Consider the following 115,343-nt stretch of genomic DNA (forward strand, 5'->3'; position numbering starts at 1 on the left):
GGTCCTGCCCAAGATCCTGCGCCTGCCCACCAGCGCCTGGATCAACAAGCCCGCCGAACCCGAACCCGAACCCCGCCTGACACCAGTCGGTTAACACCCGCTGGCCTCAATCCCTTGACACTTACCGGATGACGGTGCTCCGAACGAGGTGCGCGGATTGAAGTGGCGTGCTCGAAAAGAGGTGCGGGCCGTCCCGATACCTCCCGTGCTCGTGGAGCTAGTCAGAGCGCATATCGACCGCTACGGGGTCGGCCAGGGGGGAAGGCTGTTCCGAACGGCAACGGGCGGTCGTTACAGCCAGACGGCTTACAACACCGTGTGGGCCGAGGCTCGGAGGTACGCCCTTACCCCGAAGCTGTTTGCCGGTCCGCTTGGTCAACGGCCGTACGATCTTCGGCACGGGGGCGTCACGCTATGGCTCAACTCGGGCGTCCCTATCCCCGAAGTGGCGCGGCGCGCCGGTCATAGTGCCGATGTCCTGTTGAAGATCTATGCCGGATGCATCGACAACCAATCGGATTCGGCTAACGCGAGGATTGCCCGGGCGCTTGCGGGAGAGACAGATGGCGAAGAAGGGCTTCAGCTGATTGGTGCTGATGGCAACCCCGCCGCTTAGTCGCAGCCGGTGAGCGGCGCTACCTGACACGGCGTGGGGGAGGGGAGTCCTCCCCCACGCCCTGCGAGTTAGGGGCAAGCATGGGGTAAGCCGAGTGGCATTCGGTCGCCCAAAGCAGCAATAGGTGGCACACGACTCGTGTACCACCGATTGGCGTTCCTGCTGGTCATCCGCCCTTTCGGGCCTCTGACCTCTGAGCCACCTATCGGACTCGAACCGATGACCTGCTCATTACGAATGAGCTGCTCTACCAACTGAGCTAAGGTGGCGCCTCGCCAAACCGGTAGCGAACCACCGGAGCGACGATGCAAGAGTATACGGGCTTTGCGGAGTGCGCGTGACCGGCCCGCCGCCGGGTCCTACTTACAGGTCGTTCCGTCGGCCGGCAGAGCCCCGGTGAGCATGTAGTCCTCGACCTTCTCGTCCACGCAGGCGCTGCCCTGGCGGTAGGCCGTGTGCACGGTTCCCTTCCAGGTCAGCAGGTGGCCCGAGTCGAGCTGGGAGGAGAGGGCCTTGGCCCACTCGTACGGGGTGGCCGGGTCGTCGACCGTGCCCAGCACCAGGATCGGGGCCGCGCCCTTGGCGTGTAGTTCCTTACGCTCCATCACGGCCTTGTACGGCCACTGCGAACAGCCCAGGCCGCCCCAGCCGATCGAGCCGCCCAGGGGCGGGAACTGCTGGTTCAGCTTCTCCGCGGCCTCGGCGATCTGGTCGGGGGTGCGGGTCTCGGGCACGTCGAGGCAGAAGATGGCCGGGTTCGCGGCCAGGGTCTGGCCGTAGGTGCCGTTGTCGTTGCGCTCCAGGTACGCGTCGGCCAGGGTGAGCAGGCCGCTGCCGTCGCCCGAGACGGCCTGGGTCAGGCCGGTCGTCAGCATCGGCCACAGCTGCTGCGCGTACAGCGCCTGGGCGATGCCGGTGAGCATGAGGGCCTGGGTCAGAGGACGCGCGGGGTCACCGGTGTCGAGCGCGCTGGAGTCGGCGCGGTCCACCAGGGTGGCGAGCTGGTTGAGCCCGTCGTCGACCGATCCCCGCAGCGGGCAGTCACCACCGTCCTGGCAGTCCGTGACGTAGGCCCGCAGCGCCCGGGAGAAGCCCTCGGCCTGGCCGGCCACGTACTCCTCGGCCGTGGTGGAGGGATCGATGGCGCCGTCGAGTGTCATCCGGCCCACGCGCCACGGGAAGGTCTCCGCATACCAGGCGCCGAGGTAGGTGCCGTACGAGGCACCGTGGTACGAGAGCACCTGGTCGCCGAGGAGGGCACGCAGCACGTCCATGTCCTTGATCGTGCTCAGCGTGTCGACGTGCTCGAGCAGGTCGTGGTTCGTGTTCGCCTGGCAGGCCGCGGCGAAGTCTTTCGACCCGGCGACCGCGGCATCGATCTCGGCCTGGTCGTCGGGGGTGCTCTCGGACGACGTGTACTGGTCGTACTGCTGGTTGTCGTAGCACTTGATCGGGTCGGACTCGCCGATCCCGCGCGGGTCGAAGCCGACCACCGCGTAGCTGCGCAGGATGCTCTCGCCGAACGCCTGGCGGGCCACCTTCGCGTAGTCCAGGCCGGAAACGCCCGGCCCGCCCGGGTTGACCAGCATCGACCCGATCGGTTCGTCACCGGAGGCGGGGAGCTTGTTCACCGAGATATGGATTTTCTCGCCGGTGGGATCGTCCCAGTCGGTGGGCACCTCGTACTTCATGCACTGGAAGCCGTCGCCGCAGTCCGACCAGTTGACCTTCTGGTCGTAGAACTTCGAGTACTGCGGGTCCGTCGCGGGATCGGTCACCCCCGAGGGCACCTCACCGGGGCTCGGCAGGGCCGTCGGAGTCGCCGTCGAACCACCGTCCGACCCGGAACTGGGGAACGAACACGATGCTGTGCCCAGAAGGGCCACCGTGAGGAGGATCAGGGACCGGACGGCGGGTCGGTGCTCCCGCCGGTCGCTGCGGAACATCGCACTCCTCGGCATAACTGGTGATCGACCGGACCAGAACGCTATCGGACCCCGCTGGGCCACGGGGGCGGTACGTCAGGCGGCGGGGCGCAACTGCACCATCAGCGACTCCAGAGCCATCAGTGGCGACACATTGGCTTCGATCCGTTCCCGGGCCACCCCGATCGCCTCCATCCGTCGCAGCGTCGCCGTGGCGGAACTGTGCCGTGCCTCCGCCTCGATGAGCTCGGCCATCTCGGCGTTCACCAGCTCGATGCTGTCTTCCCGCCCATTGGCACCGAGCTGCAGCACGAGGACATCGCGGTACAGCGAGAGCAGGTCGATCAGCGAGCGGTCGAGCACGTCGCGCTGAGCCCGGGTGGCCCGGCGCTTCTGGTTCTCTTCCAGCTGCTTCACCTGCGTGCGCACGGCCGGGGGCAGGGTGGACAGACCTTCGGCGCCGAGAGACCTCAGCAGGCTGGACTTCTCCTCGGCGTCACGTTCGGTGGTGCGCGCCTTCGACTCCTCGGCACAGACCTCGACCAGCTGCCCGGCAGCCAGTACGGCGGCTCCCACACTGCGCAGGGTCGAGGGCAGCTTCAGTACCTCACGGCGGCGGATCCGCGCGGCCTCGTCGAGCGCCAGCCGGCGGGCCAGCCCGATGTGGCTCTGTGCAGAGCGGGCCGCGAACGCGGCGATGGCCGGGTCGGCACCGTCGCGCCGCACCAGCAGGTCGGCGACCGCGGCGACCGGTGGGATGCGCAGGCCGATACGGCGGCACCGGGAACGAATAGTGGTGAGGACGTCGTCGGCACCCGGGGCGCACAGCAGCCACACGGTGCGGGGCGGGGGTTCCTCGATGGCCTTGAGCAGCACGTTTCCCGAGGAGTCGTTGAGCCGATCGGCGTCTTCGATCACGATCACCCGCCAGCGGCCCGCGGACGGGCTGCGCTGCGCGAGCTGGATCAACGGACGCACGTCGTCCACCCGTAGCTGCACATGTTCCGTGGCGACCAGGCTGACGTCGGCGTGGGCCCCGGAGAGCGACGTGGTGCAGGCGTGGCAGATGCCGCAGCCACCCTCGGGGCACTGCAGCGCCGCCGCGAAGGCCCGGGCCGCGGTGGAACGGCCGGAACCGGGTGGGCCGGTGATCAGCCAGGCGTGGGTCATGCCGCCGGAGACAGCGGCGGCCTCACCGGCGTCCTCGGCCGAGTCGACACCGAGCCCGCGCCCGGCCCGGACCAGCTCGGCGGCGGCCCCGACCGCCCGCCGCAGAATGCCGATCGCGGCTTCCTGCCCGACCACGTCGTCCCAGACGCTCATGCCTGCCGCCGTCCGCGCCGGCGCAACGGGCCGGTCTCAGGGTTGTTCTCGCTGTCGGGAAGGACGATGGTGCGGTCGTCCGCCGGATCCTCGTCGGGCAGGTGGATCGTACGCGGCGGCGCCTGTAAGTCCTGTTCAGGCTGGTACCGCGGCTCGAGTGGCTCGACCGGCTCGACCGGCTCAGGCGGCGGACCCTGCGGCACCGGGTTGGTCTGGCCCTCGTACGACTCGAACGTCTCGTACGGCTGGGGCCGAGGGGTCTGGACGGGCTGGGTCAGGTCGGCCGGGGGAGCCCAGAGATCCTGCTCCTGCGGCTCGAACGACTCCTGGATCGGTTCCTGCTCCGGTTCCTGGACGGGCAGGTGCCCGGTCAGCGGGTCGGTCGGCGGCTCGACCGGACGGCGCCCCGGGTACCGGCCCGGCATCTGCACCGGCTCGGTGACCGGCCCCAGAGCTGCGGCCGCCGCAGCCTCGCTGGCCCGCCGGTCGACCTCCTCGCGGTTACGCCGGGACTCCTGGGCGCGCAGTTCACGCTCGGCCTCTTCCTGGAGCTGACGTTCGGCCTCGTCCCGGGCCCGGCGCCGCGACTCCTCGCGCTCACGGGCCTCTTCGACACGACGACGGCGCAGGTCGGCGTCCATCCGCAGGACCTCGGCCTCGGCTGCCGCCCGACGCTCACGGGACTGGTCTTCATCGGCGAGCCGCTCATTCAGCTCGGCCCGGCGGCGGGCCGACACCGGCAGCACCTGGCGCACCCGCTCACGGATCAGCTGCTGCACCTGATCGGCACCCAGCCCGGCGTCGACGACCAGATAGCGGTGCGGCGCGCGGCGGGCCAGGGCGAGGAATTCGGCCCGCACCCGGTCGTGGAAGTCGTCGGCGAGCGATTCCAGCCGGTCTTCGCCACCACGGGAGGCGTCGCGGGTCCGGCGGACCTTGCTGATCACCGGGTCGACGTCGAGCAGCACGGTCAGGGCGGGCACCAGGTCGTCGGTGGCCCACTGGGACAGCCGGAGCACCTCTTCACCGTCCAGCTCCCGTCCGGCGCCCTGGTAGGCCACGGAAGAATCGATGTACCGGTCGGTGACGACGACCGCACCGCGTTGCAGCGCCGGCCGCACCACGGCCTCGACGTGATGGGCCCGATCGGCCGCGAACAACAGTGCCTCAGCCCGGTTGCCCAGGTCGGAAGCGTTGCTGAGCAGCACCTCCCGCAGGCGCACCCCGGCCGGGGTGGCCCCGGGCTCGCGGGTGAGCACCACGTCGTGGCCCTGGTCGGAGCGCAGCCAGTCGCCGAGCAGACGGGCCTGGGTGGACTTACCGCTGCCGTCACCACCCTCCAGCGCCACGAACACGCCGGGGTAGGCGGGCTGAGGCGCCACCGGACGGGGGCTGCGTGAGGACCGGAGAGAACGCAGATCCTGCAGCAGGCCGGTGCCCGGGCGGTCGTCCAGCCGTCGGTAGGCGGCCACGCCCAGCGCCACCACCAGGACGGCGGCGATCAGGAAGACGAACGCGGCGCCGTTGTAGCTGAGGACGCGGGAGTCGGTGAAGTGGATCGTGTGCCGGCCGATCACCGCGGCCAGGACCGGGCCGAGCGCCAGCACGAGCAGCAGCACCACCCGGGACGCCGCGGCCAGGAAGTTGAAGGTGCGGGTGCGCACGCTGTCGTCGACGGCGAGTCCGAGCAACGTGTGACCGGTGTTCCAGGCGATACCGCCGCAGGCGCCCAGGCCCACGGCGAGCAGAGCGGCCATCACCATGTTGGGGATCAGCGCGATCGTGGCGAGGAAGAGCCCGGCGCCGATCAGGGACAGGCCGAACAGCCGGAAGGGGGAGAGCCCGTCGGGTCGTCGTGAGCCCGCTGCCAGTCCGAGAGCCAGGCCGAGGAAGACCGCGGCGAACAGCACGCCGTATCCGGGCCGGCCGGCGCCCAGGTCGTGCACGTAGGTCGGGGAGAGACCGAGGACGAAACCGGCGGCCGCGAAGGCCCCGAGCAGGCCGGAGACCAGGCCGCGGGCGACCGGGACGGAGCCGATCAGCTGCCGGCCGGTGGTGATGGAGCGGATCACCGACTCCTGCTCGGCGGTCTCGCCCGGGCGGCGGCCGGGGATCGGTGCCCGCGAGGCCAGTCCACCGGCGACGACGAAGGCCAGTGCGCAGGCGTACAGCGCGAGATCGACCGGGTGGGTGCCCAGCCGGTCGACCGCGTTGTCGAGCACGCCGCTGAGCAGGCTCAGCCCGGAGAACACCAGGGCCGCGACCGGGGCCGTGCCGTAGGTGATGACCAGGTACGGGCGCCGGTCGGCCGGGGTCAGGGCGGCGACCGCCGCCCCGGCGGCCGAGGTCCAGAGCAGCGCCAGCCCACCGAGCAGGACGGTGGCGACGTAGAGCCAGGCGAGCGAGCCGATCAGGGGGATGCTGACGATCACCGCGGCCCGCAGCACATCGGCCGCGATCATGACGACCTTGCGGCTCGTCCGGTCGGTCAGCGCACCCGCCACCGGTCCGAGCAGCACGGCCGGGGTGAGCCGGAGTGCCAGCACGCCGGCCACGGCCAGGTTGGTCTTCGCGTACGAACCGTCGGTCAGTGTGCCGGCCGCCGCGATGACGGCGAGCAGCGCCAGCCAGTCCGCGAAGGACGACCCCCCGAGCGCCGGCCGCAACCGCCGGAACGGTTCGGCCGCGACGTCGTGGTGCTGGTCAGGCACGCCGGTGTGGGACGGCCCGGCTTCCCGGCGCCCGTTCTCGTGCTGTCCGCTGGCTGTCACTCGGTCAGGGTAACGGCCACCCCGGACACTCCTGGGAAACGTTCACCCGTGCCGCCCGGACCGGCGCGGGGCGTTTTGGGCCGGATACGTTACGCACGCCCCTGAACGGCGTCCCCCAAAGAGTTTTCATCCCTGGCGGACGCCGAACACCTCGGCCTTCACGGCCGGGAACCGGCGATTGCGTGCCGGGCCGGGACAGGTCCACCCGAACCGGACGGCACCCGAACGACACTCGGGCACCGACCGGGCGGGCCGGCGTCCACTGTTACCGAATGTCTTACTCGGACGTGGCTTTCGCTGTTTTCTTGGCCGCCGAAGTGGTCTTCTTCGCCGTCGTCTTCTTGGCCGTGGTGGTCTTCTTGGCGGCCGTCTTCTTGGTTGCCGTGGTCTTCTTCGCGGGAGCCTTGGTGGTCTTCTTCGCCGTCTTCTTGGCGCGCGGCGCGGCGGCCCGCTTCTCGGCGAGCAGTTCGGCGGCCCGCTCCAGGGTCACCGACTCGACCTCGTCCCCCTTGCGCAGGGTGGCGTTGGTGGTGCCGTCGGTGACGTAGGCGCCGAACCGGCCTTCCTTGATCACGATCGGCGACTTGGACTCCGGGTCCTCGCCGAGCTCGCGCAGCGGCGGCGCCGCGGCCCGGCGGCCACGCTGCTTCGGCTGGGCGTAGATGACCTTGGCCTCGTCCATCGTGATCGTGAAGATCTGGTCCTCGGTCTCCAGCGACCGGGAGTCGGTGCCCCGCTTCAGGTACGGGCCGTAGCGGCCGTTCTGCGCGGTGACCTCCTCGTTGGTCTCCGGGTCGACCCCGACCAGACGCGGCAGGGACAGCAGCCGGAGGGCGTCCTCCAGGCCCACGGACTGCACCTCCATGCTCTTGAACAGGCTGCCGGTGCGGGGTTTGGCCGACTTCGGGGCGTCGTCGGGCAGGATCTCGGTGACGTACGGGCCGAACCGGCCGTTGCGGGCCACGATCTCCCGCCCGGTGTCCGGGTCCTTGCCCAGCTCACGGTCGCCGTCGGCCTGCGTCTCCAGCAGCTCGCGGGCCTTCTCCACGGTGAGTTCGTCCGGGGCCACGTCGTCCGGCACGCTGGCCCGCCGGGCCTCGCCGTCCTCACCCGGAACCTCCAGGTAGGGCCCGTAGCGCCCGACCCGCAGCACGATCCCCTCACCGAGCGGCACCGAGTTGATGTCGCGGGCATCGATGTCACCCAGGTCGTCCACCAGCGGCTTCAGACCGTGCATCACGTCCGGCCCGGTCGAGGGGGCGGCGTCGGAGCCCGTCGCCTGACCGTCACCGAAGTAGAACCGGGCCAGCCATTCCTTGCGGTCCTGCTCACCGGAGGCGATCTGGTCGAGATCGGCCTCCATCGAGGCGGTGAAGTCGTAGTCCACCAGCCCGCCGAAGTGTTCCTCCAGCAGTCGCGTCACGGCGAACGCCAGCCAGGTCGGCACCAGGGCATTGCCCTTATGACCCACATATCCACGGTCGACGATCACGCTGATCGTGGCGGCGTAGGTGGAGGGACGGCCGATGCCCCGCTCCTCCAGCGCCTTCACCAGGCTCGCCTCGGTGTAGCGCGGGGGCGGTGAGGTGGTGTGACCGTCGGCCGTCAGGTCGCGGGCGTCCAGCTGGTCACCGACCGCGAGTTCCGGCAGTCGTCGCTCGTCGTCGTCCCCGCCGTGGCGCTCCTCGTCCCGGCCCTCCTCGTAGGCGGCCAGGAAGCCCCGGAAGGTGATCACGGTGCCGGAGGCACCGAAGACCGCGTCCCGTCCGTCACCGGTGCGTGCTCCCAGGCGGATCGTCGCGGTCGAGCCCCGCGCGTCTTCCATCTGCGAGGCCACGGTGCGCTTCCAGATCAGCTCGTAGAGCCGGAACTCGTCGCCGCGCAGCTCGTTCGAGACCTGCGCCGGGGTGCGGAAGTGATCACCGGCCGGGCGGATCGCCTCGTGCGCCTCCTGGGCGTTCTTCGACTTGCTGGTGTACACCCGCGGTTTCGCCGGGATGTACTCCGCGCCGTACAGGTCGGTGGCCTGCTGCCGGGCGGCGTTGACGGCCTCGTCCGACAGCGTCACGGAGTCGGTACGCATGTAGGTGATGTAGCCGTTCTCGTACAACGACTGCGCCACGCGCATCGCCTGCCGCGCCGAGAACCGGAGCTTGCGCCCGGCCTCCTGCTGCAGGGTCGAGGTGGTGAAGGGGGCCGCCGGCCGGCGGCGGTAGGGCTTCTCCTCCACACTGCGGACGTCGGTGGGGGCGCCGTCGAGCGCCCGCACCAGGACGTTCGCGGCCTCTTCGTCCAGGTGCACGACATCGGTCGAGGTCAGCTGGCCGATGTCGCTGAAGTCCCGGCCGGTGGCGACCCGGCGGTCGTCCAGGCTGACCAGGCGGGCGCCGAACCAGCGCCCGGCCTGGGCGTGGCCCTCGGAGGCCGCGAAGTCACCGGTGATGTCCCAGTACGAGGCGGTGCGGAAGGCCATCCGCTCACGCTCGCGCTCCACGACCAGACGGGTGGCGACGGACTGCACCCGTCCGGCGGACAGTCCCGCCCGCACCTTGCGCCACAGGACGGGGGAGACCTCGTAGCCGTACAGCCGGTCCAGGATCCTCCGTGTCTCCTGGGCGTCGACGAGGCGTTCGTCGAGGTCTCGGGTCTGCTCCAGGGCGCGGCGGATCGCTTCCCGGGTGATCTCGTGGAAGACCATCCGGTGCACCGGGATCTTCGGCTGCAGAACCTGGAGGAGGTGCCAGGCGATGGCCTCACCCTCGCGGTCCTCATCGGTGGCGAGATAGAGCTCGTCCGCGTCTTTCAGAGCCCGTTTGAGCTCGTTGACCTTCTTCTTCTTGTCCGCGTCGACCACGTAGTAGGCCTCGAAGCCGTTGTCCACGTCGACGGCGAACTTGCCGAAGGGGCCCTTTTTCATCTCCGGTGGCAGTTCGCTGGGCTGGGGCAGGTCGCGGATGTGGCCGACACTCGCCTCGACGTCGAACTCCGGGCCGAGGTACTCGGCGATCTTCCGGGCCTTCGTGGGCGACTCAACGATCACGAGCCGCCTGACGGTCGCGGTCTTGCTGGCGGCCACAAGCTCACCTTTCCTGACGCATTTTCCTGACGCTCACGACGACGCCCGCTCCCGGCGTCCGTCATTCCGGCAGCCGGGCCGGGGCAGATCCTTCAGATGCGGCTGCGGCGGGACGCTACACAACCCGCATCGGTGAAGCACCGTAACCCGACAGCGACCCTCGTGGGTGTTCACGGTCCCCGGCGGTGATCACATCGCCGTTGCGAGAGTGGCACGCAAAGTGACGAGAGGCCACCCCCGGCTCAAACGGGCCAAGTCCATCTGGGTGTGATCAGCATCACAACCGAAGCAACTTATTGGAGCTTGCCCAGGCCGGGGCCCATGGGCATGAGCCGCTATTCCTGCCGGGTTGCCGGGAGGCGCTAGGGTGATTTGAGCACGAGTGCGAAGAATAAGGCCCTCATGTTGGCAGTGCGGGTCGAGGCCGGGTTCGTCGAAGGTCGGTATCGGGACGTAGCCTCTGGGCGAGACCTTCTGCCACGATCAGCACACGCTGGACAACGAGGTGGGTCGAAATGCCTGGGATTAGCCGTGTCGACGAAGACGCGGAAAGATCACTGAGCGGACGGCCAGATTACCGGATGCCACTTGAAAGTGGCCGCAGGGAGGATCGCGTGCCGCGACACGGTTCGGTCGAACCGGGGGCCGACGTCGAAAGCGTCCCGGACGCGCCCCGTCGCTCGTCTATTGCCGGATGGTCCATCCGCCGCAAGCTGACGCTTCTGGTCACCATTCCGCTCGTCGTGCTGCTCATCGGTGGTGGCGTGCTGGTCGCATCACTGGTCAGCACCTACCGGGATGCGCACACGGCGCGGCTCGACGCCGAGCTGATGGAGCCTTCGCTGCGCCTGAGCCGAGTGCTGTTCAACGAGCTCGGTATGCCCGGTGCGAAGACCGACAAGGCGACGCTGACCAAGGCTCGTACCGAGACGGACCGGGAGGTTGTAGCGATCCGGCCCAAGCTGGAAGAGCTCGCCGACCGCGACACCGCCGGTTCCTCTCTCCCCGCCAGCGCCAAGAACCTGCTGGCGCAGCTCGACAACCTCCCGGCTTACCGGGAGACGGTCGACCTTCTGATCAAGGAAGGGACGCTGAACAGCAACTCCGGCGTCAACCAGGTCTCCACCCGCACGGAAACCATGTTCAGCCTGGTCCGGCAGCTCCCCCAGGGGCTGTCCACCGACATCGCGGTCACGGCCAGCAGTCGTTCCACCATCGCCTCGGGAACGCTGTTCGCCAACGTCTCCCAGACCGGCTTCGCGTCGGCCGAGGAGATCGTCGTCTTCTCGAACGTGTTCACCGGCCAGGCCGTGGTCAACACCGACCGCATCCGTGAGCTGGAAGGCCTGATCGCGCAGCAGCAGCTAGGCCTGACCCAGGCCCAGCGAGTGGCTGACGCCGACCAGAACAAGCAGCTCCTAGCGCTGGGCAACCGCACCGCGGCGATGACCAGCTGGCGGGTTGCCCTCGAGGGCAACATCGGTAAGCGCGACGCCAGCTTCGGTGACTCCTCCAAGTTCGCCGATCTCGCCTCGAACCGTCTGGCCGAGATCGAGTCGGTCGCCACGGAGAGCGCCCGCACCACGCTGAAGTCCGCACAGGACTCCGAGACCGGCGCCCTCTTCCGGGTCGCCCTGGTCGCCGGCGCCGTGCTCCTCACCATCGTCGTCGTCAGCACGCTGCTGACCACGATCGCCCGTACCGTCACCGCCCCGCTGCGCCGCCTGCGCGCCGGTGCCGTCGAGGTCGCCAGCGTGCAGCTGCCGGCCGCGGTGGCCCGCATCGAGCAGGACGGTGTCGGCGCCGACATCTCCCTCCCACCGGTGCTGCCGGCCAACTTCAACCCGGGTCCGGAAACCCTCGAGGTGGCCCACGCGGTCGACGACCTGGGTGCCGAGGCGGTCCGGTTGGCCACCGCGCAGGTTCGCCTGCGGCGCGCGCTGGACGAGGCATTCGTCAGCATGTCGCGCCGTAGCCAGTCGATGGTGGAGAAGCAGCTCGCCATCATCGACAGCCTGGAGAGCCAGGAGCAGGATCCGGACCAGCTGCGCAACCTGTTCCGGCTGGACCACCTGGCCGCCCGGATGCGCCGCTACAACGACAACCTGCTGGTGCTCGCCGGTTCGGCGGTGCGTACCCGCGCCACCGCGCCGGTCAAGATTGCCGAGCTCTTCCGCGCCGCCACCTCCGAGATGGAGCAGTACGAGCGGGTCCGCCTGCAGCCCGTCAGCGGCGCCTCCATCGCCGGTACGGTCGCGGGTGAGCTCGTCCACCTGCTGGCCGAGCTGCTCGACAACGCGGCGATGTACTCACCGCCGTCCAGCGCGATCGTGCTCTCCGCGGCCTTCACCGCCGACGGGGGCCTGCAGATCGAGGTTCTGGACGCTGGCGTCGGTATCAGCCCCGGTGAGCTCGACCGCCTGAACTCCCGTCTCACCCAGCCCGAGTCGATCGACACGCAGGTCCCGTCCCGCATGGGTCTCTTCGTGGTCGCCCGCCTGGCCCGCCGTGGCACCTTCGGGGTGCAGCTGCAGGCCCGGCCCGATGCCTCCGGCACGATCGCTCTGGTGCGGGTTCCCGCGTCACTGGTCATCGGCGCGCCGGGTGGTACCGGCGAGAACCCGACCGGTGCGCACCCGACGATGCGGCCGCTCACCCCGGCCGCCGGTCTGCCCCGCCCGCAGCTCCCGCAGAGCCCCAGCAAGGCACAGGGCAACCAGGGCAACCAGGGCAAACAGGGCAACTACGACACGTTCGGCGCGATCGGCATGACCGACCAGTTGCCGCAGCGTGACCAGCAGCGCGAGCAGCAGCAGCGTGACCAGGGTGCGCTCTCGGCCGCGGCTGCCGCCGCCGGGGTCGCGGCCCAGGCCGCCGCCGGTGTCCGCTCGGTCGCCGACACGGACGACTCCGAGCTGCCGCGTCGTCGTCGGGTACCGGGGGGCCAGAACGCGGGCCTGCCGCCCGAGGCCAACGCCATCCCGGAGACCGGCTCGACGGGTCTGTTCACCCCGAACGTCCCGGCCGCCGCCGGGGAGACCGGCGAGCACGGTGTGGCCGGCCGTGGCCAGGCCAAGCCGCAGTCCGGTTTCGGTCAGCAGGAGCAGCAGCCGGCCTTCGGTTTCGGTCAGCAGGAGCAGCAGCCCGCCTTCGGTTTCGACCAGCAGGAGCAGGGTGGTTACAGCCGCCCGCCGCTCCAGCCCGGTCGAGGTGGCCACTTCACTCCTCCTCCGCCGGAGACCACCCCGGGTGGACTCCCCAGCCTGCCCACCCGCACCCCGGGTGAGCGCACGCCTCAGCCCCCGAGCGGGTTCGGCGCCCAGGGCCTCCTGAGCCCGAACAACCAGGGCAACCAGGGCAACCCCAACAGCCAGGGCAACCAGGGCTTCGGCCAGAACAACTTCGGCCGGAACAACGGTGCGGCTCCCGCCCCGAACGAACAGGGCTTCGGCCGCAGCGACCTGGGCTTCGCGCCCCGGCCGGGGCAGCCTCTCGGCCAGCAGCAGGGTCCCGGCCCCGAGAACCGTCAGGCGCCGGCCCGTCCGGTCCCGTTCGGCAACGGCGACAGCACCCCGGCGGCCGGAATCTCCGGTCTCCCCGGTCTGGCCCGGCGTCCGATCGAGAGTGGTCCGGCGACCGGTTCGCAGAGCCTCACAGACCCGCTGTCGGCTCCGACCGGATCCTTCCGCGCCGCCCCCAACCAGGGGTTGCCGACCGGTGAGATCTCCCAGGGCTGGCAGGACGACAACCTGCCCAGCGAATTAGCAGCACGTGCCTCGGCTGCGGCGGCCTACCGCCCGGCCGAGACCCAGGCGCCGCTCATCGGTGACGGCCCTGGCGACGACTTCGATGACCCGACGCCGATCTTCGACCAGATCTCGGTCTGGTTCAGTTCGGAGCCGGCGCAGGCCGCCCCCTCGATCTCCGTCGAGAACGGCGACCAGCGGATCATCGATCTGCGCGACCACGAACGGGAGCGCAACAAGCAGTCCAGCCGCTGGGCGACGCTCGGGGACCAGCGATGGCTGGCCACGAACGCTCGTGCAGCATCGGCCCCCGAGACGGACGGCCGCTCCGAGGCGGGTCTCCCGACCCGTCGACCCGGTGCCAACCTTCTGCCTTCCACGGCAGGGGCAGTCACCGAAACCACACCGGCGCGTTCTCGTCCGGTGGCGCGAAGCCAGCCAGCAGACGCAACTGTCGTCCGTGGCCGGCTGGGCAGCTACCAGCGTGGTCTTGCCAATGCACGTAAGGCACGGGCGAAATCAGACCCGGCATCGGCCTTCAATCCGGTCGGTGCAAGCCTTTTCACCACCAACAGCGACGGCGGTGCCGATAATGGCTCCTCCGCAGAGCAGGGAGGGGACCAGTGAGCACGGGCACCGGCACCGACGTCACCTGGCTGGTCGACGGGTTCGCACAGCGGGTACCAGGAGTGGCTCACGCTGCCGTGGTCTCGGCCGACGGTCTTCTGGTGGCGAGTTCCGCAGGACTGCCACGCGACCGAGCCGACCAGCTGTCCGCAGTGGCCTCCGGGCTGGGTAGCCTCACGAACGGCGCGGCCATGTGCTTCGCCGCGGGTGCGGTTGTTCAGACGGTTGTCGAGATGCAGGGTGGATTCCTGCTTCTCATGGCCATCTCGGACGGCTCGTGGTTGGCAGTTCTGGCGGCTCCGACCTCCGACATCGGATTGGTCGGATACGAGATGACGCTTCTGGTCGACCGCGTTGGCCAGCACCTGTCGCCGGAGATCCGTCACAACGGCCACGGCGGCTCGCTGCCACAGATGTGAGCAGATTGCCGAGATGACCGATTATTCAGCTCATGAGGGCGGGGACCCGCCACCGTCGATGGTGCGTCCATACGCCAGAACCGGTGGGCGGACCCGCCCGGTGCACGACCTCGATCTCGAGGCCCTGGTGGTGACCACGGTCACCGGTCAGGACCCCGGAATGAACGACTTGCTCTCGCCGGAACACAGCACGGTGATCGAGTTGTGTGAGGGAACGATCTCCGTCGCCGAGATCGCTGCCCGACTCCACACCCCGCTCGGCGTTGCCCGCGTGATCATCGCGGACATGGTCGAACTGGGTCTGGTCGAGGTGCTGTCCACGGCGAACGCTTCTGGTGACGAACGTGATCCAGCTTTCTTGAGGAGGGTGCTCAGTGGCCTTCAGCGGCTCTGAGACCAGGGCCACCCGATCGACGAAGATCGTCATCTCGGGTGGATTCGGTGCGGGCAAGACCACGTTCGTGGGTGCGGTATCCGAGATCATGCCGCTACGGACCGAGGCAGTCATGACCTCGGCGAGTGTCGGCGTCGATGATCTGACGGCCACGCCGAACAAGACCACCACCACGGTCGCCATGGACTTCGGTCGTATCAGCATTGACCAGGAGCTTGTGCTCTACCTGTTCGGCTCCCCGGGGCAGAACAGGTTCTGGTTCATGTGGGACGACCTCGTCCGTGGCGCGATCGGTGCGGTGGTCCTGGTAGACACCCGCCGACTCGAGGACTGCTTCGGGCCGATCGATTTCTTCGAGGCCCGCAACCTTCCTTTCGTGGTCGCGATCAACGCCTTCGACGGTCTGCTCCGGCACCGGCCGGAGGACGTCCGCGAGGCGCTGCAGCTCAGTCAGGACGTTCCCGTCCTGGTCTGTGACGCACGTGAGCGGGAGTCTGCCAAGCAGACGCTGATCTCGGTGGTCGAGCATGCTCTGGCGACCTGGAGCCGGGCCTAGAAGCCCGGCCCCAGGGCCCGCTCAGAACGGTTCAGTCGGTCGGTTCCAGCAGACCGTCCCGCAGGAGATTGCGGGCATCACTGAGCAGCTCGGTACGCAACGCCTGACCGTCGACCTCCAGCAGTGATGCCAGGGCGGCGATCAGGCGGCCCACCGGGATGTCGCCGGAGCATGCTCCGACGAAACCCGCCAGAGCGGTGCCGGCCTGCACCACGCGGCCGGCCCCGCCGCCCTGCCTCAGAAGGATCACGCTCGGGTCTTCGGCCCCGGGCAGGTGATGGCGTTCTTCGGTGACGTCCGGGGCCACCTTCAGCATGGCCGCGAGCAGCGCGTCGTCGTCGTGCGCGGCCAGCCAGTCCTGACGCTCCAGCGTGGAGATCACCTCGTCACCCCAGGGCAGGCCCGGGCCGCTGCGGCGTTCCTCCACCCTGCGCAGATGCGGTTCCCCGGACACCGGACGCCGCAGCGTGATCAGGCCGAACCCGACCCCGTCCACGCCTCGCGACGCGAAGTCGGACAGCCACGCGGCGTACAGGTCGTCGGCGTCCTTCCCGAGGTGCTGCCCGGAATCGCGGATCCAGGTCTCGGCGTACTCGGCCGGGTCTTGCCATTCACGCTGCACCACCCAGCCGTCCAGCCCGGACGCCTCCAGCCAGGACGACACCCGGTCGGTCCAGCCCTCGTCGCGGCGCCCCTCCCAGTTGCCGAGGAACTGAGCGACCCCACCCGGGGCGAGCACGGTGCCGACCGACTCGATCAGGTGCCGCACCAGGTCGTCCCCCACCATTCCGCCGTCGCGGTACTCGAACGTGGCGGCCGGTACCGAGCGCGGGGTGATGACGAACGGGGGGTTGCTGACGACCAGGTCGAACAGCTCACCGGCCACCGGTTGGAGCAGGCTGCCGGGTCGTCCCTCGAACACCGAGCCGGGCACGGTACCGGCGTTGAGCGCCCAGTTGATCCGGGCCAGGCGCAGGGCCCGGGCGGAGATGTCGGTGCCGATCACGTGCTGGGCGTGCCGGGCGGCGTGCAGGGCCTGGATACCGCAGCCGGTACCGAGGTCGAGAACCCGTCCGGTCGGCCGCCGGATCGTGCAGCGGGCCAGGGTGAGGGAGGCGCCGCCCACGCCGAGCACGTGGTCCTCGTTCAGCGGGCGTCCGGTGGCGACCTCGGAGAAGTCCGAGATCAGCCACCAGTCGGCCGGGCCGAGCGCGTCCACGGTGGAGTAGGGGCGCAGGTCGAGGAGGGCCCGAACCGGGTCACCCGGGTCGTGGCCGGCCGTGGTGATCAGTCCGAGCTCGGCCAGGCCGGCCAGGCCGATGGTCGGCACGGCCGCGGCCAGGCGTTCGGCCGGTACCTCGAGACCGAGCAGGAACACGGCGACCAGGGCGGCGAGGGGTTCGTCCGGGTGCCGGGACACCACGATGCGGGCCGGCAACGTCTGCTCGCGCCCCAGCGCGGCCTGCGCCACGGGGCCGAGGAGGTCGTTGACCGTGTCCACGGTGAAGCCGGCCAGGTCGGTGCGCAGCCGCTCGACCAGTTCGCCCGTGCGGGGGTCAGTGACGTCAGCTGTCATGCCTGAGTTTCTACCTCAGGGCGGACATGACACCGGCCACGCGGGCAGGTAGCCCGCGTGGCCGGTGTCGTTCCGGGAGCTGCTTACTGCGTGGTGCTGCGGCCCGTGGACGCGGAGGGCGCGGTCTCGTCGACGTCCACCGTCTGAGCCACCGGCCGGCGTTCCACCGGACTCGTCACCGACGTGGCCGGATGGCCGGCCGTCACCGGTGCCCCCGTGCCGGAGGACGCGTCGTCGCCGTAGTCGACCGTCCGGCCCTTGGTGATGAACAGGGCGATCACGATGATCGCCACGGCCGTCCCGGCGATCGTGTAACGCAGTCCGGCGGAGGCGTCCTGGCCCACGCTGAGCTGCACGACGGCCGGCGCGATCAGCACCGCGACCAGGTTCATCACCTTGATCAGCGGGTTGATGGACGGGCCCGCGGTGTCCTTGAACGGATCACCGACCGTGTCACCGATCACCGCGGCGGCGTGGGCCGGAGAGCCCTTTCCACCGTGGTGGCCGTCTTCCACGATCTTCTTCGCGTTGTCCCAGGCGCCACCGGCGTTGGCCAGGAACACCGCCATCAGGGCACCGGCCCCGATGGCCCCGGCCAGGTACCCGGCGAGCGGGCCGATGCCCAGGCCGAAGCCGACGGCGACCGGGGCCAGGGCGGCGAGCAGACCGGGGGTGGCCAGCTCGCGCAGCGAGTCGCGGGTGCAGATGTCCACCACCCGGCCGTAGTCCGGTTTCTCGCTGTAGTCCATGATCCCGGGGTGCTCCCGGAACTGGCGCCGCACCTCGACCACGATGGCCCCGGCGGCCCGGGTGACGGCGTTGATCGCCAGACCGGAGAAGAGGAAGACCACCGCCGCACCCAGCATCAGGCCGACCAGGGTATTGGGCTGGACGATCTCGAGGCTGAAGCTGCGCCCGAGCTCGTCCAGGGCCACGCCGCTCTCGGCGAGCGCCGTCTGCCAGGCGTCGGTGTAGGAACCGAACAGGGCGGTCGCCGCGAGCACGGCCGTGGCGATCGCGATGCCCTTGGTGATGGCCTTGGTGGTGTTGCCGACGGCGTCGAGCTCGGTGAGGATCTGCGCGCCCTCCCCGTCCACGTCGCCGGACATCTCGGCGATGCCCTGGGCGTTGTCGCTGACCGGGCCGAAGGTGTCCATCGCGACGATGACGCCGACCGTGGTCAGCAGACCGCAACCGGCCAGCGCGATGAGGAACAGCGACAGCCAGACCGAGACGCCGCCCAGGCTGAAGGCCAGGAACACGGCGCCGGCGATGACCGCGGTGGTGTAGACCGCAGACTCCAGACCGAGCCCGATGCCCGAGAGCACCACGGTGGCCGCACCGGTCGTGGTGGTGGCCGCGACGTCCTTGGTGGGGCGCTTGTCGGTACCCGTGTAGTACCCGGTGAGCCACAGGATCACGCCGGCCAGGACGATCCCGACCATCACCGCGGCGAAGGCGATCAGGCGGGGGTTGCCCTCCAGACCCTGCACGACGGTGTCGCCGCCGGTGAACTCGCCGAAGGACGAGGGCAGGTAGGTGAAGGAGGCGATCCCGCAGAGCACGGCCGAGACCACGGCCGAGATGCCGAAGCCCCGGTTGATGGCGGTCAGACCACTCTCGCCCGGCCGGGTGCGGGTGATGACGACGCCCAGCACCGCGGTGAGCGCGCCCAGCGCGGGCACGATCAGCGGGAAGACCAGACCTTCGACGCCGAAGGCGGCCTTGCCGAGGATCAGTGCCGCGACCAGGGTGACGGCGTAGGACTCGAACAGGTCGGCGGCCATACCGGCGCAGTCACCGACGTTGTCGCCCACGTTGTCCGCGATGGTCGCGGCGTTGCGCGGGTCGTCTTCCGGGATGTTCTGCTCGACCTTGCCGACCAGGTCGGCCCCGACGTCCGCGGCCTTGGTGAAGATGCCACCGCCGACACGCATGAACATGGCCAGCAGGGCGGCGCCGAAGCCGAAGCCCTCCAGGACCGAGGGGGCGTCGCCGCCGTAGATCAGCACCACGGACGAGGCTCCGAGCAGGCCCAGACCGACGGTGCACATGCCGACGAATCCACCGGTGCGGAAGGCCAGCTGCATGCCTCCGTCGCGATCACCGTTGCGCGCGGCCTCGGCGACGCGGACGTTTGCCCGGACCGCCAGGGACATGCCCAGGTAGCCGATGGCGGCGGAGAAGAGCGCACCGACGATGAAGAAGATTCCCCGGCCGATCCGTATCTCCGTATCCCCGGGGAGAAGGAAGAGGACGATCAGGACGAGGACGACGAAGGCAGCCAGGGTGCGGAACTGCCGGCGCAGGTAGGCGGCGGCGCCTTCCTGCACGGCAGTGCCGATCTCGACCATGCTTCTTGTGCCGTCAGGGGCCGCCAGGACGAGCCGGCGGAATGCCGCCGCCACTCCGAGCGCGATGATCGAGATCACGAAGACCACGACCACCAACGTCAGATTTCGTCCTTCGAGATTCACATCTGCCGTAGTGGTGGCAGCCAGAGAGCCTTGCATCCGTCCTCCTCGACGTGCGCAGACGACCCCCTTCACCCGTCGCGGGTGGGAGGTCTCCAGTGCAGGCGACAGGGTGGAACGGGGCGGTGGCTTGCGTGGGACGCCTGACCTCCGGCGGAAGTTCCCACTCCGCGGAGTCTATGTACTGTGATGCGCGCCACCAAACGTCTGACGCGTGGCTCTTTTCACTTTGTGGTGATTCGTCCGTTTTAATATCACCGAAGTGCCGGGTCCAAAGCAGGTAACAGTGGACGCCGGTCGCGGGCCGAAGTGGGGTGGCCGGTTACCGGCCAGGTTCGAAAGACGCTGGCGGCCACCACTCCAGGTGCACCTGGGCGCCGGAAATGCCCTGATGGGTGCGGACCTCGACGTAGTCGGCCAAGCCCTCGATCAGGGAGAGCGACACCTGCTCGGGCTCGGTCTGAGGTGATGGGGCGATCTTCGCCGCGTCGGTCACCTCGACCACGAGGCGGGGACCGGTGTCGTCCACGAACATCGTCACCGGCTCGTCGCAGTCGGCCGCGTCGCAGCGCCGCACGGCCCGGGCGCAGACCTCGCCCACGGCCAGGCGCAGCTCTTCCAGGTCGTGCGTCAATCCGGCACGGCGAGCCACCGCGACGGCGACCAGCCGTGCCGTGCGGACATATTCAGCAGCCGGTGGGAACCGCAGCTCGACACCGGCCACCGGCGTTCCCGGCCCGGACCCGGTTATGGCGTGCCTCGGGAGGACTCCCCGTTCGGCGCGCCGTCGAGCGATTTCTCGGTGGTGCTGTCGAGCGAGATCGTGACCGGCCCGGGAGGATCGCCGGCCGGTTCGGCCAGGGCCTCCGCGAGCGAGGCATGAATCGGGAAAACCTTGGTCAGCCCGGTGATCCGGAAGACCTTGAGAATCTTTTCCTGGTCGCAGACCAGTCGCAGCGAACCGTCGTGCGAGCGGGCCCGCTTCAGCCCTCCGACCAGGACCCCGAGCCCGGTGGAGTCGAGGAAGTCGACCCCACCCATGTCCACCACCAGGTGGTACTCGCCGTCCGTGACCAGCTCGTTGAGCCGTTCCCTCAGGGTGGGAGCCGTGTACACGTCAATCTCGCCAGCCACGCTGATGACCGTCTGGACACCTTCGCGCCGTGTCGCCACGGTGAGCTCCACATCGCCTCCCCGGGAAGTCCTGTGCCCGTATCGCGGTGTACGAATCTGTTGTTCAGCCCTCGCCATGGGGGCGCGCCTCTGGCATTCAATCATCTGACGGTCACTCCAATGGTCCACACCGCCCACTGGGTGTCACCAATTTGGCCGACAAGCTTTCCCGGAGCTGGGCGAGGCGCCTGTCCCGCGCCCGGTTCTTCCGCTCGTTCAACCCGTTCGGGGTGACATCGATGCAGGTCCGGGCCCCGCACGGGCGCTGCCGAGGACATCTCGGTGCAGTCCCGGTGCCGCGACCGCGACGTTCACGACAACGGTCCCGTCTCTTTCGGGGACGCATCGCACCAGCCGGGCGCCGTTGGCCGTCGCGATGTCGGCCGCCGCCGAACAGCCCGAGGGGGAGTCCACGGCGGCCAGTGCCGCCAGGTCGGCAGCCGCCGCGGCCCGGTGCCGCGCCGACACCGCCGAGCCGAGGGCGAGCACGGCCGTCATCAGGAGGGCGGCGGTGGCGATCAGCGCCAGATGCAGCACCGTGCCCGATCCCCGGTCGTCGAGTACGCCGATCAGGGGAGAACACCTGGACTGCGGGCCGGCCGGAGGGCAGTGGCTCGGGAGGCCCCCGGTGCCAGGCTCCGGCCGGGAAACGGCTACCCGGCCCGGGCGGGGCAACACCCGGGAACTGGGGCCGGATGCGGTCTGAGGGCTCTGGCGCGATACCGCCCGGGGGCTCCGGGCGGGCGAGGCCCCGGTCCCCGGGTGGTACCCCGTGCCGGTGCTGGCACGAGGTGGGATTCCCGGTGCCGGTTCGGGGCCGGTGTCGCCGCGGCGGGGACCGTGCCGTCGGTCGGCACCGATTCTGGCGGTCATGGGCCGGCCTCCGGTTCCACCTGGGCGGTGCTCTCCGCCCCCACCGTGATGTGTGGATGCCAGGGCAGTGGAAGTGACACCTCGTCCGACACCCGGACCGTGACCGAGCCGGTCCCGTCCGACACGGCCACCTGCGCTCCCTCCGGGCCGACAGCGGTCGCGGCCGGCCGGGCGTCGTCGTGACGTGCTGCGGCCCGGGCTCCGGCCCGGGCCGCGTCGATGCACTGCAGCTGTCGCACCCCGGCCGTGGCGGCACTGAGGATCGCCGTCAGTAACACCACGAGAACCGGCAGAAGAAGCGCAAACTCGGCGGTGATGCTGCCGCGGTCGGTCTGGGTGTCGTCTACTGGCCAGGCGTTGCGGGGCCGCCCCGGGGCGGAACGGAACCGCGCGGCCGGGCGGGCCGGGGTGGCGTGCTCGCCACCCCGGCCGTCCAGTTGATTCATCAGATACTCAGCGCCTTCTGGATGATCGCGAGCACCAGGCCCTTCACCGCGCTGCTGCGGATGATGGCCAGTAGTACGCCCGCGAAGGCGCACGCGGCGAGCATGGTCATGGCGTACTCCGCGGTGCTGGCGCCCCTCTCGCGCATCTGACGGATGGATCCGACGCAGTCGCGCCGGCGGCGCAGAGCGGCCGAAAACCGTTCCTGGAAATGGTGACCCGACTTCACCGCACGAACCTGCATGGCTGTCCTCTCCCCGTGGCCGGTGCCCCCGGCCGGGTCGGCCGCCCCGATGTCGGCCATCACCAGACTGCCTGGCGAAGGGGTCCTGCCCCGTGGGAAAAGCGCTGCCTGTGGATGGAATACGGATCGTGCAGGCTGTGGATGAAGAGATGGTCATCCCGTCACCAGCCGGATCACCAGAGGGGCGATACCGAGCAGAACGAAGGCGGGCAGGAGACAGACGGCCCCCGGGATCACGAGCAGCACCTCCAGCCGGTGGATCGCCGCCGCCCGGGCCGTCGCCTGACGCCGTCGTTCCTCGGTCGCCGCCCGGCGGATCAGGGCCGAGGGCGGCAGCCCCGAACGTGCGGCGAGAGTCAGGGCCTCGGTCAGGGCGGCGGTCACCGCGTCGGGCTCGGGAAAGTCCGGCTCCGGCATCGGGCCGGTGACCAGATCGCTGAGCCGCAGCAGCTTCTCGCCGCGGGGGTCACCGAGATCGGCAAGTACGGCACCAGCTCCCCGCAGCGCCGCGGCCGGGGGTGCGCCGCTCTCCACCAGCGCCGCGATCAGGTCGAGCACCAGTGGCCCGGGCATCACCGCGGCGACCGGGCCCGCCGGGCTCTCGGCCGACCGCCGGTGCGGCCGTAGGGCCCGGTCCAGCCGGACGCTCACGACCGTTCCCGTGAGGCCGAGCGGACGAGGTGGGCGCTCCACCGCCGCCCCACCCACCAGAACCCGGCGCCGGCCATCAGGCAGGCCAGACCGGGGCCGGTACCGAGCAGCACGCCGAGGGTGTTCACCCCGAGCACCGCGCCCAGCAGCAGGCCGATCACCGGCAGGGCCGCCAGCACGCGGGCGGTGGTGCGCGGCCCGGCCAGAGCCACTTCCCGTTCGTCCGACTCCGCGATCTGGGCCAGTAACCCGTCGCCGATCCCGTCGAAGATCGCCGCCGCCGGGGCCCCCGACCGCCGCACCACCTCGGCGGTGGCGGCCAGCCACTCCAGCGCTTCGACCCCCGGCCCGTCGCACCCGGCCGCCGCCAGTCGCAGTCCGTCCGCCGTGGTCCCACCGACGGCCAGCATCCCGGCCACGGTCGCGGCCACCCGGGCGTCCGGGCCCCGTCCGGCGGCCAGAACCTCCCAGGTCCGTCCCGGTGGCACCCCGGCCCGGGACAGGGCCGAGACCCGCCCGCACAACTGGGCGGCATCGTTGCGCCCGATCCCCGCCGTCGACACCCCCGGGAGCTTCCGGGAACCGAAACCGGGAAAAGGAGAACCCGCCCCACTCATCCGCATCCTCCGTCCAGCCGTTCGGCCAGTGCCGGCCACCCCGGCCCCCGTGAACCCTCGGCGGAGGGATGTCGCGGGTCGGCCGTCAGCGCGGGCAGCATGGTCAATGCCCCTCGTCCATCCCGCCGGGCCACCGCGATCTGCGTGACCTGGCGCCGGTTCCCGCGCCGTTCCACATGCACCACCGCGTCGAGCGCGGCAGCGGCCTGGGCCCGCACCGCATCGGCCGAGAGCCCGGCGAGCGCCCCCAGGGCCTCGAGCCGGGCGGGTACATCGGCGGGAGCGTTCGCGTGCACCGTGCCGCACCCGCCCGCGTGCCCGGTGTTGAGGGCGGCCAGCAGGTCACGCACCTCGGCGCCCCGGCACTCGCCCACCACCACCCGGTCGGGTCGCATGCGCAGCGCCTGACGCACCAGGGCCTCCAGCGAAACCTCGCCCGCTCCCTCGACGTTGGCGTGCCGGGCTTCCAGGCGAACGAGATGGGGGTGAGCGGGGCGGAGCTCACCGACGTCTTCGACCAGCACGATCCGCTCGGCGGCCGGTACGAGTGACAGCAGGGAGGTCAGCAAGGTCGTCTTCCCGGCGCCGGTGCCCCCACTGACCAGGAACGCAGCCCGTGCGGCGATCATCGACCGCAGCACCGGCGCCCAGCCGGCGGGTAGCGAACCGGTCTCGACCAGTGTCTCCAGACGCAGCGGCTCCGCCCGGAGCACCCGCAGCGAGATCAGCGTGCCGGTCGGGGCGATCGGCGGAATCACCGCGTGGAGCCGGATTCCGCCCTCCAGCCGGGCATCGGCGTAGGGCGCGGCGTCGTCGAGCCGACGGCCCCCGGCCGACGCCAGCCGGGTGGCGAGCGCCCGCACCGCGCTCTCGTGCGACAGCGCGGCCGGGCAGGGCACCCGGGCGAGTCCTTCGCCCCGATCGATCCAGACCTCGCCCGGGCCGTTCACCAGTACGTCGGTGACACCCGGCAGACGCAGGAACGGCTGCAGCGGGCCGAGTCCCCACAGTTCTGCGCTGATTCGCTCGGTCACCGCGAGCACGTCGTCCCGCCCGAGCACCTGCCCCAGCCCGGCCGACGTGGCCGCGACCATCGCCGCGAGTTCGTGCTGTCCCGGGCGGTCGTGACCGGCCAGGCCGCCCCGCAACCGGGTGACGACCGCCGAGAGGGCCGCCTCGGACGTCCTCACGCCAGCTCCTCGAGCAGTTCCCGGCAGAACCGGGCCAGCGGCCCCCGGCGGCGCAGCCCGGGAGGCTCACCCCGGTCCAGGGCCGCCTTCAGCCCCGGTTCGGGCGACAGCAGCCCGGCCGGGGGCAGGCCGAGTGCGGTGCCGATGCTGTTCGGATCGAGACCGGCCGGTACGGGCCCGCGGAGCACGACGCGCAGATCGGCCACTCGCGGCCTCAGGGAGGCCACCACACGCCTCGCTGCGGCCGTCGCGCGGACCTCGGCGGGCACAACTACCAATCCCGCGTCCACGACCCGCACAGCGGTACTGGCGGCCTCGTCCAGATGCCGGGGCAGATCCAGCACCACCACGGCGTACTCGGCCCCGGCCGAGTCCAGCACGGCGGTCACGGCGGCGGCGGAGGGACCGGTGGCCGGTCCGGAACGGGCCGTGGCCAGCACATGCACGCCGTCGATCAGCGGCAACGAGCCCGACAGGCTGCCCGGCAGCAACCGGCCCCGGGCCGAGGTCAGATCGGGCCAGCGCAGGCCGGGTTCGTCTTCCGCGCCGAGCAGCAGGTCGGCCCCGCCACCGAGCTGGTCGATCTCGACCAGGAGGGTCGGGCCGGTGCGGGCCGACGCCCGGGCCAGGGCCGCTGCCAGCACACTCGCCCCGGCGCCCCCGCAACCACCGATGATCCCGACGACCAGGGCCCGGCGACCCGCGGCGGTGCGGTGCGGATGGAGGAGCGGCGCCACCTGCGGCGCCCGCTGGGGAGCCCTCACGAGCAAGGGCCTTCTCACGAGTGAGGGCGGGTGGAGCGCGACCGGCGGGAGGAGAAGAGCCATGGGCCCAGATTCCGCATCCGGCGATGTCCCGGCCGGGTCGGGGCCCGGTCTGTGGATAACCGGGTGATCGTGCCGACCTGTGGAGAACTGGTCGGCCAGCGGTGGGAGAAATCCACCGGCAAAATGCGACGGCCCCCGCTGGGGGGGAGCGGGGGCCGTCTGGCCGGTCCGGCTCGGGGGGGAGGAGTCGGACCGGGCGGGCACGGCAATTAAGCCGGCAACGTCAGTCTGTACCCCCCGTGGCGTCGAGTGCAACACCTACGCCACCGGACAGCGGCAACTCCACAGGAATGAGACAGCTAAAGGGCGGTTCTAGTGACAGCCAAGTACTTTGCGTCACACCCTAAAGAGATGTGGCAATAGCCGCTCACCGTGTGTCATGGGTGATTCTGTCGACCCGGGGTCGCAATTCCCTAGGGCCGAACGTCTGAAAATTCTTGCAGAAAGCAGTCCTGCCTTTACTACGGGTGATTTGGGTGTGCACTTATCCTGATCGGCATGGGTGAAGGCGCGGTCGGTCCGGGGCTCGAGGCGGCGTTCTTCGATCTGGACAAGACGGTTATCGCCAGATCGAGCACGGTGGCGTTCTCCCGGCCGCTGCACGCCGGGGGTCTGCTGACCCGGTCCGCGATGCTCCGCAGCGCCTACGCGCATTTCATCTACCACGCGAGTGGTGCCGATCACACTCAGATGGAACACATGCGCGACCTGGTCTCGCGCATGGTCATCGGCTGGGAGGTGCAGCAGGTGAGTGACATCGTCGCCACCACGCTGGCCGAGCTGATCGCGCCGATCGTCTACGAGGAGGCCACGGCCCTCATCGCCGAGCACAAGGCGGCGGGCCGCGACGTCGTCATCGTCTCCGCCTCCGGGATCGAGCTGGTCGAGCCGATCGGGGCCCTGCTGGGGGTCGATCACGTGGTTGCCACCCGGATGGTCATCGACGAGGGGCGCTACACCGGCGCCATCGAGTACTACGCCTACGGCGTGAACAAGGCCGAGGCCATCCGCGAACTGGCGGCCGAGCGCGGCTACCACCTCGAGCGCTGTTACGCCTACAGCGACTCGATCACCGATCTGCCGATGCTCGAGACGGTCGGGCATCCCGTCGTGGTCAATCCCGACAAGGGCCTACGGCGCGAGGCGATGATCCGGGACTGGCCGGTGCAGGACTTCGTCCGTCCCGTCAGTCTGCGTCCGCGGTTCCCGGCGCAGAAGACCGGAACCGCGGCTCTGGGTACCGCCGCGGCCGGAGCTGCAGCCGGCCTGGTCTGGTATGCCAGCCGGCGCAAGGATTCCGGCCGGGAGGCCGCCCGCGTGCGTCGGGCGCCGTCCCGGCCGGAATCGTAAACCTGTTTTCAGGGGCGACTTTTCATAGGCTGCCTCGATCTTCTGACGGGGTACGGCACACCGTGTTCTGGGTGACGGTGCCCCGCAGCAGGGCGTCACCACCCGGAGCACGGTTCCCGGCTACCAAGCGCGCAAAGGCAATTCGCCGGAGCGGTGCAAGCCCGTCCAGGCGGGTCCTCACGTGGACTGCTCGCGCGTGGGTACCGATCAACCGTGCTGTCCGTGCGGATCCGGAGAACCTCCGTTCCTTCCGGTGTTTCGGATCCTGGGTACAGGTGTACTCCTGAATTCCCGGGCGCAACAGGGGCTACCGGCCGTTCGTGCGATCCGGGGTGATCGCGTCAGTCTTCTGGGCGAAGGTTCTGGTCAAAACTTCCAGCAATGGACGTCAACCCGCCCCTACTCCCCCTACTCCGAGGTGCCGGACACGCGTCCCCTCGTGACCGCGTCGCAGACCACGCGGCCCTCGCCCGCCCCCTTGACCACCGCGTCCGCACACTGCACCAGCCAGTCCGCCACCGCGTCCACCCGTCCGCTCGTGTACGCCTGGAGACTGCGGTGGTAGGCCGGGCCGGCGTCCAGGTGGGCGGCCTCCCACACCACCACGCCCATCGGGTCCAGCCCCCGCCCGACCATCACCGCGTGGGCGACGGCCCGGGCGACCAGCCCGTTGCCCGCCACGAAGGGCCGGGCGGTGAGAATCTCGGCGTGCACCAGGGCGGCCACCACCAGGGCCGGGGCCGAGTCGGGCGCGGCGAGCAGATCGGTGATCCCCTCCAGCCGGGCTCCCAGAGCCCGGCCCACGGGCGCGGTCGAGGGCTCCCCGATGCCGTCGGCGGGAAGTTCGGTGCCCTGACGCGGGCGACCCACCTGCTCGGCCGGCAGCAGACCGCCGGCCGCCGACAGGTGCAACCGGGCCAGCGCCTGGGCCGGGGCGGCGGAGAGAGACTTCTCCAGCTGGGCGGCCTCCGAGTAGACCCGCACCGCGGCCAGGGCCAGGCGGCCGGAGGCGTCGTCCGGGAGGACGGAGGCGCCCCGGGCGATATCCCGGATCAGGTCGACGGGATAGCGGGCACCCTCCAGCGCGGCGGAGCTGCGGGCCGAGCGCACCGTGGCCTCGGCCCGGGCCTCGGCCGAGCGGCGGCGCAGGGCGTTGTGCCACCGGATCTCGGTGCAGGCCGTGCGGGCCGACTGCACCGCCGCGGCCACGCCCGGCAGGTTCTCCAGGGCAGCCAGGCTCTCGCCCAGGGAAACAGTCACAGCCCCCGAGCCTAACCAGCCTTCGGCAGCCTCATCCGGAGGGCGATGAACCGCAGCACCGTGGAGATCGCGTTGGCCACCGTCAGCACGACCACCTCGACCCAGTGCGCGTCCACACCGACCCCGTGGATGACCGCCAGCGAGCCGTTCGTCAGCGCCAGCCCGACGGCGAACGCCAGCAGCCCGACGGCGTGGTCCCCGGCCAGACCTTCGTTGCCCCTGACCCCGAAAGTGACCCGCCGGTTGGCCGCGGTGTTGGCAACTGCGGTGATCAGGAGGGCCAGCGTGTTGGCGGCGAAGGAGTTCATGAAACTGCGCAAGATCAGGTAGAGCACCGAGTAGGCCAGGGTGCTGAGCACGCCGACCCCGGCGAAGCGGATCAGCTGACCGATCGTCTTGCGGCGCTGACCTGCGACTTTGTGCCTGCCACCGGTGCTTGTGGCGAAGTCCGGGCTGGTCGGTGCGGTCATGGGTCCGAGCGTGCGCCCGGAAACTCAAAGTCCCCTGTGTGTGACTTATGGAAATTCATAGGTTCACAGGAACACGGTGCGTCCTTACTCTTGTCCGTATGGCAACGGCGCCTGGGAACGTGACGGCAATTGGTCGGGGCAGAACTACCGGTCCGCGATGGACCCATCCCCCGGACCCGGCTCCGCTACGGGCACTCATCGTTGACCCGGACGGAGCGGCACTCGCTCGGATGACACAGTTCCTCCGGGCCGATCCGCGGATCAGTGCTGTGCGCACCACGCGTAACCGCGCGGGAGCGTTACAGATACTTCGCGACGATCCGGTCGACCTTCTGGTCTGCGACGTGTCCACACCCGGGCTGGACGGGCCGCACCTGGCCCGTGCCCTCGCCCGGATAGACCGACATCCACATCTGGTGTTCACGGTTCCGGCCCGGCAGCATCCACCCCGTTCGTTCGAGCTGGACTCGGTGGAGTACGTCGACAAGCCGGTGACCGCCGAGCGTCTGGCCGAGGCGGTGCGACGCACGGTCGCGGCCTCGACGGACGAGACCATCGCCGTGGAACTGGCGGGCGTCACCCGGTTCATCCGGCGCTCGCAGATCCTGTTCGTACAGGCCCAGGGCGATTACGCCCGCCTGCACACGGCGACGGGCAGCCATCTCATCCGGGTGCCCCTGACCACCCTCGAAGAGCGCTGGGAACCCTACGGTTTCCTGCGTATCCACCGCAGCACGATGGTCGCGCTGCCGCATGTGGACGAGGTGCGCACGGTCGGGGGACGCATGCGGGTCCGGCTGCGTGGTCGCACGCTCCAGGTCAGCCGGCGCCAGGGCCGGCACGTGCGCGAGGTGCTGCTCGCCGGGGCCGGCGAACCACCGCCGCGCGCCGACCACGCGGAGAGAACCCAGCAGCCGCGGGTCGCTGACGCCGGCTGAATCCACCCCCGTCCGACGGGGCAGGTCTCTTCTCCTGACGGGGAGAGACCTGCCCCGTCGCCGTGTCGCCGGCGGTCCGGGGCGATTAGGGTCAGTGAGCACGACCACACCTGTGACTTAGATGACGCGAACGTCTTGAAGGGGATCCGATGACGGACGAGACCCTGTCGAACCTGCTCCACGAGGAACGGCGATTCCCGCCGGACCCGGCGTTCGCCGGCGCCGCACTGGCCCAGCCGGAGCTGTACGAGCAGGCCAAGGCCGATCGCCTGGCCTTCTGGGACGAACAGGCCCGGGCGCTGAGCTGGACGACGGAGTGGACCCAGACCCTGGACTGGTCGAACGCCCCGTTCGCGAAGTGGTTCGTCGGTGGCACGCTGAACGTGGCCTACAACTGCGTGGACCGGCATGTGGACGCCGGCAACGGCGAGCGGGTGGCGCTCCACTTCGAGGGTGAGCCCGGGGACACCCGGTCGATCACCTACGCACAGCTGCAGCGCGAGGTCTCCAAGGCGGCGAACGCCCTGCTCGGTCTGGGCGTCGAGGCCGGCGACCGGGTGGCCATCTACCTCCCGATGATCCCGGAGGCGGTGATCTCGATGCTGGCCTGCGCCCGCATCGGCGCCGCGCACTCCGTGGTGTTCGGCGGCTTCTCCGCCGAGGCCCTGCGCAGCCGCATCGACGACGCCGACGCCAAGGTGGTCATCACCTCGGACGGCGGCTACCGGCGCGGCAGCCCCTCGGCGCTGAAGCCGGCCGTGGACGCCGCGGTGGTGAACACCCCGTCGGTGAAGAAGGTGCTCGTCGTGCAGCGCACGAAGCAGGACGTGGCCTGGAACGACGAGCTTGACGTCTGGTGGCACGACGTCGTGGACAGTGCCTCCGACGTGCACGAGCCGCAGGCCTTCGACTCCGAGAACCCGCTCTTCATCCTCTACACCAGCGGCACCACCGGGAAGCCGAAGGGCATCCTGCACACCTCCGGCGGCTACCTGACCCAGGCCGCGTACACCCACCGCAATGTCTTCGACCTGCGGCCGGAGACAGATATCTACTGGTGCACCGCCGACATCGGCTGGGTCACCGGGCACAGTTACATCGTCTACGGCCCGCTGGCCAACGGCGCCACCCAGGTGATCTACGAAGGCACCCCGGACACGCCGCACAAGGGCCGGTTCTGGGAGATCATCCAGAAGTACAAGGTCACACAGCTCTACACCGCCCCCACGGCGATCCGCACGTTCATGAAATGGGGAGACGACATCCCGGCCCAGTACGACCTGTCGTCCCTGCGTGTGCTCGGTTCGGTGGGCGAGCCGATCAACCCCGAGGCCTGGATCTGGTATCGCAAGCACATCGGTGGTGACCGGACCCCGATCGTCGACACCTGGTGGCAGACCGAGACCGGCGCGATCATGATCAGTCCGCTGCCGGGCGTCACCACCGCGAAACCCGGTTCGGCCCAGGTGGCTCTGCCCGGCATCGGGATCGACGTGGTCGACGACGCGATGAAGCCGGTGCCGAACGGCTCGGGCGGCTACCTGGTGCTCACCGAGCCGTGGCCGTCGATGCTGCGCGGTATCTGGGGCGACCCCGAGCGGTTCAAGGAGACGTACTGGTCGCGTTTCGAGGGCCTGTACTTCGCCGGGGACGGTGCGAAGAAGGACGAGGACGGTGACATCTGGCTGCTCGGCCGGGTGGACGACGTGATGAACGTGTCCGGCCACCGGCTCTCCACCACGGAGATCGAGTCGGCGCTGGTCTCGCACCCGAAGGTGGCCGAGGCGGCCGTGGTCGGGGCCTCCGACGAGACCACCGGCCAGGCCGTGTGCGCCTTCGTGATCCTGCGCGGCGACGCGGGTTACGACGAGTCGCAGTCCGAGGCCGTGATCGCCGAGCTGCGTAACCACGTGGCCAAGGAGATCGGCCCGATCGCCAAGCCGCGGCAGGTGATGGTGGTCAACGAGCTGCCGAAGACCCGCTCCGGCAAGATCATGCGCCGCCTGCTGCAGGACGTGGCCGAGAACCGCACCGTCGGCGACGTCACCACGCTCGCCGACTCCGCGGTGATGGATCTGATCAAGAAGGGCCTGCGGACGCAGTAATCTCCCGTGATCATGCAAAGGTTCCCCGTGGAACCTTTGCATGATCACGACGAAGGAGAGTAGATGACGCAGACCCCGGTTCCCCGTGGACTCCTGCACCACGTCGAGCTCTGGGTGCCTGACCTTGCCCGGGCGGTTGTCGAATGGGGCTGGCTGCTGGGCGAACTCGGCTACGAGCAGTTCCAGGACTGGCCGGCCGGGCGCAGCTGGACCCAGCACGGCACCTATCTGGTGGTCGAGCAGAGCAAGGCCATGACGCCGGACCGGCACGAGCGCCTACGGCCGGGCCTGAACCATCTGGCCTTCCACGCCGGTCCCCGGGACCAGCTCGACGAACTCATGGCCCAGGCGCCGCAGCAGGGCTGGAAGCCGCTCTTCGGGGAGAAGTATCCCTTCGCGGGCGGCCCCCAGCACTACGCGGGCTATCTGGAGAACAGCGACGGGTTCGAGGTCGAGCTGGTCGCGTTCTAGCTGTCGGTCTTCTCCTCGAAGATCCATGCGGTGGAGTCGTTCTCGGTGTTCGACCAGGTGAGGGAACGGCCGTTGGCAGCCAGGTAGGCCGTCATGGTCGACTCACTGACCACCGACGAGATCGTGTAGGTCGTACCGTCGTCCGACAACGTCATCCGGAAGTGCTGCTTCTCGTCATCGTCGTCACAGATCTCCTGGCGGAAATCGGCCTCACCGTTCGTCACACACATCAGGTCGGCGTCGCTGGACGGATCAGCCATCTCCCAGACGCTCTTCGTGCCCGGCACCGGGATGAGCAGCATCTGCCCGGAGTAGCCGATCCAGGTCTCCTTGCGGTTCGACGTGGTGAGGTCGAGCTCGCTGGTCTTCGGGCCGTACGACAGCATCCGGCTGCCCGGTCCGGTGTTCGCCGCCCAGATCCAATACTGGGCATTTCCCTTCGCCGCACTGAGCCGGTCCGTGCGGGCGGGGATCTTCACGGTGCTGCCCGAGGACGGCGCCGGGGTGCTGGAGGACGTGTCGGTACCGGTTGGTGTCGGGGTGATCGGGGACGAGACGGCCGGGACGGCGGGGACGATCTGGGCGCGGGTGTTCCCCTGGCTCACCCAGGCCGTCACCCCGCCGGCAATGAGCGCGACCACGGCGAAGGTACCGACGGCCAGGCGGGTGCGCTGCGCCCGGCGTTTACGGTCGCCCCGGCCACGCAGCTCGCCGGAGGACTGCGCGACCCCGTCGAGGTCGCGCCGGCGCTGCTCCACTTCGTCCACCATTATTCGCTTCTCCCGCCGTAGAAGTTGTCGAAGCCCGAGTCCGTGTCGTTCATCCGGTCACCTCCACCCCTCGGCCGGCCGGCGGCGCGTTGGCATTCACACCAGCAAACACGTGCGACGGGACCGTGCGGTTGCAGTTGTCCCGAGAAAAATCAATGGTGGACGTCGGCCCGCGACTCTCGGGTGGGGTCAGAGCAGCTGTGAGAGGGCGGCCTGTCCTGATGCGGTGAGGCGCCGGACCCGGGAGAGCGGCACCGTGCAGGTGACCTCGAACAGGTCGGCCCGCTCACGCGCGGTCAGCAGGTAGTCGTCGCTGGTGCGCAGTTCGTCGACCAGGTTCAGGTCGAGAGCATCGCTGCCGTACCAGTACTCGCCCGTTGCAACCCGCTCCAGGTCGATGCCGGGGCGCTGCTCGATCACGAAAGTCTTGAACAGGTCGTGAATCTCGTTGACCTGCTCGGTGACCTTGGCCCGGTCCTCGTCGGTGTTGCGGCCGAACATCGTCACGGTGCGCTTGAACTCGCCACCGGTGAACTGCTCGACGTCGACCCCGAGCCGGTCGAGCAGCCGGTGGAAGTTGGGGATCTGCGAGACCACGCCGATCGACCCGATGATCGCGAACGGTGCCGCCACGATGCGGTCGGCCACGCAGGCCATCATGTAGCCGCCCGATGCCGCGACGGTGTCGACGCAGACGGTGAGCGGGATGTCGCGGTGCCGCACGCGCTGCAGCTGCGAGGCGGCTAGTCCCTGGTCGTGGACGGTGCCACCCGGGTTGGTCAGGCGCAGCACCACCTCGTCGGCCGGGGTGGCCAGACTGAGGACGGCCGTGATCTCTTCCCGCAGGCCACCCACCCGGGAGGCGCGCAGGTCGCCGTGGAAGTCGAGCACGAACACCCGGGGCCGGGCCGGAGTCTTTCCCCGGGCGGCCAGTTTGCGCTGTGACTTCTGCGCCCGGCGCCGCTCGCGCAGTGCCCTCTTCGGAAGGATCGCCTCGGCGAGCTTGTCGCGCAGGTGGTCGTAGTGGTCGTTGAGGTTCTTCACACGGAGTCGGGACGGGGGCTTTCTCGGGGTGGCGAGCCGGGCCACCCCCACCACGAGAGCTCCCAGCAGCGCGACCACGGTCACGCCCTGGGCCAGGAACAGCAAATAGTCCGTCAAGGCGTGGTGCATACCCCACTTTAAACCGCCAGGTGACGGGTGTGATGGTGAATCACGGCCTCGCCGGAGAAGGGCCCGGAGAAATCCACCGTGATCCGGGTCACACGGCCGGTCGACCTGGACGATTGTCAAGAATTCCCCTGGTCAGATGTCCAGTAATTCTGGCGAAGTTCATTGTGTTGCACTATTTCCGGTGGGCGGAGGCAGCTTTCGACAAAGCCTGGGGATTCGCCGTTCAGCTGATTCCCGGGAACCGTGGGACGCCACGGCCGGGAAGAAGGGGTAAAACCCATACCGTTCGCCGCTTCCAGCTGGTTGGAGGAGGGGGCAACGTGGCAGGACGGGGTGCTGCGGCGCCGCTATCGTGCGGTTCGACGGCCAGAGTGACGTACGGACGCGAGCGACGAGATCCCACGGGGGAGAGTGTGGCTGAGCCAACGGGGCAATGCGTGGCAGCCGGTGACGAAAGACCTGCACGCCGCGAGGGCCGGGGGCGCGGAAGTGGGAAATTCGAGCAACGTCGCACCGAACTCGCCGACGCCGCTCTGAAAACTCTCTCGGAACTGGGATATGCACGCACCAGTCTGCGGGAGATAGCCCAGAATTCTGAGTTCTCGCACGGAGTGCTGCATTACTACTTCATCGACAAGGTCGATCTGATCACCCAGTGCGTGCGCCAGTACAAGAATCGGTGCATGTGCCGGTACGACGACATCGTCGCGGCCGCCACCACCGGGTCTCAGCTGCGGCACGATTTCGCCCTGGCGATGGCCGAGTCGATGGTGCAGGACGCCGACCTGCACCGGCTCTGGTACGACCTGCGCTCGCAGTCGATGTTCGACGACGCGTTCCGCGCCGACGTGTCCGCGATCGATACCGGATTGCAAGACATGACCTGGCGCGTCGCGACCCGCATCGGTGAACTCGCGTCCGTACCGCTGCCGTTCGGCGCCGAAGTGATCTACGGTCTGCTGGACGGCCTGTTCCAGCAGGCACTGCTACGGCACTGTGGTGGCGATGCAACGGCGTCCGACTACCTGATCGGGGCCATCGACGAGGTGATGGCGAGGTTCATGCCGCTGGCGCCGGTTTGAGCTGGAGGCCCTATCGTTGCGAGCTATGGAGAAACGGACCCTGGGCCGGACCGGCCGCAGTGTGGGAGTCATCGGGCTGGGAGCCTGGCAGCTCGGTGCCGACTGGGGTTCGGTGAGCACGCAGGACGCGCTGGCCACCCTGCACGCCGCCGTCGAGGCCGGGGTGACTTTCATCGACACCGCCGACGTCTACGGCGACGGGCGCAGCGAGAAGGTCATCGGCAAGCTGCTGAAAGAGCTGCCCGACGCCGGGCTGACGGTCGCCACCAAGCTGGGCCGCCGCGCCCAGCCCTTCGAACCGGCCTCGTTCACCAAGGACAACATGAAGGCGTGGGTCGACCGCAGCCGGTCGAACCTCGGCGTCGACACGCTGGACCTGGTGCAGCTGCACTGCCCACCGACCCCGGTCTACTCGACGGACAAGGTCTACGACGCGCTCGACTCGATGGTGTCGAAGGGCCGGATCGCGGCCTACGGCGTCAGCGTCGAGACCTGCGCCGAGGCCGTCACCGCGATCGCCCGCCCGAACGTGGCGAGCGTGCAGATCATCCTCAACCCGCTGCGGCAGAAGCCGCTGGAGCAGGTGCTGCCCGCGGCCGAGGCCGCCGGCGTCGGCATCATCGCCCGGGTGCCCCTGGCCAGCGGCCTGCTGTCCGGCCGCTACACCGAGGACACGGTCTTCGCCGACGACGACCACCGCACCTTCAACCGCTCCGGTGAGGCGTTCGACGTCGGCGAGACCTTCGCCGGCGTGCCTTTCCGGGCTGGGGTGCGTGCGGTTCGCCGTCTGCAGCAGCAGCTTCCGGACGACGAGGGCACCCTCGCCCAGACCGCCCTGCGCTGGATCCTCGACCAGCCGGGGGTCACCACGGTGATCCCGGGCGCCCGCTCGCCCGAGCAGGCCCGGGCCAACGCCGCCGCCGCCGAACTGCCCGAGCTCAGTGACGACGTGCGCGGCGTGATCCGGCGGGTCTACGACGAGGACATCCGTCCGCTCGTGCACAACCGCTGGTAGGAAATCTCTACGCCGAGGCCGTGGTGAGTTCGTCCACCTCGGCCTCGGTCAGTTCCACCTGCTGCATGAGCGCCGGAAGCTGTTCCACCGTGCGGGCACTCGCGATCGGGGCGAGCACGTTCGGGCGACTGAGCAGCCAGGCCAGGGCGATGGTGGTGAGCTGCGCCCCATGCGCCGCCGCCACCCGGTCGAGTGCGTCGAGCACCCGGAAACCCCGCTCGTCCAGGTAGTTCCCGGCCCGGTCGCCGCGCTCGCGGCCGACCACATCGTCCACCGTGCGGTACTTGCCGGTGAGGAAGCCACTGGCCAGTGAGTAGTAGGGGAAGACCGCCAGGTCTTCCCCCGCCACCAGCGCGGCCAGCTCGCCCTCCACGATGTCGCGCTCGAGGAGGTTGTAGTGCGGCTGCAGGGCGACGTACCGGGCCACCCCCAGGTCGTCGGCGATGCGCAGGGAACTCTTCAGGCGGTCGGCGGTGAAGTTCGACGCCGCCAGGTACCGCACCTTGCCCTCGGTGACGAGTTCGCCGAGGGCAGCCACCGTCTCTTCCTGGGGCGCGGCCGGGTCGTCGTAGTGCGCGTAGTACAGGTCGATGTGATCGGTCTGCAGACGCCGCAGCGAGGCCTCCACGTTCTGGCGGATGCTGTCCCGGGTGAGACCCTTCAACTTGGTCGCGATCACCACGTCGTCGCGGCGCCCGCGCCGGGCCAGCCAGTTACCGATGATCGTCTCGGACTCCCCGCCCACATTGCCCGGTACCCAGTGTGAGTAGCCCTCCGCCGTGTCGATGAAGTTGCCCCCGGCGTCGGTGTACGCGTCCAGCACGGCGAACGACTGCTGCTCGTCGGCGGTCCAGCCGAAGACGTTCCCCCCGAGGCAGAGCGGGAAGACATCGAGGTCGGTGCGGGGGATCAAGGACACGAGGGAACCTCCTGGGCGGGGTCTGGGCGGGTAGCGACTACCGGAAGCGACAACGCATCACTCACGACGTCATTCCCGTCCCGCCGAAGCCGTGAACCGGCCCGGGGTGGTGCCCAGCATCCGCCGGAAGTGCCGGGCCAGGTGCGACTGGTCGTAGAACCCGGCCAGCACCGCCACCCGGGCCGGGGGCTCGCCGGACAGCAGGAGCCCGCGGGCCTTCTCCACCCGCCGCCCGGTCAGGTACAGGTGCGGCGGCATGCCGAACTCGCGGGTGAAGGACCGCACCAGGTGGGTCGGGTCGCGGTGCAGGGTCCGGGCCGCTTCTTCCAGTGAAAGACCCTCCACCACATGAGCTTCCAGGAGGTCGCGGAGATCGTGGGCGAGGCTCGCGCGGTGTTCGGGGCGTTCCGGGGTCGAGCCCAGCATCTCCTGGACGCGTTCGCGGATCAGGGCCAGACGGCTGGCGGCCTCCAGATCTTCCGTGCGGCGCCCCAGCACCACGTTCAGCTGGTGCACGCGCAGCCTCAGCACCGGATCGTCCAGGGACGGCCGGCGCAGTGCGGCGTCCACGAGGGCGGGGCCGAACTGGGTCTCGTCCAGGTAGAGCACCCGCTTGCGGAAGCCGCCGGGCCCGGCGGCCCGCCCGTCGTGCGGCACTCCCGGCGGCAACACGGTGACCGTGCTGGTCAGGGCTCCGTGCTCATGGCGGGCGAGGTGGTAGCGCACCGCCCCGGAGTCGATGAGCATGAGAATCCACGCGTCGTGTGCGTGCATCGGGTAGGCGTGCTGGTGGAAGCGGGCATGCAGGACTTCCCGGACGCCGTGCAGGCCCGGTTGCCACGCCGTGAGTTCCGGCGCCTCGTCCGCCATGTCAAGAACGTACAAGAGCCGGCTGGTGGACGCGGGGCACCATCGGTTGCGTGAGTACAGCAGAACTGGCGCCCATCCGTTTCGACACCAAGATCGCCGTGCTCCTGCGCGACGACCTGGCCCCCTGGCAGCGCCTCAATGTGTGCGCCTTCCTGGTCAGCGGTATCACCGCGGGCCAGCCCCACCTGATCGGCGAGCCCTACGCGGACGCCGACGGCACCGGCTACCTGGGCATGCTGCGGCAGCCCGTGCTGGTGTTCCAGGGGTCGAAAGACGTGATCACCGCGGCGCACGGAAAAGCCCTGGGCCGCGAGCTGCCGATGGCGATCTTCACGGCCGACCTGTTCGCCTCGGGCAACGACCGGGACAACCGCGCCGCCGTGGCCGCCGTGCCCCGGGCCGAGCTCGACCTGGTCGGGATCGCCGTGCACGGCCCCAAGAACGCCGTCGACAAGGTGCTCAAGGGCGCGGTCATGCACCCCTGACCCAGGGCATGAAGTCATGGAGTTGGGGGGTCACGGACTGTTGGGGGATTGCGGACGAGTGGCGGCGTTGGGGTGGCCGCCTCGCGAGGGGCGATGGGTGAGGCGGTGCGGGTCGGCCCGACCTGCCCGCGCCCGGCGTGCTTGGCCGCGTACAGCGAGGCGTCCGCGGCCGCGTACAGGTCGCGCAGCGGCATCGGGCCGGGACTGTGCCCCACCCCGACACTGATCCCCAGCGGCAGGTCCGCACCGGTGGGCATCGGCAGGGGGTGGCTCAGCACGCGGGCCAGCAGCGCCCGGGCCCACTCCTGCGCGGTGGGAGCGGTGCACCGGGGCAGCAGCACCGCCATTTCGTCCCCGCCCAGCCGGGCGATCACCACGTCCGTCCCGGTGTCGTGGTGCAGCAGCGTGGCCAGGTGCACCAGGGCGTCGTCCCCGACCGGATGGCCGTAGGTGTCGTTGATGGCCTTGAAGTGGTCCAGATCGAGCAGCACCAGTGCCGTCCCCCGGGCGTCACCGCCCTGCCGGGGGACCGGTGGCATCAGCGCCCGGTGCATGGCCTCGTCCAGGATTCGCCGGGTGACCAGACCGGTGAGCGGGTCGCGGGAGGCCTGGGCCTCGAGCATGGCGATCAGACGGTCGTGCCGCCGGCCGCCGAGCAGCATCACGCCGGTCATCAGGCCGATCACCAGGGACACGTCGAACCAGTCGTACAGGCCACCGCCGTTGGGCCGCAGCATCGCGACGTTCAGCGCGACCCCGAACATGCAGAACACGGCCACGATCAGCGCGCCCAGGGTTTTCAGGTGGGTGGCCGCGAACAGAGCCGGCAGGCACAACATCACCTGGGCCCCGGCCGAAGGGTCGTGGGTGGCGATGTTCAGCGTCACCACGCCGGCGACGCCGAGGAGCGGGGCGACGATGAGCAGGATGCCCTGCACCGCGGTGGGTAGGGACCTGATCATCAGTACACCGGCCAGAACGACGAAGATGACGGGTGTACCGATCAACAGGGTCCACTGCCCCGTCGTCCTCGGCATGGCGAAACCGGTGACCGGGATGGCGGCGGCACAGAGCAGGAGGATCCAGCTCGCGGTCTGGGCCGCGGCTCTCGGATTCCGGGCGCCGAGTCCCGAACGCGCCCAGTCCACACCTCCTACTCGGCCGCCACGCCCCCGGACTTCAGCCGCGCAGGCGCTTCATCTCCGGGTCGAACAAGGGCTCCGCCGCCACCGTGGCGGACAGGCGACGGTCGAAGTAGCCGATCTCGACCCGCTGCCCCGGCACCGACAACGACGCCGGCAACCAGGCGTAGGCGATCGGGGCGTCCACCGTGTACCCGTAGGCGGCGCTGGTGACGTAGCCGACGCAGGCGCCGTCGCGGTACACCGGTTCCTTGCCCAGGGGCTGGTCGTAGGTGGAAGCGGTCTCGTCGACGTCGACCAGCAGGCAGGTCAGGCGGCGGGAGACGGACTCCTGGCGGGCCACCACCGCTTCCCGTCCCAGGAACGACTCCTTCTGCAGCCGCACCGCGAAGTCCACCCCGGCCTCCCAGGGGTCGTGCTCGAACGTCATGTCCGTGCCGAACGACCGATAGCCCTTCTCCAGGCGCAGGCTGTTGAAGGCCCCCCGCCCGGCGGCGATCAGGCCGTGCTCCTGACCGGCGGCCCAGATCGTGTCCCAGAGCTTCTGACCCTGGTCGGAGGTGGTGTAGAGCTCCCATCCGAGTTCCCCGACGTACGACAGGCGCATCGCGGTGACCGGGATGTAGCCGATCTGAATATCCTTGGCCCGGAAGTACTTCAGTCCTGCGTTCGAGATGTCGTCGCGGGTCAGGCCGGCCAGCACGTCGCGGGCCCGGGGGCCCCACAGGCCGATGCAGCAGGTGCCGGGCGTGATGTCGCGGACCTGGGTGAGGCCGTCGTCCGGCAGGTGCCGTGAGAACCAGGCCTCGTCGAGAGCCCCGTTGGCTCCCACCTGGTAGCGGTCGCGCCCGAGCCGGGCGATGGTGACGTCGCTGCGGATGCCGCCGTCGGCGTCGAGCAGCAGCCCGTACGTCACCGAGCCGATCGACTTGTCCACGTTGCCGGTGAACATCGTCTGCAGGAACGCGGTGGCACCGCGCCCGGTGACCTCCAGCCGCTTCAGCGCGGTCATGTCGAACATCGACACCTGCTCGCGGGTGTGCTGTGCCTCGGCCGCGACGATCGGCGACCAGTAGCGCGAGGCCCAGGCGTCCGGCGTGCGCGTCGGGTACTTCGCCACGAGAGGGGCGTTCGAGCGGTACCACTGCGGGCGCTCCCAGCCCGAGGCCTCCAGGAACATGCCGCCCAGTTCCTGCTGACGGTGGTAGAAGGGCGTGGTGCGCAGCGGCCGCGGATCTTCCATCGGCTGCAGCGGGTGCTTGATGTCGTAGACCTCGACGAAGTTCTGGCAGTCCCGGGCCAGCACGTAGTCGGGCGTCAGCTGATGCTTCTCGAACCGGTTGACATCGCACTCGTGCAGATCGAACGTCGAGCAGTGGCCCTCGACCAGCCATTCGGCCATCGCCGCGCCGACCCCGGCCGAGTGCGTCACCCAGACTGCCTCGGCCACCCAGAAGCCCTCCACCTCGGTCGAGGGCCCGAGCAGCGGGAAGTCGTCGGTGGTGAACGAGAAGATGCCGTTGATGGCCTCGCCCACCGAGGTGTTGGTCAGATCGGGCAGCAAGCGCTGGCTTTCGGACCAGGCCGGGGCGAAGTCGTCGGGGGTGAACTCCAGCACCGAGGGCATGTCCTCGGCCTCGCCGACGGAAAGGATCTCGTCCTGGGCGACGGGCATCGGCCGGTGCCCGTAGTAGCCGATGCCGACACCCTCGAAGTTCTCCCGGTAGTACAGGTCGCCGTCCTGGTGCCGCAGGATCGGGCGCGTCGCCTCGACGGTGGAGCCGGCCAGTGAGGGAACCGGTTCGGTCCAGGCCAGCTGGTGCCCGAGCGGGGTCAGCGGCAGGGTCATGCCCACCATCGCGGCAACCTTCGGACCCCAGAACCCGGCGCAGCAGACCACCAGATCGGCCTCGATGTCGCCCTGGTCGGTGCGTACCCCGGTGACCTTGCGGCCGTCGTCGGTGCGCAGCACGTCGAGCACCTCGTGCTGGTCGAGCACCTTCACCCCCCGCGACCGGGCCCGCCGCAACTGCGCCTCCACGGCCCGCACGGCCTTCGCCAGGCCGTCGGTGGGCAGGTGCAGGCCTCCGAGTACCAATGACTCGTCGAGCATCGGCCACAGGGCCGTACATTCGGCCGGGCTGATCACCGTGGCGTCGATGCCCCAGGCCGTGGCCCAGCCGGCCCGGCGGTGCAGCTCGGCCAGGCGTTCCGGGGTGGTCGCGACCTCCAGGCCACCGACCTGGAGGAAGCACGGCTCGCCGTCGAGGTCGAGTGAGACCAGCTTTTCCACAGTGTATTTCGCCAGCTGCGCCATGGTCTTGGACGAGTTGGTCTGGAACACCAGGCCGGGTGCGTGCGAGGTCGACCCGCCTGGTCTGGGTAGTTCGCCCTGCTCGACCACCGTGATCTCGGTCCAGCCCCGGCCGGACAGCTCGTCGGCGAGGGCGGCTCCGACGACGCCTGCTCCGATGATGACGACGCGCGGTCCGGTCATGGCCCAGCCTCCTGTGGGTGCGTATTACGCAACTCAAATCATCAAGCGCAACTCGACTGTCCAACGTCGAACGCACTGAGTCAAGAGGCAAGTACAGCCAAAGTTCCACACCGACCGATAGAAGCTCAACGACGTCCAAAATTGTTGCCCTGAAACGCAACCGGAACATCGAGGCGACGTGGCCGCAAAACGCGAGCGGGGCAGTGGCCGCAGCCACTGCCCCGCTCGTGAAAGATCTACTTGATCCAGGCGTCGACCTTGGCCTGGTTCGCGTCGACCCACTTCTTCGCCGCGTCCTCGTCGTCCATCTTGTCCTCGGCGATGTACTTGGCCACGACGTTCTGGTCGTCGTTGGTCCAGCTGAAGTTCTTCACCAGCTTGGCGGCCGGGCTGCCCGATTCCATGAACTCGGTCCGGGCGAACTTGATCAGCGGGGTCTCCGGGTAGTCGCAGTCGACCTTCTCCGGGTCGGCGTCGCAGCCCTCGCTGTACTCGGGCAGGTTCACCTTCACCAGGGGTACCTCGGAGAGGAACCACTGCGGGGTGTAGAAGTAGCCCAGCAGAGGGGTCTTCTTCTCCTCGGCCTGGCGGAAGGCCGTGATCAGCGCGGCCTCGCTGCCCGCATAGACCACCTTGTAGTCGAGGTCCAGGTTCTTCACCAGGGCCTCGTCATTGGTGACGTACGACGGGTCACCGTCCAGAACCTGACCCTTGCCGCCCGACTCGGAGGTCTTGAACAGGTCGGCATACTTGTTCAGATTCTTGTAATCCGTGATGTCCGGGTACTTCTCGGCCATCCACGGCGGAACGAACCAGCCGATCTGCCCGACGTTGCCGGTCTCGCCGACCTTGGTGGCGACCTTCTGCTCGTCGACGTACTGCTTCTCCAGGTCCGGGTGGCCCCAGTCTTCCATGATCACGTCGATCTCACCGGAGGCGAATCCCTGCCAGGAAACCTCCTCGGTGAGGTCTTTCGTGGTCACCGTGCAGCCGAGTTCCTTCTCGGCCACGTACTTGACCACGGCGACGTCAGCCTCGAAGCCGACCCACGGGTTCACGGCCATGTTCACGGTGCCGCAGTCTTCGGCGGAGCCACCGCCCGACCCGGTGCTGCCGGACTCCACGGTCGCGCCACCACAGCCGGACAGCGCCAGACCGAGGGCTGCCGCCCCCAAGACGGCCCTCCTGGCCTTGTTATTGTCTAGCAAGGGTTTTCATCCTCCTGATGGGCATGCTTCAGTTTAGAACGGCACGCACTTACTGTCAGGCCGTGCGCCGACGCTCGGCGGCGGCCTGAGTGATCCGGTTGAGCATGATGCCCAGGATGACGATGGCAAACCCGGCGGTGAGGCCCTTGCCGAACAGCTCACCCTGCGAGAAGCCCGCCACCACGTCGTATCCCAGCGCGCCGGCGCCGACCAGGCCACCGACCACGATCATCGCGAGCACGTAGCAGATGCCCTGGTTGGCCGCGAGGACCAGCGCCTGCCGGGCCATCGGGATCTGCACCTTCCAGATGATCTGGGCGCTGCTGGAGCCCGAGGCGGTCGCCGCCTCGACGGTGGTCGCCGAGACCCCGGCGATACCGTCGGCCACCACCTTGATCACCACCGGCGCAGCGTAGAGCACGGCGGCCAGGATGGCGGTGAACCGGCTGGCGGCGAACAGTGCCAGGAACGGCACCAGGTAGACGAACGGCGGCATGACCTGAAGCGCGTCGAGCACCGGCCGGATCACCATGTCGGCGCGCCGGCTGCGGGCCATCCAGACGCCGACCACGATCCCGATCAGCATCGTGGCGGCGGTGGCGATCAGGGTGGCGGCCAGCGTGGTCATGCTGTCCTGCCAGAGCCCGCTGAACACCAGACCGGCCACGCAGAACGCGGTGAGCACGGTGACCTTGAGGTTGCCGAGCAGGTAGGCGATCGCCAGCAGCAGGGCCGCGACCAGCCACCACGGCGACTCCACCAGCAGCGTCTGCAACGGGTCGATCAGCAGCAGGCTGGTGGTGTCTTTCATCCAGCCGGTCACGTCCGACGCCTGAGTCGTGAACCACTCGGCGAAATTGCCGCTGATACGGGCAATGTCGTTGCCGATGTTGATGTCGGTGGTGCCCACGGTGTCCGGGAACTCGGCCGCCCAGATGAAGGTGCGGGAGAGATAGATGGCGAACAGAGTGAGGATGCCCGCCACCCCCAGGAGGGGGAGCCGGAGTTTGGAGGGTCGATGGGAGCGGGACCGCTGACTGGCGGCCGTGGTCAGTCGGTCCAGCACGATCGCCATCACCACGATCGCCAGCCCGGCGTTGAACGAGGTGCCGACATCGAGCGTCTGCAGGGCCTTGAGGATGGTCTTGCCCAGGCCGGGCGCGTCGATCAGCGAGGCCACGGTGGCCATCGAGAGCGCGGCCATGATGGTCTGGTTCAGACCGAGCACGATCGTGCGGGTCGACATCGGCAGCAGCACACCGGTCAGCCGCTGGAACCCGTTGGCACCCAGTGACTCGGAGGCCTCCACGCTGGCCCGCGGCACCGACCGGATGCCGTGCGCGGTGTACCGCACGGCCGGCGGCAGTGCGTAGACCAGGGTGACGAGGGTGGCCGAGGCCGGGCCGATGAGGAACAGCAGGGCGAACGGGGAGAGGTAGACGAAGGTCGGCATCGTCTGCAGGAAGTCCAGTACCGGCGTGACCACCGAGTTGACCCGGTCGGACAGCCCGGCCCAGATGCCCAGAGGGATACCGATCAACAGGGCCAGCAGCACGGCGGAGAGGGTGAGGGCGAGCGTGTCCATGCTCTCTTCCCACAGCCCCTGCAGGCCGATGAAACCGAAGCCGGCGATCACCAGCAGCGCCACCCGAAGGTTGGCGAAGGCCACCGCGAGCAGCGTGATGATCGAGACCACACCCAGCCAGCCGATCACCGGCACCGGGCGGCCGTAACTCGGCTGCGCGATGAGGTTCTGGATGAGCGTGGTGAGACCGTCGACGAAAGCCCGGATCTCGTTGAAGAAGTAGAGGAAGAGCGGGCTGTCGTTGCGGTTGGTGGTGACCCAGTGGTTCACGTCGTTGAACCAGCGGTGCAGTGCCGTGGTGTCCGAGGGGACCAGCGAGAGCGTGTTCTGGCCGCGGAACACGGCGGCCAGCACCACGAAAACCACCAGCACGGCTGCGAGGATCCGGCCGCGGCCAGGTTTTGCGATGGCCGCCCGGGAGGCCGTCAGCACGGTCACCGGGCGCCTGCCACGATCGCGAGAATCTCTTCCTGGCCGACGATTCCGAGCAGCTTGCCGGCCTTGTCCACCACCTTCACGGGTTTGTGGCTCTCCAGCACCACGCGGGTGGCGTCGCGCACCACCACCTCCGGCCCCAGTTCCGGGCCGTCGGTCTGGTCGGTGTCGTTGACCGGCCGCATGATCCAGCGCAGGGTGAGCACGTCACCCTTCGGCACGTCCGAGACGAAGTCCCGCACGTAGTCGTCGGCGGGGGCCCCGACCAGCTCGTCGCCCGTGCCGATCTGGACCGGCCGGCCGTCGCGCATGATCAGGATGCGGTCGCCGAGTTTCAGCGCCTCGGAGAGATCGTGAGTGATGAAGATCATGGTCTTGCCCAGCTCGCGGTGCAGCCGGATGACCTCGTTCTGCATGTCCCGCCGGATCAGCGGGTCGAGTGCGGAGAACGGCTCGTCGAAGAGCATCAGGTCGGGCTCCACGGCCAGCGCCCGGGCCAGACCCACCCGCTGCTGCATACCGCCGGACAGCTGATCGGGATAGGAGTTTTCGTAACCCGCCAGCCCGACCAGCTCGATCACCTCGTCGGCGCGCCGGCGTCGCTCGGCCCGGCCGGCGCCGCGCACCTCGAGGCCGTAGGCCACGTTGTCGGCCACCCGGCGGTGGGGGAGCAGACCGAAATTCTGGAACACCATGGAGAACTTGTGACGACGAAGGTCTCGCAGGCGCTTCGCGTCGGCCTCGAGCAGATTCTCGCCCTCGAAGACCACCGAACCACTGGTGGGTTCGATGAGTCGCGTGAGACACCGCACCAGCGTGGACTTACCGGAGCCGGACAGGCCCATCACCACGAACACCTCGCCGGGAGCCACGTCGAACGAGACGTCGCGCACCGCGATGGTGTTACCTGTGCGCTGCATCAGCTCCCGGCGCGGGAGCTCACACAGTTCTTTATTTGCCGGTACGGCAGCGGCTTTCGGGCCGAAGACCATCCACAGGTCGCGCACCGAGATCAGTGGTGCGGCGGGGGTGGCGGTCGGTTCGGCGCTCGTTCCGGGCACTACGGCCAGGTCTTGACTGTCCCCGGTGACGGCGGCCATCGCTCACCTTTCTGGTGATCCACAACGGATGGGCCCAATGGCCCTGGGTAAGCTACGGACTTCATGAAATGTTGCGTATGACGCACTACAATTCTTCTTGAGGGACACACTGTGCCCGCGGCGAGGTCATGGTCAAGGTATGCGGTCGTTTCGGTGTGGTTAATCTAGCCAAAGCCGTAGCTGTAACCGGTTCTCCGTCGCCCAATCGTGACATGACGCAGAGTTGATCGTCCGTACACACTGGGTAGTGAGTACGGACGACCAACAGGCACTTTGCACATCGTGCGGTGCGCGGGTGGTCCCGTGGGGCGGCTTGAGCCGAACGGTTTTCGGGCCACCGGTTGAAGGTGGATTGAAAGGCGTTGAAGGCGGGCGTCGCCGCTTTCCCGGCCGCCGGTCAGGCCGACTGCTCGCTACCCACTCCGTGCCGATAGAAGGGCACCTGCTGCGCCTCCAGGGGAGTGTTTCCGCCGATCAGGTCGGCCGCCTTCTCGGCCAGCATGATGACCGGCGCGTAGATGTTTCCGTTGGTGACGTAGGGCATGACCGAGGCGTCTGCGACGCGGAGGCCGGGAACCCCGTGCACGCCCATCGTCAGCGGGTCGACGACGGCCAGGTCGTCGGTGCCCATCTTCGCCGTGCAGGACGGGTGGTAGGCGGTCTCGGCGTCGCGGGCGACCCAGTCCAGGATCTCCTCGTCGGTGCTCACGTCGGGGCCGGGGGAGAGCTCCCCGTCGCTGAAGTCGGCGAAGGCCGGCTGGGCGAGGATCTCGCGGGCCACGTGGATCGCCTCCACCCATTCCCGCCGGTCCTGATCGGTGGAGAGATAGTTGAAGGTCATGGCGGGGGCCTGGCGCGGATCGGCGCTGGTGATCCTCACGCTGCCCCGGGCGTCGGAGTACATCGGGCCGATGTGCACCTGGTAGCCGTGGTCGGCGGCCGGGGAGCTGCCGTCGTAGCGCACGGCCACCGGCAGGAAGTGGAACATCAGGTTGGGGTAGCTGACGTCGTCGTTGCTCCGGGCGAACCCGCCGCCCTCGAAATGGTTGGTGGAAGCCGGCCCGGTCTTGCGCAGCAGCCACTCCAGGCCGATCGCCGGCCGGCGCCACAGCTTGAGGGAGGGGTTCAGTGACACCGGCTGCTTGCAGGCGTGCTGGACGTAGACCTCGAGGTGGTCCTGCAGGTTCTCCCCCACCCCGGGCAGGTCGGCGACCACGTCGATGCCGAGCTTGCCCAGTTCGGCGGCGTTCCCGATGCCGGACAGCTGCAGCAGCTGCGGGGTGTTGATCGCACCGCCGGCCAGGACGACCTCACCGGCCTCCACCCGCTTCACGCCCGATCCGACCCGGCCCAGGGGCCCGCCGAACGGGAGGGAGCGCGTGTACTCCACCCCGACCGCGCGTCCGTCCTTGAAGATCACCCGGTGGACCAGTGAAAGCGTTCTCACCGTAAGGTTTTTGCGGATCTTCCGAACGGGGTGCAGATAGGCGCGGGAGGCGGACAGCCGTCGGCCGTTCCGGATCGTGCGGTCGAACTCGTGGAAACCCTCTTGCTGGTAGCCGTTCACGTCGTCGGTGAGCGGGTGGCCGGCCTGCTGCACGGCCTCGAAGAACGCCGAGAACAGGGGGTTGGTGGCCGGGCCGCGCTCCAGTTCCAGGGGGCCGTCACCGCCGCGCCACTCGTCCGCGCCGGCCAGGCAGTTCTCCATTTTCTTGAAATACGGTAGACAATGCGCATAATCCCAGGACTGCATGCCCGGGTCCGCGCCCCACCGGTCGAAGTCCAGGGGGTTGCCGCGCTGGAAGATCATGCCGTTGATGCTCGACGAGCCACCGAGCACCTTCCCCCGGCCGTGCGACACGCGCCGCCCGTGCATGAAGGGTTCCGGTTCGCTCTTGTACCGCCAGTCGTACAGCGGATTCCCGATCACCATGGTCAGGGCTGCGGGCATGTGGATCAGCAGGTCCCAGGCGAAGTCCGATCTGCCGGCCTCCAGCACCAGCACGCTGGTGGAAGGGTCTTCACTCAGCCGGTTCGCCAGCACACACCCGGCGGAACCACCGCCGACGATGACGTAGTCGTACCGCTCGACCATGCCTGACCTCCTGATGACCGGGGCGGTCAAACCGCCTACCATCGTTGCGTCATACGCACTGCGTTCCAGACAATGCAACGGCCACAGTGAATCATCACGATTGGTGAGGGGTCTAGATGTCATCCGCGGCTACTCAGCTCGCAGTCTCCCTCGACGGCACGCCCACGGTGCCCGGCACGCTCTACATCGGTGGGCGGTGGCGCTCCGCGTCCGAACATCGCGTGGTGCTGAATCCCGCTGATGCCAGCGAGATCTGCCAGGTGGACGAGGCCTCGGCCGCCGATGTGGAGGCGGCCGTCGCCGCCGCCCGGGCGGCCTTCGACGCGGGGGAGTGGAGCTCGACCTCACAGGCCGAACGCAGTGCGATTCTCGGGAGAGTCGCCGACCTGCTGCAGGCCAACCGGGCCCAGATCGCCCGCATCGAGACGCTCGACACCGGAAAAACCTTGCGCGAGAGCGAGATAGATGTCGATGACGTGACATCTGTGTTTCGTTACTACGCAGCCCTGGCCCTCGGCGATCCGGGTCGGCTGGTCGATGCCGGCAACCCCACCGTCATCAGCCGGGTCGTGTACGAGCCGGTCGGGGTCTGCGCGCTGATCGGTCCGTGGAACTATCCGCTGCTGCAGATCTCCTGGAAGATTGCCCCCGCTCTCGCGGCCGGCTGCACCGCCGTGCTCAAACCCAGCGAGGTCACGCCGCTCACCACGATCGTACTGGTGGGTTTGCTGGAAGACGCGGGGGTGCCTGCGGGGGTGGTGAACCTGCTGCTCGGGTCGGGTGCGGTGGCGGGCGCGGGTCTCGTCGAGAGCGAAGACGTCGACCTGGTCTCGTTCACCGGTGGGCTGAGCACGGGGCGCTCGATCATGCGCACGGCGGCGGACACGGTGAAGAAGGTTGCCCTTGAGCTGGGGGGTAAGAACCCGCACATCGTCTTCGCCGACGCCGACCTGGAGGCCGCCCTCGACGCCGCCCTGACCGGCGTCTTCCTGCACGCCGGGCAGGTCTGCTCGGCCGGTACCCGGCTGATCCTCGAAGACGGCATCCACGACGACTTCGTCGCCGAGCTGGTGCGCCGGGCCGAGCTGATCCGCATCGGTGACGGTCTCTCCGAAGCGACGCAGATGCCGCCGCTGGTCTCCGCCCAGCATCTGGCCAAGGTGGAGGACCACGTGCGGGTCGGTCTGGAGGAGGGCGCCAAGCTGCTCACCGGCGGCACCCGGCTCGCCGATGACCAGGCGGGGTATTTCTACCGGCCAACGGTATTCGTCAACTGCACGGGTGCGATGCGGATCGTTCAGGAAGAGACGTTCGGGCCCATCGTGACCGTCGAGCGCTTCAGCGGTGAGGACGAGGCGGTTCACCTGGGCAACGACACCCGGTACGGGCTCGCCGGTGGCGTCTGGACGTCGGACCGGGGTAAGGCGCACCGCGTGGCCGGTCGGCTGCGGCACGGCACGATCTGGATCAACGACTTCGGCCCGTACCTGCCACAGGCCGAGTGGGGCGGTTTCAAGCTGTCCGGCACCGGGCGTGAGCTGGGCCCCTCCGGGCTCGCGGAGTACCGCGAGGCCAAGCACGTGTACGAGAACACCGAGCCGGCCGCCCAGCACTGGTTCTCCAGCTGATCACGAATTCACGCGCCGTGCTGCAACGCTGCTCCATCGGTTGACGTCGGGGTGTTGGTGCTGGTCAAAGGGCTGCTAGGTTCGCGCGACCCTGACCACCAGCACCATCCCTTGACACTGAGATCATGGAGAAACCGCGTGTCGATTCAGGAAGCCGTGAGAACGGTTCTGACCCAGAAGTACGCCACCTTCGCAGGCCGGGCCCGGCGGTCGGAGTACTGGTGGTGGTACCTCGCCTACACGATCGGCTTCATCGCGGCCCTGATCGTCGCCGGAATTCTCTACGCGATCCTTCCGGAAAGCGCCGGCAATGCGCTGTTCGGCCTGATCTACCTGGCGATGATCTTCGGTTTCATCATCCCGAACCTGGCGGTGACCGTCCGGCGCCTGCACGACACCGGCCGTTCCGGCTGGTGGTTCCTGATCTCGGCCGTCCCGTTCATCGGTCCTCTGGTAATGCTGGTCTTCACGGTGCTCGACAGCCAGCCCGGTGCCAACCAGTACGGCCCCAACCCGAAGGGCGTCGACGGGGGCTTCGGCGGGCAGGGCTACGGGCAGCAGGGGCACAACCAGCAGGGCTACGGCCAGCCGCAGTACGACCAGCAGGGGCCGGGGCAGCAGTACGGGCAGCAGGGTTACGGCCAGCAGCCCGGTTACGGCCAGCAGCCCGGTTACGGCCAGCAGCCCGGCTACGGCCAGCAGCCCGGCTACGGCCAGCAGCCCGGCTACGGCCAGCAGAACCCCTCGGATCAGCAGGGCTACGGCCAGGGCTGAGCTCCGCCCGAACCGATGTGATCGCGGCGCCCTCCGGCCGAGCACCATTTCCTCCGTGATCATGCAAAATGTCCCCGGAGTTCTAGAACTGTCAATGGCGGTGTTCTAGAACGCTGGGGACACTTTGCATGATCACGATGAAGGTGGGGGGCGCCGCCGGCCGCGTCCCCCAACGCCGACACACCGAGGCGCCGCTCTCCTCCTGGAGAACGGCGCCTCGGTTTTTCCCCAAATTCCGACTTGCGACGTTCCGGACAAACCATAATCTTGCCGATCAACAGGACTGATGATCATCGTCAGCGCTGATCTCGTCCACGCGCGCCCCTTCCGACTCAGGAGTTGCCAAGTGTCGTTCCAAGACGCCGTCAGAACTGTGCTCACCAAGAAGTATGTGGACTTCAGCGGCCGGGCCCGGCGTTCGGAGTACTGGTTCTGGACGCTCTTCGCCGTCATCGTCACCGTGGTCGCGGCCATCATTGACGCGGTCATCGGGTTCCAGATCGTCACGTACATCGCTTTCGTGGCGCTGCTCCTGCCCGGTATCGCGGTGACGGTGCGCCGCCTGCACGACACCGGCCGCTCGGGCTTCTGGTACCTCATCGTCTTCGTGCCGTTCGTGGGCGGCCTGGTGCTGTTCGTCTTCACGCTGCTGGACAGCGAGGCGGGCAGCAATGCCTACGGCCCGAACCCGAAGGGCCTGGAGGGCGGATTCGGCGCCCAGGCCGCTTACTGAGAAGACTGAGAGGACGGAGAAACATTCATCGGTGCACCGCTCCGAAGGGGGCGGTGCACCGATGTATTTCAGCCGGATGGCGGGCGGCGAACATCCCCGTGACTTTTTCAGTCGCCGTAATACCCGAGTCGTGAACTGATCTCGTCCGCGCCACTGATCAGTCTCCCGGCCACCGCCTCGAACCGGTCCGGGGTCAGACGGAACGAGGGGCCGGAAGCACTGACGGCCGCGATCACCCGTCCGCCGCCGTCCCGCACGGGTGCGGCGACCGCGGTGAGGCCGATCTCCAGCTCCTCGTTCGTCGAGGCCCAGCCCTTCTCGGCCACCTCGTGCAGCTGACTGAGGAGCTCGTCGGGGTTGCTGAAGGTGTTCGGGGTGAGGTGTTCCAGATCTCTCGTCAGCGTGCGCTTGCGCACGGCCTCGTCGCAGAAGGCCAGCAGCACCTTCCCGCTCGACGTGGCGTGCAGCGGGGTGCGCCGCCCGATCCAGTTGCGGGTCATCACCGAGGCGTCGCCGTACTCCTGCAGCACGTTGACGGCCGACGTGTCGTCCATGATCGCGATGTTGACGGTCTCACCGAGCTCGTGGGCCAGCCGCTCGCAGACGTCACGCCCTTCTCGGCTGACCTCGAGCTGGCCGGTCGTGGCCGAGGCCAGGCGAAGAATGCCCAGGCCAAGGCGGTATTTGCCGCGGTCGCCGATCTGTTGCACCAGGTCGCGGCGCTCCAGGGCGGTCACCAGGCGGAACGCCGTGGACTTGTGCACGGCGAGTTCGGCGGCCAGCTCGGTCACGCCCAGCTCGCCTCTTCTGGCCAGTAGATCGAGCACCATCAGCGCCCGGTCGACAGACTGCACCTGTGAGGCGTCGCCTCCGGCGCGGGTCGTCTCCCCCATGAACGAAACCATAGCTCCCCACCAGTAACCCCGTTATGTCTTGACGCGCGGTATCCGTGGGCCGCACGCTGTTGCATATCGCACTTCGCGTTGTGCAAGGCGCAACAAATGCAGCGAGTACTTCCTTCAGTCCTTCCGTCTTGAGATGAGGCGTGCCGTGATTCGGGTCTGTGCGGTCGAGGAGATCCCCGAGGGTGAAGCGGTCCGGGTCGAGAGTGGTCCGGACGGCGTCCCGGTAGCGGTGTTCAACGTGGGTGGCAACTACTACGCCATCGACGACACCTGCTCACACCAGGATGCCTCGCTCGCCGAAGGTTATGTCGAGGAGGATGACTGTGCGGTCGAGTGCCCGCTGCACGCCACCTGCTTCGATCTGCGTACGGGGCAACCCAGTGGGCCACCGGCCCGGGTTCCGGTGCGCACGCACACCGTGGTGATCGAGAACGGCGATGTGCACGTGGCGCTGTCCCAGGCCACCGCACAGGTCGCCTAGGCCGGACGCGAGCAGGAGCAGGATTGATGACGACGGAGCAGACCGCGAGCACCATGCAGGTGGTGGCGGTGGTCGGGACCGGCCTGGCCGGGCTGTCCTCGGCGCGGGCGCTGCGGGAACTCGGCTTCACCGGCCGGATCGTGCTGATCGGTGACGAGAAGCACGACCCGTACGACCGTCCGCCCCTGTCCAAGGCCTTCCTGGCCGGGGAGTGGGACCCGGCGAAGATCGCGCTGGGCCTGCCCACCGACGCCGGGCTCGACCTGGACTGGCGTCTCGGGGAGCAGGCTGTCGGTCTGAGCCCCGAGGGTTCGGGCTGGGTGGTCGACCTCGAGCACGGTGAAGGTGTGCGCGCCGACGGGGTGGTGATCGCCACCGGGGCGCGGGCGCGGAAGCTTCCCGGTCAGGTGCTGGCGGGGGTGCACACACTGCGCACCCTCGACGATGCCCTGGCCCTGAAGGCCGAGCTGGTTCCCGGGGCTCGTCTGGTGATCGTCGGAGGCGGCTTCATCGGGGCCGAGATTGCCTCCACCGCAGTCATGCTCGGGATCGATACGACGGTGGTCGAGATGGCCCCCGCCTTGCTGGCCGGGCCGCTCGGTGATGCCGCGGGGGCCGCGATGGCTCGCATTCACGAGGCGCACGGCGTGAAAGTTCTGACGGGTGTCGGTGTCTCCGGTCTGACCGGCGAATCGGGTCGGGTCGCCGGCGTGTCGCTGGCCGACGGGCGATCACTGATGGCGGACGTCGTGGTCGTCGGGATCGGTTCGGTCCCGAACACCGAGTGGCTGGCGGGGTCGGGGCTGACCGGGCCCGATGGAGATCTCGCCGGAGGCGTTCTGACCGAAGAAGACGGTCGCACCGCCCTTCCCGGAGTCGTCGCGACCGGCGACTGCACCGCCACGCACCACCCCTTCGCCGGCCGCGTGACCCGCCAGGAGCACTGGACCCATGCCGCGCAGCACCCGACGCAGGCCGTGGCGGTCCTGATCGGTGCTCCGGCGCCGGTCGTGGCTCCGGCGATGAGGGTGCCCTATGTCTGGTCCGAGCAGTACGGCCAGCACTTCCAGTTCGCCGGTCACCATCAGCCGGGTGACGAGGCGGAGGTGGTGGACGGTGATCTCGAGGATCTGACCGATCCCGCCTTCACGGTCGTCTACCGGCGTGAGGGTGAGCCGGTCGGGGTGTTCGGCGTGGGTCGGCCCAAGGTGTTCGGGCGCTGGAGAAGAGAACTGGCCAAGCGGCTTTCGTAGTCACCCGTTGCGTACTGCGGTGTGATCGCGGGGAAACAAACTCCCGCGATAATGTTCAATGCCACCATTCCGCCTGTCGGTCATGACATTTCGGCGGACTCTGCGCGGAAATCGTTGATAGGAGCTCGACATGACCAGTGTCAGTTTGCCGCCGAGCCTCGTGGCGACCCTGCCGGGAAGTATCTACGCAGACCCGGGCGTGTTCGCCCAGGAGCAGGAGAAGATTTTCGAGCGGATGTGGTTCGCGGCCGCGCGCTCCAGCGATCTGGCCGAGACCGGCAAGTTCGTCACCAAGCAGGTCGGCCGCGAGAACGTCGTCATCGTCCGGGGTCGCGACAAGCAGTTGCGGGCCTTCCTCAACGTCTGCCGTCACCGCGGGGCCAAGCTCTGCACCGAGGAAGAAGGGCAGCTGCGCCGCAACATCCAGTGCATGTACCACGCCTGGACCTACGGCCTGGACGGCAAGCTCGTCGCCGCCCCCAACCTGACCAAGATGCAGGACATCGACCGTGGCGAGTACGGCCTGATCAACGTCGCGCTGCGCGAATGGCTCGGCTACGTCTGGGTCTGCCTGGCCGACGAGCCGCCGTCGTTCGAGACCGACGTCATCGCCGCGGCTGACGAGAGGCTGGGCGGCGAAGGGGTGATCGGCGGCTGGCAGGTGGACGAACTGGCCGTGGGCAAGCGCATCACCTACGACGTGAAGGCCAACTGGAAGCTCATCATCGAGAACTTCATGGAGTGCTACCACTGCGCCACGATCCACCCCGAGCTCACCGAGATGCTGCCCGAGTTCGCCGGTGGGTACGCAGCCCAGGCCTTCGTCGGTCACGGGGCCGAGTTCCGGGACGACGCGCAGGCCTTCACCATCGACGGGGCCGGCGGGCACGAGCGCATCCCGGGTGTCGACGAGGACCACGACCGTCGCTACTATGCCATCACGGTGCGCCCGCAGGTCTTCATCAACCTGGTGCCCGACCACGTCATCTTCCACCGCATGTACCCGGTGACCGTCGACCGCACCATCGTCGAGTGTGACTGGCTCTACCTGCCTGGCGTCGTCGAGTCCGGTGCCGACCTGACCCGCTCGGTGGAGCTCTTCGACCGCGTCAACCGCCAGGACTTCGAGGCCTGCGAGGTCACCCAGCCCGGCATGTCCAGCCGGGCCTACCGGGCCGGCGGGGTGCTCGTGCCGAGCGAGCACCACATCGCCGAGTTCCACGAGTGGGTCCAGGCCCGGCTCCTGGACTGACGGCCGCCGACCTGTTCGTGATCAGGCAATATCTCCCCGGTGATCAAGGAGGCGGCGTTCGCCGGGGGAACGTGAGTCATGATCGGATGACTTCAGTGCGGTCAGGGTGCCGGGAAGTCATCCGGTCATGGATCCGGGGGAGAGCAGTTCGCGCGCCGGGGATGTCTCCGGCCCCGCGCGCGGGAGAGGCCCGGCCTCAGACTCCGGAATCGGCTGTCGCGCTGCCGGTCTCGAGTACCCGGCCGTCGGTGAGCTGGAAGCCGTCGGCGGTGCGGGCCTCGACCAGGCCGCCGCCGAACTGCTGCTCGTACAGTCGAGCGTAGGCGCCGTCGAGCTCCAGAAGGCTTTCGTGGGTGCCCTTCTCGACCACGCGACCGGCGTCCATCACGAAGATGACGTCGGCCGAGCGGATCGTGCTCAGCCGGTGGGCGATCGCGATGGTGGTGCGGCCGGTCATCAGGGGTTCCAGGGCGGCCTGCACCCGGCGCTCGCTCAGCGTGTCGAGCGCGCTCGTGGCCTCGTCGAGCACCAGCACCCGCGGATCTTTCAGCAGCACCCGGGCAATGGCCAGCCGCTGTTTCTCGCCGCCCGACAGCCGGTATCCCCGCTCGCCCACCACCGTGTCGTAGCCGTTCTCCAGCTCGAGGATGCGCTCGTGGATGAACGCCGCCTGGGCCGCCGCGACCACCTCGTCGTGCGTGGCCTCGGGCCGGGCGTAGGCCAGGTTGTCGCGCACCGTGGCGTGGAACAGGTACGTCTCCTGCGTGACCATACCGATCGCCCCGGCCAGCGACTCCAGCGACAGGGTGCGCACGTCGTGGCCATCGAGCCGCACCGCCCCGGACGTGACGTCGTACAGCCGGGGGATCAGATAGCTCAGGGTGGTCTTGCCCGCCCCGCTGGCGCCGACGATCGCGGCCAGTTGCCCCGGCTGCACCGTGAGGTCGAGTCCTCGTAACGCCCAGCGCCGCCCGCCCGAGGCCTCATCTGAGTGCTCGCCCGGTGTCTCGTCGTCAGGGAGTTCTGTGGAACCCTCGCCCACCCCGTAACTGAACCAGACATCGTCCAGGTGGATCTCGCCGCGGAGCCGCTCGGGATCCAGGCGGGTGGGTGAGTCGGGCTCGACGATCTCGGGACGTAGGTCGAGGTAGCCGAAGACCCGGGCGAACAGGGCCAGGCTGCTCGACACCTCGGTGCTCGTCTGCAGCACCTGGCCGATCGGCATGAACAACCGCGACTGCAGCGTGGTGAAGGCGATGATCGTGCCGGCGCTCGGGCCGCTGCCGCCGGACAGCTGCAGCCCGGCCACCAGATAGACCAGCACCGGGGTGATCGAGAAGAACGTGGACACCACCGCGAAGAACGCCCGGCCCACGATCTGCTGCCGCACCTGAAGGGCGGCCAGCTTCTCGTTCTGCCGGTGGTAGCGGTCGGCGTCGCGGTCCTGCCGGCCGAAAACCTTCGACAACAGCACCCCGGAGACCGACAGCGACTCCTGCGTGATGGCGCTCATCTCGGCCAGGGCGGACTGCGTCTCACCGGTGATCTGACGGCGGATGCGACCGACCCGGCCGGTCAGCCAGATGAAGAGCGGCATCATCACCAGCGACAGCAGGGTGAGCTGCCAGGACAGCACGAACATCGCGATCAGGGTGGAGATCAGGATGACGCTGTTGCTGAGCAGTGTGCTCGCGGTGTCGGTGATGACGGTCTGCAGGCCACCGACGTCGTTCTGCAGACGGCTCTGGATCTCGCCGGTGCGGGTGCCGGTGAAGAACCGCAGCGACAGACTTTGCAAGTGGGTGAACAGATTTCCACGCAGATCGCGCATGATCTGCTGGCCGACGTAGTTGGTCTGGTAGGCCTGCACGACGCCCAGGACACTGGACCCGGCGGGAATGGCGACCATGATCGCGCACAGAATGACCAGCAGGGACACGTCGGGGCCGCCGGAGACGAACAGCGCCTTGTCGAAGACCTCGCGGATCAGCAGCGGGTTGGCCACCCCGAGCCCGGCCGTGAGCAGGATCAGCCCGGCCACCATCAGCACCCGGCGGCGGTAGGGCCGGAACAGGGCCACCACGCGGCGCAGCAACGGCCGGTCGGCCGCGGCCGCGCGCAGCCCGGCGGCGGCCTCGGACACGGTGGCCCCCGGATGACGCCCGGCATGGCCCTGCCCCCGCACACCCCCGCCCGGCATACCCCGGCTGCCCCGGCTGCCCGGACCCGCAGATCGTTCGTTGCTGCTCACGCCGCCCCTCTCCGATCTGACGGATGCCGGATGAACCGTCGGGGCGACCGTACCCGGCACCCCCGACAATTCGCGCGCCGGAGTGTTCCGGAGACCTCCCCACCAACGTCCACCCGCACTCGTCCCTTCCGCTGTTCACCACCAGCCGAAGCGAGCCCCGACCGGCCTCCGGCGAGGTGTACACCTGGTACATCCGGTACCCGGTGTACGAGGTGTACACGTCGCGCACCCTCTGCCCACGGGTCGGGGGCCGGCCTCCCCGGAAAATCGACGGACCCGGCCCACGGATCGAGCCCCGCCCGGCAGGTCCGGGCCCGGCTGCATACGATCGACCCGTGACGGATGACGTAAAGATCGGTCTGGTCGGTTTCGGCTTCGGCGGGAAGTATTTCCACGCCCCCCTGATCGCCGCCGCGCCGGGCGTGGAGTTCGCCGGTGTGGTCACCCGGTCACCGGAACGCCAGGCGGAGGTCGCGCAGCTCCACCCGGGCGTACCCACCTTCGGGTCGCTGGCCGAGCTGAAGGCGGCCGGTGCGCAGGCGGTGGCCATCTCGACCCCGGCGGCCACCCACATCCCCCTGGTGCACGAGGCCGTCGGGCTGGGTCTGGCCGTGGTCTCGGACAAGCCCTTCGCTCTCGACGCCGCCGCCGCCCGCGGCGCCGTCGAGGCTGCGGAGCAGGCCGGTGTGGTGTTGTCGGTCTACCAGAACCGCCGGTGGGACGCCGACCTGCTCACGGTCAAGAAGCTGGTCGAGGCCGGTGGGCTGGGCACCGTGTTCCGGTTCGAGTCCCGGTTCGAGCGCTTCGACCCGACCGGCAAGCCCCCGGCGGCCGGTGGCGGCATCCTGCTCGACTTCGGCAGTCACCTCGTCGACCAGGCGCTGTACCTCTTCGGCCCCGCGGACTCGGTCTACGCCGAGCTGGACGCGACCGGCCCGGACGAGCTGGAGTCCCGGGTCTTCGTCGCGATCACGCACACCAACGGCGTGATCTCCCACCTGATCGGCAACTGGCTGGAGGGCGCCCCGGGCCCGCGCTACCGGGTCAGCGGCTCGACCGGCTCGTTCGTGCTGGAGGCGCCGATGGAGGGCCAGGAGGCGCTGCTGCTCAAGGGCCTCAACCCGGCGACCGCCGCCGCCGACTGGGGCGTGGAGCCGGAGAGCGACTGGGGCAAGATCTACCGAGGTGACGACGGCACCCCGGTCCCGACCGAGCGCGGGAGCTGGGACACCTACTACCCGGCCTTCGCCGCCGCGGTGCGGGGCGAGGGCGAGGTCCCGGTCGACCCGCGCGACGCCATCGCCTCGATGGAGGTGCTCGACGCGGCCCGCCGCAGTGCAGCTACGGGGCAGATCGTCTCCCTCGGGGCGGCCGGATAGCGACGGCCGCGGCGTCGTACCCTGACCCCCGTGAGTTCACCTGGTACCAGCGGAGTGACGGTCCGGATCGTGCGTGAGGAAGACGCCGAGCCGTTCGCCCGGGTCGTCGCGGAGAACCGGGACTTCCTGCAGCCGTGGGAGCCCATCCGGGGCGAGGAGTACTTCAGCGTCGAGGGCCAGCGCCGGATGCTCGACGATGCCCTCCTCCTCTACTCGGGCGGGATCCTGCTGCCCTGCACCATCATCGAGAAGGGTGAGGTGGTGGGGCGGATCAACATCAACAACATCATCCGGGGCGCCCTGCAGTCCGGCGACATCGGTTACTGGGTGGCCGAGTCGGCGGGCGGCCGGGGAGTGGCCACGGCCGCCGTCGCCGGCGTGGTGCGGATCGCCTTCGACACCCTGGGCCTGCACCGGCTCGCGGCCAGCACGCTGGTGAACAACGTGCGGTCGCAGCGGGTGCTGGAGAAGAACGGGTTCGAGCGCATCGGGATGGCCCCGAAGTTCCTGAAGATCAACGGGACCTGGTCGGACTCGGTCCTCTTCCAGCGGCTGAACGAGGCCTACGACTGAAAGGCCCGGGCCAGGGGCACCCCCGGCCGGTAGGCCAGGTGCACGTACGACGGCGCATCGATCACGGCCAGGTCCGCCCGGGCGCCCACCCGGATCCGGCCGATGTCGCTCCGTCGTAGGGCGATCGCCCCGCCCCGGGTGGCGGCCCAGAGCGCCTGGGCCGGGCTCATGTTCATCTCCCGCACGGCCAGCGCCATCACCAGCGGCATGGACGAGGTGAAGCAGCTGCCCGGGTTGCAGTCACTGGCCAGCGCGACCACGGCCCCGGCGTCCAGCAGGCGCCGCGCGTCCGGGTAGGGCGAGCGGGTGGAGAACTCGACCCCCGGCAAGAGCGTGGCGACCGTTCCGGCGACCGGGTTCTCCTGGTCGATCCGCCGCCCGGCCGCCCCCAGCGCGGCCACGTCGTCATCCGTCAGGTGCGTGCAGTGGTCCACGCTCGCGGCGTCCAGCTCCACCGCGATCTGCGCACCCGGCCCCTCGGAGAGCTGGTTGCCGTGCACCCGCAGCTCCAGACCCGCCGCGGCGCAGGCCTTCAGCACCGTCCGGGTCTCGTCGCCGTCGAACGCGTAGGCACTCGCCGGTTCGCAGAACACGTCGGCCCAGCGGGCGTGCGGGGCGCACGCCTCGAGCATCTCGCCGGCCACCAGCCGCACGTAGTCGTCCCGCCGGTCCCGCATCACCGGGGGGACGACGTGCGCACCCAAGTAGGTCACCTCACTGGTCACCTGCGCGGCGATGCGCAGGGCCCGCGCCTCCTGCTCGACGTCGAGCCCGTAACCGCTCTTGATCTCGACCGTCGTGGTGCCCTGGGAACGCATTTCCGCCAGCAGGGAGGTGACATGCGTGAGCAGCTCTTCGTCGCTCGCCGCACGGGTCGCGGCCATCGTGGTCGCGATACCCCCGCCGGTGTACGGCTCACCCGTCATCCGGGCGGCGAACTCACCCGCGCGGTCGCCGGCGAAGACGAGGTGGGAGTGGGAATCGACGAAACCAGGTATGACGGTGCGCCCGGCCAGGTCGGTCACCTGGTCCGCCGCCGGAGCCTGCGCGGCGTTCCCGACCCAGGCGATCGAGGAGTTCTCGATCACGAGAGCGGCGTTCTCGAGCAGGCCCAGCTCCGAACCGTCGCCGATCGCGGGGTCGTTGGTGACGAGCTGGCCGATTCCGGTGACCAGGTGGCTCACGGATCTTCCCTTCAGTCCGAAAGTGTTGCGAGGGCTGTCTGCAGGAGCACCCCGACGTCGCCGAGCCGGTGCCGGCCGGCGCTGACCACGACCTCGCCGCCCACGATCACCGTGTCCACGTCGGGCGCGGTGGCGCTCAGGGCCACCTGCTCCGGCCGCGTCCCGGCCGTGCGCACCGAGTCCAGGCGCACGGCGATCAGGTCGGCGGGGACGCCGGTCTCGAGGCGGCCCAGTTCCGGCCAGCCCAGGCTGCGGTGCCCGTCACCGGTCAGCGCGGAGAGCAGCTCGGCGGGGGAGAAGCGGCCACGGGCCCGGGTGGCGAGCCGTTCGTGCATCTCCAGACCGCGCGCCTCCTCGAACAGGTCGATCACGGCGTGCTGGTCGCTGCCCAGCGTGAGCGTCGCCCCCGCGTCGGCCAGGGCCCGCGCCGGGCCGATCCCGTCGGCCAGGTCGCGTTCGGTGGTGGGGCAGAAACAGGCGTACGTGCCGCTCAGATCGGTGATGTCGGTGGCGGTCAGGTGGGTGGCGTGAACCAGGGACGTCCGTGGCCCCAGAACACCGGCCCGCTTCAGTAACGCGGTGGGCGTCATACCGTGGTGGGCCCGGCAGGCCTCGTTCTCGGCCGGCTGCTCGGAGAGGTGCACATGCAACGGAAGGTTTTCCTGGCGGGTGAATACGGCCACGGAGCCCAGCTGGTCGGCAGGCACCGCGCGCACCGAGTGAATCGCCGCGCCGACCCGCAGACCCCCGGAGGACGTGAGGCCGGACACCCGGGAGGCCCACGCGTCCGCCGTCCCGTCGCCGAACCGCCGTTGCACCCCGTCCAGCGGCGTGTACCCGTCGGCGGTGAGACCGCCTGCCAGGTAGCAGGTGTCGAGCAGAGTCAGGCGGATCCCGGCCTCGTTCGCGGCCTGGCGCAGGGCCTCGCCCATGGCGTTCGGATCGGCGTACGGCCGGCCGTCGCGATCGTGGTGCAGGTAGTGGAACTCGCCCACGGTGGTGATACCGGCCAGCGCCATCTCCGCGTAGACCGCCCGGGCCAGGGCGAGGTAGGAGTCCGGGTTGAGCCGGCTCGCGATGTCGTACATCACCGTGCGCCAGGTCCAGAACGACCCACCGTCGGCGTGGGTGCGACCCCGCAGCGCCCGGTGGAAGGCGTGCGAGTGGGCATTGGCCAGACCGGGTAGGAGGACGCCCGGGAGCCTGCGGTCGGTCGGCTGCGGCTGGGCTCCCGCGCGGATCGAGGTGATCAGGCCGTCGGTGACGGAAATCTGCACATCGTCGGCAATTCCGGAGGGAAGCCAGGCGTGGGGGGCCCAGTAGGAGGTCACGAGGCCAGCTCCCGCAGCACGGTGGTCAGTGCCTCGACCCCTGCGACACAGTCGGCCTCCTGCGCGAACTCCGCCGGGGAGTGCGAGATCCCGGTCGGGTTGCGGACGAACAGCATGCCGGTGCTGACGCCCGCCGTGGCCAGGATGCCGGCGTCGTGCCCGGCGCCGGTGCCCAGCAGGGGCGCACCGCCCAGGATCTGGCTCAGGCGGTCGGCCAGTGACGTATCGAAAGCCGTGTTGCCCGTCCATGATTCCTCGGTGACCGTCGCCCCGAGGTCCCGGGCCGCGGCGGTGAGGTCACGCAGCACGCCCTGCACGCTGCTCTCCGAAGGGGCCCGGGCATCGAGCCAGGCCCGCACCAGCGAGGGAATGGCGTTCACACCGTTGGGCTCGACCAGCAGCTTGCCGAAGGTCGCGACGGCATCGTGGGCCCCCGCGAACTCCCGGGCCGCCAGCACGGTCGAGGCGTAGCCGAGCATCGGGTCGTGCCGATCGGCCAGCCGTGTCGTACCGGCGTGGTTGGCCTCGCCCGCGAAGTCGAAACGCCAGCGCCCGTGCGGCCAGATCGCCGTACCCACACCGATGGGCGCGTCCCCGTACTCCGGCGTGGCCAGCGCCCGGCCCTGCTCCACATGCAGTTCGACGAAGGTGCCGATGCGTTGCAGCGTCTCGTCGTCGCGGCCCAGATGCCGGGGGTCCTGACCGGCGCTGCGCATGGCCTCGGGGATCGAGGTTCCGTCGGCATCGCGCAGACCCGCGGCCCGGTCGGCCGACATCGCCCCGGTGATCAGCCGCGAACCGGCGCAGGCCACCCCGAACCGGGCGCCCTCCTCGTCCACAAAATTGACCACTCCCAGCGGTTTTCCGGGAGTGAATCCCTCGTCCTTCAGAGCTTCCACCGCCGCCAGGGCGCTGACCACGCCGAGCGGTCCGTCGAAGGCGCCACCGTCCGGCACCGAGTCCAGGTGGCTGCCGGTGACGATGCCTGGCGTCGCATCCGGGTCTCCCCACCACGCCCACTGGTTCCCGGCCCGGTCCACGGTGAGATCCAGCCCGAGCGCCGCGGTCTCGCCGGCGAACCACTCGCGCAGCAGAGCATCCTCGGCCGTCCAGGCAAACCGCCGGTACCCACCGGAAGCAGCCCGCCCGACAGGTTCGATCTCGGCCCAGCGCCTGGCGAAACCCCCACCTTCTGCCGTGATCATGCGATCCCCCAGCCCTCGGCCGGGAGATGCCCCCACCCCCGGCGAAAGTTTGCCTGATCACGAAGGAGGTGGAGGGCGCCGCGCCCGGTGTGGAGAGCGTTCACGCGTCGTCGCCCTCGCGCATCGGCACCCGCACGCCCCGCTCGGCGGCGACCCGCTCCGCGATGTCGTAACCCGCGTCCACGTGCCGGATCACACCCATGCCCGGATCGTTCGTGAGCACCCGCTCGAGCTTCTGCGCGGCCAGCGGCGTGCCGTCGGCGACCGTGACCTGACCGGCGTGCAGCGAGCGGCCGATGCCGACGCCACCGCCATGGTGGATCGACACCCAGGTGGCCCCGGACGAGGCGTTGACCAGGGCGTTCAGTAGCGGCCAGTCGGCGATCGCGTCGGAGCCGTCGGCCATCGCCTCGGTCTCGCGGTACGGCGAGGCCACGCTGCCGGAGTCCAGGTGGTCGCGGCCGATGACCAGCGGCGCACTGATCTCGCCGGAGGCGACCAGCTCGTTGAAGCGCAGTCCGGCCTTGTCCCGCTCGCCGTAGCCCAGCCAGCAGATGCGCGCGGGCAGTCCCTGGAAGGCGACCTTGTCCTGCGCGGCGCGGATCCACTTCTGCAGGTGGTCGTTCTCCGGGAAGAGCTCCATGACGGCCTTGTCCGTCACGTGGATGTCGCGCGGGTTCCCGGACAGCGCGGCCCAGCGGAACGGCCCCTTGCCCTCGCTGAACAGCGGCCGGATGTAGGCGGGCACGAATCCCGGGAAGGCGAAGGCGCGTTCGTAGCCACCCAGGCGGGCCTCGTCACGGATGGAGTTGCCGTAGTCGAACACCTCGGCGCCGGCGTCCATGAAGCCCACCATGGCCTCGACGTGCTTGGCCATCGAGACGCGGGCCCGGTCGGTGAACTCCTCGGGCTTGGCCTCGGCGTAGTCCTTCCAGTCGCCCAGCTCGACGCCCTCGGGCAGGTACGACAGCGGGTCGTGGGCCGAGGTCTGGTCGGTGACGATGTCGATCTCCACACCGCGGCGCAGGAGCTCGGGGAAGACCGTGGCGCAGTTGCCGACCAGCCCGACGGACAACGGCTTTCGCGCTGCTTTGGCGGCGAGCACGCGCTGCACGGCGTCATCGAGGTCGGAAGCGATCTCGTCCAGGTAGCGGGTCTCTACCCGACGGCGCAAACGGGAGGCGTCAACGTCCACAATCAGACAGACGCCGTCGTTCAGGGTGACCGAAAGCGGCTGTGCACCACCCATTCCGCCCGCACCACCGGTGAGCGTGAGCGTGCCGGCCAAGGTGCCGTTGAACCGCTTCGCCGCCACCGCGGCGAAGGTCTCGTAGGTGCCCTGGAGGATGCCCTGGGTGCCGATGTAGATCCACGAACCGGCCGTCATCTGGCCGTACATGGTCAGGCCGAGCTTCTCCAGACGGCGGAACTCCGGCCATGTGGCCCAGTCACCAACCAGGTTGGAGTTGGCGATCAGCACGCGCGGCGCCCACTCGTGGGTGCGCATCACGCCGACCGGCCGGCCGGACTGCACGAGCATGGTCTCGTCGTCGCGCAGCGTGGTCAGCGTGCGCACCATCGCGTCGTAGCTGTTCCAGTCGCGGGCCGCCTTGCCGGTGCCGCCGTAGACGACCAGGTCGTCGGGGCGCTCGGCGACGTCCGGGTCGAGGTTGTTCTGCAGCATCCGAAGCGGTGCCTCGGTCTGCCAGCTGCGGGCGGTCAGGGTGGTGCCGTGGGGCGCCTTAACCGGACGCGGCCCGGAAATCGAGGAGGTCATGTCTCTTATTGGACCGCTGCCCGACGCCGGGTAACAGGACCGCCACGGTGATCGTGTCTCGGATACGAGACACTGAGGCCGTGCCGAAACACGCGTCCACCATTCGGGGAGAGTTGGCATGATCACGGGACAGGTGCCGGCCGCGGCCCGGGCCCTGGCCGTGCTCCGGGTGCTCGCCCGGGCTCCCGGCCCGCTGCCCGCCGGTGCCCTGGCCCGGGAGCTCGAGCTGCCCCGCAGCACCGTCTACCACCTGCTCACGGTCATGATCGAGCAGGGCTTCGTGACCCATCTGCCGGAGGAACGGCGTTATGGGCTGGGCATTGCGGCGTTCGAGATCGGCTCGGCCTACACCCGGCAGGAGCCGTTGCAGCGGCTGTCCCGGCTGATCCTGACCCGGCTGGTCGACGCGGTCGGTCACACGGCCCACCTGGGAGTGCTGCACGGGCGCGAGGTGCTCTACCTGATCGAGGAACGCGCCCCCGGACGCCAGCCCCTGGTCACCGATGTCGGCGTGCGCCTGCCCAGTGAGCGCACCGCCAGCGGCCGGGCCATGCTCGCGGCCCTGCCCGCAGCCCAGGTGAGGGCCCTGTTTCCCGGTAGTGAGCTGCCCCAGGGCCTGACCCGGCTGCGCCGGCTGCTCACCGGGGTACGGCGCGCCGGTTACGCGGAGGAGGTGGACGAGGTCACGCCCGGCTTCTCGTCGGTGGCGGTCGCCGTGCTCGACCACACCGGGTACCCGGCGGCGGCGGTGGCGGTCACCTGTCCCAGCGACACCCTGGCTGACGATGTACGGACGCGGTTGGTCAGCTCGGTGAGCGCGGCCGCCCAGGCGCTGGAGCGCCGGTTGCACGGCGGGCGCCTCACGCCGGCTGATCGCCCCGATTCAGCACCGTGATGCCCACGACCACGCCGATGATGACGCCGAGGGTGCCGGCGATCCAGTCGCTGCCCTGGCACGCCCCGGCACCGGAGTAGGCCTGCCAGGCCTCGATCCCGGCGGAGAAGGCAGACAGGGCGAGCAGGCTGAGGATCGGCTGGCGGCTGATGAGGGTCAGCAGCAGGCCGGGGAGTACGAACAGCAACACGTCCACGTACTGCAGCCCCTGGAGGGTGAACCAGGTCTTGGGGGTGAAGCAGTCGGTGATGCGCTCGACCAGGAACGGGGCGTCGCTCAGCTGCTCCCAGCCCTGCGCCGGCGGCACCGTCACTGCCACCACCACGGCCATGACCACGAGGAAGGCCAGGTTCAGGGCTGTCGCCCGGGCACGGACCCGGGGCGCCATCATCGCGACGACCAGCAGCAGAAGGAGCGCCACCAGGGTCACGGTGACGTCCTGCTGCTCGAACAAGGCCCGTACCTGGTCCATGCCACTCCCGTTCCGTAGGTCGACGCCCATCCTGCCGGTCAGAAGTGACGATCAGGAGCAAATGATCAAGTGCGGACCTGGGAAGCATGAGGGGCCAACAATGTCCATGGCCCTTGACGCTGGATACTTAGGTCAGCCTCACCTAATGTCGTGGGTATGGGTGTGAAGAAGGCGAAGAAGAAGTGCTGCAAGGACAAGCCGCGGTGCAAGACCTGCCCGGTCGTGCTCAAGCGACTGTCCGACGCGGGCTTCGCCACGCGCATCGACCTGCGCACCTACGAGTTCGACGGCAAGCCGCCGAAGAAGGCCGTGTCTGAGGCCCGCTCGCGCTGAGCACGTCGTTCACGTGGAAGTGCCCGCTCACCGCCTGGCGGTGAGCGGGCACTTCCACGTCAGATGACTAGCTGAGGCCGTTGCTGGAGAGGAACTCCTTGGCGACGTCGGCCGGGTCCTTCTGGTCGAGGTTGACCTCGCCCATCATCGAGGTGAGGTTCTCGGTGGTGAGCTTGGCCGAGACGGCGTTCAGCGCGGTGGTCACCGTGTCGCTGGCCTTCTCCTTGTTCACGATCGGCACCACGTTCTGCGCCGCGAACTGGTTCTCCGGGTCTTCCAGCGCGACCCAGCCGTTCTCGGTGATGGTCGGGTCGGTGCTGAACACGTCGGCCGCGTCGACCGTGCCGTTCTTCAGGGCGGCGACGGTGAGCGGGCCACCGGCGTCCAGGGACTTGAACTCCTTGAACTCGACGCCGTAGTTCTTCTTGAAGCCGGGCACGCCGGTCGCGCGGGTCTTCCACTCCGGCGGGCCGCCGAGCACGAGGTTCTTGCCCTTCATGTCGCCGATCGACTTCAGGCTGTACTTCGCGGCGGTCTCCTTGGTGACCGTCACGACGTCCTTGTCCTCGGCCGTGGACTGCTCGAGCACCGTCAGGCCCTCGGGCAGCGCGTCGGGCAGGGCGGCGTACACGTCTTCGGAGCTGACGGCCGTGGCCTTGTCGTCGAGGTACGAGAGCAGGTTGCCCGAGTACTCCGGGAGCAGGTCGATCGAGCCGTCTTCGAGGCCCGGGATGTAGGCCTCGCGGGAGCCGATGTTGAGCTTCTTGGAGACCTTCACGCCCTTCGCCTCGAGGGCGCCGGCGTAGATCTCGGCCAGCAGCACGTTCTCCGGGAAGTTGGCCGAGCCGACGGTGATGCTGTCGCTGGACGAACCCGCGTCGCTGTCGCTGGTCGAGGTGGCGAGCGGGTCGCTGCCCCCGCCGCACGCGGTCAGCGCCAGCGAGGAGACAAGGGCCGCCGTAGCGAACATCATGCTGCGTCGTTTCATCAGTGCACTCCTGTGGGGATGGTGTGGGACCGCGGTGAACAGCATCTCGTGGGCCACCGACAGTCTTGGTTGGTCGTGAAGGCGCGTGGGTCTCAACTCGGCAACAGTCGGGCCGCAACCCCGCGCAGATCCCGCTTTAGGGGGTCAAACGGAAACACGTGATTCGGCGGCGACCACATCGGCGTTCGCCGCCGGCAGGGCGTAGCGGCCGGTGATGCCGCGTGACACCACGTATCGCTGGATCACGGCCATCACCAGGTCGAGCGCCACCGCCAGCACGCCGACCAGCACGGCTCCGCCGGCCATCTGGGCGTAGTCGCGCTGGGCCAGGCCGTCGATCATGAACCGGCCCAGACCGCCGAGCGTGACGTAGGCGGCGATCGTGGCGGTGGCGACGATCTGCAGCAGTGAGCTGCGGATGCCGGAGATGATCAGGGGCAGTGCGTTCGGCACCTCCACCCGCCAGAGCACCTGCATCCCGGTCATGCCCATGCCCCGGGCCGCGTCGCGCGCGGCCGGGTCGACGTTCTGCACACCGGCGTAGGTGTTCGACAGCACGGCCGGCACGCCCAGGACCACCAGGACGAACAGGGCGGGGCCGAGGTAGATCCAGTCGGTGGGCAGGTTGCCGGAGTAGGCGATGACCAGGTAGAGCAGCAGGCCGAACGTGGGCAGCGCCCGCAGTGCGTTCGCGACGCCCGCGATGGCCACGCCGCCCTTGCCGGTGTGCCCGATGTAGAGCCCCAGCGGGATCCCGATGATCAGGACGAACACCAGGGCGCCGAACGAGTACTCCAGGTGCTGCACGAGCCGGTGGGTGATGCCCTCCGGCCCGGACCAGTTCGAATCGTCGCGGAGCCAGCTGAAAACACTGCTGATCATCGCTTTGCCACCGCCCGCTGCCAGGGGGTCAGCACGCGACTGCCCACAACGATCAATGCGTCCAGAACCAGCGCCAGCACCAGGCACAGCAGGATGCCGAGCAGGGTGATCCCGGGGATGTACCGGCTGAAGCCCTCGGTGAAGAGCGAGCCGAGCTGGGGCACGCCGATCAGGGCGCCCACCGAGACCAGGCTGACGTTCGACACCGTGGCCACCCGCAGGCCGGCCGTGATGACGGGTACCGCGATCGGCAGGTCGACCCGCAGGAAGCGGCCGATGCCGGAGAAGCCCATGGCCGTGGCGGCGGCCCGGATGTCCGGGGCCACCGAGTTGAGGCCGTCCGCGACCACCCGCACCAACAGCGCCAGGCTGTACACGGTCAGGGCGACCACCATGTTGATCGGCGACAGGATCTTCGTGCCGAGGATCGAGGGCATCAGGATGAACAACGCCAGCGACGGGATCGTGTAGAGCAGCCCGGCCAGATTGGTGATGGGCGGGTAGGTCCAGCGGTAGCGGCTCGCCACCCAGCCGATCGGCAGGGCGATGATCAGGCCGATCACCACCGGCAGCACCGACATCCACAGGTGCGTGAAGAACCAGGACGTGACGTTGTCCGGGTTGTTCTTCAGATAGTTGATCATCCGTCGCTCCCGTTGCGCCGGCCGGCCAGCTGGGACTCGATGCGCTGCACCACCTCGCTCGCCGTCACGGTGCCCACCAGGGCGCCGTTGTCGTCGACGAGCACCCCACGGCCGGAGGGCGATGAGAGCGCCGCGTCGAGCGCCGCGCGCAGGCTGCCGGACACCGGGGACAGGGTGCCGCCGCGGTGCAGCAGCTCCGGGGTCACCTGCTTACCCTCGGCCAGGGCCGCGGCGCGCACCCAGCCCAGAGGCCGGCGGGCGTCGTCGACCGCGAGCGACCAGCCGTCGCGGGCGATCCGGCCCACGGTCGCTGCGTCATCACCCAGCTTGACCGTCTGCTCGGTGTCGGGGTCGAGTCGGCCGGACTCGAAACCCAGTGCACGGTAACCACGGTCGCGACCCACGAATCCGGCGACGAAGTCGTCCACCGGGTCGGTCAGCAGGGTTGCGGGCGAGGCCAGCTGAGCCAGCGTGCCACCGACCTTGAGCACGGCGACCTGGTCACCGAGCTTCACGGCCTCGTCGATGTCGTGCGTGACGAAGATGATGGTCTTGCCGAGTTCCGACTGCAGGCGCAGGAATTCGTCTTGCAGCTCGGCGCGCACCACCGGGTCGACGGCGCTGAACGGCTCGTCCATGAGCATCACGGGCGGGTCGGCAGCCAGCGCCCGGGCCACCCCGACGCGCTGCTGCTGACCGCCGGAAAGCTGTGCCGGGTAACGCTTCGCGAACGACGCGGGCAGTCCTACCCGCTCCATCAGCTCGATCGCCTGGCTGCGCGCCTGCTTCTTGTCCCGGCCGAGCAACAGCGGCACGGTGGCTACGTTGTCGACGATCGTGCGGTGCGGGAACAGGCCGGCGTGCTGGATCACATAGCCGATACCCCGGCGCAGCGTGCTCGCGTCGACCTTGCCGGTGTCCTGGTCGTCCAGCCAGATCGTGCCCGAGGTGGGCTCGATCATCCGGTTGATCATGCGCAGCGAGGTGGTCTTGCCGCAGCCGGAAGGGCCGACGAACACCGTGATCTTTCCCGAGGGCGCCACGAGATCGAGCCCGTTCACGGCCACGGTTCCGTCCGGGTACTTCTTCACCACGGATTCAAACTTGATCATGCGCTCATCTCTGCTCTCGGTGCATCGTGCGGGGTTCAGCGGGGTGTGCCGGGTCAGTAGTGGGCATGGCTTCGGTTGTTCCGGATTTTTCGGAGCAGTGGACGTTCGGGTCGCCTCCCAGCTGGGCGCCCAGTTCGGCAGCCAGATGGGTCAGCAGAGGCCCGAATCGGCCGATCGCCGATTCGTCCAGCCGGTAGGTGGGCCCGACGATGCTCAGGGCGGCGGCCACCCCACCGGGGCCGGTGACCGGGGCTGCGACCGCCGTGACGTCGGGCTCGATGCCGGAGGCGATGCTGGTCCAGCCCTTCTGCGGGGTGCGCCCGAGCAGGACCGATCCGGCCGCGCTCCCGGCCAGCGGGAAGGCCCGGCCGACCCAGCCGGCGTGTCGCACCGAGTGCGTGCCCTGGGCCATGGCCAGATAAAGAGCCGTTGCGCCGGGCCCGGTGACGCTCAGGTAGGCCGACTCACCGGTGGCCGCGACCAGCTCGTTCAGGGCCGGACGGCTCAGTGGCACCAGGTGTTCGTGGGAGAGGGCCTGGGCCCCCAACTGCATCATCCGCGGGCCGGGGCGATAGCCGCCGCTTTCCGCGCGGGTGACGAACTGGTCCTGCTCGAGCGTGCGCAGCAGCCGGAGTGTGGTGCTGACGGGAAGCCCGACGAGGCGGGCGAGCTCCACCAGAGGACCGGGCCCCCCGGTGCAGACGGCCGCCAGCAGAGCCAGCGCGCGTTCCACGGATCGCGTGGAAGAGCTGGCAGGGGGCTTGCCGGGCATCTTCGGCGCCCCTCTCTGGTTGGTGAATGACCTTTTCTACCTCACCAGGAGGGTTGCGTCGCGGCCGGAGGAAAGTTTTCACTTGATGGAAACACCTTGCCGACTGGTGGAAAGTAAGGTCGCATCGACATGGAGCGGTAAGGCGTCCAGAAACCTGCCGGGGCGGCCGTTACTTCATGAGATGGATCGGAAGCGAGGCGTGGCGATGGATCAGACTCCGGCAGATCGGGCCGCCGCAGCCGCTGCGGCGGACGCGGCCCCACCGGCGCGGGTGCGCAGGGCGGACGGTCCGCCGGCGATGACGATCGACGGCCGCACTCTCACCACCCGCAATCTCGTGGCTCGCGTCGACGCCCCGCTCAAGGTGCGGCTGACCCCCACGGCCCGCCGTCGCGCCGCCGCGTCGCACCAGGCCGCGAACGCGGCCGTCGGCCTGCGCCCGGTCTACGGCCGCACCACCGGGGTCGGCGCCAACCGGGAGGTGGCGCTGCCCGCCACCGAGGCCGCCCGCTACACGCTCGGTCTGCTGCGCAGTCACGCCACCAGCGCCGGTCAGGTGCGGGGCGACATCCGGATCCGGGCCATGCTCGTCGTGCGCCTGAACCAGCTGGCCGCCGGTGGCAGCGGCATCTCGATGGCCGCGATCGACGGCCTCCAGGCGATGATCAACGCCGATGCGCTCCCCCCGATCCGTGAGCACGCCGGTATCGGCACCGGTGACCTCACCGCCATGGCCACCACCGCCCTCGGCCTGCTCGGGGAGGCACCTCTGACCAACCCGCTGCGCCCGATCTCGCTCGGCATCCACGACGCCCTGCCCTTCCTGAGTTCGAACGCCGCCACCCTGGCCGACGCCGCGCTCGCCGTCACCCGCCTGCAGACCCTGGCCCGCGCCGGTCTGGCGGTTGCCACGCTGACCGGCGTTGCGGTGCAGGCCAACTGGGAGGCTTTCGGCCCGGCCGTGGCCCGCGTGACACCGGGCCTGGGCAGTCGCCGGGTCTGCCGCGTGGTCACCGGTCTGGTCACCGAGCCCGGTCAGGACGCGCCCGTCCACGACCCCGCCCGCATCCAGGACCCGTTCGGCATGCGCTGCCTGCCACAGGTGAACGGCCTGATGCTCGACACGCTGGCGCAGCTCGACCGGGTGGTCGGCGCGCACCTGAACGCCGCGGCCGAGAACCCGGTGATCCTGGCCGGCCCCGCCGTGCTCGGTCCCGATCCGGCCCCGGTCGTCGCGCACCACGGGGGGTTTCACATTCCGGCGGTAGCCCTGGGCTGTGACAGTGCGGCCATCTCGGCGGCCCAGTCCGCGTCTCTGCTCCAGGCCCGGCTGGCCATGCTGGTCGACCCGGCCGCCACCGGTCTGCCCCCGTTCCTGGGTGACGGCACCCCCGGCGCCTCCGGCGTGATGATGCTGGAATACCTGGCCGCGTCGGCCTTCGCAGAACTGCGCAGCGCGGCCTCACCGGCCTCGCTGGGTTCGGTGAGCCTGTCGCGCGGCACCGAGGAGCACGCGAGTTTCGCCTCCCGCTCGGCCGTTCAGGTGCTGAATGCCGGAGATGCCTACGCCACGGCCCTTTCCTGCGAGTTGCTCGCCGCGGTCCGGGCCCTGCGCATGCAGGAGGCCGTCACCAAGACCGGTTCGGCCGCCGGCTGGGTCAAGATCCTCGACCTGTGCACCTCACTCGGTGACAGCGCGGCCGACCGCGACCTCACCGGCGACCTCGCCACCGCCCAGGAACTCCTGCCCGTGCTGGCCGATCTCGTCGAGAGCTACGAACAGGACCGTTGACATTGAGGACGAGCGGGCACCCCAGGTGCCCACCCGCGTCCCCAAAAACTTTCCGTGATCATGCAAAACCTCCCCGGAGTTCTAGAACTGTGGCGGCCAGAGTTCTAGAACGTCGGGGAGGTTTTGCATGATCACGAACAAGGGGTGTGAGGGGCGGTTCAGTTCTGGATCTGGGCGTCGCGCAGGCGCTCCTGGTCGTCCGGGAACGGCTCGTCGATCGGGCGCAGTTCGTCGGCGTAGGACACCGAGGTGCGGCGCAGGACGCCGGTGGTGCTGATCGCGTACTGCCCCATCCGCCACAGGGGAGGGGAGTAGGCGTGGATGGAGACGCTGCCCTCGGCGGCGCCGGTCATCCGGTGGATGTGGTCGGTGCCGAAGCTGAACGCCTGGCCGGCGGGTACCCGGATCTCCAGGGCGGCGCTGCCGATCACCAGGTTGTGCTCGATGACCTCACCGTGGGCCACCGCGACGGCTCCGGAGGAGACGTCGTGGTCGTGCCAGCCGGTGTCGTTGCTCGGGGTCCAGCACAACACCCAGACATCGACATTCGCGTCGCGGTGCAGGCAGACGTAGTGGCGGTGCTCGTCGTCGTAGGCCACGTGCGGTTCCCACGCGGCCGGGTCGGCGGCGATGGCCGCGACCAGGTCGCGCAGTTCCGGGCGGGTGAGGACGCGCGCGGGAAGGTCGTTCAGAACCTGTACTGGCGAGGTGTCGGTGGCGCTGGTCATGGCCTACCTCCGATCAGGAAACGCTGCGGGTTGCTGACATCGATGGCGTGGTCGGCGGCGCTGCCGAAGCCAAGGGGGACGGGCTGGGCGTACGGACGGTCGCTGCCCCGGACGATCGCGTCGATCCCGAGCACGCGGACCAGGGCGTCGATCGCCTGCGGGCCGTAGCTGGAGGTCTCGACGAACACACCGGGATCGAGCCGGCCCATCCGTCCGCCCCGGGCGGTCAGTCGCTCGTGCTGCAGAGGGGCCAGCCCGGCCCCGGCGACGAAACCGATCCGGAGCTTCGGCAGCAGTGCACGGCCCACGTGGTGCCAGGACCACCAGGCCGCCGAGAGCTGTGCGGTGTAGTCGACGACGGCGGGCCACCAGCCGGGAAGTTCCTCGACCGGTGCCTGCGCGACCGCCCCGGGGTGCACCAGGACGGGCTTGCCCGCCTCTTCGCAGACCCTCAGCACCGGTGCCAGGGCCTCGAGGGCCCGGGGGGTGGCCAGCCAGGGGGCCGGTACCTGCAGCCCGACGAAATCGCCGTGCAGCAGTTCGGCGAGGCCTGACCGATCGGGCTCGTGACGGCTGACCGCGGCCCAGGCCCCGAAACCGGACGGGAGCTCACGGGCTCCCTGGTGCCAGGTGTCGAGAAGGGGCTGCGCCTGCGAGGCCGGAAGGTCTTCGAGGCCCAGAGGGCTGGACAGCGAGATCAGGGCCCGGACATCGCCCTGCAGCTCGAGCCGGTCCGCGACATCGTGATCGGCCGGGTTCACCTCGTACGGCGGTTCGCCCGGGAGATGCAGGGTCCATCCGCGGAGAAAGGGCGGTTCCCGGCGAACGCGGAGCGCGGAGATCAGCGTGGGTGGCCACAGGTGCTGATGCACATCGCACGACTCGCCCGAACGCGACGCCACATCGACCACCTTTCCGCATTTCTCGGACCGCCCCCGCCCTGACCTGCATTCTCGACTAAATCTATAGACTTATTGAAGCGTTCCGCCCGGACGATTTCAAGTGCTGTTGCCCGCGCGTCCCCCGGTGTGCCGCCCCCATGGGCACCGAGCGACGCCCGATCTGACGTCAGTGATTTCGACGACCCGGCTTCACCTGCGGTGAAGCGCTTCACTGACGTCTATTGAAGCGCTTCACCTTGATCATTTCAAGAGGGAGATGCCGGTTCTGTTCGTTACGGTGACCGCATGACTCAGGGGCGTCACCGACCGACGCTGCGCGATATCGCCGAGGAGACGGGGCTGTCTCCGGCCGCTGTCAGTTATGCCCTGCGGGGTCTGCAGGTCACCGAGGAGACCCAGGCCCGCGTCCGCGAGGCGGCGAAGCGTCTGGGGTACGAGGCCGATCCGATCGCGCGGGCCCTGGCATCCGGGCGTACCGAGACGATCGGTGTGCTCTGTGGCTCTCTTGCCGACGGATGGCAGCAGCAGGTGGCCGCGGCCCTGGGGCGAGGGTTGCTGGGGGCCGGGCGCAACCCGGTCACGGTGGACGCCGGCAACGACCCGGTGCGGGAGGCCACCCTGGCCAAGCGCATGGTCGACCAGCGGGCCGACGCGCTGATCGTGCTGCCGGTCGACCCGAACGCGCCGCACTGGGCCGAGGTTGCCGATCGCACGGTGCTCGTGGCGGTGGGCGACGGGCTGCCCGGGGCTCCGGCCGCCGCCGAGGTGGTCTTCGACAACGACACCGGCGTCAGCCATGGCCTGCGCATGCTCGCGGCCGCCGGGCACACCCGCGTCACCCTGCTGACGCCGACCGACCGGGCCACCCCCGACCGGCCGGCCGAGCGGATCGTGCAGCAGCTGGCACCCGAGCTCGGGCTCGCCGCCGTGGTGCGCAGCTGCCCGCACGATCTCGACGGGGCCGCCGCGGTGGTGCGTGAGCTGATGGCTGTCGATGCGCCCCCCACGGCGTTCTTCTGTCTGGCCGACTCCATCGCATTCGGTGTTTACCTGGCGGCCCGGGAGCTGGGCCTGTCGATGCCGGAAGATGTTTCGGTCGTGGGGTACGACGACTTCCCGGCCGGCCGCCTGCTCACCCCGCCCCTGTCGAGCTACCGCTGGCCCATCGACGACCTGGTCTCGGCCGTGGTCAGCCACGCCGTCGAGGCGATCGACAGCAAGAAGACCGATCGGCAACGGCGCACCGTGCTGGTGCCCGAGCCGATGCCCCGGGGCAGCGTGGCGCCGCCCCGGTCTTGAGGTTTCGGCCGGCGCCCCGGCGCCGGCCTCCCCCGTGTAGCTCCGGTCGGCTCGTGCTCAGGCGACGGTGACGTGGATCGGGTCGCTGTACGAGGCGCCGCTGACCACGTCGCCGGAGTACTTCAGGCGGTAGTCGCCGTCGGTGGAGACCGGAGCGCGCAGGCCGCCGTAACCGCCCTGCCTCGTGGCGACGGTGGTCCAGTCATCGGTGCCGTCGGCCTTGAACTGCACGTCGAAGATGCCGTTGCCCGAGAACGCGCGCCACACGCCGGCATCCCAGTCGGCACGCTGGATCTCGGCCTCGAAGCCGATGTTGTCACCCGGGGTGAGCCCGTCGGTCGTGCCGGTCGTGAACGAGCTGAAGCGAGTTGCCCGCAGGATGGTGTAGGTGGTGTCGAAGGCCATCTTCGTCTCGCCGTTGTCCCAGTTCGCCCGGCCGTCGTCGACGAAGGCCTGGTAGTGGGCCTGCATCGGCTGACCGGCCAGGATGTTTCCGCTGTCGGTCCTCTCGACGTACATCGTGCCGTTCTCGGAACCCTCGGCCTTCGGGTTGCCGTTGAGGTAGGTCTTGAACCAGAAGTCGCGGTTGAGCCGGGTGGTCGGCACATCGGCGCGCCAGTCGGCCGTGTAGGCGAACTCCACCGAGGAGCTCGTGGGGCAGTTCGTCGTCGGGGTCAGGTCGATCTTCGTCCGCTCCAGCCCGAGGGAGACGGTGGTCTCGCCGGGGGCGGTGATCTCGCAGTCGGTGGCCGCGTTGGCCGGAAGTGCGACGAACCCGGTGGCGATGGCGGCGGTGGCCGCAATCGTCAGCAGAGCGGGGGTTTTGAATTTTCGCATGACTGGTTCTAACCCGGACCGTGAACCTTTCGCAGGTCTTTGCGTAACAAAGTCCGGGATGTCGCGATGATTGATGCGGTCCGGTTTCGGGGGTGAGATCTGTTTGCCCGGGATGAAATTGGGCTGACTGCGTTTGCCCGGCGACGACCCTGGGCGACACTGGGGCCGTGACTACCGGGGCGCAGGCCGAGGGAAATGCTCGACGCGAGAACGGCCGCCTGAAGACGGGGCGAGTGGCCCGGGCGGTACCGCTGGTGGCCCTCACCGGCCGCACGGCGGGTGAGGCGGTGATCTCCGCGCTGCGCCGTAAAGACCGGGCCGGTGTGCACCGGCGCGGGGCGGAACGATACGCCGAGTCCCTCGGGAACAGCCGCGGGGTGCTGATGAAGGCGGGTCAGATCCTCTCCTTCGTCTCGCTCGGCTCGCTGGCCGAGGGCAGTAGTCAGTCGGTGTACCAGGCGGCGCTCGCCCGGCTCCAGGACGACGCCCCGCCGATGGAGCCGGAGCTGGCCGCCTCGGTGGTGACCGCGGAGCTCGGGGCGTCCCCGCACGAGGTGTTCGCCGAGTTCGAGCCCCTGCCCCTGGCCGCCGCGTCGATCGGCCAGGTGCACGCCGCCACCACGCACGACGGGCGCCGGGTGGTGGTGAAGATCCAGTACCCGGGGGTGGACGAGGCGATCCGTGCCGATCTGGCCAACGCCGAGTTGCTCGCTACGTTCTTCCAGGTCATCCGGGGTGTCTTGCCCGATCTGGGCCGCACCGACGCCCGCGCCCTGGCGGCCGAGGTGACAGAACGGATCGGTGAGGAGATCGACTACCGCACCGAGGCCGCGAACCAGCAGGTCTTCGCCGATGCCTATCGCGACCATCCGTTCGCCCGGGTGCCGGAGGTGCTGCCGGAGTACAGCACCGGCCGGGTGCTGACGATGGAGCGCAGCGACGGGATGCGCTGGTCTGCCGCGAAAGATGCCGATCAAGACCTGAAAGACCAGTGGGGAGAAGCTGTCTATCGCTTCACCCTGGGCAGCCTGCGGCGGCTGGGGCGGTTCAACGCCGACCCGCATCCGGGCAACTACCTGTTCCATCCCGACGGCTCGGTCACCTTTCTCGACTTCGGCTGTGTGAAGACCTGGCACGAGGAGCAGGTCGGCTGGATGGTCAAGGCCGTTCAGGCGACCATCGACGGTGATGCCGACGAGCTGCTGAAGCAGTACCGCGAGCAGGGTTTCGTTCCCGGGGCGCCGCCCGACGCGCAGGCGATGCTGGCCTGGGCCCGGGAGTCCCTCACTCCGGTGATGTCCGATCAGCCCTTCACCTACACGCCGGAGTACGCGGCCCGCATCGTCGATCTCGAGTTCTCGCCCCGGGGGCCGCACTCCGCCGTCGTGCAGAAGCTGGCCCTGCCGGGGGAGTACCTGGCGCTCAGCCGCATCGACCTGGGCCTGACCTCGGTGCTGGCCGGGTTGCGCGCGAAGAACGACTGGCGCGGCATCCGCGAGGAGATGGATCTCGGCGCCGAGCCGGCGACCCACTACGGCCGGCTCGAGGCCGCCTACCGAAAGGCCCGGGCATGAGTCACGTCATCTGGGACGAGTCGGTGAAGGCCTTCCGGATCAGCGGGTTCGACGAGGCCTCGGCCGTGCTGCGCGGGCAGGGCTGGAGCAGCGACCCGGCCAACAGCCCTCTGGTGCCTGCCGACGTCACCCAGTTGCCGTCGTCCTTAATGCTTTTCACTGACCCGCCCGACCACACCCGGCTGCGCCGGCTGGTCGCCCCGGCGTTCAGTGCCCGTGCGGTCGAGGCCTTCCGGGGGCGGGTCGGGTTGATCGTGGAGTCCTGTCTCGATCAGCTGGAGGACGCGGGTGAGCCGGTCGATCTGCTGGCGGACTTCGGGTATCTGGTGCCCCTGGCGGTGATCGCCGAGCTTCTCGACGTGGGGGTCGAGGGAGCCGAGGTTTTTCTCGACCAGACCCCCGACCTGGTCAGGCTTCTCGAGGTCGACCCGACCCCCGACGACGTCCGGCTCGCCGTGACCGCCGGGTTCGAGGTCACGATGTTCCTCACCCCGGTGCTGGCGCGGCGCAAGGGCGGTGACGGCGACGACTTCATCAGTCAGTTGCTGCGCACCGAACTGACGGTGGACGAGGTGATGGCCACCTGTGTGCTGCTGCTGGCCGCGGGTCACGAGACCACCGCCAACCTGATCGCCAGCGGAGGGCTGGCCCTGATGCAGCACCGCGACCAGCTGCCCGCCCTGCACGAGAACCCGTCCCGGGCGATCGACGAGCTGGTGCGCCTGGAGGGCCCGGTGCGCATCATCGGCCGCACCGCCCTGATCGACCACGAGCTGGGTGGCGTGCCGGTGCCGCAGGGCAGTGCCGTGCTGATCGAGCTGGACCGGGCGGCCCGGGACGAGCGCCGCTGGCCCGACGCCGAACGCCTCGACCTGACCCGTGAAGGTCCGGGCAACCTGGGGTTCGGCACGGGTATCCATTTCTGCCTCGGTGCCGCCCTCGCCCGGCTCGAGGCCGAAGAGGCCCTGACCCGGTTCTTCAGCCGGTACCCGAACGCGCACGCGCTCACCGGCGTCCCTCAGTGGCGCGACTCGGGCACCTTCCACGCCCTGGCCGAACTGCCGATCACCCTCGCGGGACGGAACAATTCCGGCCCCGACCGGTTGCGAGAGTCATGAGCCTCCACGAGATTCCCCTGTCCACGCTCTCCGGCGACCCCACCAGCCTGGCCGACTACGCCGGAAAGACCGTGCTGCTGGTCAACGTCGCCTCCCGGTGCGGTCTGACGCCGCAGTACGAAGGGCTGGAACGGTTGCAGAAGACCTATGCGGACCGCGGGTTCACGGTGATCGGCGTGCCCTGCAACCAGTTCGCCGGGCAGGAGCCGGGCAGCTCCGAGGAGATCGAGGAGTTCTGCTCGCGCACCTACGGCGTGACCTTCCCGATGCTGGCCAAGACCGAGGTCAACGGCCCCGGCCGGGATGCGCTCTACCAGCAGCTCACCCAGCAGCCCGATGGCTCCGGCGAGGCCGGGGACGTGGCCTGGAACTTCGAGAAGTTCCTGATCTCCGGTACCGGTGAGGTGCTCGCCCGCTTCCGCCCCCGCACCGAGCCGGAGTCGCCCGAGGTCGTTGCGGCCATCGAGGCCCAGCTGCCCTGAGCACTCCTAATCGCGCTGCGCCAGCGCCTGGGCCGGGGGCAGGCGCAGCGCGTGCCGGGTGGCGAGCTCGACGGTGAGGAAGGCGATCAGCGCCACCACCCCGATCGTCACCGGCACCAGCCAGACCGGGCCGGACGGGTAGGGACGGCCGAGCAGGCCGAGGCCCAGCAGCACCATCGGGGTGGCTGCCAGCCCCAGCCCCGTCACCACGGCCGTCACCGTGATCAGCCCGGCCTCGCGCCGGGTCATTGAGTGGATCTGTCGCACCGTGCAGCCGTTCAGCCGCAGCGTGGCGAACTCGGCCCGGCGGCCCGTGGTCGCGGCCACCAGCTTGTTCGCGATGCCGAGCAGCAGATAGCCGAGCAGCACGCCGATGGCCGCCAGGTTGATCCAGACGTCGGCCGGAACGCCTTTCGGGCCGGTGGCCGTGGTGCCCGCCCCGCCCAGCACGAGTCCGGGCCGCCCCGCCACGAAGGCCGACAGCGCAGCCTCGTCCGACGTGCGCACCAGCAGGCTCGAGGCCAGGGCCGAGGTGTGACCGGCCACCAGATCGGTGGAGGCCACGAGCGGCCCGAAACCGAGGTCCCGCTCGTAGACGGCCACCACGCGGGCCGTGGCCGGGGTGCCGTCGCCGAGGTACAGGGTGGTCTCGTCACCGACCTCCAGGTGGGTCGAGGCCCCGGCGGCGACGGTCGCACCCGTCAGGTCGTCCAGCGAGCCCGCGCTGACACCGAGGTCGAGCACCGGGGCCGTGTCCGGGCCGAGGACCATCGCCGAGGTGCTCTCGACCTCCACGTCGCCCAGCATCCGGTACTGACGCAGCAGGGTCGTGGTGCTCACCGCAGCCGCACCCTCCACGCCGGTCAGCGCCCGGACCGCCTCCCGGGTGCCCGGCGGCACCCCGCCGAGAGCCGGTGCGGAGATGCTGAACCCGGCCCGGGTGCCGGCGGCCGTGTCGTCGGTCTGGGCCCGCATCAGGGTGGTCTGGGTGAACACGTAGGTGATGACGAAGACCACGGCGATGCCCAGGGTCGTCCCGGCCGCGGCGAAACGCCGTGCGTAGCCGTGCAGGTTGGAGACGGCGAGCCAGGTGGTGGGGGAGCCGCCGTGGGGGAGCCGGGCGCTGAGCGCCTGCAACTGGGTCGGTCCGGCCAGGGCCAGGCCGAGGGCCGCGAGGATGCCGGCCAGCGCCGACGTGGAGATCGCGATGACCGAGCGGGAGACCAGCGGCGTCACCGCGAGCATTGTGCCGCCGGCGATGAGCAGCAGCCCGGCGCCGTTCCGGATCCGGTCGCCCCGGCCGTTCGTGGGTGCCTCGGTGCGGGACTCGGCGACAGCCTCCGTGGCCGGGCGCCGGGAGACCCGCCAGGCCGCGCTGCGGGCCGCGATCTGCACGGTGAGCAGGAGTAGCAGGGCCGTGCCGAGGGCCGGCAACGGGCTGAAGGTCAGGGGCAGGCCCGCGGGCATCATGTCCAGGTACACGAGCAGTCGCCGGGCCTGGTCGGCCAGCAGATAGCCGAGCGGGATGCCCGGCACCAGGGCGACGGCGGCCGCGACCGTGGCCTGCCCGGCCGCCAGGTGCCGGATCTGACGAGGCGTGGCGCCGACGGCCCGCAGCAGCGCCAGTTCGCGGCGCTGGTTGTCGATCGAGACCCCGAGCGCGCCGGCGACGATGAAACCGACCAGGATCAGCGTGATCCCGGACATCGAACCGGAAAGTGCCGCCAGCAGGGTGCGGGCCGCCCCGAGCTCCGGGTCGAGCACGTCACCCCGCGATTCGCCCTGGGCGACCGCGAGATCGGGCCACCGCGAACTGATGTCCTCGACCACCGCATCGCGCCGGTCGGCCGGTACCGCGAGACCGATCAGATCCACCGACCCGACGGAACCGGCCAGCTCCGCCGCCGCCTCGTCCGTGAAATAGACCCCCGCGTCCGCCGAGGTGACCACAGAAGTGACGCGGACCGTCCGCGTCCGTCCGTCGGCCACCACCCGGGCCGTGTCGCCGATCACCAGACCCGCGGCCCGGGCCAGGTTCTGACCGAGGGCGACCTGACGGCTCCCCGCCGGTGCCGTACCCGTGGTCGGGCCGACGAAAGCCGTTGTCGAGAAACCGTGCCCGGCCGATCCCGGATCGGCGTCCGTGGTCACCGGCTGCCCGTCCGCACCCAGCACCGCCGCCGGGAAGCTGATGTCACCGACGGCGGTGGTCACCCCGGGCAACCCGGCCATCTCGCCGACCAGACTGTCCGGGAGAGAAGCTCTTTCCGGCAGGGCGATCGAACCGCCGGCCGGGTCGGGAAAGTTCTGGTCGGCCCCGACCAGCACGTCGGCGCCGGTCAGCCGGGTGACCGGGGCGTGCGAGCGGAAACCCGACTCACCCAGCACCGCGGTACCGGTGATCAGGGCGGCGCCACCGATGACGGCACTCACGACCGCGACCAGCGCCGCGATCCGTCGCCGCGCCATCTTTCTTGCCACGTAGAACATCTCAGCCCTCTCCCACGCGGATCAGGCTCGCGGCCAGATCGGCCGCCGACGGCTTGGCCAGCGTCTCGACGATCCGGCCGTCGGCCATCACCAGGGCTCGGTCGGAGTGCGCCGCGGCCGCCGGGTCGTGGGTCACCATCACCACGGTCTGGCCCAGGTCGTCCACCATGCTCCGCAGCAGCTTCAGCACCTCGCGGGCTGCGCGCAGGTCGAGGGCGCCGGTGGGTTCGTCGGCGAAGACCACGGCCGGCCGGGCCACCAGGGCCCGGGCGATCGCCGCCCGCTGCTGCTGGCCCCCGGAGAGCTGCCCGGGAAGGTGGTGCATCCGATCGGTCAGGCCGACCCGTTCGACCAGTTCCGACATCCAGGCCCGATCGGCGGGGCGCCCGGCCATCCGCAGCGGCAGCGTGATGTTGTCCTCGACGGTGAGCGAGGAGACCAGGTTGTACGACTGGAAGACGAAACCGACGCGCTCCCGTCGCAGTTCGGTACGCCGGGTCTCGTTCAGGCCGCCGATCGCGATGCCGCCGACGCTGACCCGGCCGCTGGTAGGGGTGTCCAGCCCGGCCGCGCAGTGCATCAGCGTGCTCTTGCCCGAACCGGAAGGGCCCATCACCGCGACGAACTCGCCGGGTTCCACGTCCACCGAGACCTGGTGCAGGGCGGTGACGTCGCCGTACTCCCGGGAGACCTCGGTGAGCCGGACGGCTGGACCGTTCATCGCCGGTGCAGCCAGTTCACGACGAGCGTGACCACACCGACCGCGGTGAGGGCACCGAAGCCCAGGTGCACGGGCATCGAGTCGCCGGCGAGGGAGGCCACGGTGTTGCCGACGACCCCGGCCACCACCGCCAGCCAGGCCACACCGATGAGTGCGGAGGCGTGCTCCGTCATGAAACTTCTCCTTGTCCGGGAGGGGCTTTCGTTCGTCCCACGCTAGGGACGAACACCCCTCCCGGCCGATCCCGGCTACTGCCGGATCGGGGGTACAGCAGGCTGTACCCCTAGGAGTTTCCGTCGGCCTCGGTCAGGCGCTGCTGCAGCCGCTCCCGGACCTGCTCGGGGGTGTACGACTGGCGCTGGCGCTCGTTGCGCACCACCAGAGCCCCACCCGCTGCCACCCCGGCCGCGCCGGCCAGCCCGATGAGTTTCCACCAGGGGATGCGTCGTTGTTTCTTCGCCATCGGCCTAGGGTAGGGGTCGTGCCCGCCCCGCAGCCGCTTCTCCTGTCCCAGGCCGCCGAGCTGACCCGAACCGGCGACATCTGGCTCTTCCGGGGGCGCAGCAGCGCTGACCGGGCGATCCAGACCGTCACCAATTCGCCGGTCAACCACGTCGGTATGGCCGTCGTCCTCGAAGACCTCCCCCCGCTGATGTGGCATGCCGAGCTCGGCCGGTCGCTCCCCGATGTCTGGGTCGGCGAGCACCGCCGCGGAGCCCAGCTGCACGACCTGTCGTCCGCGGTCACCACCTGGGTGACGAGGTACGGCCAGCGCGCCTGGTTCCGCCAGCTCGACCCCGAGGTGGACCGGGCCGCGGAAGACGCCGTGCTGCGCACCATCGCGCGGATGGACGGCACGCCCTTCCCGAGCACCGTCGGCCTGATGGGTCGCTGGGTCGGCAGCAAGAAGATCGTGCGCACCCTGCGCCGTTCCGGCCGCACCGACGAGGCCGTCGCGCTGGAGACCGCCTACTGCGCCGAGATCGTCGCCATGACCTACCAGGCGATGGGACTGCTCCCGGACGACCGGCAGCCCGGCTGGTACGACCCCGGTCGCTTCTGGAGCGGTGACAGCCTCTCCCTGCAGGGTGGGGCTGCCCTGGGCGGGGAGATCAGGGTCAAGCTCGACGACCCGACCACGGAAGATGTAGGAGCCTGACCTCAGGTAGGGGTGCCTCAGGGGGGTACTGGGGTGATTCCCGATATGCCTTTGTCTCACACCTGCAGCAGGGTGGACGAGTCAGCTCACCCCGAATCAGCTAGGACGTGACCACGCCATGAACACCGTTCGCCGGAACATGTACGAGCAGGGCCTCTTCCGACCGCGACACGGCGGAATCCTGGCCGGTGTGTGCGCCGGGCTGGCGCGGCGCTTCGGGATCAGCCCGATGATGGTGCGGATCATCTTCCTGGTCTCGATCGTCATCCCGGGCAGCCAGGTCCTGATCTACCTACTGCTGTGGCTTCTCATGCCGAAGGAAGAGACCGTCATTCACCAGGGCTGACGGTCGTGCAGCACCAGCCGCCGGTGCAGTCCGGCCAGCTCCGCCTCCGGGTCGCTGGTCAGGCCGGAATGCACCGGCCCGGTGTGCACCACGGTGCTCTTCGGGGCGGTGAGCCAGCCGAAGCGGGCCCGCCGGGGCTGCTCACCGATCAGCCCGGCGGCGGGTGACCCTTCACACACGGAGCCGATGGCCCGCAAGGCGGCCTCAGCCATGGCCAGGTCGACGTCCGGGTCGAGAGCCTGCAAACGCCCGGGGCTGAGGTGCTGGGTGCAGGCCAGGAACTCGTGGTGCTGCGAGTAGAGCACCACCCCGATGTTGACGAACTCCCCGCGTTCCATCCGGGGCACCGCCCGCACCACGGCCCAGGTGAACAGTTTGGGCCCGTCCGGGTCGCTGTCCACGTTGGCCACGGCGGGCGAGCTGTTCAGCCCGCTGTCCAGGCCTCCTCGCGAGCTCACGAGCCCACCTGCGCCAGCTCGGGGCGCCAGGTGTCGCGGTCGCGCAGCCGGGCCAGCAGATACTCCTGGTACCGCACCCGCCAGGCCTCGGCGTCCCGGTCGTCGCCGAAGGCCGAGTTCATCGACAGCAGCCAGTCGTCCGGTACGAGGCCCGTCACCTCGCTGAGCAGCTCGGGCGTGATCCGGGCGGCCAGATCGGCGTCCAGGGCGCTCAGATCGCCCGCTGAGAGCGTGTCGGCCACCTTCGCCAGGATGTGCTCGCTGAGGTCGTAGCGGCGCGTGGCCCAGCGGTCCACCGGCGGCCAGGCGTGCTGGAACACCAGGGAGGCCCCGTGGTCGATCGCCCAGAGCTTCCGGTGCCAGATCAGCAGGTTCGGATTGCGCCAGGTGCGGTCGATGTTCGCGGCGAACGCGTCGATCCACCGGATGGTCGCGGCCTCGGGCGCCGGGGGCTGCCAGTGGATGCCGTCGTAGCCGAACGAGCCCGGCAGGTAGTCCATGCCCAGGTTCTCGCCCGCGCTGTTGTTCAGGAGCTCCTGGACCTCCTCGTCGGGCTCCAGACGGGCCATCTGCGCGGCCACCCCGATCCGGACGAGCTCCGGCACCCGGACGCCGAGCCGGCGGGACAGCTCGCCCACCACCACCTCGGCCACCAGGGAGGCCGTGCCCTGCCCCGCCCCGCGGAACTTGACCACGTACATGCCGTCGTCGTCCGCCTCCATGAGTCCCGGCAGGGACCCGCCCTCCCGGAACGGGGTCACATAGGCGGTGGCGGTGACGGTACGGAGCACCCGGTCAGGGTAGGGGCTCGGGGTCCGGTGCGGGTTCCCGGGGTTCACAGCACCGATGGAGGACGCGGTTGGGCTCCCTTTTTGCGCGCGCGGGTTTCGCACGGGCGGCCGGGGACGACAGAGGGCGCCGGGCTCGTACGAGCCCGGCGCCCTCCGTCGTGCTGGTGCGACCTATGCGGCGCCGTTCTCGGCGGTCTGGGCCTGCTCGGCCTCGGTCGCGAGTTTCTCCCGGTGCAGAGCCATGCGGGCCACGACCTGCTGGTCGGTGACGGCGCGCTCGGACCGGCCACGGCCGATGAAGGTGACCGTCCAGTGCAATAGCGTGGTGACGCGGTTCTTGAACCCGATCAGGTACACGATGTGCACACCCAGCCACGCCAGCCAGGCGAAGAACCCGGAGAGCTGGATGCGGTCGTTGATCTTGGCCACCGCGTGGAAGCGGGAGACGGTGGCCATGCTGCCCTTGTCGAAGTACTCGAACGCCGGAAGCTTCTCGCCGCCCGGGTGCTTGATCCGGTGCGTGATCGTCTTGGCGGCGTACTTGCCCTGCTGCATCGCGACCTGCGCCACACCGGGGTACCGCTTGAGCGACATCATGTCGCCGATCACGAAGATCTCCGGATGACCGGGGAGGGTGCAGTCGTCCTCGACCATGACGCGACCGGCGCGGTCGGTCTCGGCGCCGGTCTGCTCGGCAAGCTGCTTGCCCAGCGGCGAGGCCTGCACACCGGCGGCCCACACCTTGGTGCGCGTCTCGATACGACGGGGACTGCCGTCGGGGTCGATCACGTCGACACCCTCCTCGTCCACGTTCACGACCTTGACGTCGAGCTGGACCTCGACGCCCATGCGCTCGAGCTGGCTCTGGGCCTTCTTGCCGAGCTTCTCGCCGAACGGCGGCAGCACGGCCGGGGCGGCGTCGAGCAGCAGCACGCGCGCCTTGGTCGGGTCGATGCGGCGGAAGTCCCGCTTCAGCGTGCTGTGGGCCAGCTCGGCGATCTGGCCGGCCATCTCCACACCGGTGGGGCCCGCGCCGACCACGACGAAGGTCAGCCACTGCTGGATCTCTTCCGGGTCTTCCAGCACCTCGGCCATCTCGAAGGCGCCGAAGATCCGGCCGCGCAGTTCGAGGGCGTCGTCGATGCTCTTCATGCCCGGGGCGAACTCGGAGAAGTGATCGTTCCCGAAGTACGACTGACCGGCGCCGGCGGCCACGACGAGCGTGTCGTACGAGGTCGCGACCTCGCCGACCGGCGACTGGGAGGTGACGGTCTTCGCGTCCACGTCGATCTGCGTCACGTCACCGAGCATGACCCGGGCGTTCTTCTGCCCGCGCAGGATCTCCCGGGTGGCCGGGGCGATCTCGCCCTGCGACAGCACGCCGGTCGCCACTTGGTAGAGCAACGGCTGGAAGAGGTGGTGCGAGGTCTTGGCGATGATCGTGACGTCGACATCTGTGTGGGCCAGCTTGCGGGCGGCGAACAGGCCACCGAAACCGGAACCGATGATGACGACCCGCTCGCGGGCCGGCTTGGCGGCAGCGTCGCGGGGCTGTGCAGGCTGGTTCGACATCGTGTCTTTTTCCACTCCCGAAGGTCTTGCCACGTGCGCTCAGTCTTGCATTGGCATCATCTGGAACAGTCGGCGGCACGGGTTTGTGCCGCCCTGCCCGATTCGCCCGGCAGATGTGCGCACCATCACGTCATCGCTGTTCACGGCCGGTTTGGCGACATCGTCGTCGCTTCGCCGACTGCCCCTGTGGGCTGTTGGTCGGCGGGTCTCGGCATCGAGTTGAGCCCTCGGCGACGGACCTCTGTGTCCTGTGCCACTTCCGGCGACCGCTCGGCGCACGGAATTACCGTGCATCTTGCCGGTCGGTCCGGACGGGGCTGCGACGTCCAGTTGGTGCCACCAGCGTTGAGCGGTGCGGTGAGCGCCGTTCGTCGCTGGCTGGGACACCGCGGCATCTACCGGTGGGCCGTGGCCGGCCGGGCGGGCTGCGGTGTGACGCGGTCGGTCAGCATCGTCCAGCGCGTCGGTAAGGCAAGCGTATCCGGGCAGATTTCTGGTCTCACCAGGGGGTGTACCGAAGTCGCACCGAATGGTAGGGCCGGAGGGCCCGGAAGGAACGTCATGAGGCGAGGGCTCCCGGGACGGTCACGGGAAGAAGTTTGGTGGGCGCGGGGTGAACGGGAGGGACTCGTTCATCCCCGCGCCATGCCGTAACAATACGAGTGACCGACGAGTAAATGCAAGGATTGCAAACTCATTTTGTGCTTGTCCGGCGAAACACCTGACCGAAAGGATGAGGTCCATGGCTCCGCGCACGCCGCCGACCGTCCGCATGCGCAGACTCGCGAGTGAATTGCGCAGGCTGCGGGGCGCAGCCGGCATGAGCCGCGAGGACGTCGCCGGGCGCACCGACATCAATGTCGCCACGCTGTACCGGCTCGAGACCGCCAAGGGGCGCCCGCAACGCCGCACGCTGACCAGTCTGCTGGAGCTCTACCAGGTTGCCCCGGAAGAGCGGGACGCGCTGTTCGCCCTGCTCAAGGCGGCCGGGGAGAAGGGCTGGGTGCAGCCGTACGCCGGGTCGATCCCGGAGGAATACAGCATGTACATCCAGCTTGAGTCGGAGGCCGCCTCGGTGCGGAACTACGAGTCGCTGCTGGTTCCCGGCCTGTTGCAGACCGCGGGCTACATCGTGGCCAGTTCGGCCGGGCAGATGCCGCTGATGCCGGTCGACCAGATCGATCTCCAGGCCAAGATCCGGGTCGGGCGTCAGGACTTGTTAACGCGCAGTAATCCCCTCGCGTTGTGGGCCATTGTCGATGAAGCCGTGTTGCATCGGATGGTCGGAGGGCCTGATGTGATGCGTGATCAATTTGAACACTTGCTGTCGATGATGGAATTGCCGAACGTGACTTTCCAGGTCGTGCCATTCTCCGCCGGTTCCCATGTCGGCATGCTCGGTTCCTTCTCGCTGCTCGACTTCCCTGACCCCGATCCCACGGTTGCCTGTGTCGAAACCATGGCGGGGAGCATGTTTCGGGAGACGGAGGACGAGGTCCGGGCCTGTACTGTGGCCTTCGACCATTTGCGGGCCACGGCCGCATCACCTGCCGAATCGGCACGCATGGTGAGCGACCGACTGCGATGAAGGACGGAACAGGGCAATGCGAACTGACGAGCTGACCGATGTCGTCTGGATCAAGTCCAGCCGCTCCGGTGTGAATGGGAATTGCGTAGAAGTCGCATTCCTGGGTGAAGGTCGTGTAGCTCTGCGTGACAGCAAAGACCCCCAGGGGCCCGTGCTGCGTTTCACCCGGGGAGAGTGGTCGGCGTTCGTCGACGGTGTCTCCGAGGGTGAGCTCCGCAACCCGTAGAACATGGACGAACGTCGAGGGGCCCGGCACAGGAGTGTGCCGGGCCCCTCGACGTTCTCGTCTAGCGCAGGGTGGGCAGTTCCTTCACCAGGTGGGCGCCCAGGCGCAGTGAGAGGGCCACGATCGTCAGCGTCGGGTTCACCGATCCGCCGGTCGGGAACACCGAACTGCCGGCCACGAACAGGTTGGCCGTGCCGTGCACCCGGGCGTTGACGTCGACCACGCCGGTGCCCGGGTCGGCCGACATCCGCACGCCACCCAGGTGGTGGTGGTTGCCGCCGATCATCCGCGGGTGGCCGTTGTCCCAGTCGGTCTGCACGAAGTCGCCCAGTCCGGCCGCGGCGAAGGCCTCGCCGTAGAGGTCGCGGGAGCGGGTGATGCGCTCCCGGTCCGGCGCGCTCCAGTTCCAGTGCAGGACCGGCAGCGGCCGGCCGAACCGGTCGGTGGCGCTGCGGTCGAGCACCACGCGGTTGTCCGGGTCGGGCGACTGCTCGGTCTGGTGCAGGATCTCGAAGACCCGGAAGCGGCCCACGTCGGGCTGCCGGGACCAGCCGGAGTGGTCCAGGCCCGGCTGGTCGGCCATCGCCTTGCGGGCGGTCAGCAGATGAGTCGCTCCCAGGGCGATACGGGCGCCCAGCGCCGCCTGATGCACCAGTCCCGAGCCGCGGCCGGAAGGGCTGCGGATCTCGGTGTAGGCCTGGACGGCGCTGCCCGCGAGGGCTTCGTGCCGGGGCAGGAACAGGCAGCTGGTGGAGAGCAGCCCTTCCTTGCGCATCCGTTCGGGCGCGACGGAGAGCTTGGCCATCACCTTGGTCGAGCCCTGCCAGTGCGCGTCGTAGAGCTTCAGGCGTTCGGCCAGGGACACGCCGGACCGGGCGACCAGCATGCCGCCGCGCACCAGCGGGTGCTCCATCCAGTAGCGGCCGACCTGATCCTTGGCATTGCCCAGGCCGCCGGGGACACGGTCGTCGGACATCAGCAGCAGCCGGGCGGTCTCGATGCCCCCGGCCGCCAGCACGACCGCGCGGGAGCGGACGGTGCCGCCGGCGCCGGTGGAGCGGGCGAAGTGGACGCCGGTCACGGTGGTGCCCTCGGCGTCCACCTCCAGCCGGGTCACGTTGGCGTCGGTGAGCACGAGCACCCCGATCGCGGAGCGCAGCGCCCCCGCGGCCCGGTTCACCCAGACCGAGGCCGGTGCGAACTGGAACATCTGGGTCTCGACCAGCGACGGGTCGAGCTCCAGCGGCTGGGCCTGCGGGGTACTCCAGGAGTTCGGGTGGTAGGCGAACTCACCCAGGCCGGCGATGCGCTGCGCCTTGGCGTACCAGGGGTCCAGATCGGAGCGGGTCAGGGGCCAGCCCGAGTGCGGTACGGCCTCGCGCTGCTCGAAGTCGATCGCGTCCATCGGCGCGTAACGGCAACCGCGCTCCCCGGCCTCGGCGTCGGCGTCCACGTTGGACATCCGGTAGCTCCACTGACCGGCCGTGCCACCGATGCCCGAGCCCCGGGTCTCGGAGATGCTGCCCTGGGGGTAGGGGTCGTCGCCCTCGGCGCTCACCTCGGTCAGCTGCCGCCAGGTGGCCTCGGCGCCGCCCTCGAGCAGCACGACGCGCACACCCGAGCCGGCGAGCACCGTCGCGACCGAGAGCCCGGCCGGGCCGGCTCCCACGATGCAGACGTCGGCCTCGATCGCCGCGGCGTCCGGGGTAGTGGCGTCCGGCGTATCGGTGGACGTGTCGCTCACGCGATGGCCCCCGGACCTCCGGAGGTGTTGCCGTCCAGGGAGAGGCGGTTGTGCAGGGCGCTGCCCTTTCCCCATCCGACAGCCTGCTTGATCATCCGCAGGGCGTTCGGCGGGATGGTGCGGTTGGCCAGCACGGTCAGGCGCATGCGCCGGTCGGCCTCGGCCACGATCGCGGCCAGTTCGGCGCGCAGTGCGGGGGAGATGTCGGCGCGCTGCACGAAGCGGCCGTGCGCCTGCAGGGTGGCGTCGGCGTGCTGCGCGGTCATCTGGTGCTGGCCGCCGTTGACCTGCACCAGCTGGAAGCCGGAGCTGGCCGAGCCGCCGTGCACCATGTAACCGGACAGCGGCGCGGCCAGGAAGCCGACGTCGGAGCGGCTGGCGATACGGCACCACAGGGCGATGTCGGCGTACGGGCCGTCGGAGATGTCGAAGCGCTCTCCGGCGACCATCGAACTGCGCGTCATCACCGAGGAGACACAGACGATGCCGCCGACGGCCAGGGAACGCCGCAGGAAGGCCAGGCCGGTCTCCAGGGTGTCGCGTTCCAGCCGGGACCAGTTCTGGGTCTCGCCGACCGGTGTGGGGCCGTCGTCCAGGTGCCGGAACGCGGAGTGCACCAGTCCCGCGGACGGATGGGCGTCGAGGAAGGCGACCTTGGCCTCCAGGTTGCCCGGCAGCATGCTGTCGTCGTCCGGCAGCATCACCCGGTAGCGGCCCGTGCCCAGCGTGAGGCAGCGCGACAGGTTTCCGAACAGGCCGATGTTCGAGGGCAGCCGGTCGTAACGGATGCGGGGGTCGCCGATCGAGCGGACGTAGTCCTCGGTGTCGTCGGTGGAGGCGTTGTCCGAGACGATGATCTCGACGTCCTCGAACGACTGGTCGAGCACACTCCCCAGACTTCGGCTCAGCAGCTCACGCCGGTTGAAAGTGGGGATGCAGACGGTGACCGCGGGCTGGGCCTGGGTCATGACGTGCCGTCCTGAGGGACCATGGGCTTGATCCTGTCTTGATCGTCCGTTTGACAGTTGGAGGATAGACCGCACGTGTTTCGGGCACAGTGACCCATTCGGGGTGGGTCTGGTCGTGGAGTTCGTCACCCCTTGGTGGACCGGGACTTTAGTCCGGGGGGCAGCTCAGGAGAAGGGCGCTGACCGAGGAGCTCAACGGTCGCGATCCAGGCGCCCGACCGTAGGAAGAGCGGCCTCTGGGGCCACACCCGGTCTCAGCAGTCGTTAGGGTCTGGGGGTGCCCACGACTGACGTTCCCGCGCCCGGCTCCGCCGGCACCCCCCGCTGTCTGCTGGTGACCAAGGAGTTCTCCACGGTCCCGACCTCGGGCGGCACCCTGCGCACCCTGGCCCTGCTGGAGACCCTCGCCACCCGGTACGACACCACCGTTGTCAGTCCCGAGGGCGTTGTGGCGAAGGGGCCGGGCCGACCGCTCGAAGAGCACCCGGGCCGCGCGTCGGGCGGCGACGCGCTGCGCCAGCTGCGCACCACCTGGCGGTACAAGTCGCTCAGCGGTATCCGCACCGGTGGTTCGAAGCTGCTGGACAATCTGTGGAACGCCGCCGAGGGCCGGTACGACGTCGGCATCATCGACCACACCGCGCTGGCCGGCCTGACCGACGAGGTGGCCTCCGGCTGCGACCAGGTCGTGGTCAGCATGCACAACATCGAGTCCGACCTGATGAACCAGCGTGCCCAGCTGGCCACCTCGGCCAAGTCCCGGCTCGCGATGAACGCCGAGGTGCGGCTGCTGCGTCACCTCGAGGCGCACGTGGCCGACCACTACCCGGTCGTCGTCTGCACCGAGGCCGACTCCCGCGCCCTGAACGCCAAGCGCGGCGGGATCGTCTGCAAGAACGGCATCTTCGCCGGGCAGGTCACGCCCTCGGGCAAGCGTCCGGCGAACTCGATGGTCTTCTCCGGCGCCCTGGACTGGGAGCCGAACATCGACGGCATCGTCTGGTTCTCCGAGAAGGTGTGGCCGCTCATCCGGGCCCAGATGCCGGACGCCACGGTCACGATCGCCGGCCGCAACCCCGGCAAGGAGGTCACCGCGGCCTGTGCGCCCGAGGGCATCACGCTGCTGGCCAACCCGCCGGTGATGGCGCCCGTGCTCGACGCGCACGTGATGGGCATCGTGCCGCTGCTGGCCGGTGGTGGCTCGCGGATCAAGATCCTGGAGTACCTGGCCGCGGGCATCGACATCGTCTCGACCGACGTCGGCGCCTCGGGCCTCGAGGACATCCCCTCCGAGCTGGTCGAACGCCTGGCCATCGACCCCCAGCTGTTCGCCGACATCGTGGTGGCCCGCCTGCGCGCCCCCCGGGACACATCGGCCCTGGCCCAGGACTGGGTGCGCAAGCACTACTCCTGGGACGTCACCCTCCAGCCCCTGCTGGACTTCCTGGCCCGCTGACCCCCGGCGTCTCCCCGCTCGGAGAAGGGGCGGCTCGTACGTCACCCGAGTAGGGCGACCCGGGTAAGGCGGCCCGCACGCCTCGCAGAACGACTGAGGGCGCCTCCCCAGCGGGGAGGCGCCCTCAGTCGTGCAGCGAGGTCTCAGCCGGCCTGGCGCAGCCGGTTGTCGGACGGGTTGGCCGTGGCCGGCAGCGCGGGCAGGGGCGGCAGTTCGTCGTCCTGGTAGGCGCGGTGGCCGACGTGCCAGCCGAGGGCCCACAGCAGGGCGCCGGGCGTCGGGTTCTCCCGCACCAGCTTCAGCGCGGAGGCGACGGGGCTGGAGGGGTGCTGGGACTCGGCCACCTGCGAGGCCTTGATCACGGCGATGGACGTGGTGACGGCCGTGACGCTGGCGATCGGCTTGTTGCCGTAGCGGCGCTCGAGCAGGGCCGCGGCGTGGCCGTACGACCAGCCCTGGCGCCACATCTTGCTGAACGAGGTCCGCAGTCGCACGTGCATCACGACGTCGGGGCCGAAGATCAGGGGCGTGCCGGAGAGCTGCACCCGCCAGCACAGGTCGGTGTCTTCCAGGGTGCCGACCGCCTGGTCGAAGCCGCCGACGGTCAGGAAGGTCTCCCGCTTGATGCCCATGTTGCCGGCGCCGGCGTGCGGTAGGCCCGGGCCGAAGGGGGACTCCTGGAGCCCGGTGCTCTGCTGCAGGGGGCGCGAGCGCCAGACCCGCTCGGAGTTGAGCTTGCGAGACTCGAAGCGGCCGGCCACGAAGGGGTTGCGCTCCAGCGCGGCCATCATCTGGATCAGCCAGTCGTCGGCCACCTCGTCGTCGGCGTCGCAGAAGGCGAGGAAGTCGGCCTTCGATGCGTGGGCGGCCACGTTGCGGGCGTGGCCGGCGCCGGGCCGGTCGGAGGAGTCGATGATGCGAAGGTTAAGAACACTCTCGTAACGTTGGGCTACGACCCGTGTATGGTCAGTCGACCCGTTGTCACTGATGATCACGTCCCAGTCGCCGTCGTACTGCTGCCGGGACAGGGCCTCGAGCTGGATGCCGAGAGTGTCGGCGGCGTTACGGCAGGCGATCACCACGCTCACAGACGGCATTTCAGATCAGGCCTCTCCGTAGGCAACACACGTGAAACTTACTCTTAAAGACTTGCACGCACACCCTAAGGCCAACTGAGAGCGGCCTGAGAGTCTGCCGTCATAGTTAATGCTCCCGATCTGCGGTTCAAGGGGCGATTGAGTGCTCCTCATCCGTTTGGACGATGTAATCAGCCCTTTAGGTCTCGTTGATGTTCGTTTCCGTAGTCAGACGGCGCCGAACAGGTGCAACGGAGAGAAACGGGCGTATCTGACGGGACGTAAAGGTAGGCTGGGGCGCCGGAAGCTCCCTGTGGTGATTTCCGGCTGCGCTCCAGTAAGGGGGCTGGCAGCGCCGATCGAACCGCTCATAGACGTGCCGGTCGATCGTTCGGCGGTCCTGTCCCGGGCCCGTCGACCGCGATCCGAAAGGTGTGCGTGAATGTCCGGCCGCAGCGGCGCCCCCGAGTCAGGCACCCGCCGATCAGCAGGTGACCCGTGGCCGTAACCGGTAGGCATGTGCGGGCGGACGAGGCCGACCTGGAGCCGGATCTCGACGACGCCCCCTCCAACCGCAGCCGTATCATCTGGACCTTCGCCGACCAGGCCCTGTCCAGCCTGGCCAACTTCGCGCTGTCGATCGTGGTCGCACGTGAGGTGTCGGAGGACGACTTCGGTTCGTTCAGCCTGATGCTGGTCACCTTCACCTTCCTGATCGGCCTCGGCCGGGCCATGGTCGGCGACCCCTACGTGGTCCGGTTCACCGACGCCGACCGGCACACCCGCCGCCGGGCGTCCCGCCAGGCCACCGGTGCGGCCATCAGCTTCGGCGTGATCGCCGCCGTGGTCTGCGGCGTCGCCTCGATCTTCCTCGACAAGCAGAGTGCCGCCGGCATCCTCGGTCTCGGCCTTGCGATGCCCGGACTGATGCTGCAGGAGACCTGGCGCAGCACCTTCTTCGCCGAGGGTCGTCCTCGCACCGCCACCATCAACGACGGCGTGCGCACCGTGATCCAGTTCGCCCTGCTCGGGGTGCTGCTGACCTCCGACAGTCCGTCGGTCTTCCTGATCACCCTGGCCTGGGGCGCCGGCGGCCTGGTTGCCGCACTCATCGGCATCCTGCAGACCCGGGTGGTGCCCGACCCGTTCGAGGCCGTGGCCTGGTACCGCGAGACCCGCGACATCAACCTCAAGATGGGCGCCGACTTCTCGCTCAACCAGGGCGCCACCACCCTGGTCAGCTACGTGATCACCGGCATCGTCGGCACCTTGGCCATCGGTGCCATCCGGGCCGCGCAGTCGTTGCTCGGCCCCCTGAACCTGCTGTTCTCCGGAATCTCCTCGTTCGGCCTGCCGGTACTCGCCCGCACCGCCCTCACCGGGCGTTCCCTGGTGAAGCAGGCCCTCCTGCTGAGCGCGGGCATCGGTGGCATGGCCAGTGTCTGGGTGCTGATCCTTCTGGTGGTGCCCACCTCGATCGGCCGTCAGTTCCTGGGGGACAGCTGGGGCAACGCCCGTGACGTGATGCTGCCGATGGGCATCATCACCGTCACGGTCGGGTTCGTGCTGGGCGCCAGCCTCGGTCTGAAGGCCCTGCGCCGGGCCGACCAGATGCTGCGGGTCACCTTCATCCAGGCGCCGCTCATGCTCGGGCTGGGCGCCGGGCTGGGTGCGGTCTGGAGCGCCCCCGGTGCGGCCTGGGGCATGGCCATCGCCCAGATCACCGGCTTCGTGATGTGCTGGTGGATCTTCGTCCGGGCCGACCGCATGCCCCGGGACTGGGTCGACGAGGAGAACGAGACCGGCCCGGACGCCCCGTCGGGCGGCGATCAGCCCCACGGCCGCGATCACGAGTTCCGCCACGACCCCCAGGGCGGTCCGCACGATCGTCAGGCCTTCTGGGACCAGGACGAGCAGGACCGCTGGACCCGCGAGGAGCCGGAGGGCATCTACGGCGGCCAGCAGGCCGAGGAACCCTGGGCACCGGAACATCAGCCGCGCCAACAACGGGCCTACCAACAACAGGCCTACCAGCAGCAGGCACACCAGCAGAATTGGGCGGACCCCAGCCAGCGCCCGGATCCCCGCCCGCGCCCGGACTCCTCCGGCGGATTCCCGGCCTCCGAGGAGACCGTGCAGTTCCGTCAGGACTGGCACTCCGGCCAGGCCGCACCGCCGCCGTCCCGGGGCACGTTCGACCCGGCCGAGCCCACGGTGCCCTTCATCGAGGAACTCCCCCGGGAGCCCTCGCAGCCGGGCCAGGGTTACGACAATCGTTACGCGGACGACCGTTACGCGGACGACCGCCACCCCGAGGAGAAGCCTCCCCACGGCGGCCGGAACTCCTGGCCGTTCCCCGACCCGGAGCACCAGGGCCGCTGACGCCGGCACCACGCCGTCCGCCCCGTCCACCCCGTCCGGCCCAGGGGGCGGCCCACCCAACTTCCTCCGTGATCATGCAAAACCTCCCCAGCGTTCTAGAACTGTCCGGCGGATCGTCGCCTACTGCGGGGCACCCGGTGAGCCGCAGTAGGCGTCCGGCGTGGCCCCACGGAGGAACCGCTACGAGGGGCCCCACCGGGCCACGCCCAGCCCGCTCACCGGGCACCTGCGCAGCTCTCGGCGTGATCCGAAGGAGAGTTCTAGAACTCCGGGGAGGTTTTGCATGATCACGAAAGGTTTGGGGGGCGACCACACGAATGAGGGACGCCGGTCAGCTCGCGAGCTGACCGGCGTCCCTCATTCGTGTGGTCGCCGGGGACTAGGCCACCGGCACCTGATCTCGGTCCCGCCGCATCACCGCGGCCAGGGCGTCGGAGACCCCCACGGTGACGGGTGGCCCCCAGAGGCTGGTCAGGAGCCAGGCCAGGGCGACGGTGTGTGCCTGGAGCAAACTCCCGGACAGGAAGAAGATCATGAACAGCATGGCCGTCGGCAGCACCGGGATCGGTGGTCCGCGGTACACGCTCACCATCAGGAAGGCGACGAACACGACCATCGCCACCAGGCCGTACTCGAAGGCCAGCTTGGGGGCGATGGTGTAGACCACCGCGTCACCCCCCGAGCGGAACGAGGTCAGCAGCCGGTCGGCGGAACCCGGCCCGGCCCCGACGAAGAGCCGGGTCGGATTGTCCGACAGCCCGGCCGACACCTCGGTGTACGGCTGGACGAACCGGATGTAGCCCGAGGAACCCTCCTGGGACGTCTCGCTGCGCCGGTCGAGCAGGATGTTCGCCGCCGGCGTCGCGAAGACGATGGCCAGACCCACCGCCCCGGCCAGGACGTAGGCCGGGCGGATGCGGTTGGGGGCCACGACGACCATCAGTCCGACCGCGACGACGAGCAGGATGATGCCGGTACCGGACAGCGTGGAGGCCATGCCGATGCCGAGCAGGGCCGGCTGCCACGCGGGGGCGCGGATGAGCAGCGCGATCACCAGCGCGAGCGCCAGGTACTGACACAGGAACGAGGGCTCCAGGAAGACGAACGCGTTCGCCTTCGTGGTGGGGTCGTTCCAGGCCAGTTCGTACGAGACGTTGTAGTCCTGGATGAGGAAGTTCTCCGGGACGAACTTCAGCAGGTAGTCGGTGTAGACCCAGACCCCGGCGTACTGCGAGCCCAGCTGGAACACCCCGACCACGGCCGCGACCAGCATGATCCGCGTGTAGAAGCGGGCCAGCGGCACGAACAGGTCGCGGAACTGGATGCTGACGCAGAACACCCAGGGCATCCACAGAACCAGCAGCAGCAGGACCGAGTTCAGCGAGATCGAGTTGCCGAAGAACTGGCTCAGGTAGGTCGCCAGCACGATCAGCGCCGCCGAGGCGATGAACAGCTCGGTGCGCACCCGGTTGTAGCGCACACCGCCCCGCAGGCGGGCCAGCACGACGAAGACGTACATGGCCACCAGCGGCAGGGGGATCGGGAAGCTGCCCAGCGGGATCGCGAACCGCATACCGACGATGCAGACCAGCAGGGTGATCTTGAGCAGGCGGAGGATGTACCGCCGGTTCTCCTCGCTGACCTGCTTGGTCGGACCCACGGCCTCGACCAGCCGCAGCCGGTCGGAACGCTCGTCGTAGGCGGCCAGCGCGTCGAGGCTGGGCTGCGGGCTGGAACGGTCGCGGCGCCAGCGCTGTCGCACCTTGCGGACCATTCCGGTACCGCCGCCGTCGAACGCCCGCCAGGGTTGGTGCGGGGTGCCGCCGGTCGGTGGCACACCGGGCCGGCCGGGCCGGCCCGGCGGCATACCGCCGCCGGGCCGGGGACCTTCCCCGTTTCTGGGGGTCTCGCTCACGCCCGGGTCACCGTCCGGCCGGCCACACTGGCCCGGCCGCTGGTCACGCCGAGGATGTAACTCCAGTGCTCCTGCGCCCGGGACTTGTCGCCCTTGGCCAGGGCGGCCAGCACCCGCAGGCCGTAGCCGAAGGTGAGGGCCAGGCGGATGGCGCGGGCGTTCTGCAGGTTGTTGTGCTGGGCCACGTAGCGCGCCATCGACGCACCCCGCAGGCGCAGCATCTCCTTCGACGGGGCGCCGGAGTTACCGGCCGCATGCTGCACCAGCACGTCGGTGCGCAATGCCTGGGTCATGTTCTTCTCGCGCACCGCCCGGCCGAACGCGACGTCCTCGTTGTAGACGAAGAACTGCTCGTCGAAGCCGCCGAGGTCGACGAACGTGCTGACCCGCACGGCCATGCAGGCCCCGGTGGTCCAGTCCACCCGGATCGGGAGATAGGGCCGTGGACGGGCGAACAGGCCCGCCTGAGGGGCGATCTTGTGCAGCCCGATCGAGTGGATCACGGCGCGCCGCACGGTGGGCTCCCAGCCACCCGTGCCGATCTCCACCGACCCGTCGGCGCCCACCGTGGTGGCTGCCGAGGAGGCGATGTTCGGCTCGGCCGCGAGCTGGGAGACCAGCGTCTCGAGCCCGGTCACCGTGGGACGGGTGTCCGGGTTGACGAAGATCACATACTCGTACGCGGAGCTACGGGCGCCGAGGTTCGCCGCGGTGGCGAAACCCTGTCCCGCGCCTTCCAGGTAACGCGCGTTGGGGCGGTCGCGGATCAGGTCGCGCAAGCCGTCCGCACCCCGTGCGTTGTCCACGACGGCAAGTGGGATGTCGTTGGGAAGCCCGGCGAGCAGGCCTTCGATCTGGGACCTGCTGTTGTAGCTGACAATGATCAGCTCGTAAGCGGGTACGGCGCCGTCCTGGGCGCTTGACTCCACGTCATTCCTCCTGTGAACCGGCTCGGTGCCTCAGCGTTGTTGAGCGCGACGTGACAGCCTGATGGCCGAGTGTTGCCGTCGCGGACCCAATCGCCGCAATCATCGGGGCGATATAGCCCAAGGCTGCGCAACTCTGCCGCCCAGGCTAGGCGTTCGTGACAGACTGTCGCACGGATACCGGGTGGCTCAATGTGGAGGAACCCATCCGGCTGCGGGGCATTTACCCATTCGGCCGCACTCGGGGGGTGCTGCGGGCCGGTACAGATTTTCGCGACCAGGAGGAGTACGCGTGCAGGACATCTTGGCGGCGCGGCAGGCCGATGGCAGTTCGGCCGCCGAAGAGGCGCCCAGCCTGGTGAACGCCATTGTGCGGGAACGCTGGGTGGTCCTGGCCTGCGTCGTGGTCGCGGCTCTGCTGGGTATCGGTCTCAGTCAGTTGCAGTCGGCCAAGTACACGGCCGAGACCACGATTTTCATCTCGGCCCAGGGCGATTTCGACCCGATCTCCGAGAACCCGACCACCGACGTCACCCGTTATATCGCCAACCAGGCCGCCCTGATCCAGACCAACCAGGTCATGGAGCAGGCGAAGACCGACCTCGGTCTCGAGGGCAGCGCCACCGCGCTGGCGAAGGAAATCACGGTCACCACCTCCGAAGACGCCAGCGTCATCACGGTCTCCGCGACCGACGCCACCCCGGCGGGCGCCAAGGCCCTCGCCGACGGTGTCGTGGCCGCCTACCGCAAGGTGCGGCTGGCCCAGGTGGAGGCCCAGCGCGACCAGGTCACCGCGTCGAGCAAGTCCGGGGCCACGAGCAGTGCGGTCACGGCCTCGGCCGCGGTCTACGGCGACGGTGTGGGCAACGTGCAGGAAGCGGTGGAGCCGGGCTCGGCCTCCGAGCCGCAGCCGGTGCGCAACGCCCTGATCCTGGCCCTGATCGGTCTGATCGCCGGTACTGGTTACGCTCTGTACACGCAGTCGTTCACTCGTCGTAAGGTCGGCCCGGCCGAGGCCAGTGCCATCTTCGGCGCCCCGGTGCTGACCCAGGTGCCCGACCGCGGCCGGATCTCCGCCGACGACGCGATCGCGGCGGCGTACTCCGAACCGGGTGACGCCTACCGGATGGCCGCCGTCGGCCTCGACTACATCCGCGGCACCGCACCCGGTGTCTTCCTGATCACGGCGCCGCACGACGGCGCCGGCTCCAGCCTGACCGCGCTGAACCTGGCTGCGGCCGCCGCCGACCACGGTCGGCGGGTGTTCCTGCTCAACATCGAGGACACGGTTCGCCCGGCCTCCCAGGCCGACGCGGGCATGCTCCGGGTTCCGCTGCACGACCTGGCCCAGGGCCGGGTCGACCTCGGTCACGCGGTCGAGCGCAAGGCGGCCTCCCGGGCCCAGTTCGGCATCATCCGGCTCCAGGTGCTGCAGCCGGTGCAGGGGCACCCGGTGCCCGACGTGCAGGCGATCCTCGACCAGCTGCCCGACGACACCGACCTGGTGCTCATCGACGCCCCGCCGCTGCCGGCGTCCTCGGCCTCGTTCGTGCTCGCCGGCCAGGTCGACGCCGCGGTCGTGGTGATCGACGAGGTCACCACCCCGGCCGACCTCGAAGAGCTCCAGCGTCGTTGCCGTCTCGCCGGTATCCCGGTGGCCGGTGTGCTGGTCAACCACATCCGCCGTCCCAACATGACGAACAGCCGTCGTCGCCAGCGGGCGGAGATGAGCTCGGTCCCCGGCCGGATGTACGACACCTCCCCGCGCGGTCTGCCGATCATCAACGACAGCTCGGGCGGGTTCCCGGCTCTCGGCGGTGATGACCGGGGCTACGGCGCCGGTCAGAACGGTTACGACGGCGGCGACTACAACAACGGCGGCCAGAGCCGGCCGGAAGACGCCGACCTGCCGTGGAACAAGAGCAACAGCAACGCCCGGGGCAACCAGGGCTGGGAAGAGAGCGAGTCCCGCGGCCGCCGCCGCTGAGTCGCCTGTGAACCAGTCCTGAATGACCTCTGACAGCTACGATCATGAGGAACGGTCACCGGAACCGGTGGCCGTTCCTTGTTTTTTGCGACCGCCGCCACTCACCGCTGAGTCACCGCTGAGTGGCGGTTGACCGGCCCGACCCTCCCGGTCAGTCTGGATGAACTGCCCGGTGGACCGGGTATATCTGCGCGTCATCACACCGATCGGCTTGAACACGGATGCTCGAGCTCCTCCAACGTCACGGGCGTCGTCTGGCCCTTGTGACGGGCGTTCTCACCCTCGCGGCGGCTGTCGTCGCCGGGACCGGATACTGGTTCTGGCAGCGCGATCCCGTGGGTGACGAAGCCACCTCCGGCGCGGTTCCCGAGCGCACCGTGCCGCCCTTGCGCAACGGTGTCTTCGTCGGGACCTCGAAGGAGGACGCCGACGCCTTCCAGCAGTGGCTCGGCGGCGACGTCGACCTGGTGGTGGACTTCTCCACGCGGGAGACCTGGGAAGACATCTCCGACCCGGACTACATGCTGCAGACCTGGAAGGGATCCGGCTACCGGCCGGTGTACTCGGTGGCGCTGCTCCCGACGGGTGATGCCTCGGCGACCGTGCAGCGGGGTGCCACCGGGGAGTACGACGAGCATTACCGCGAACTGGCGCAGAACCTGGTGAAAGCCGGTCAACCACGCGCGATCCTGCGACTGGGCTGGGAATTCAACCTGGAGAGCTCACGCTGGGCCACTCCCGACCAGGACGCGTTCATTGCCTACTGGAAGCAGATCGTCGACACCATGCGGTCGGTCGAGGGACAGCATTTCGAGTTCGACTGGAACCCCAACAACGGCAAGAACACGTTCGACGCGGTGAAGTACTACCCAGGCAACGACTACGTGGACTACATCGGGGTCGACGCCTATGACGTCTCGTACGCCTGGCGCACCTACCCCTACCCGGACGACTGCGACAGCGACTGCCGCCTGAAGCGTCAGCACCGGTCCTGGGAAAAGGCGATCTACGGCGGCAAACGGGGACTGGAGTTCTGGTCCGACTTCGCCCGGCACCGGGGCAAGCCGATGTCGCTGCCTGAATGGGGCCTGTGGGAACGTCAGGACGGGCACGGCGGCGGGCTCGACCTCTGGTACCTGCAGAAGATGGGGGAGTTCATTGCCGATCCGGACAACGGGGTTGCCTACCAGGCCTACTTCGAGTTCAACGGCGATGACGGCCCGCACAAGCTGATGACGACGTACCCGGATGCAGCCGAAACTTTCCGTGGTCTTTTCACGGATTAAAAGTCGCGCACACACGGCCGGTGTGCCACGCTAAGGGATTCTGTGGGGCGAAGCGGACACTCTGGGAACCCATTACACTCTCTCAGCGTGACCCAGCAGCGCTCAGACATGCCCGGTGAAGGTTTCTGCGCGCTGTCGAGATGGGCTGCTCAGGGTGAGTGGCCAGGGTTCGGTCATGCCTGACCACCCGCCTGGCCGGCCGAACCGCTACGGGGCGGATCCCAGCGCGGAGCCCCCCTACGACCGCCTCGACGGCCGGGGTCCAGGTCGCGATCAGCGGGATCCCTATGCCTCCGAGCAGGATGTGTATGGGCACGAAAACGTCCGTCCTGAGCGGGAATCCGGATATGAGCGGTCGGATCCGGCGTCTGAGGGAAAGGGCTGGCAAGACCGGCAGAACACCCATCCACGGTATGAGTGGCAGGGCCGGGCGTCGGCCGACGAGTACGACCAGCGCCCCGATGGCCAGCGATCCCGCCGGGAGATCCAGGGTTCCTGGAGCGAGCCCGACGACGTGCGCCGAGGGGCGCCGGGTTCGGCCCGGCGACGCACCGAGAGGCCCCGCGGCCAAGAGACGGAGAGTTCGCGCCGAACGGTGCAGGGGCGTGCGCAGCGCGCCGGCCGGTCCCGCCCCGAACGCGCGGAGAACACCGAGCGCACCGACCGCATCCGCTCGTCCCGGGGCGGCGACCAGAACGATCTGAACGACCGCACCAACCCTCGGGGCTTTCGACGCGACAGCGGCAAAGAGCTCAATACCGGGGACGAGCGGCCGAGTTTCTTCCCTATGGAGTCCGAGGCCCGCGACGACGGCAGGACCTCTGAAGCGCAGCCCGTTCCCGGTGAGGGAGGGGCGAGTTTCCCGAGTCTCGGAGGCAGTCGTACCTCCCCGCCCCCGCGCAACCAGCCCTCGTTCCGTCAGCCCAAAGACCGGACCACCCGGCGCCGGGTGCCGATGATCGCCGCCATCCTGGCCGTGCTGATGATCATCGGCGGTGTCGCGTACGCGCTGGGCACGGCTGAGAAGGAGGAGTCCGGTACGTCGGCCACCCCCACGGTCGCCGCGACGGGCAGCTCGCAGGTCACCGAGACCACGGCCCCGGTCACCACCGGCGCCGCGAAGAAGGTGCCGGTCGGCGTCTTCCGCGGCACCTCGCCGTCCGAGGTGCAGCAGTTCTCGCAGTGGCTGGGGAAAGACGCCACCTACGCGGTGGACTACTCCAGCCGCACCACCTGGGACGAGGTGGCCAACCCCACCTACATGCTCAGCACCTGGCAGAACTCCGGCTACACGATGGTCTACGCGGTCGCGATGCTGCCGACCCAGGTCAGCTCGGTGAGTCTGGCGAAGGGTGCCGACGGGGAGTACGACCAGTACTTCACCACGCTCGCGCAGAATCTCGTGGCCTACGGCCAGGGCGACTCGATCATCCGGCTGGGCTGGGAGTTCAACGTCGGTGGCTGGACGTGGCACCCGAAACCCGACGACAACGGCGACTTCGTCACCTACTGGCGCCGCATCGTGAAGGCCATGCGGGCGGTGCCGGGCGCGCAGGACCTGAAGTTCGACTGGAACGTCAACAACGGCGGCGACACCTACGACTCGACGGTCTACTACCCGGGGAAGAAGTACGTCGACTACATCGGCGTCGACGTCTACGACATCTCCTGGGAGGAAGACGCCTACCCGTATCCGTCCGAGTGCACGTCGGCGTGCCGCCTGGCTCACCAGGAGGCGGCCTGGGCGAACATTCTGGACGCCCGGTTCGGGCTGGTCTTCTGGTCAGACTTCGCGGAGTCGCAGGGCAAGAAGCTCTCGCTGCCCGAATGGGGTCTCTGGGAGCGTCCCGACGGTCACGGCGGGGGAGACAACTCGTACTTCATCCAGCAGATGTACGAGTTCATCGACAACCCGCAGAACAACGTCGGTTATCAGGCGTACTTCGACTTCACCACCGATACCAAGGGCACTCACGCGCTCGACAGCATGCCCAAGGCCGGGGCCAGGTTCAAAAAGCTCTTCAGTAAATAGACCCCACACCATGGAGGACGCCTCTGGAGACTCGAGTCTCCAGAGGCGTCCTCCAGCAGGGTTTTCCACAGATCAGGCGAAGAGCCCGGCCTGCTCGATGCGCAGCTGGTCGATCAGCCGGCCCTCGGGCAGCGTGACGTCGGCGTAGGTGAGCACCTCGTCCTTGGCCACGTCCCGCAGGAGGACGCAGCCCTCGGTGACGCCCATCGGCAGCAGGTTCTCGTCCCGGGTGACCGAAGCCTTCTCGGCCACCGAGTACGTGTCGTAACCCCCCAGGCCGTCGATCGTCTGGCCGGCCTTCAGGTCGCGCTTGGCGACCGCGACGACCTCGACCGTGGGCGCGCCCAGGGGCTGCATCACGGCGTCGTTGAACAGCACGGCCCGCGCCACCGACAGCGGAACTTCGAAGTGGCACAGGTGGTACGGCGTGTAGAAGCTGTACAGCGGGCCCTCGCCGAGCTTGTACAGGTTCAGGTAGTGCTTCTGCTTCGGGTCGTCATGCGTGGCGAGCACGAAAACGCCCGGGCCCGGCTGGCTTCCGACCACGTAGTCGACGTAGCCACCGGCCGCCTTGAGTTCCTCGACGTCGTACGCGCCGGTCAGCTCGTCGACGTGGGCGCGGTGGTCGGAGCCGCGCATGCCGCGCTTCTCGACCGTCATGCCGGTCGCGTTGGCCACGATCGCCTGCTCGAAGGAGATCTTCGTGCCGTCGGCGAAGGAGGTCACCATGTGGGGGTCCTGCCCCCACTGCTTGGCGAAACCCTCCTGCGTGGTGGGGTTCCGGTACTCGTCCTGCAGGCCCTTGATGTTTCCGCAGACCAGCGGCGTGAGGCCGATGCTCTTCACGAAGCGCACCAGGTTCATCTGCACACCGGGCTGGTCGCCGTCGCAACCGGTCACGATAACGCCCTTGGCGTCGGCGCGAGCCTTGAGCGCGGAGCCCACGGTGCCGTCGACCTCGGCGTTCAGCAGCACCACGTGCTTGCCCCCGTCGATGGCCGAGGTGACCACGTGGGCGCCGAACTCGACGTTGCCGGTGGCCTCGACGATCGCGTCGATGCCCTCGGCCAGGGTGACGGCCTCGTAGTTCGAGGTGATGACCGGGATGCCCGCGGCGACGGCCTTGGACGTCTCCTCGGCGGTCTGCGTGACCTCCCACGACGTCACGCCGGCCTCGGTGTAGGCACGCTCGGCGTTGGCCTGCGTGCGGTTCACGATGGCGGCGACGACCATGCCGGGAACCGAGTTCACGACCTGGTTCACGAAGCCGCGGCCCATGAAGCCGGCGCCGACCAGGGCGACCCGCACCGGGTTACCCTCGGCTTCACGCTTGGCCAGGGCGGTGTCGACGATGATCACTGGTCGGCACCTTCCATCAGCGCCCAGGAGGCGTCCTTGGCGCTGATGACGTTGACCGGCAGCGGCCAGGTCAGGCCCAGCGCCGGGTCGTCGTACCGCTGGCCGCGCTCGGCGTCCGGCGTGTACTTGCCGGTGACCTGGTACATCACCTCGGTGTCGTCGACCAGGGTCTGGAAACCGTGGGCGAACATCGCGGGCACGTACAGCGCCTTGCGGTTCTCCGCGGTCAGCTCGACCGACACGTGCTGCAGGTAGGTCGGCGAGTCGGGACGCATGTCCACGATCTGGTCCACGACCGCGCCGCGCACGCAACGGATCAGCTTGACCTCGGGGGCGTACGCCAGTTGGTAGTGCATCCCGCGAAGGGTGCCCGCCTTGTGGTTGTACGACATGTTGCACTGCTCGACAGCCGGGTTCAGGCCCGCGGCCTCGAACTCGGTCACGTCGAACGTCCGGGCGAAGAAGCCCCGGTCGTCCTCGCGACGCTCGAGCTCGATGATCGCGACGTCGGGGATGTGCGTCTTGGTGATGATCACTGGGCCGCCTCCTTGGTCCAGAACAGGTCGGCGTCGAGCTGCTTGGTGCTGATCAGGTGCTCGAGCTGCTTCAGGCGCGTGTGGCCGCGGCCGGTGAAGGTGGCCTCGTCCATGTCGATGGCCTGGAAGACCTGGTGCAGCTGGGCCGCACCCTTCTGGGCGTCCCAGTCGCAGGAGAAGCCGGGCAGCTGCGAGGAGATCTTGTCGAAGTTCACCTTGTAGCTGCGGTTGTCGCCACCGGCCGGGCCGAAGGTGACCTCGCAGCCCGGGAACTCGGCGCCGACGGTCTCGGCGATCGTGCGTACCTGGTAGTTCTGCTCGTTGCTGCCCACGTTGAACTTCTCGTTGTGGACGGCCTCGCGCGGGGCCTCGAGCGCGCAGTAGATCGACTTGGCGATGTCCAGGCCGTGAACCAGCGGACGCCACGGCGTGCCGTCCGAGTTCATCGCGATCTTCTTGGTGGTCCACGCCAGGCCGGACAGGTTGTTCAGCACGATGTCGAAACGCTGCCGCGGCGAGGCGCCGAAGGCGGTGGCGTTACGCATGAAGGTGGGGGAGAAGTTGTCCGAGGCCAGGGCGCTCAGGTCACGCTCGACCAGGGTCTTGCAGTCGGCGTAGGCGGTCTGCGGGTTGACCGGCGAGTTCTCGTCGACGGTGCCCTCGGCGACGCCGTACACGCTGCAGGAGCTCATGTAGACGAAACGCTCGACGCCGGCCTGGATGGCCATCTCGGCGAGCTTGACCGAGCCCTTGTGGTTGACCGTGTAGGTGACCTCGGAGAGCAGCTCGCCCAGGGGGTCGTTGGACAGCTCGGCCATGTGCACGATCGCGTCGACGCCCTCGAGGTCGGCGACGGTGATGTCCCGGATGTCCTTGGCCAGTGTCTGGGCCGTGAACGGGACGCCGTTGTACAGCCAGCCCTGCCGGTAGTAGCCGGTGTCGACGCCGATCACTTCGTGACCGCGCTTCATCAGCTCGGGCGCCACCAGGCAGCCCAGGTACCCCTCGGTGCCTGTCACCAGGACCTTCATGGTCAATTGCTCCTTGTTGTACGTACTCGGGTATGTGGGCGGTGCGGGGGTGGGGCTGCTCAGTCCTTCCAGAACTTCCAGACGGCTTCGCCCTTGTCCCACATCTTGTTCAGCTCGGTCCAGTCCCGGTAGGTGTCCATACCCAGCCAGAAACCCTCGTGGCCGTTCAGCGTGAGCTGACCGTCGCGGGCCAGCTGCTGGAGCGGCACCTGCTCGAGCATCATCGAGTCGTCGTCGATCGGTGCCAGGTAGTTGTCGATGAAGCTGCGCTCGAACATGAAGAAGCCGCCGTTGACCCAGCCGGTGGCCAGGGTGGGCTTCTCGTTGAACTCGACGACCTGCCCGTCCTGCACGTGCATCTCGCCGTAACGGCTGGTCGGGTGCACGGCGGTGACGGTGCCGATGCGGCCACCGGCGCGATGGGTCTCGACCACCTTGCTGATGTCGACGTCGCCGACGCCGTCGCCGTAGGTCAGCATGAACTGGTCGGCCTTGAGGTACTCGGCGACCTTCTTCACGCGGCCGACGGTACCGGTCTGGAGGCCGGTCTCGACGAAGGTGATCTCCCAGTCCTCGACCTGGCCGGCCGAGTGGTACACCGGCTGGGCGCCGTCGTGCGTCAGGGTGAAGTCACCCATCTGCTCGCGGTAGTCGAGGAAGTAACGCTTGATCGTGTCGCCCTTGTAGCCCAGGCAGATCACGAACTTCCGGAAGCCGTGGGCGCGGTACATCTTCATGACGTGCCACAGCACCGGCCGGCCGCCGATGTCCACCATGGGCTTGGGCAGCTTGTCACCGCTGGCCTCGCGGAGCCGGGTACCCATACCCCCCGCGAGCAGGACCACGGGGATCTCGGAGACGGGCAGCTGTTCAGTCACAGGGCATTCCTCGCACATGGGGGGTGAACGGTCGGGTTCGGGGGGTGCTCAGCGCATTACCGCATGGTGCTGCGGTGGCCTCGGCGACCCAGTATGACGGCGCCCCTTGTTGTTCCGGCCGGGGTTGACCGGTTCGGCCCAGGGCACCGCCACCGGTGTCTGACGCATCGGGTCAGGACACCGTTGCGTCGGATCAGCCGCCCTCGGCCCGGATCACGGACATCGCCGTCCGCATCAGGATCTTGATGTCGAGCCAGAGCGACCAGTTCTCGATGTAGTAGTTGTCGAAACGAGCCCGCTCGGCGATCGAGGTGTCCCCCCGCAGGCCGTTGACCTGGGCCAGGCCGGTGAGGCCACAGGGCACCCGGTGCCGGGCGACGTAGTGCGGGTGCTGGCTGCGGAACGTGTCGACGAAGTGCGGGCGCTCCGGCCGGGGGCCGACCAGGCTCATGTCACCGCGCAGGATGTTCAGCAGCTGCGGCAGCTCGTCGAGCGACGAGCGACGCAGGAACTTGCCCACCGGACCGAGACGGTCGTCCAGGGCGATGTTCCAGTTGGTGGCGGATTCGGTCTCGTCCACCGGCTTGAGCGAACGGAACTTCATCACGGAGAAGTGCTGGCCGTCGACGCCCACGCGCTCCTGCTTGAACAGGATGCCGGGGCCACCCTCCATGCGCACGAGGGCGGCGATGACCGCCATCAGCGGCGAGAGGCACATCAGGGCGAAACCCGAGAAAGCGATGTCGATGGCCCGCTTCACCTGCCAGGCCCGGCTGCGGTAGGCCGCGCGGCGCAGGCGGATGAGCGGCATGCCCCACGCGGTGTCCATCTCGCCACCGACGTGGTGGAGCTCGAACAGGCGCGGCACTACGAAGATTTCACAGTGCAGACGGTCACAGGTGCGGATGATGTCGACCAGCTCGGACTCACGCATCGAGCCGAACGCGACGATCACGTTGCGCACCTGGTGGTCGAGCAGGACCTCGACCAGCTGCTCGGGACGGCCCAGGATGCGGTGCGAGGCGCTGACGCCCGGCCGCGGCGGGTCGATGTCGAGGAAACCGATCGGCTGCAGGCCGTACTGCGGGTGCTGGGAGAGCGACTCGGCCAGATAGGTACCGACCCGGCCGGCGCCGAGGATCAGGGTGCGGTGCGCGATCCGGCCGGTGCGGCGGGCGTAGCGCACCAGGCCGTAGGCCATGCTGCGCAGGCAGACCGCGGCGACACCGGTGACCGCGGCGGCGATCAGCAGCTTCCAGTCGACCATCTCGATGTCCCAGCGCAGCTGGTTCAGCGTGAGCTGGCCGGTCACGGTCAGGGCCAGGACCACCAGGAGGCGGCCGGACAGGGCCGGGAGGTCGTCGAGGATGCCCGGCGACAGCCGCGAGCGGTACAGGCCGGCTGTGGCGTAGGCGGAGATCAGCAGCACGGTGAAGAGACCCATGATCGGCCGGATCCCGCCGGAGGCCAGGGCCCCGGCCAGGCAGGCGATCAGGTCGAGCAGCACCAGCATCGGACGGATGCCGGCGCGGACCAGCGGCCCGGTCCAGGAACCGGCCGGCGGGTCGTCGTCCTGCGCGCCCTGGGTGACGTGGAGGTCGGCGCCGGGGCGCGGGGCCTGGTTCAGCTGCGGGAGCTGAATCGGCTGGGTCGCGGTCTGCTGATTGAACGGGGCCTGCGGGGCGTATCCCCCGTAGCCGTGCTGGGCCGCGCTCTGACTGGTCAGGTGCCGGTCGGGGGCTGAACCCCCACGAACATCGATGACCAGCCGTGGTTCGTCCGGGCGGGCGGCGTCCGGGACAATCCCCCCGGCGTCTCGCGAAGCCCTGCCCATCGGATCACGGAGCGTCACTTAAAGCCCTCCCTGTCGCACTGTGTCATCCGCAGCCCCGCACTGCCGTCACTGCCAACGTACGGTCTCGTCATCTTCATCGTTAGCCAATGCTGACTTCGTTACCGCAACGCAGGTGTCGAGTGACGGTTCTGGCATCCTTGACTACCTTGCGTAGTCACCGGAGAAACACTGGTCTCAGAACCTGGCACCCGAAACCTATCTTTCGGAGCTTTGCCGGTCGAACCACCGATCCCGGGCCGCCAGCAGAATCTGGCCGTTCGGATGAGGTTTGGCATCTCCCGTTCACCCGGCCCGCAGCGTCCGGCGGAACGACAGCAGCGCTGCTGCCCCCCTGGCGTAAGCATGCCAGGGTGCCGGAGGCGATGCGCCCACGCCTCGGAAGAAAGCATGAAGAATCCGGATATGCGTAACACCTGTCACAGGCCGTGAGATCCTTCGCGTTCGCGGATCTCACGGCCCGTGCTGCTGGCTGCCGCCGGGAAGTACCTCAGCTGGTGGCCGAGACCATCAGGTCGCGCAGTTCGTCGGTGATGTACTCGGCGATCGCCAGCGACGACGTCGCGGCCGGGGAGGGCGCGTTGCGCACCGCCATGACCTTGTCGAGCTTGGAGATGCGGAAGTCGTCGACCAGCGAGCCGTCGCGGTCCACGGCCTGGGCGCGCACGCCGGCCTGGGCCTTCACCAGGTCGCTCGCCTGGATCTCGGGGACGTACTGCTGGGCGAACTTCACGTACAGCTTCTTGCTGAACGAGCCCGCCATCTCGCCGGCGCCCATCCGCCAGTGCTGCTGGGCGAGCTTGCGCATGCCCGGCCACTTCAGCGTCTCGAACAGCTCCGAGGGCTTGATCGTGCCGCGGGTGTACCCCTCGCGGGCGAAGGCCAGCACGGCGTTCGGGCCGAGGTCGACACCGCCGTGCACGCGCTTGGTGTAGTGCACACCGAGGAACGGGTAGTCCGGGTTCGGGACCGGGTAGATCAGGCCCTTGACCATGTGCGTGCGCTCGGGCAGGAGCTCGAAGTACTCACCGCGGAAGGGCACGATCGCGGGGCCCTCGTCGTCACCCGCCCAGGTGGCGACCTTGTCGGACTGCAGACCGGCGCAGACCACCAGCCGGTCGAAGACCAGGGTGCGGCCGTTCGACTTCACCTGGACCTTGCCGTTGTACTGCGTGATGCCGTCCACCGGGAAGTTGAACTCGATGGTGCCGCCCGCGGCGCGCACGTCGTCAGCGTAGGCGTCGGTGACGGCCACGTAGTCGGTGATCGCGGTGCGGGGGGAGTGCAGGGCCGCGACACCGGCCGCGTACGGCTCGATCTCCCGCAGGCCGACGTTGTCGAGCCACTTCACGTCCGGCACGCCGTTGGCCGCGGACTTCTCCTCGATCTTCTTCAGCCCGGCGACCTCGTCCTGCGTGATCGCCACGACGAGCTTGCCGCACTCGTCGTAGGGGAGCTTCTTCTCCTGCGTGTATTCCTTGAGCAGCCCGACGCCACGACGGCAGAGCGTGGCCTTGAGGGAGCCCGGGGTGTAGTAGAGGCCGGCGTGCACCACGCCGCTGTTGTGGCCGGTCTGGTGGACCGCCGGACGGTCTTCCTTCTCCAGCACCGTGATCTGGGTGCCGGGGTAGACCTCGGTGATCCTCCGGGCGACGGCGAGACCGACGATTCCGGCGCCGATGACGCCGACGTGCTGAACGGACATCTGGAATTCCTCCGAAATCAAGAAGAGTTCGAGGGTATCCAGCACCGCGGTGTGGTGATGACCGACTTCGGTCCTTCGTAGCCGGTTCGGTGTACTCCTTCAACGCATTGTTCATGGCGGATCCCCCGAACGGTGCCGTTCTGCTCCACCTCGGTGGCCCTGTGTGACGGCGCCGGGAACCGGCAGCCCCGATCGATAAGGTCGCACCATGACTGGTGCCCCCGCTCAGGCCGCCCGGCGGCCCGTCCTGGATCTCTCCGCCACCCTGGTGCGGCGCGGATACGTCTGCGACTACGAGGTCGGCGAACGGCCGTTGCCCGGTCCGGACAAGGTGCTCACCTACGGCCGCCCGGCCCTGCTCGCGGTCAGCACGGTGGCCTGTGTCTCGACCACCGAGAAGGTCGTCAGCCTCACCTACGACGACGGCCCGAACCCGGAGTACACCCCGCAGGTGCTCGACGCGCTGGCCGCCGCCGGTCAGCGGGCCACCTTCTTCGTGCTGGTCGAGCAGGCGGAGCGCTACCCGAACCTGATCCACCGGATCATCGGCGGAGGGCACGAGGTCGCGCTGCACGGCATCGACCACACCCGGCTCAGCTCGCTGCCGCTGAAGAAGGCCGTCTCACTGATCAAGGACGGCAAGGGCCGCCTGGAGCAGGTCGCCGGCCGCCGGGTCACGCTGTTCCGTCCCTGCTACGGCGCGCAGACCGTCGGGCAGTACCTGGCCACCCGGGCCCTGGGCCTGGAGGTCGTGGTCTGGTCGGCGTGGGCCCGCGACTGGGACAGCGCGGACGCCGGCGTGATCGCCGAACGGGCGATCGGCTCGCTGCACCAGGGCGGGTTCGTCCTGCTGCACGATCACTCGGGCGACGGTGTGGGCGCCCTCGACCCGGTCACCGGGGCGGAGCTGGAACGCGGTGAGGCGACGCGGATGCTCCTGCGCGGCCTGGCCGACCGGGGCTACACCTCGCGCACGGTCGGTGAGCTGCTGAACCAGTACCCGGCCGTGCGCACGGTCTGGGCGGAGAAGCGCGACCTGAACCGGCCGGGGGGCATGCCGGCCTCCACCTGAGAGCAGGCAACAAAAATGGGGGACGCGTGCGTCCCCCATTTTTGGTTGCTTCCGATCAGAGACGGGGCAGCTGGATCGGCCGGGTCTCCGGCGGGATCGGACGGGCCAGGCCGAAGATGTCGTCGTAGCGCCGGCGCACCACCGCGGGGGAGTATTTGGTGTCCCAGGCGGTGCGGGCGGCGGCGGAGAGCTGCTGGTTACGGATCGGGTCGGTGGCCCGCAGCATGGCCGAGGCCAGGTCCTGCGGGGTCTGGCCGACCAGCAGGCCGCTGCTCTCGTTGCCGTCGATGCCCTGCACGCCGGCCGGGGTGCCGACCACGGGCAGCGCCCGGGCCAGAGCCTCGAGCACCTTGATCTTCACGCCGCTGCCGGTGCGCAGCGGGGAGAGCAGCGCGGCGCTGCCGTTCAGCACGGTGTCGAGGTCGTCGACCCAGCCGAGGAACCGCACGGCGCCGCCCCAGGCCTCACCGGAGGGCAGACCCGCGTCGGTGCCCGGGCCCACCACGTTGATGACCACGTTCGGCAGCACCTGCTGCACGGCCTCGCGGCACTCCTTCAGGAACCAGTCCAGCCCGTCGCGGTTCGGGGCGTAGTCGAAGCCACCGATGAAGGTGAACTCCGGGGCGCCGGTGTAGTAGCGCACCCGGCTGTTCGACGGCTCGCGCAGCAGCGGGGGCAGGGTGCCGATGTTCGCGCCGGGCACCTTGGCCTGCAGGCGCGCGGTCTCCTCGGGACTGATCAGGTAGGTGCCGTCGAAGTACTCCGGCTGACGGGTCTCCGAGGCCGCCACCAGGTCACGCTCCAGGCGCAGCAACGGCCGGTGCACCCGGGGGCTGGCCAGCAGGCGCTTGGCCGGGCCGGGCAACAGCTTGGCGAACTCACCACCGGGGTTGCCGGAGCCGCCCTGCTCCTTCAGCATCGCGTCGTAGCGCTCGGAGAACAGGTCGTCCGCGTAGAGGATGCGGCGCTTCACCTGGTGGCCGAAGCTGGTGCCGGGCCACAGGGCCGAACGGTCCCGCGCGGTCTCGCCGCGCTCCAGCACGTACTGGCCCATCCGCACGGTGTCCCAGATCTCCAGGTCGGCCTGGATCTCGTCCACCGCCGAGAAGATCCGGCTGCCCAGGGCCGGGGAGTGCAGCACGGCCTCCTGCAGCGGGTGGCGGTAGCGGCCACCGGCGTGCTCACCGGCGGCCTGACCGAAGCCGGCCGGCCGGAACCGGGGCGGCAGCACCACATTGGCGAGCACCGAGGTGGCCTGCTCCACGGTGCCGGGCTTGGAGAGGACGTGCCGCCGGTAGGGCACGTCGGGCCGCTGGATGTCGGCCCGCCCGACGAGCACCAGGTGCACGTTGTCCGGCCCGAGCCGCTCGCACAGGTGGTCGAGGATGCCGCCGATCACCACCGGCTTGCCGTACTTGCGCGGTTCCGGCTCGGTAGCCGTGATGAAGACCGCGCTCGAGATCGTTCCGTCGTTCGTGCCCGCGTCCATGCCCCGCACCTTATCTGCGGTACCGGTATCGGCAGCCGGGGAACAACCGGGGAATCAGCCGCCCGGATCATTCCCGGACCTCAACGCAGCCGGGTTGCGAGCTCCTGGGCCGGGGCGTTGATCGCCTCGGCCCACGACGGGAAGGCGTGCGGCTGGTCGGCGAGCGCCTGCACGGTGACGCGGGCCCGCACGGCCAGGGCCAGTTCGGCCGCCCAGGAGTCGGCCTCCGGCCCGATCGCGGCCGCCCCGA

96 protein-coding genes, 1 tRNA gene and 2 pseudogenes (1 of these 99 running past the window's edge) are annotated in these 115,343 nt (G+C 69.2%); 36 read left to right on the plus strand and 63 right to left on the minus strand.

Annotation, left to right across the window (positions count from 1 at the left end; translation table 11 throughout):
• Window positions 1-812: 812 nt before the first annotated feature.
• The 5 genes from QSK05_RS21740 to topA form a co-directional block, all read right to left on the minus strand.
• Window positions 813-885, minus strand: a tRNA-Thr gene (locus QSK05_RS21740).
• A gap of 90 nt (window positions 886-975) precedes the next feature.
• Window positions 976-2,562: an alpha/beta hydrolase gene (locus QSK05_RS21745; protein WP_285599123.1), complete on the minus strand. Its 1,587-nt coding sequence runs from the start codon at window positions 2,560-2,562 to the stop codon at window positions 976-978.
• Window positions 2,563-2,637: 75 nt separating this feature from the next.
• Window positions 2,638-3,864: a DNA polymerase III subunit delta' gene (locus QSK05_RS21750; protein WP_285599124.1), complete on the minus strand. Its 1,227-nt coding sequence runs from the start codon at window positions 3,862-3,864 to the stop codon at window positions 2,638-2,640.
• A complete protein-coding gene (gene tmk, locus QSK05_RS21755) occupies window positions 3,861-6,635 on the minus strand; it encodes a dTMP kinase (RefSeq protein WP_285599125.1) in 2,775 nt (924 codons plus the stop codon). The genes QSK05_RS21750 and tmk overlap by 4 nt, the downstream gene beginning before the upstream one ends.
• Window positions 6,636-6,912: 277 nt before the next feature.
• Window positions 6,913-9,711 (minus strand): type I DNA topoisomerase, encoded by a 2,799-nt coding sequence (topA, locus tag QSK05_RS21760; protein ID WP_285599126.1) that lies wholly within the window; start codon window positions 9,709-9,711, stop codon window positions 6,913-6,915.
• A gap of 614 nt (window positions 9,712-10,325) precedes the next feature.
• On the opposite strand from topA, the gene QSK05_RS21765 reads away from it, so the two are divergent.
• The 4 genes from QSK05_RS21765 to QSK05_RS21780 are packed head-to-tail and all read left to right on the plus strand — an operon-like array spanning window position 10,326 to window position 15,453.
• Complete coding sequence (locus QSK05_RS21765) at window positions 10,326-14,084, plus strand: sensor histidine kinase (RefSeq protein ID WP_285599127.1); 3,759 nt, start codon at window positions 10,326-10,328, stop codon at window positions 14,082-14,084.
• Entirely contained in the window at window positions 14,081-14,503 is a 423-nt protein-coding gene (locus tag QSK05_RS21770) for a roadblock/LC7 domain-containing protein (RefSeq protein WP_285599128.1), read from the plus strand. The genes QSK05_RS21765 and QSK05_RS21770 overlap by 4 nt, the downstream gene beginning before the upstream one ends.
• A 13-nt stretch (window positions 14,504-14,516) precedes the next feature.
• Window positions 14,517-14,897, plus strand: a complete 381-nt coding sequence (locus QSK05_RS21775; protein ID WP_214153235.1) for a DUF742 domain-containing protein — start codon at window positions 14,517-14,519, stop codon at window positions 14,895-14,897.
• Entirely contained in the window at window positions 14,878-15,453 is a 576-nt protein-coding gene (locus tag QSK05_RS21780) for a GTP-binding protein (protein ID WP_231483925.1), read from the plus strand. Before QSK05_RS21775 ends, QSK05_RS21780 begins: the two co-directional genes overlap by 20 nt.
• A 31-nt stretch (window positions 15,454-15,484) precedes the next feature.
• Here QSK05_RS21780 and QSK05_RS21785 read toward each other — a convergent pair whose 3' ends face one another.
• The 11 genes and pseudogenes from QSK05_RS21785 to ssd all read right to left on the minus strand — a co-directional run bounded on the left by QSK05_RS21785 (window position 15,485) and on the right by ssd (window position 25,459).
• Window positions 15,485-17,029, minus strand: coding sequence for a DUF7059 domain-containing protein (locus QSK05_RS21785; RefSeq protein WP_285599129.1), 1,545 nt, complete (start codon window positions 17,027-17,029; stop codon window positions 15,485-15,487).
• 83 nt (window positions 17,030-17,112) lie between these two features.
• Complete coding sequence (locus tag QSK05_RS21790) at window positions 17,113-19,542, minus strand: sodium-translocating pyrophosphatase (protein WP_285599130.1); 2,430 nt, start codon at window positions 19,540-19,542, stop codon at window positions 17,113-17,115.
• Window positions 19,543-19,825: 283 nt separating this feature from the next.
• On the minus strand, window positions 19,826-20,227 hold the full coding sequence (locus QSK05_RS21795; protein WP_285599131.1) for an ATP-binding protein: 402 nt from the start codon (window positions 20,225-20,227) through the stop codon (window positions 19,826-19,828).
• Between the two features lie 131 nt (window positions 20,228-20,358).
• Window positions 20,359-20,688, minus strand: a pseudogene (locus tag QSK05_RS21800) (STAS domain-containing protein); the annotation flags it as partial.
• 204 nt (window positions 20,689-20,892) lie between these two features.
• Complete coding sequence (locus tag QSK05_RS21805; protein ID WP_285599133.1) at window positions 20,893-21,549, minus strand: Rv3654c family TadE-like protein; 657 nt, start codon at window positions 21,547-21,549, stop codon at window positions 20,893-20,895.
• The gene (locus tag QSK05_RS21810; protein ID WP_285599134.1) at window positions 21,546-21,995 is read right to left on the minus strand and encodes a TadE family type IV pilus minor pilin; all 450 of its coding nucleotides are present in this window, start codon (window positions 21,993-21,995) and stop codon (window positions 21,546-21,548) included. Before QSK05_RS21810 ends, QSK05_RS21805 begins: the two co-directional genes overlap by 4 nt.
• The gene (locus QSK05_RS21815) at window positions 21,995-22,297 is read right to left on the minus strand and encodes a DUF4244 domain-containing protein (protein WP_285599135.1); all 303 of its coding nucleotides are present in this window, start codon (window positions 22,295-22,297) and stop codon (window positions 21,995-21,997) included. The genes QSK05_RS21810 and QSK05_RS21815 overlap by 1 nt, the downstream gene beginning before the upstream one ends.
• 93 nt (window positions 22,298-22,390) lie before the next feature.
• The gene (locus tag QSK05_RS21820; RefSeq protein WP_285599136.1) at window positions 22,391-22,888 is read right to left on the minus strand and encodes a hypothetical protein; all 498 of its coding nucleotides are present in this window, start codon (window positions 22,886-22,888) and stop codon (window positions 22,391-22,393) included.
• On the minus strand, window positions 22,885-23,451 hold the full coding sequence (locus QSK05_RS21825) for a type II secretion system F family protein (RefSeq protein ID WP_285599137.1): 567 nt from the start codon (window positions 23,449-23,451) through the stop codon (window positions 22,885-22,887). Before QSK05_RS21825 ends, QSK05_RS21820 begins: the two co-directional genes overlap by 4 nt.
• A 50-nt stretch (window positions 23,452-23,501) precedes the next feature.
• Window positions 23,502-24,695 (minus strand): TadA family conjugal transfer-associated ATPase, encoded by a 1,194-nt coding sequence (locus tag QSK05_RS21830; protein ID WP_285599138.1) that lies wholly within the window; start codon window positions 24,693-24,695, stop codon window positions 23,502-23,504.
• Window positions 24,692-25,459, minus strand: a complete 768-nt coding sequence (gene ssd / locus QSK05_RS21835; RefSeq protein ID WP_285599139.1) for a septum site-determining protein Ssd — start codon at window positions 25,457-25,459, stop codon at window positions 24,692-24,694. The genes QSK05_RS21830 and ssd overlap by 4 nt, the downstream gene beginning before the upstream one ends.
• A 561-nt stretch (window positions 25,460-26,020) precedes the next feature.
• Between ssd and QSK05_RS21840 the strand changes: the two genes are divergently transcribed.
• Window positions 26,021-26,872: an HAD family hydrolase gene (locus QSK05_RS21840; RefSeq protein ID WP_285599140.1), complete on the plus strand. Its 852-nt coding sequence runs from the start codon at window positions 26,021-26,023 to the stop codon at window positions 26,870-26,872.
• Window positions 26,873-27,280: 408 nt separating this feature from the next.
• Here the strand turns inward: QSK05_RS21840 and QSK05_RS21845 are convergent, their stop codons facing one another.
• Window positions 27,281-28,132, minus strand: coding sequence for a Fic family protein (locus tag QSK05_RS21845; RefSeq protein ID WP_285599141.1), 852 nt, complete (start codon window positions 28,130-28,132; stop codon window positions 27,281-27,283).
• Window positions 28,133-28,143: 11 nt separating this feature from the next.
• Window positions 28,144-28,602 (minus strand): GtrA family protein, encoded by a 459-nt coding sequence (locus tag QSK05_RS21850; protein WP_285599142.1) that lies wholly within the window; start codon window positions 28,600-28,602, stop codon window positions 28,144-28,146.
• A gap of 98 nt (window positions 28,603-28,700) precedes the next feature.
• On the opposite strand from QSK05_RS21850, the gene QSK05_RS21855 reads away from it, so the two are divergent.
• From QSK05_RS21855 to QSK05_RS21865, 3 genes are all read left to right on the plus strand, one after another.
• On the plus strand, window positions 28,701-29,540 hold the full coding sequence (locus QSK05_RS21855; RefSeq protein WP_285599143.1) for a LytR/AlgR family response regulator transcription factor: 840 nt from the start codon (window positions 28,701-28,703) through the stop codon (window positions 29,538-29,540).
• A gap of 149 nt (window positions 29,541-29,689) precedes the next feature.
• Window positions 29,690-31,645 (plus strand): acetate--CoA ligase, encoded by a 1,956-nt coding sequence (acs, locus tag QSK05_RS21860; RefSeq protein WP_285599144.1) that lies wholly within the window; start codon window positions 29,690-29,692, stop codon window positions 31,643-31,645.
• 63 nt (window positions 31,646-31,708) lie between these two features.
• Complete coding sequence (locus tag QSK05_RS21865) at window positions 31,709-32,116, plus strand: VOC family protein (RefSeq protein WP_285599145.1); 408 nt, start codon at window positions 31,709-31,711, stop codon at window positions 32,114-32,116.
• Here QSK05_RS21865 and QSK05_RS21870 read toward each other — a convergent pair.
• The gene (locus QSK05_RS21870) at window positions 32,113-32,886 is read right to left on the minus strand and encodes a hypothetical protein (protein WP_285599146.1); all 774 of its coding nucleotides are present in this window, start codon (window positions 32,884-32,886) and stop codon (window positions 32,113-32,115) included. The two genes, QSK05_RS21865 and QSK05_RS21870, sit on opposite strands and share 4 nt — an antisense overlap.
• 189 nt (window positions 32,887-33,075) lie before the next feature.
• Complete coding sequence (sohB, locus tag QSK05_RS21875) at window positions 33,076-34,047, minus strand: protease SohB (protein ID WP_285599147.1); 972 nt, start codon at window positions 34,045-34,047, stop codon at window positions 33,076-33,078.
• Between the two features lie 449 nt (window positions 34,048-34,496).
• On the opposite strand from sohB, the gene QSK05_RS21880 reads away from it, so the two are divergent.
• Both QSK05_RS21880 and QSK05_RS21885 read left to right on the plus strand, forming a co-directional pair.
• Window positions 34,497-35,141: a TetR/AcrR family transcriptional regulator gene (locus QSK05_RS21880; protein ID WP_285599148.1), complete on the plus strand. Its 645-nt coding sequence runs from the start codon at window positions 34,497-34,499 to the stop codon at window positions 35,139-35,141.
• A 25-nt stretch (window positions 35,142-35,166) separates the two neighbouring features.
• The gene (locus QSK05_RS21885; RefSeq protein ID WP_285599149.1) at window positions 35,167-36,156 is read left to right on the plus strand and encodes an aldo/keto reductase; all 990 of its coding nucleotides are present in this window, start codon (window positions 35,167-35,169) and stop codon (window positions 36,154-36,156) included.
• Between the two features lie 7 nt (window positions 36,157-36,163).
• On the opposite strand, the gene QSK05_RS21890 is transcribed toward QSK05_RS21885, so the two are convergent.
• Together QSK05_RS21890 and QSK05_RS21895 are read right to left on the minus strand one after the other, a co-directional pair.
• Window positions 36,164-37,075, minus strand: a complete 912-nt coding sequence (locus QSK05_RS21890) for an aldo/keto reductase (protein ID WP_285599150.1) — start codon at window positions 37,073-37,075, stop codon at window positions 36,164-36,166.
• A gap of 69 nt (window positions 37,076-37,144) precedes the next feature.
• Window positions 37,145-37,945, minus strand: a complete 801-nt coding sequence (locus tag QSK05_RS21895; RefSeq protein ID WP_285599151.1) for a helix-turn-helix transcriptional regulator — start codon at window positions 37,943-37,945, stop codon at window positions 37,145-37,147.
• A 50-nt stretch (window positions 37,946-37,995) separates the two neighbouring features.
• Between QSK05_RS21895 and QSK05_RS21900 the strand changes: the two genes are divergently transcribed.
• On the plus strand, window positions 37,996-38,430 hold the full coding sequence (locus tag QSK05_RS21900; RefSeq protein ID WP_285599152.1) for a DUF2000 domain-containing protein: 435 nt from the start codon (window positions 37,996-37,998) through the stop codon (window positions 38,428-38,430).
• A 14-nt stretch (window positions 38,431-38,444) separates the two neighbouring features.
• Here the strand turns inward: QSK05_RS21900 and QSK05_RS21905 are convergent, their stop codons facing one another.
• The 6 genes from QSK05_RS21905 to betA all read right to left on the minus strand — a co-directional run bounded on the left by QSK05_RS21905 (window position 38,445) and on the right by betA (window position 48,492).
• On the minus strand, window positions 38,445-39,578 hold the full coding sequence (locus tag QSK05_RS21905; RefSeq protein ID WP_285599153.1) for a GGDEF domain-containing protein: 1,134 nt from the start codon (window positions 39,576-39,578) through the stop codon (window positions 38,445-38,447).
• A gap of 31 nt (window positions 39,579-39,609) precedes the next feature.
• Window positions 39,610-42,069, minus strand: a complete 2,460-nt coding sequence (locus tag QSK05_RS21910) for a GcvT family protein (RefSeq protein WP_285599154.1) — start codon at window positions 42,067-42,069, stop codon at window positions 39,610-39,612.
• 236 nt (window positions 42,070-42,305) lie between these two features.
• A complete protein-coding gene (locus QSK05_RS21915; RefSeq protein WP_285599155.1) occupies window positions 42,306-43,244 on the minus strand; it encodes an ABC transporter substrate-binding protein in 939 nt (312 codons plus the stop codon).
• Between the two features lie 88 nt (window positions 43,245-43,332).
• Window positions 43,333-45,300 (minus strand): ABC transporter permease subunit, encoded by a 1,968-nt coding sequence (locus QSK05_RS21920; protein ID WP_285599156.1) that lies wholly within the window; start codon window positions 45,298-45,300, stop codon window positions 43,333-43,335.
• A complete protein-coding gene (locus QSK05_RS21925) occupies window positions 45,297-46,397 on the minus strand; it encodes a quaternary amine ABC transporter ATP-binding protein (RefSeq protein ID WP_285599157.1) in 1,101 nt (366 codons plus the stop codon). The genes QSK05_RS21920 and QSK05_RS21925 overlap by 4 nt, the downstream gene beginning before the upstream one ends.
• A 397-nt stretch (window positions 46,398-46,794) precedes the next feature.
• Window positions 46,795-48,492, minus strand: a complete 1,698-nt coding sequence (gene betA, locus QSK05_RS21930) for a choline dehydrogenase (protein WP_285599158.1) — start codon at window positions 48,490-48,492, stop codon at window positions 46,795-46,797.
• Between the two features lie 116 nt (window positions 48,493-48,608).
• Between betA and QSK05_RS21935 the strand changes: the two genes are divergently transcribed.
• The 3 genes and pseudogenes from QSK05_RS21935 to QSK05_RS21945 all read left to right on the plus strand — a co-directional run bounded on the left by QSK05_RS21935 (window position 48,609) and on the right by QSK05_RS21945 (window position 51,627).
• Window positions 48,609-50,120, plus strand: a complete 1,512-nt coding sequence (locus QSK05_RS21935) for an aldehyde dehydrogenase family protein (RefSeq protein WP_285599159.1) — start codon at window positions 48,609-48,611, stop codon at window positions 50,118-50,120.
• Window positions 50,121-50,258: 138 nt separating this feature from the next.
• Window positions 50,259-50,645 (plus strand): annotated as a pseudogene (locus tag QSK05_RS36665) (DUF805 domain-containing protein); the annotation flags it as partial.
• 595 nt (window positions 50,646-51,240) lie between these two features.
• Window positions 51,241-51,627 (plus strand): DUF805 domain-containing protein, encoded by a 387-nt coding sequence (locus QSK05_RS21945; RefSeq protein WP_285599161.1) that lies wholly within the window; start codon window positions 51,241-51,243, stop codon window positions 51,625-51,627.
• A gap of 107 nt (window positions 51,628-51,734) precedes the next feature.
• On the opposite strand, the gene QSK05_RS21950 is transcribed toward QSK05_RS21945, so the two are convergent.
• Complete coding sequence (locus QSK05_RS21950; protein WP_285599162.1) at window positions 51,735-52,520, minus strand: IclR family transcriptional regulator; 786 nt, start codon at window positions 52,518-52,520, stop codon at window positions 51,735-51,737.
• A 157-nt stretch (window positions 52,521-52,677) separates the two neighbouring features.
• Between QSK05_RS21950 and QSK05_RS21955 the strand changes: the two genes are divergently transcribed.
• The 3 genes from QSK05_RS21955 (at window position 52,678) to QSK05_RS21965 (ending at window position 55,518) form a co-directional block, all read left to right on the plus strand.
• On the plus strand, window positions 52,678-53,013 hold the full coding sequence (locus tag QSK05_RS21955) for a bifunctional 3-phenylpropionate/cinnamic acid dioxygenase ferredoxin subunit (protein ID WP_352302288.1): 336 nt from the start codon (window positions 52,678-52,680) through the stop codon (window positions 53,011-53,013).
• 26 nt (window positions 53,014-53,039) lie between these two features.
• Complete coding sequence (locus QSK05_RS21960) at window positions 53,040-54,266, plus strand: NAD(P)/FAD-dependent oxidoreductase (RefSeq protein WP_285599164.1); 1,227 nt, start codon at window positions 53,040-53,042, stop codon at window positions 54,264-54,266.
• A 130-nt stretch (window positions 54,267-54,396) separates the two neighbouring features.
• Window positions 54,397-55,518: an aromatic ring-hydroxylating oxygenase subunit alpha gene (locus QSK05_RS21965; protein WP_285599165.1), complete on the plus strand. Its 1,122-nt coding sequence runs from the start codon at window positions 54,397-54,399 to the stop codon at window positions 55,516-55,518.
• Between the two features lie 196 nt (window positions 55,519-55,714).
• On the opposite strand, the gene QSK05_RS21970 is transcribed toward QSK05_RS21965, so the two are convergent.
• Window positions 55,715-57,718, minus strand: coding sequence for an ABC transporter ATP-binding protein (locus tag QSK05_RS21970; protein WP_502879812.1), 2,004 nt, complete (start codon window positions 57,716-57,718; stop codon window positions 55,715-55,717).
• Between the two features lie 386 nt (window positions 57,719-58,104).
• On the opposite strand from QSK05_RS21970, the gene QSK05_RS21975 reads away from it, so the two are divergent.
• Complete coding sequence (locus tag QSK05_RS21975) at window positions 58,105-59,148, plus strand: Gfo/Idh/MocA family protein (RefSeq protein WP_285599167.1); 1,044 nt, start codon at window positions 58,105-58,107, stop codon at window positions 59,146-59,148.
• Window positions 59,149-59,178: 30 nt separating this feature from the next.
• Window positions 59,179-59,721 (plus strand): GNAT family N-acetyltransferase, encoded by a 543-nt coding sequence (locus QSK05_RS21980; RefSeq protein WP_285599168.1) that lies wholly within the window; start codon window positions 59,179-59,181, stop codon window positions 59,719-59,721.
• On the opposite strand, the gene hutI is transcribed toward QSK05_RS21980, so the two are convergent.
• The 4 genes from hutI to hutU form a co-directional block, all read right to left on the minus strand.
• On the minus strand, window positions 59,712-60,905 hold the full coding sequence (hutI, locus tag QSK05_RS21985; protein WP_285599169.1) for an imidazolonepropionase: 1,194 nt from the start codon (window positions 60,903-60,905) through the stop codon (window positions 59,712-59,714). The genes QSK05_RS21980 and hutI overlap by 10 nt on opposite strands.
• An 11-nt stretch (window positions 60,906-60,916) precedes the next feature.
• The gene (locus QSK05_RS21990; protein WP_285599170.1) at window positions 60,917-62,236 is read right to left on the minus strand and encodes a formimidoylglutamate deiminase; all 1,320 of its coding nucleotides are present in this window, start codon (window positions 62,234-62,236) and stop codon (window positions 60,917-60,919) included.
• Window positions 62,233-63,441, minus strand: a complete 1,209-nt coding sequence (locus QSK05_RS21995; protein WP_285599171.1) for an allantoate amidohydrolase — start codon at window positions 63,439-63,441, stop codon at window positions 62,233-62,235. The genes QSK05_RS21990 and QSK05_RS21995 overlap by 4 nt, the downstream gene beginning before the upstream one ends.
• A gap of 100 nt (window positions 63,442-63,541) precedes the next feature.
• Window positions 63,542-65,206 carry a urocanate hydratase gene (hutU, locus tag QSK05_RS22000; RefSeq protein ID WP_352302291.1) on the minus strand — a complete coding sequence of 555 codons (1,665 nt, stop codon included), beginning with the start codon at window positions 65,204-65,206 and terminating at the stop codon, window positions 63,542-63,544.
• A 130-nt stretch (window positions 65,207-65,336) separates the two neighbouring features.
• Here hutU and QSK05_RS22005 point away from each other — a divergent pair, with 130 nt between their 5' ends.
• Window positions 65,337-66,113 (plus strand): IclR family transcriptional regulator, encoded by a 777-nt coding sequence (locus tag QSK05_RS22005; RefSeq protein ID WP_285599173.1) that lies wholly within the window; start codon window positions 65,337-65,339, stop codon window positions 66,111-66,113.
• Here QSK05_RS22005 and QSK05_RS22010 read toward each other — a convergent pair.
• Window positions 66,079-66,585, minus strand: a complete 507-nt coding sequence (locus tag QSK05_RS22010) for a VanZ family protein (RefSeq protein ID WP_285599174.1) — start codon at window positions 66,583-66,585, stop codon at window positions 66,079-66,081. The two genes, QSK05_RS22005 and QSK05_RS22010, sit on opposite strands and share 35 nt — an antisense overlap.
• Before the next feature lie 156 nt (window positions 66,586-66,741).
• Here QSK05_RS22010 and QSK05_RS22015 point away from each other — a divergent pair, with 156 nt between their 5' ends.
• The gene (locus tag QSK05_RS22015; protein WP_285599175.1) at window positions 66,742-66,918 is read left to right on the plus strand and encodes a hypothetical protein; all 177 of its coding nucleotides are present in this window, start codon (window positions 66,742-66,744) and stop codon (window positions 66,916-66,918) included.
• A gap of 67 nt (window positions 66,919-66,985) precedes the next feature.
• Here QSK05_RS22015 and QSK05_RS22020 read toward each other — a convergent pair whose 3' ends face one another.
• The 5 genes from QSK05_RS22020 to QSK05_RS22040 all read right to left on the minus strand — a co-directional run bounded on the left by QSK05_RS22020 (window position 66,986) and on the right by QSK05_RS22040 (window position 71,277).
• Window positions 66,986-67,906, minus strand: coding sequence for an ABC transporter substrate-binding protein (locus QSK05_RS22020; protein ID WP_285599176.1), 921 nt, complete (start codon window positions 67,904-67,906; stop codon window positions 66,986-66,988).
• Between the two features lie 144 nt (window positions 67,907-68,050).
• Window positions 68,051-68,788: an ABC transporter permease gene (locus QSK05_RS22025; protein ID WP_285599177.1), complete on the minus strand. Its 738-nt coding sequence runs from the start codon at window positions 68,786-68,788 to the stop codon at window positions 68,051-68,053.
• A complete protein-coding gene (locus tag QSK05_RS22030) occupies window positions 68,785-69,432 on the minus strand; it encodes an ABC transporter permease (protein ID WP_285599178.1) in 648 nt (215 codons plus the stop codon). Before QSK05_RS22030 ends, QSK05_RS22025 begins: the two co-directional genes overlap by 4 nt.
• On the minus strand, window positions 69,429-70,544 hold the full coding sequence (locus tag QSK05_RS22035) for an ABC transporter ATP-binding protein (RefSeq protein ID WP_285599179.1): 1,116 nt from the start codon (window positions 70,542-70,544) through the stop codon (window positions 69,429-69,431). Before QSK05_RS22035 ends, QSK05_RS22030 begins: the two co-directional genes overlap by 4 nt.
• Before the next feature lie 4 nt (window positions 70,545-70,548).
• Window positions 70,549-71,277: an IclR family transcriptional regulator gene (locus tag QSK05_RS22040; protein WP_285599180.1), complete on the minus strand. Its 729-nt coding sequence runs from the start codon at window positions 71,275-71,277 to the stop codon at window positions 70,549-70,551.
• Window positions 71,278-71,521: 244 nt separating this feature from the next.
• On the opposite strand from QSK05_RS22040, the gene QSK05_RS22045 reads away from it, so the two are divergent.
• Window positions 71,522-73,108, plus strand: coding sequence for an aromatic amino acid lyase (locus tag QSK05_RS22045; RefSeq protein WP_285599181.1), 1,587 nt, complete (start codon window positions 71,522-71,524; stop codon window positions 73,106-73,108).
• A gap of 158 nt (window positions 73,109-73,266) precedes the next feature.
• Here the strand turns inward: QSK05_RS22045 and QSK05_RS22050 are convergent, their stop codons facing one another.
• Entirely contained in the window at window positions 73,267-73,836 is a 570-nt protein-coding gene (locus tag QSK05_RS22050) for a cysteine dioxygenase (RefSeq protein WP_285599182.1), read from the minus strand.
• Complete coding sequence (locus QSK05_RS22055; protein ID WP_285599183.1) at window positions 73,833-74,738, minus strand: amidohydrolase family protein; 906 nt, start codon at window positions 74,736-74,738, stop codon at window positions 73,833-73,835. Before QSK05_RS22055 ends, QSK05_RS22050 begins: the two co-directional genes overlap by 4 nt.
• A gap of 285 nt (window positions 74,739-75,023) precedes the next feature.
• Between QSK05_RS22055 and QSK05_RS22060 the strand changes: the two genes are divergently transcribed.
• Window positions 75,024-76,037, plus strand: coding sequence for a LacI family DNA-binding transcriptional regulator (locus QSK05_RS22060; protein ID WP_285599184.1), 1,014 nt, complete (start codon window positions 75,024-75,026; stop codon window positions 76,035-76,037).
• Between the two features lie 57 nt (window positions 76,038-76,094).
• Here QSK05_RS22060 and QSK05_RS22065 read toward each other — a convergent pair whose 3' ends face one another.
• Window positions 76,095-76,874, minus strand: a complete 780-nt coding sequence (locus QSK05_RS22065; protein ID WP_285599185.1) for a hypothetical protein — start codon at window positions 76,872-76,874, stop codon at window positions 76,095-76,097.
• A 167-nt stretch (window positions 76,875-77,041) separates the two neighbouring features.
• Between QSK05_RS22065 and QSK05_RS22070 the strand changes: the two genes are divergently transcribed.
• From QSK05_RS22070 to QSK05_RS22080, 3 genes are read left to right on the plus strand one after another with little or no spacing between them, the layout of a single operon-like run.
• A complete protein-coding gene (locus QSK05_RS22070; RefSeq protein WP_285599186.1) occupies window positions 77,042-78,448 on the plus strand; it encodes an ABC1 kinase family protein in 1,407 nt (468 codons plus the stop codon).
• A complete protein-coding gene (locus tag QSK05_RS22075) occupies window positions 78,445-79,566 on the plus strand; it encodes a cytochrome P450 (RefSeq protein WP_285599187.1) in 1,122 nt (373 codons plus the stop codon). The genes QSK05_RS22070 and QSK05_RS22075 overlap by 4 nt, the downstream gene beginning before the upstream one ends.
• Window positions 79,563-80,048, plus strand: coding sequence for a glutathione peroxidase (locus QSK05_RS22080; protein WP_285599188.1), 486 nt, complete (start codon window positions 79,563-79,565; stop codon window positions 80,046-80,048). Before QSK05_RS22075 ends, QSK05_RS22080 begins: the two co-directional genes overlap by 4 nt.
• 6 nt (window positions 80,049-80,054) lie before the next feature.
• On the opposite strand, the gene QSK05_RS22085 is transcribed toward QSK05_RS22080, so the two are convergent.
• From QSK05_RS22085 to QSK05_RS22100, 4 genes are all read right to left on the minus strand, one after another.
• The gene (locus QSK05_RS22085) at window positions 80,055-82,538 is read right to left on the minus strand and encodes an ABC transporter permease (protein WP_352302165.1); all 2,484 of its coding nucleotides are present in this window, start codon (window positions 82,536-82,538) and stop codon (window positions 80,055-80,057) included.
• A 1-nt stretch (window position 82,539) separates the two neighbouring features.
• On the minus strand, window positions 82,540-83,259 hold the full coding sequence (locus QSK05_RS22090; protein WP_285599190.1) for an ABC transporter ATP-binding protein: 720 nt from the start codon (window positions 83,257-83,259) through the stop codon (window positions 82,540-82,542).
• A complete protein-coding gene (locus QSK05_RS22095; protein ID WP_285599191.1) occupies window positions 83,256-83,432 on the minus strand; it encodes a hypothetical protein in 177 nt (58 codons plus the stop codon). The genes QSK05_RS22090 and QSK05_RS22095 overlap by 4 nt, the downstream gene beginning before the upstream one ends.
• Window positions 83,433-83,542: 110 nt before the next feature.
• Window positions 83,543-83,722, minus strand: a complete 180-nt coding sequence (locus tag QSK05_RS22100) for a hypothetical protein (RefSeq protein WP_231483986.1) — start codon at window positions 83,720-83,722, stop codon at window positions 83,543-83,545.
• A gap of 18 nt (window positions 83,723-83,740) precedes the next feature.
• Here QSK05_RS22100 and QSK05_RS22105 point away from each other — a divergent pair, with 18 nt between their 5' ends.
• On the plus strand, window positions 83,741-84,418 hold the full coding sequence (locus tag QSK05_RS22105; RefSeq protein WP_285599192.1) for a hypothetical protein: 678 nt from the start codon (window positions 83,741-83,743) through the stop codon (window positions 84,416-84,418).
• 118 nt (window positions 84,419-84,536) lie between these two features.
• Entirely contained in the window at window positions 84,537-84,764 is a 228-nt protein-coding gene (locus tag QSK05_RS22110; RefSeq protein WP_285599193.1) for a PspC domain-containing protein, read from the plus strand.
• Here the strand turns inward: QSK05_RS22110 and QSK05_RS22115 are convergent.
• The 3 genes from QSK05_RS22115 to QSK05_RS22125 all read right to left on the minus strand — a co-directional run bounded on the left by QSK05_RS22115 (window position 84,752) and on the right by QSK05_RS22125 (window position 87,585).
• Window positions 84,752-85,222 carry a DUF3037 domain-containing protein gene (locus QSK05_RS22115; RefSeq protein WP_285599194.1) on the minus strand — a complete coding sequence of 157 codons (471 nt, stop codon included), beginning with the start codon at window positions 85,220-85,222 and terminating at the stop codon, window positions 84,752-84,754. The genes QSK05_RS22110 and QSK05_RS22115 overlap by 13 nt on opposite strands.
• On the minus strand, window positions 85,219-86,013 hold the full coding sequence (locus tag QSK05_RS22120; RefSeq protein WP_285599195.1) for a HipA family kinase: 795 nt from the start codon (window positions 86,011-86,013) through the stop codon (window positions 85,219-85,221). The genes QSK05_RS22115 and QSK05_RS22120 overlap by 4 nt, the downstream gene beginning before the upstream one ends.
• A gap of 171 nt (window positions 86,014-86,184) precedes the next feature.
• Window positions 86,185-87,585, minus strand: a complete 1,401-nt coding sequence (locus tag QSK05_RS22125) for an NAD(P)/FAD-dependent oxidoreductase (RefSeq protein WP_285599196.1) — start codon at window positions 87,583-87,585, stop codon at window positions 86,185-86,187.
• A 742-nt stretch (window positions 87,586-88,327) separates the two neighbouring features.
• Between QSK05_RS22125 and QSK05_RS22130 the strand changes: the two genes are divergently transcribed.
• Both QSK05_RS22130 and QSK05_RS22135 read left to right on the plus strand, forming a co-directional pair.
• A complete protein-coding gene (locus QSK05_RS22130; protein WP_285599197.1) occupies window positions 88,328-89,173 on the plus strand; it encodes a helix-turn-helix domain-containing protein in 846 nt (281 codons plus the stop codon).
• A gap of 16 nt (window positions 89,174-89,189) precedes the next feature.
• Complete coding sequence (locus tag QSK05_RS22135) at window positions 89,190-89,399, plus strand: DUF397 domain-containing protein (RefSeq protein WP_285599198.1); 210 nt, start codon at window positions 89,190-89,192, stop codon at window positions 89,397-89,399.
• Window positions 89,400-89,460: 61 nt separating this feature from the next.
• On the opposite strand, the gene QSK05_RS22140 is transcribed toward QSK05_RS22135, so the two are convergent.
• On the minus strand, window positions 89,461-91,143 hold the full coding sequence (locus tag QSK05_RS22140; RefSeq protein WP_285599199.1) for an FAD-dependent oxidoreductase: 1,683 nt from the start codon (window positions 91,141-91,143) through the stop codon (window positions 89,461-89,463).
• Entirely contained in the window at window positions 91,140-92,111 is a 972-nt protein-coding gene (locus tag QSK05_RS22145; protein ID WP_285599200.1) for a glycosyltransferase family 2 protein, read from the minus strand. The genes QSK05_RS22140 and QSK05_RS22145 overlap by 4 nt, the downstream gene beginning before the upstream one ends.
• Before the next feature lie 277 nt (window positions 92,112-92,388).
• Here QSK05_RS22145 and QSK05_RS22150 point away from each other — a divergent pair, with 277 nt between their 5' ends.
• A complete protein-coding gene (locus QSK05_RS22150) occupies window positions 92,389-93,567 on the plus strand; it encodes a glycosyltransferase (RefSeq protein ID WP_285599201.1) in 1,179 nt (392 codons plus the stop codon).
• Window positions 93,568-93,710: 143 nt separating this feature from the next.
• On the opposite strand, the gene QSK05_RS22155 is transcribed toward QSK05_RS22150, so the two are convergent.
• On the minus strand, window positions 93,711-94,655 hold the full coding sequence (locus tag QSK05_RS22155; protein ID WP_285599202.1) for a glycosyltransferase family 2 protein: 945 nt from the start codon (window positions 94,653-94,655) through the stop codon (window positions 93,711-93,713).
• Window positions 94,656-95,141: 486 nt separating this feature from the next.
• On the opposite strand from QSK05_RS22155, the gene QSK05_RS22160 reads away from it, so the two are divergent.
• Window positions 95,142-97,025, plus strand: coding sequence for an MATE family efflux transporter (locus QSK05_RS22160; protein WP_285599203.1), 1,884 nt, complete (start codon window positions 95,142-95,144; stop codon window positions 97,023-97,025).
• Between the two features lie 379 nt (window positions 97,026-97,404).
• Here QSK05_RS22160 and QSK05_RS22165 read toward each other — a convergent pair whose 3' ends face one another.
• Window positions 97,405-98,940, minus strand: coding sequence for a hypothetical protein (locus QSK05_RS22165; protein ID WP_285599204.1), 1,536 nt, complete (start codon window positions 98,938-98,940; stop codon window positions 97,405-97,407).
• Window positions 98,937-99,869: a glycosyltransferase gene (locus tag QSK05_RS22170; RefSeq protein WP_285599205.1), complete on the minus strand. Its 933-nt coding sequence runs from the start codon at window positions 99,867-99,869 to the stop codon at window positions 98,937-98,939. Before QSK05_RS22170 ends, QSK05_RS22165 begins: the two co-directional genes overlap by 4 nt.
• Before the next feature lie 289 nt (window positions 99,870-100,158).
• On the opposite strand from QSK05_RS22170, the gene QSK05_RS22175 reads away from it, so the two are divergent.
• The 3 genes from QSK05_RS22175 to QSK05_RS22185 all read left to right on the plus strand — a co-directional run bounded on the left by QSK05_RS22175 (window position 100,159) and on the right by QSK05_RS22185 (window position 105,171).
• Window positions 100,159-101,853, plus strand: a complete 1,695-nt coding sequence (locus QSK05_RS22175) for a Wzz/FepE/Etk N-terminal domain-containing protein (protein ID WP_285599206.1) — start codon at window positions 100,159-100,161, stop codon at window positions 101,851-101,853.
• A 221-nt stretch (window positions 101,854-102,074) separates the two neighbouring features.
• Complete coding sequence (locus QSK05_RS22180) at window positions 102,075-103,139, plus strand: glycosyl hydrolase (protein WP_285599207.1); 1,065 nt, start codon at window positions 102,075-102,077, stop codon at window positions 103,137-103,139.
• Between the two features lie 175 nt (window positions 103,140-103,314).
• Window positions 103,315-105,171, plus strand: coding sequence for a glycosyl hydrolase (locus QSK05_RS22185; protein WP_285599208.1), 1,857 nt, complete (start codon window positions 103,315-103,317; stop codon window positions 105,169-105,171).
• 72 nt (window positions 105,172-105,243) lie between these two features.
• Here QSK05_RS22185 and QSK05_RS22190 read toward each other — a convergent pair whose 3' ends face one another.
• The 6 genes from QSK05_RS22190 to lhgD all read right to left on the minus strand — a co-directional run bounded on the left by QSK05_RS22190 (window position 105,244) and on the right by lhgD (window position 112,532).
• The gene (locus QSK05_RS22190) at window positions 105,244-106,530 is read right to left on the minus strand and encodes an NAD(P)H-dependent oxidoreductase (RefSeq protein ID WP_285599209.1); all 1,287 of its coding nucleotides are present in this window, start codon (window positions 106,528-106,530) and stop codon (window positions 105,244-105,246) included.
• Window positions 106,527-107,066: a dTDP-4-dehydrorhamnose 3,5-epimerase gene (rfbC, locus tag QSK05_RS22195; protein ID WP_285599210.1), complete on the minus strand. Its 540-nt coding sequence runs from the start codon at window positions 107,064-107,066 to the stop codon at window positions 106,527-106,529. Before rfbC ends, QSK05_RS22190 begins: the two co-directional genes overlap by 4 nt.
• Entirely contained in the window at window positions 107,063-108,097 is a 1,035-nt protein-coding gene (locus tag QSK05_RS22200) for an NAD-dependent epimerase/dehydratase family protein (protein WP_285599211.1), read from the minus strand. Before QSK05_RS22200 ends, rfbC begins: the two co-directional genes overlap by 4 nt.
• 59 nt (window positions 108,098-108,156) lie before the next feature.
• A complete protein-coding gene (locus QSK05_RS22205) occupies window positions 108,157-108,993 on the minus strand; it encodes a glucose-1-phosphate cytidylyltransferase (RefSeq protein ID WP_502879802.1) in 837 nt (278 codons plus the stop codon).
• A 175-nt stretch (window positions 108,994-109,168) separates the two neighbouring features.
• Window positions 109,169-110,827, minus strand: coding sequence for a sugar transferase (locus QSK05_RS22210; protein WP_285599213.1), 1,659 nt, complete (start codon window positions 110,825-110,827; stop codon window positions 109,169-109,171).
• 490 nt (window positions 110,828-111,317) lie between these two features.
• Window positions 111,318-112,532, minus strand: a complete 1,215-nt coding sequence (lhgD, locus tag QSK05_RS22215; protein ID WP_285599214.1) for an L-2-hydroxyglutarate dehydrogenase — start codon at window positions 112,530-112,532, stop codon at window positions 111,318-111,320.
• 208 nt (window positions 112,533-112,740) lie between these two features.
• On the opposite strand from lhgD, the gene QSK05_RS22220 reads away from it, so the two are divergent.
• Entirely contained in the window at window positions 112,741-113,604 is an 864-nt protein-coding gene (locus tag QSK05_RS22220; RefSeq protein WP_285599215.1) for a polysaccharide deacetylase family protein, read from the plus strand.
• Window positions 113,605-113,659: 55 nt separating this feature from the next.
• Here QSK05_RS22220 and QSK05_RS22225 read toward each other — a convergent pair whose 3' ends face one another.
• Together QSK05_RS22225 and QSK05_RS22230 are read right to left on the minus strand one after the other, a co-directional pair.
• Entirely contained in the window at window positions 113,660-115,093 is a 1,434-nt protein-coding gene (locus QSK05_RS22225) for a glycosyltransferase family 4 protein (protein ID WP_285599216.1), read from the minus strand.
• An 80-nt stretch (window positions 115,094-115,173) separates the two neighbouring features.
• Window positions 115,174-115,343, minus strand: partial view of a dihydrolipoyl dehydrogenase family protein gene (locus tag QSK05_RS22230; RefSeq protein ID WP_285599217.1) — the 3' end only. 1,264 nt of this gene lie beyond the right edge of the window; only the last 170 of its 1,434 coding nucleotides appear in the window; its start codon lies beyond the right edge, outside the window; its stop codon occupies window positions 115,174-115,176.

This window comes from Kineosporia sp. NBRC 101731 (assembly GCF_030269305.1).
GTDB lineage: Bacteria > Actinomycetota > Actinomycetes > Actinomycetales > Kineosporiaceae > Kineosporia.

What these genes read in the sequence shown, in the direction of transcription:
- QSK05_RS21745 (WP_285599123.1), bottom strand. Translation starts at nt 2,562, where the DNA reads ATGTTCCGCAGCGACCGGCGGGAGCACCGACCCGCCGTCCGGTCCCTG.
- QSK05_RS21750 (WP_285599124.1), bottom strand. Translation starts at nt 3,864, where the DNA reads ATGAGCGTCTGGGACGACGTGGTCGGGCAGGAAGCCGCGATCGGCATT.
- QSK05_RS21775 (WP_214153235.1), top strand. Translation starts at nt 14,517, where the DNA reads ATGACCGATTATTCAGCTCATGAGGGCGGGGACCCGCCACCGTCGATG.
- QSK05_RS21785 (WP_285599129.1), bottom strand. Translation starts at nt 17,029, where the DNA reads ATGACAGCTGACGTCACTGACCCCCGCACGGGCGAACTGGTCGAGCGG.
- QSK05_RS21790 (WP_285599130.1), bottom strand. Translation starts at nt 19,542, where the DNA reads ATGCAAGGCTCTCTGGCTGCCACCACTACGGCAGATGTGAATCTCGAA.
- QSK05_RS21805 (WP_285599133.1), bottom strand. Translation starts at nt 21,549, where the DNA reads ATGACCGCCAGAATCGGTGCCGACCGACGGCACGGTCCCCGCCGCGGC.
- QSK05_RS21810 (WP_285599134.1), bottom strand. Translation starts at nt 21,995, where the DNA reads ATGAATCAACTGGACGGCCGGGGTGGCGAGCACGCCACCCCGGCCCGC.
- QSK05_RS21815 (WP_285599135.1), bottom strand. Translation starts at nt 22,297, where the DNA reads ATGGCCGACATCGGGGCGGCCGACCCGGCCGGGGGCACCGGCCACGGG.
- QSK05_RS21840 (WP_285599140.1), top strand. Translation starts at nt 26,021, where the DNA reads ATGGGTGAAGGCGCGGTCGGTCCGGGGCTCGAGGCGGCGTTCTTCGAT.
- QSK05_RS21850 (WP_285599142.1), bottom strand. Translation starts at nt 28,602, where the DNA reads ATGACCGCACCGACCAGCCCGGACTTCGCCACAAGCACCGGTGGCAGG.
- QSK05_RS21855 (WP_285599143.1), top strand. Translation starts at nt 28,701, where the DNA reads ATGGCAACGGCGCCTGGGAACGTGACGGCAATTGGTCGGGGCAGAACT.
- acs (WP_285599144.1), top strand. Translation starts at nt 29,690, where the DNA reads ATGACGGACGAGACCCTGTCGAACCTGCTCCACGAGGAACGGCGATTC.
- QSK05_RS21865 (WP_285599145.1), top strand. Translation starts at nt 31,709, where the DNA reads ATGACGCAGACCCCGGTTCCCCGTGGACTCCTGCACCACGTCGAGCTC.
- QSK05_RS21870 (WP_285599146.1), bottom strand. Translation starts at nt 32,886, where the DNA reads ATGGTGGACGAAGTGGAGCAGCGCCGGCGCGACCTCGACGGGGTCGCG.
- QSK05_RS21885 (WP_285599149.1), top strand. Translation starts at nt 35,167, where the DNA reads ATGGAGAAACGGACCCTGGGCCGGACCGGCCGCAGTGTGGGAGTCATC.
- QSK05_RS21895 (WP_285599151.1), bottom strand. Translation starts at nt 37,945, where the DNA reads ATGGCGGACGAGGCGCCGGAACTCACGGCGTGGCAACCGGGCCTGCAC.
- QSK05_RS21910 (WP_285599154.1), bottom strand. Translation starts at nt 42,069, where the DNA reads ATGACCGGACCGCGCGTCGTCATCATCGGAGCAGGCGTCGTCGGAGCC.
- QSK05_RS21925 (WP_285599157.1), bottom strand. Translation starts at nt 46,397, where the DNA reads ATGGCCGCCGTCACCGGGGACAGTCAAGACCTGGCCGTAGTGCCCGGA.
- betA (WP_285599158.1), bottom strand. Translation starts at nt 48,492, where the DNA reads ATGGTCGAGCGGTACGACTACGTCATCGTCGGCGGTGGTTCCGCCGGG.
- QSK05_RS21935 (WP_285599159.1), top strand. Translation starts at nt 48,609, where the DNA reads ATGTCATCCGCGGCTACTCAGCTCGCAGTCTCCCTCGACGGCACGCCC.
- QSK05_RS21950 (WP_285599162.1), bottom strand. Translation starts at nt 52,520, where the DNA reads ATGGGGGAGACGACCCGCGCCGGAGGCGACGCCTCACAGGTGCAGTCT.
- QSK05_RS21960 (WP_285599164.1), top strand. Translation starts at nt 53,040, where the DNA reads ATGACGACGGAGCAGACCGCGAGCACCATGCAGGTGGTGGCGGTGGTC.
- QSK05_RS21965 (WP_285599165.1), top strand. Translation starts at nt 54,397, where the DNA reads ATGACCAGTGTCAGTTTGCCGCCGAGCCTCGTGGCGACCCTGCCGGGA.
- QSK05_RS21970 (WP_502879812.1), bottom strand. Translation starts at nt 57,718, where the DNA reads ATGCCGGGCGGGGGTGTGCGGGGGCAGGGCCATGCCGGGCGTCATCCG.
- QSK05_RS21995 (WP_285599171.1), bottom strand. Translation starts at nt 63,441, where the DNA reads ATGATCACGGCAGAAGGTGGGGGTTTCGCCAGGCGCTGGGCCGAGATC.
- QSK05_RS22005 (WP_285599173.1), top strand. Translation starts at nt 65,337, where the DNA reads ATGATCACGGGACAGGTGCCGGCCGCGGCCCGGGCCCTGGCCGTGCTC.
- QSK05_RS22010 (WP_285599174.1), bottom strand. Translation starts at nt 66,585, where the DNA reads ATGGACCAGGTACGGGCCTTGTTCGAGCAGCAGGACGTCACCGTGACC.
- QSK05_RS22015 (WP_285599175.1), top strand. Translation starts at nt 66,742, where the DNA reads ATGGGTGTGAAGAAGGCGAAGAAGAAGTGCTGCAAGGACAAGCCGCGG.
- QSK05_RS22020 (WP_285599176.1), bottom strand. Translation starts at nt 67,906, where the DNA reads ATGAAACGACGCAGCATGATGTTCGCTACGGCGGCCCTTGTCTCCTCG.
- QSK05_RS22025 (WP_285599177.1), bottom strand. Translation starts at nt 68,788, where the DNA reads ATGATCAGCAGTGTTTTCAGCTGGCTCCGCGACGATTCGAACTGGTCC.
- QSK05_RS22030 (WP_285599178.1), bottom strand. Translation starts at nt 69,432, where the DNA reads ATGATCAACTATCTGAAGAACAACCCGGACAACGTCACGTCCTGGTTC.
- QSK05_RS22035 (WP_285599179.1), bottom strand. Translation starts at nt 70,544, where the DNA reads ATGATCAAGTTTGAATCCGTGGTGAAGAAGTACCCGGACGGAACCGTG.
- QSK05_RS22045 (WP_285599181.1), top strand. Translation starts at nt 71,522, where the DNA reads ATGGATCAGACTCCGGCAGATCGGGCCGCCGCAGCCGCTGCGGCGGAC.
- QSK05_RS22050 (WP_285599182.1), bottom strand. Translation starts at nt 73,836, where the DNA reads ATGACCAGCGCCACCGACACCTCGCCAGTACAGGTTCTGAACGACCTT.
- QSK05_RS22060 (WP_285599184.1), top strand. Translation starts at nt 75,024, where the DNA reads ATGACTCAGGGGCGTCACCGACCGACGCTGCGCGATATCGCCGAGGAG.
- QSK05_RS22065 (WP_285599185.1), bottom strand. Translation starts at nt 76,874, where the DNA reads ATGCGAAAATTCAAAACCCCCGCTCTGCTGACGATTGCGGCCACCGCC.
- QSK05_RS22075 (WP_285599187.1), top strand. Translation starts at nt 78,445, where the DNA reads ATGAGTCACGTCATCTGGGACGAGTCGGTGAAGGCCTTCCGGATCAGC.
- QSK05_RS22080 (WP_285599188.1), top strand. Translation starts at nt 79,563, where the DNA reads ATGAGCCTCCACGAGATTCCCCTGTCCACGCTCTCCGGCGACCCCACC.
- QSK05_RS22085 (WP_352302165.1), bottom strand. Translation starts at nt 82,538, where the DNA reads ATGTTCTACGTGGCAAGAAAGATGGCGCGGCGACGGATCGCGGCGCTG.
- QSK05_RS22090 (WP_285599190.1), bottom strand. Translation starts at nt 83,259, where the DNA reads ATGAACGGTCCAGCCGTCCGGCTCACCGAGGTCTCCCGGGAGTACGGC.
- QSK05_RS22095 (WP_285599191.1), bottom strand. Translation starts at nt 83,432, where the DNA reads ATGACGGAGCACGCCTCCGCACTCATCGGTGTGGCCTGGCTGGCGGTG.
- QSK05_RS22100 (WP_231483986.1), bottom strand. Translation starts at nt 83,722, where the DNA reads ATGGCGAAGAAACAACGACGCATCCCCTGGTGGAAACTCATCGGGCTG.
- QSK05_RS22110 (WP_285599193.1), top strand. Translation starts at nt 84,537, where the DNA reads ATGAACACCGTTCGCCGGAACATGTACGAGCAGGGCCTCTTCCGACCG.
- QSK05_RS22125 (WP_285599196.1), bottom strand. Translation starts at nt 87,585, where the DNA reads ATGTCGAACCAGCCTGCACAGCCCCGCGACGCTGCCGCCAAGCCGGCC.
- QSK05_RS22130 (WP_285599197.1), top strand. Translation starts at nt 88,328, where the DNA reads ATGGCTCCGCGCACGCCGCCGACCGTCCGCATGCGCAGACTCGCGAGT.
- QSK05_RS22135 (WP_285599198.1), top strand. Translation starts at nt 89,190, where the DNA reads ATGCGAACTGACGAGCTGACCGATGTCGTCTGGATCAAGTCCAGCCGC.
- QSK05_RS22145 (WP_285599200.1), bottom strand. Translation starts at nt 92,111, where the DNA reads ATGACCCAGGCCCAGCCCGCGGTCACCGTCTGCATCCCCACTTTCAAC.
- QSK05_RS22180 (WP_285599207.1), top strand. Translation starts at nt 102,075, where the DNA reads ATGCTCGAGCTCCTCCAACGTCACGGGCGTCGTCTGGCCCTTGTGACG.
- QSK05_RS22185 (WP_285599208.1), top strand. Translation starts at nt 103,315, where the DNA reads ATGCCTGACCACCCGCCTGGCCGGCCGAACCGCTACGGGGCGGATCCC.
- QSK05_RS22200 (WP_285599211.1), bottom strand. Translation starts at nt 108,097, where the DNA reads ATGAAGGTCCTGGTGACAGGCACCGAGGGGTACCTGGGCTGCCTGGTG.
- QSK05_RS22205 (WP_502879802.1), bottom strand. Translation starts at nt 108,993, where the DNA reads ATGTGCGAGGAATGCCCTGTGACTGAACAGCTGCCCGTCTCCGAGATC.
- lhgD (WP_285599214.1), bottom strand. Translation starts at nt 112,532, where the DNA reads ATGTCCGTTCAGCACGTCGGCGTCATCGGCGCCGGAATCGTCGGTCTC.
- QSK05_RS22220 (WP_285599215.1), top strand. Translation starts at nt 112,741, where the DNA reads ATGACTGGTGCCCCCGCTCAGGCCGCCCGGCGGCCCGTCCTGGATCTC.
- QSK05_RS22225 (WP_285599216.1), bottom strand. Translation starts at nt 115,093, where the DNA reads ATGGACGCGGGCACGAACGACGGAACGATCTCGAGCGCGGTCTTCATC.